Origin of the sequence: Pseudomonas cerasi (genome assembly GCF_900074915.1) — a bacterium.
Lineage (GTDB): Bacteria > Pseudomonadota > Gammaproteobacteria > Pseudomonadales > Pseudomonadaceae > Aquipseudomonas > Aquipseudomonas cerasi.
Genome location: NZ_LT222319.1, coordinates 1434947 through 1550289 on the forward strand (window position 1 = coordinate 1434947; position 115343 = coordinate 1550289).

Genomic DNA, 115343 nt, shown 5'->3' on the forward strand with positions numbered 1-115343 from the left:
GATGGCCTTGCTCGGCCAGCCAATCTCGGAAAGTATGAGGGGGGTGTCGGGGAATCTCGTTCTCAGTTCGTTCGCGTGTGCCAGAGTGATCGCGGTCGCGTCCAGCGCTGAAACGCTTTCCCAGAAAGGCAAAATATGGGCGGCAATGAAGTCGACATGCCTGACGAGTTCCGGCGTCTCGTACCATTGTGTCCATATCTCGGAGGTCGAAACAGGCACATTGACGGCGCGTCGTGCGGTCTGCAGATAGAGAATAAGCAGGTCGATGGGAACATCATCACGAAACAGGACTTCATTTCCCAAGACCAGGCGTTGCACGCTGGAGTAACGGTTGGCGAGTTCGATCCCTGCATTTATTTCCTCGATATTGTGCGTTTCGTCCTCTGTTATCCACACGCCAAGCGTGACATTCATGCCCAGTGCTTCGGCGAGTTCGGGGATATGCATCAATGTCCCTTCCACCGAGTAAGTTCTTATATTCCGTGTAATGCTTCGAAGTCGCGGCAGGTCTTCTCTTATCTGATCACGCGTCGGAAAAATCTGTTTGTAGGGGCTTTGGCCCGGTCGAAAAGGGGCGTAGGCCACGCCAGAGATCATTGCAGGCCAGTTGGGCGGATAGTTGAACCTGGTTTTGAACAGGTTTTTCAGCCACGTGCCTGCCTTGTTTGAATATTCATCCATGTCTGCAATGTGCTCCATGCTTGTTGCGCCGGTGCCGCGAGTTCCCTTCGCGTTGATTAACCTTAGTCGTCCTCGTTCATTGCCGTTTGCAATGCTTAGACTCTTTTCCTCGGGCTTTTCCAAAAACGGAATGGCGTTTAAGCAGTCAGCGTTGATCGCGTTCTGAGATCATTATTTTTTACTTCCCTTGAGTCTCTGGGGCAGCTCGTCAACGGACAACGACCTCGCCTGCCGGGAACAAGTCAGGTGTCTTGCCGTCGACAAACCCCTATAATGCGCGCCGGTTTTTGAGGTATTGATCATGAGCGCAGAAGATCCACGGTTCGCGGGTATCGCCCGTCTATATGGCATCGAGGGGTTGGCACGCCTGCGCGCGGCTCATGTGGCGGTGGTGGGTATCGGCGGTGTGGGCTCCTGGGCGGCGGAAGCGATGGCGCGCAGTGGCGTGGGCGAGATTTCGCTGTTCGACATGGACGATGTCTGTGTCAGTAACAGCAACCGCCAGTTGCATGCGCTGAGCGGTACGGTCGGCCAGCCGAAAGTCGAGGTGATGGCTGAGCGTATCCGCGCGATCAACCCCGATTGCATTGTCCACGCCGTGGCTGATTTCGTGACCCGCGACACCATGGCCGAGTGCATTACCCCTGACATGGACTTCGTGATCGACTGTATCGACAGCGTCAATGCCAAGGCTGCGCTGATTTCCTGGTGCAAACGACGCAAGATTCAGATGGTCACCACCGGCGGGGCGGGTGGGCAGATCGATCCGACCCTGATTCAGATCGCCGACCTCAACCGCACCTTCAATGACCCGCTGGCCTCCAAGGTGCGCTCGACCCTGCGTCGGGATTATGGTTTTTCACGTACGCCGAACCGTCACTACAGCGTGCCTTGCGTGTTTTCCAGCGAGCAACTGCGCTACCCCAAGCCGGATGGCAGCATTTGTCTGGAAAAGAAATTCGTCGGCGAGGGCGTAAAGCTCGATTGCGCCGGTGGTTTCGGTGCCGTGATGATGGTGACCGCGACCTTTGGCATGGTTGCCGCCACCCGTGCAGTGGACAAGTTGGTGGCGGGCACGCGACGGCCTTCGGAGCGGGTCAAGCCAGCGGCTGCAACGCCCGATCAGGCTTGAGTCAGATGGCGCATCTTCTGCAGTACGGCATTCAGGCCGTTGCTGCGCGAGGGTGAGAGTTGGCGGGCGAGTCCCAATCGATTGAACCAGTCAGGTAAATCTACGGCTGCCAGTTCTCGTTCCGACAGGCCGTTGACACGCGCCAGCAGCAGCGCTACCAGACCGCGAATCAGTCGAGCGTCGCTCGCAGCTCGAAACAGCCAGGCGTTGTCGCTGACTTCGCCGGTCAGCCAGACCTTGCTTTCACAACCGTGCACCAGATTGTCGTCGGTCCTTTCTTCGTCACTCAACGGCGCCAGTTGATCGCCCCATTGCATCAGCAGGCGCGCGCGCTGTTCCCAGCCTTGTTGCCGGGAAAAACTGTCGAGCGCAGTTTGCGCCAATGCGGGCAGGCTCATCGAAGCAGCTCCAGTGCCTGATCCAGTGCGCTGAAGAACTGCAGCAGATCGTCCGAATCGTTGTACAGCGCCAGTGACACCCGAATCGCGCCGGGCAGGCCAAGGGTCTTGAACAGCGGCATCGCGCAGTGATGACCGGCGCGTACGGCTATGCCCTGTTCGGTCAGCAGGTGGGCCACATCGGCATTGTGAATACCGTCGACGACGAAGCTGACCAGTGCCAGATCCGGCGAGCCCAGGACCTGAATGCCGTCCCGCTGCTGCAGGCCCTCGAGCAGGCGACGGTGCAGTCTGGCTTCATGTTCTGCAACCGCCTGGTGGTCGAGACTGTCCAGATAACCCAGCGTAGCGCCCAGACCGATCACGCTGGCGATGGGCGGGGTGCCGGCTTCGAAACCCAGGGGTGCCGGACGAAATTTCGCGTGCTGATAATCGGCCGTCAGCACCATCTCGCCGCCGAACTGCCAATGCGCGAGGCTGGGCAGCGCCTCGTTGCGTCCGTAAAGCACGCCGAGTCCTTCCGGGCCGTACAGTTTGTGGCTGGAAAACACATAAAAATCGCAACCCAACGCCTGCACATCGTGGCGTCCGTGCACCACGCCTTGTGAGCCGTCCACGACGGTGAGTGCGCTTTGGGTCTTGGCCAGTGCGATGAGGCGGGCCAAGGGTTGCCAGGTGCCGAGCACGTTTGAGAGCTGGGTGACTCCGAGCAGGCGTGTGCGCGGTCCGATCAGGTTGGCTGCCGCATCGCAGTCGATCACGCCATCAATGTCCAGCGGCAGAATTACCAGTTTCAGGCCGCGTCGCTGAGCCAGTTGCTGCCATGGCAGCAGATTGGCGTGATGTTCCAGCGCGCTGATGGCGATTTCGTCGCCCGCAGCGAATTCATGTTCCAGCCCGTAGGCCAGCAGGTTCAGCGCAGACGTTGCGCCATGGGTGAAGATGATCTGGCCGTTTTCACCGGAATTCAGCCAGTGGGCGACCTTGCCACGGCTGGCCTCGAACGCCTGGGTGGCGTGCGCGCCGGGCAGATGCTGGGCACGATGCACGTTGGCGGCACCGTTGGTGTAGTAATGAGTCAGGGCGTCGATCAGCGCCTGAGGCTTCTGCGTCGTGGCGGCATTGTCCAGATAGGTCTGGCCTTGCCGTTGCAGAGCGGCGAGTGCGGGGAAGTCGCTGCGCCAGGGAGAGAAGAGGGGCATTGTTCGTCCAGCGTGTGGAGGCGGGTTCAACGCCATCGGCCTCGAACCCGCACACAGCATCAGTTATGAGCGTGCAGTGCTTCGTTCAGCTCTATGGCCGACTTGTGGGTTTTGCATTCCACTGCGCCGGTCTGAGAGTTGCGACGGAACAGCAGGTCTGTCTGACCTGCCAGCTCACGGGCCTTGACGATCTTGACCAGCTCATTGTTTTCGTCGAGCAGCGCGACCTTGGTACCTGCGGTCACATACAGACCCGACTCCACGGTGTTGCGATCACCCAACGGGATGCCGATGCCGGCGTTGGCGCCAATCAGGCAGCCTTCACCGACCTTGATGACGATGTTGCCGCCACCGGACAGCGTACCCATGGTCGAGCAGCCGCCGCCCAGATCCGAACCCTTGCCGACGAATACGCCGGCGGAAACGCGGCCTTCGATCATGCCCGGGCCTTCGGTGCCGCCATTGAAGTTGACGAAGCCTTCGTGCATGACGGTCGTGCCTTCGCCGATATAGGCGCCCAGACGCACGCGAGCGCTGTCAGCGATACGAACGCCGCTCGGCACAACGTAATCGGTCATTTTCGGGAATTTGTCGACCGAGAATACTTCCAGCAGCTCGCCCTTGAGGCGTGCTTCGAGTTGACGCTCGGCCAGTTCGACCAGGTCGACCGCGCCCTGGCTGGTCCAGGCCACGTTTGGCAGCAGGGGGAAGATGCCTGCCAGGTTCAGACCGTGCGGCTTGACCAGGCGGTGCGACAGCAGATGCAGCTTGAGGTACGCCTCGGGAGTCGACGTCAGTGTGGCGTCTTCAGCCAGCAGGGTCGCGACCAGCGGCTTCTGGCTTTCGGCCAGGCGAGTCAGCAGTGCGGCTTGAGTCGTGTCCACGGATTTGACCGCTTCGGCCAGCTTGTAGGCCAGATCGACATTGAAGGTGATTGCCTGGTTGCCGCCGGTGTAACCCAGAACCGGTGCGATGGCCGCGACCAGTTCCGCAGAAGGATTGATCAGAGGCTGAGCATAAAATACTTCAAGCCATGCGCCTTGACGATTTTGGGTGCCGACGCCGAAGGCCAGGCTGAACAGGGTGGTGGACATGTAAATACCTCGTGGCTTTATCAAGGGGCTTTCAGTAGCGCTCTGGCTTACTGTAAAGCCGCTGCATACAGGTCAGGCTTGAAGCCGATCAGGGTTTTATTGCCCAGATCAAGCACTGGACGCTTGATCATGGACGGCTGCGCGAGCATCAGTTCTATGGCTTTCGCCTGGTCGAGATCGGCCTTTTGTCCGTCTTCGAGCTTGCGAAAGGTCGTACCTGCGCGGTTCAGCACAACCTGCCATCCGTGTTCATTGCACCACTGCTCGAGGTGCTCACGGTCGATGCCCTGGGTCTTGTAGTCGTGAAATTCGTAGCTCGCCGAATGCTCGTCGAGCCAGGTACGGGCCTTTTTCATTGTGTCGCAGGCTTTGATGCCAAACAGAGTGTAAGTCATTGTTTAAGGTGGGGTGGCTGATCTTGCTCGATACTCCCCACGTCCTCTCCTCGCAATTTAGCCGACTATTATGCCACGTCATTCCGTTCAGTGTTGTGACAGCGCCAGTACGGAGACTGAACGGAAACTAGATAATAAGGCTAACCATCATTAAGAAAACTTCACCCGCTCACGCTTGAGTCGCTGGCTGCTACGGGCAATTATTACCCGCCATTTGAAGTTTGGGTGCGTTATGTCTGAGCAAGAGAAGAAGCGTCAGGAAGCGCTTGTCCGGCAGCGTTATTACAGGGAACGTCAACGTGCCGAGGGATTCAAGCAAAGTACCCTCTGGATTCACGGTGAAGCCGAAGCCCAGGGCCGGCTGGCTGCCCGTGAAGGAAAGCCGTTGCTGCCCATGCAGTCTCATGATCCTGTCAGTTGGGCGGTCGGCTGGGTGGCTGAAAAGCTGCGAACCCGAGAATAGTCAGCACTTTTTTCAGGCGGTCACGCCACACGTGCGAAACGTATGGCGCACTGTTGATTGCAGCAGGATCAGTACCTGTTCGAACGCTGTCCTGTCAGGGCGTTTCGAATTTCGAGTTGCTCCGGTCCGCATAGATGGCGCTCATCACGGCGATATCATTGCTGCTGAGCGTCTTGCCCACATTGATGATCTCGAAATCGCCGAGGGTCAGGCCGTTGGGGATATCGAAATGCATGACCGAATCACGATCGTAAGCCGAATGGTGGAAATCGGCGGCCTCGTACCTGTCGAAGAAATTGGTATTGATCTCTTCGTCACTCAACCCGGTTTGCGAAAGCAGTGAGCGCACCAGTGGTTCGTTCCAGGGGATGTTTGCCTGCGGATGTTGATGCTCGTGAACCGCGCCCAATGCGTGTCCGAATTCATGCAGAACGATACGTGTCAGGTCCAGCATTGGTTTCAGGTCAGCCGCGTACAGTTCTTTGACGTTGAACTCCATGGTCGATTCATCAGGCTCGGCCAGCAGGGTATCGGTGCCTATGGCGCTCCAGTTCAGATGTTCATTGAAGCCAATTCGGATATCGCTCGCTCCGTCCGTCACGAACTCGAATTTCAGGTTTATGTGCGGCAGCCATTTGCTTGCCGCTTCCACGATGGGGGCTGTGAGGGTGGCTGGAGGATTCTTAAGGAAAAGAACTTTCAGGGTTCGCCCGCGAGCCCAGTATTTGCTGAACGAAACCAGCAGGCGCGCCTGCTGCCTTGGCTGGCCGGTGTCGTCGGTTTCCGAGTTGTACGCAGGGTTGATAGCCGCGTTGGCGGGATTTTCGTGAATCGCTGCTTCATACGAAGCCTGGTGATTTCCAGCGCTGCGCATGCAGCAGGATGCGGGCAATTTTCCGCCTTTGGGAGCAGTGGATGCGGGCATGGGATTGGCCTTCATGGTGATTCGCTCCGTGTCCGGAAGCATGAAAAATGAAGGTTGAGAGTACGTTCACGCAGCGGGCGGGAGGTGGTAACTAATTACCCTGCCGCACATTGCATGCGGCGGGGTGATTTTTTTGGGTTTGGCTTTTACTTGCTCAGGAAGGCGCGGATACGTTCGGCCGCTTCGATGCATTCCGCCAACGGTGCCACGAGTGCCAGACGCACCCGGCCTGCGCCAGGGTTGACGCCGTCCACTTCGCGGGAAAGGTACGAGCCCGGTACTGCGGTGACGTGCTGATCGACGAACAGATCGCGGCAAAATGCAGCGTCATCGGTACCAACATTCGGCCACAGGTAAAAGCCGCCGTCCGGGCGCTGAACGTCGAGCACCGGGCTCAGGATGTCGAGCACCGCAGCGAACTTCTCGCGGTACAGATCACGGTTGGCGCGTACGTGCTCCTCATCACTCCAGGCCGCGATGCTGGCCAGTTGAGTCTGAACCGGCATGGCGCAGCCGTGGTAGGTCCGATACAGCAGGAAGGCCTTGAGGATCTCCGCGTCACCCGCCACAAAACCGGAGCGCAGGCCCGGCAGATTGGAGCGCTTGGACAGGCTGTGGAAGACCACGCAGCGTTTGAAATCCTTGCGGCCCAGCTCGACGCAGGCGCTGAGCAGGCCCGGCGGCGGGGTTTGTTCGTCGAAGTACAGCTCGCTGTAGCACTCGTCCGCAGCAATGACAAAGTCATGTTCGTCAGCCAGGGCAATGAGCTTTTTCAGGGTTTCAACCGGAATCAGTGCGCCGGTCGGGTTGCCTGGCGAGCACAGAAAGAGGATCTGGCAACGCTTCCAGATATCCGGGCTGACGGCATCGAAATCGGGATTGAAACCGTTCTCGCTCAGGCATGGCAGGTAGTGCGGCTGGGCTCCGGCCAGAAAAGCGGCGCCTTCATAGATCTGGTAAAACGGATTCGGGCTGATCACCAGGCCGTCATCACTGCGATTGACCACGGTCTGGGTGAAGGCGAACAGCGCTTCGCGCGTGCCATTGACCGGTAGTACATTGCGCGCCGGATCGATCCAGTCCTGTGGCACGTCGAACCGACGGCTGCACCAGCCGGCAATGGCTTCGCGCAGTGCCGGAATACCCAGCGTGGTCGGGTAAACCGCCATCTGATCAAGGTTGTCGGCCAGCGCCTTGGCAACGAAATCGGGGGAGCGGTGCTTCGGTTCGCCAATCGACAGCGCTACCGGACGCTTTTCCGGATTGGGCGTTACGCCGGCCAGCAAAGCGCGCAGCTTCTCGAACGGGTAAGGCTGAAGCAGTTGCATGGCGTTATTCATGGAACGTGTTCCTCAATGAGCTGCGTTGAGTCGATTCGTATGACCGAGTATTCATATGCTGATCCGTAAATCGCCGCCTGGCTCTGAGTTGACGCTCAGTTGCTTGACGATTGCATCCTGCAACTGGCGGCACAATTGTGGATCGGACAGCGGGTGATTGTTGGCGTCGGTGATGAAGAACACGTCTTCCACACGTTCGCCCAGCGTCGCAATCTTGGCGTTTTGCAGGGACAGGTCGAATTCCAGGAAAATTTTGCCGATGCGCGCCAGCAGGCCGGGGCGATCCGGTGCCAGCAATTCGAGTACGGTCACCGGACGCTGGGCGTCGTTGTGAATGGTGACTTGCGGTGCGAAAGCAAAGTGCTTGAGCTGCCGTGGCACGCGGCGCTTGATGATTGTCGGGTAATCATCCGGGTTGCGCAGGGCCTCGGTCAGGCCTTCGCGGATATCCTGAATCCGCTCCGGATTGTTGCCGATCGAACCGCCTTCATGGTCGAGAACGATGTAGGTGTCGAGTGTGAATTTGCTGCTGGACGTAATAATACGCGCGTCATGAATGTTCAGGTTCAGCTGGTCCATCGCCGCCACGGTCACCGCGAAGAAATCATGCTGATCCGGGGCGTAAATGAAGATCTGTGTACCGCCCTCGAATTCACGTTGCGTGGTCTCCTTGATCAGCACCAGCGGACCGCCGTCGGCCGGTTGCTGCAGAATTGCATCGCTATGCCAGGCCACATCGCCTGCGGTGTGACGCAGGAAATAGTCGTCGCCCAGCGCTGACCAGAGCTGCTCGACGTCATCCGGATCGGTGCCGTTGCGTACCAGAATATCCAGCGCGGCAGTCTGTGTGCGACGAATCTGTTCTTCGCGGTCGACCGGATTTTCCAGGCCGCGGCGCAAGGCTCGCTTGGTCTCGGTGTACAGCTGGCGCAGCAGGCTGGCACGCCACGAGTTCCAGAGCGTCGGATTGGTCGCATTGATGTCGGCGACGGTCAGCACATACAGGTAATCCAGATGCACTTCATCGCCCACGAACTGGGCAAAGTCGTGGATGACCTGCGGGTCGGAAAGGTCCTTGCGCTGGGCGGTGGTCGACATCACCAGATGGTTGCTCACCAGCCAGACGATAAGCCGGGTGTCCCACGCAGGCAGATGATGGCGCGTGCCGAACGCCTGTGCGTCGATTGCGCCCAGCTCCGAGTGATCACCGCCACGACCCTTGCCGATGTCGTGATAAAGCCCGGCCAGGTAGATCAACTCCGGCTTGGGCAGACGGCCCATGATCTTGCTGGCCAGCGGAAATTTCTCGGACACTTCGGTGTATTGCAGCTTGCGGAGGTGTTTGATCAGATTCAGCGTGTGCGCATCGACGGTATAGATGTGAAACAGGTCATGCTGCATCTGGCCGACGATATGGCCGAACTCGGGCAGGTACAGGCCGAGAATGCCGTAGCGGTTCATCCGGCGCAGGTTGCGATGAATGCCGATTTCGCATTTGAACAGCTCGATGAACAGGCTGGTGTTGCGAATATCGTTGCGGAAGTCATCGTTGATCAGGTGACGATGTTCACGCAGCAAACGAATGGTGTCGGCACGCACACCCTTTATTTCCGGATGCTGGGCCATGAGCACGAAGATTTCGATCATGGCAAACGGGGTGCGCTTGAAGACGTTCGGGTGGGTAGCTTCTATATAGCCGTCGTGCAACTGAAAGCGTGAATTGATCGGCTGTGCCGTACCGCTGTCGTCGGAAAGAATCACTTCTTCGAAATGCTGGATGATCAGATCGCTGAGTTCGGCGATGCTCATGACCACTCGGTAGTACTTCTGCATGAAGCGCTCTATGGCCAGCTTGGCATCGTTGTCTTCATAGCCCAGCAAGCCGGCGATGCGTACCTGATAATCGAACAGAAGCCGGTCCTCGGAGCGTCCGGCCAGCATGTGCAGCGCGTAACGCACCTTCCACAAAAACTCCTGAGAGGAGGCGAGCAGGGCGTTTTCGCTGCCCAGCAGGAAGCCTTCGCCTGCCAGCGCATGCAGGTTCAGCGTGCCGTACTGGCGTCGCGCTACCCAGAGGATGGTCTGAATATCGCGCAGGCCGCCTGGAGAACCCTTGACGTTGGGTTCCAGGTTGTATTCGGTGTCGTTGTACTTGTGGTGACGTTTTTTCTGTTCCGCGTGCTTGGCGAGGAAGAACTCCTTGCTTGGCCACATGTGCTCGGTGCTGGTGACTTCCAGCATGCGCTGGCGCAGATGCTCGGGGCCGGCGATGGTGCGGCTTTCCATCAGATTGGTGATCACGGTCAGGTCGGCGCGGCCTTCCTGTGCGCATTCGTTGACCGAGCGTACGCTCTGTCCGACTTCCAGGCCGATGTCCCACAGCAGCGTCAGAAACCGCTCGATGGGTTCGCGGAAAACTTCGTGGTCGTCGCTGTCCAGCAGGATCAGCAGATCGATGTCCGAGTACGGGTGCAGCTCGCCGCGGCCGTACCCACCCACCGCCAGGAGCGCGATGTCGGCGTCTTCACTCCATTCGAACTGATCCCAGGCCTTTTGCAGGATGTTATCGACAAACCATGCCCGGTCCTCGATCAGTCGTCGAATGTCACGGCCCGACCGGAAGCGCTCATCAAGGACGTCTCTCGCTTTGCGGATGGCCTTCTTGAACGCAGCGATGGGGCTGGCTTTCAAGGCCAGTTCGGCCTGGAACTGGCCACGATCGAACAAGTCTGGATCTACTTGCGGCATTGAGCAGTATTCCTCGTGTCGGGCTGTGCAAGTGACGGGCGTGGGTTCAGCCGGGCAGACTCGGGTCAGGGAGCCTTTTGGGCAATGGTGTCGTCGCTGCGCAAGGTGAAGATTTCGTAACCGTCGGCGGTCACCAGCAGCGTGTGCTCCCATTGCGCCGAGAGCTTGCGATCCTTGGTGATCGCCGTCCAGCCATCGCCGAGGATCTTGGTTTCAGGGCGCCCTTGGTTGATCATCGGCTCGATGGTGAAGGTCATGCCTTCCTGCAGTTCGATACCGGTTCCGGCCTCGCCAAAGTGCATGACCTGCGGCTCTTCATGAAACACCTTGCCGATGCCATGACCACAGAACTCGCGAACCACGGAGAAACCGTTCTTTTCAGCGTGTTTCTGGATGACGGCACCGATGTCCCCCAGGCGCGTGCCGGGCTTGACGATTTCGATGGCCTTGTACAGGCACTCCTGAGTCACCTTCGACAGGCGCTCGGCCCATACCGGAACGGTGCCGACATGGAACATCCTGCTGGTGTCGCCATGGTAGCCGTCCTTGATGACAGTGACGTCGATGTTCAGCGAGTCACCGTCCTTCAGCTTCTTGTCGCTCGGGATGCCGTGGCAGACCACCTGGTTGATCGAGGTGCAGATCGACTTGGGGAAGCCCTTGTAGTTCAGCGGGGCCGGGATCGCCTTCTGTTCGTTGACGATATAGTCGTGGCAGAGGCGGTCCAGCTCTTCGGTGGTCACACCGGGCTTGACGTGCGGCGCTATCATTTCCAGAACATCGGCGGCCAGGCGACCGGCGATGCGCATCTTTTCGATGTCTTCCGGGGTTTTGAGGGTGATGGTCATACGAATTCTCTCGGCGTGGCAGGCACGCGGTTGGTGCGCAAAGGCGCAATTCTATCAGACCGCCGGTGCCGGGTAATCATCGCTTCCTTCTATAGGCTGTCCATGAAGCTGCAAAGTCACCGCAAAACAAGCACTTGATGGGAGTTCCGTTCTCTTCCCTTTTATGATATAAAATGCGCCGCTTTCCAAGGTCCGTCCTTGAAGCACAAACCCACACACGTGTCGACACGATGACCTGGGTGCCCTTGGCAGATGCCATTGGTTGGTCATTGGGATACGTGGAGGCCTAACCCGACTTATCAAGGAACTATTTATGTCCCAAGTCAATATGCGCGATATGCTGAAGGCTGGTTGCCACTTCGGCCACCAGACCCGTTACTGGAATCCGAAAATGGGTAAGTACATTTTCGGCGCGCGTAACAAGATTCACATCATCAACCTTGAAAAAACCCTGCCTATGTTCAACGAAGCTCTGACTTTCGTTGAGCGCCTGGCTTCGGGCAAAAACAAGATTCTGTTCGTCGGCACCAAGCGTTCCGCTGGCAAGATCGTTGCTGAAGAAGCAGCACGTTGCGGTTCGCCGTACGTCGACCATCGCTGGTTGGGCGGCATGCTGACCAACTTCAAGACCATCCGTCAGTCGATCAAACGTCTGCGTGAGCTGGAAGTACAGGCTGAAGACGGTACTTTCGCCAAGCTGACCAAGAAAGAAGCCCTGATGCGTACCCGTGATCTGGAAAAACTGGATCGCAGCCTGGGTGGTATCAAGGACATGGGCGGTCTGCCGGACGCTCTGTTCGTCATCGACGTTGATCACGAGCGCATCGCGATCACCGAAGCCAACAAGCTGGGCATCCCGGTTATCGGCGTCGTCGATACCAACAGCAGCCCGGAAGGCGTTGACTACATCATCCCGGGCAACGATGACGCAATCCGCGCCATCCAGCTGTACATGGGTTCGATGGCTGATGCTGTTATCCGTGGTCGTAACAATGTTGCTGGCGGCACCGACGTTTTCGTCGAAGAAGCTCCAGCTGCAGCTGCTGTAGAAGGCTGAGTACAAACGCCTGGCGTTTACTCAGTACGCGAAAAGGGGGCTTAGCCCCCTTTTTGCCACCTAGGAAATGATTTGTCGGTCTGTAACCATGACCTCGCTGTCATGTGTTGCTGCCACCCTGATTTTTCAAGAATTGCACGCCCGGCCTGTCGGGTGGAATGGTTGAAGACCTATCCAAGAGGATTTTGAAATGGCAGAGATTACTGCAGCGTTGGTCAAAGAACTGCGCGAGCGTACCGGCGAAGGCATGATGGATTGCAAAAAGGCCTTGACCAAGGCTGGCGGCGACATCGAAAAAGCAATCGACGATATGCGTGCTTCCGGCGCCATCAAGGCCGCCAAGAAAGCAGGTAACGTGGCTGCTGAAGGCGCTATCGCCATCAAGGACGACGGTAAAGCCGCTGTCATCATCGAAGTCAACTCGCAGACCGACTTCCTGGCCCTGCAAGACGACTTCAAGGCTTTCGTTGCTGCAAGCGTCGAAAAAGCCTTCGCTGACAAGATGACTGATGCCGCTCCGTTGATCGAAGCTCAGGAAGCTGCACGTTTGGTACTGGTCGGCAAGGTTGGCGAAAACGTCAACATCCGTCGCCTGAAGCGTATCGAAGGTGATGTTGTAGGTACTTACCTGCACGGCAACAAGATCGGCGTAGTTGTTACCCTCAAGGGTGGCGACGTCGAGCTGGCCAAAGATATCGCCATGCACGTAGCGGCAAGCAACCCTGAGTTCCTGTTCCCTTCGGAAGTGTCTGCTGAAGCGATCGAGCGCGAGAAGAATGTCTTCCTGCAACTGAACGAAGACAAGATCAAAGGCAAGCCGGCTGACATCGTTGAGAAAATGGTTGGCGGTCGTATCACCAAGTTCCTGGCAGAAGCCAGCCTGGTCGAGCAAGCCTTCGTCAAGAACCCGGAAGTCAAGGTCGGTGATCTGGCCAAGAAAGCCGGCGCTGAAATCGTTTCCTTCACCTACTTCAAAGTAGGCGACGGCATCGAGAAGCCAGTTGATAACTTCGCTGACGAAGTGGCTGCTCAACTGGCTGCCGCCAAGCAGTAAGACGGTTTTTCAACTGTCGCCCCAAAGAGGCTGCCCGCTCACGCGTGCGGCCTCTTTGTCGAAAGAGAAAGGGAAATTTTCCTTGGAGATTGTGCTCACAAGGCTGCATTCTCCCGACGCGCGCAAAGCGTCAAGCTAAAGTAAGCGCAGGCTTGAAATAGCCCGCACAGATTTTTTTCAGAAAACGCCGCAGGAGAGATTCGCAATGGCTCAGCAGGGCAGTGGTTATCAGGCTCGCTATAAACGCATTCTACTCAAGCTTAGCGGTGAGGCCCTCATGGGCTCGGAAGAGTTCGGCATCGATCCCAAGGTGCTGGATCGCATGGCGCTGGAAGTCGGCCAGCTGGTCGGTATCGGCGTTCAGGTCGGTCTGGTGATCGGCGGCGGCAACCTGTTTCGTGGCGCGGCCTTGAGTGCTGCGGGCATGGATCGGGTGACAGGCGATCACATGGGCATGCTGGCCACTGTGATGAACGCCCTGGCAATGCGCGATGCGCTGGAGCGCGCTAATATCACCGCCATCGTGATGTCGGCCATTTCCATGGTAGGCGTGACCGATCATTACGACCGCCGCAAGGCCATGCGCCATCTCAGCTCGAAGGAAGTGGTGATTTTTGCTGCCGGCACTGGTAATCCGTTCTTTACGACCGACTCGGCTGCCTGCCTGCGAGCGATCGAGATCGACGCCGATGTAGTGCTCAAGGCCACCAAGGTGGATGGTGTCTACACTGCAGATCCGTTCAAGGACCCGAATGCCGAGAAGTTCGATCATCTGACCTACGATGAAGTGCTGGATCGCAAGCTGGGTGTGATGGATCTGACCGCAATCTGCCTGTGTCGCGATCACAAGATGCCATTGCGCGTCTTCAACATGAACAAGCCGGGTGCTCTTCTGAATATCGTCCATGGTGGCGCTGAAGGGACCCTGATCGAGGAAGCACAATAATGATCAACGAAATCAAGAAAGACGCTCAGACCCGCATGCAGAAGAGTCTGGAATCGCTGACCCATGCGTTCACCCGTATCCGTACCGGCAAAGCGCATCCGAGCATCCTCGGTGGAGTCATGGTTCCTTACTACGGTGCCGATACCCCGCTCAGCCAGGTGGCCAACGTCACCGTCAAGGACTCGCGTACCCTTCAGGTCGTAGCGTTCGAGCGCAACATGCTGGCCGCTGTCGACAAGGCCATCCAGAGCTCCGGTCTGGGTTTCAACCCGACCAACCTGGGTGAGTTGCTGCTGATCTCCATGCCGGCGCTGACCGAAGAAACCCGTAAGGGCTTCACCAAGCAGGCGCGTGATGCCGCAGAAGATGCCCGTGTGGCCGTCCGTAACATTCGCCGTGACGCCTTGAGCCAGTTGAAAGACCTGGTCAAGGAGAAGGAAATCAGCGAAGACGAAGAGCGTCGTGCGGCTGACGACATACAGAAGCTGACTGACAAGTTCGTGGCGGAAATCGAAGTTGCGGTCAAGCAGAAAGAAGCCGATCTGATGGCTGTTTAAGGTTTCGGACGCTTTCATGGAAAAGATAAAACCGGCCGTGACGCCCTCGGTGCCGCGCCATGTCGCGATTATCATGGATGGTAATAATCGCTGGGCCAAGAAGCGCCTGCTGCCAGGCGTTGCAGGCCACAAGGCGGGTGTCGATGCTGTGCGGGCCGTTATCGAGGTCTGCGCTGAAGCCCGGGTCGAAGTGCTGACACTGTTCGCGTTTTCCAGTGAAAACTGGCAGCGCCCGGCCGAAGAGGTGGGTGCGCTGATGGAGCTGTTTTTCACGGCGCTGCGCCGTGAAACCAAGCGCCTGAACGAAAACGAGATCAGCCTGCGTATCATCGGCGACCGCTCGCGCTTTCACCCTGAACTTCAGGCGGCCATGCGCGAGGCGGAAGTGCGCACCTCCGGCAACAGCCGCTTCGTGCTGCAGATCGCTGCCAACTACGGTGGGCAGTGGGACATCGCGCAGGCCGCCCAGCGGCTGGCGCGTGAGGTTCAGGCCGGACATCTGCAGCCGGAGGACATTACTCCCCAGTTGTTGCAGACCTGTCTGGCCACCGGCGACCTGCCGTTGCCGGATCTGTGCATCCGCACCGGCGGTGAGCACCGCATCAGCAACTTCCTGCTTTGGCAGCTGGCCTACGCCGAGCTGTACTTCTCCGACCTGTTCTGGCCGGACTTCAAACACGATGCCATGCGCGCTGCGCTGGCAGATTTCGCTTCTCGCCAACGTCGCTTCGGTAAAACCAGCGAACAGGTAGAAGCTGGAGCCCGGGCTTAATGCTGAAACAACGGATCATCACGGCACTCATTCTGTTGCCGATCGCCTTGTGCGGGTTTTTCCTGCTGACCGGCATGTACTTCGCCCTGTTCATCGGGGTGGTCGTGGTTCTGGGTGCCTGGGAATGGGCACGACTCGCAGGTTTTGCCGCACAGTCGATGCGTATCGGCTATGCAGCTGTGGTCGCTGTTCTGCTTTTTCTCATGTACCTGCTGCCGGGGCTCGAGCCCTGGGTGCTGGTTGCCGCAGTCATCTGGTGGGGCGTTGCGACCTTTCTGGTCCTTACCTATCCGGACTCGAGCAGTCACTGGGCAAGTGCAGCGTGCAAGCTGGTCATCGGTCTTCTGATTCTGCTGCCTGCATGGCAGGGTCTGGTTCTGATCAAGCAATGGCCGCTGGGTAACTGGCTGATTCTGTCGGTAATGGTGCTGGTCTGGGCCGCCGACATTGGTGCTTATTTCTCCGGCAAGGCCTTTGGCAAGCGCAAGCTTGCGCCCAAGGTGAGCCCTGGCAAGAGCTGGGAGGGCGTATATGGCGGTCTGGTGGTCAGTCTGGGCATCACGGCAGCAGTGGGCTTTTCCCGCGACTGGACGGTTGCGCAGTTCATTGCGGCGCTCTTCGGCGCAGCGGTGATCGTATTCATCTCGGTGATTGGCGACCTGACCGAAAGCATGTTCAAGCGCCAGTCCGGGGTCAAGGACAGCAGCAATCTGTTGCCTGGCCACGGCGGGGTGCTGGACCGTATCGACAGCCTCACGGCGGCCATCCCGGTATTTGCCGTTCTGCTCTGGGCCGCTGACTGGGGTGTCATGTGAGTGGGCCGCAACAAATTACCATTCTGGGTGCAACCGGTTCCATTGGACTGAGCACTCTGGATGTCGTTGCCCGTCATCCAGCGCTTTATCAAGTGTTCGCGCTCACCGGCTTCAGCCGTCTGAACGAACTGCTGGCCTTGTGCATCAGGCACACGCCGCAATACGCCGTAGTGCCTGATCAGGTGGTCGCCCGCAAACTGCAGGATGACCTGGCGGCTGCCGGGCTCGATACCCGGGTGCTGGTCGGCGAGGGCGGTTTGTGCGAAGTGGCCGCTGACCCACGGGTCGATGCGGTCATGGCCGCCATTGTCGGGGCTGCCGGCTTGCGTCCGACGCTGGCTGCGGTGGAAGCGGGCAAGAAGGTATTGCTGGCCAACAAGGAAGCGCTGGTCATGTCCGGCGCCCTGTTCATGCAGGCTGTTCGGCAAAATGGCGCTGTGCTTTTGCCCATCGACAGCGAACACAATGCGATCTTCCAGTGCCTGCCCGGCGACTTCGCCCGCGGGCTGGGTGCCGTCGGTGTCCGGCGGATCATGCTGACTGCCTCGGGCGGACCGTTCCGCGAAACGCCGCTGGAGCAGTTGCAGAATGTTACGCCAGAGCAGGCCTGTGCCCATCCGGTCTGGTCGATGGGGCGCAAGATCTCCGTCGATTCGGCAACCATGATGAACAAGGGGCTCGAGCTGATCGAAGCCTGCTGGCTGTTCGATGCGCGTCCGGATCAGGTCGAGGTGGTCATTCACCCGCAAAGCGTGATCCACTCGCTGGTCGATTATGTCGATGGCTCGGTGCTGGCTCAATTGGGAAATCCCGACATGCGTACCCCCATCGCCAATGCACTGGCATGGCCTGCACGTGTAGACTCTGGCGTTGCGCCACTGGATCTGTTTCGTATCGGCCAGCTTGATTTTCAGGCGCCGGACGAGGAACGTTTCCCTTGTCTGCGGCTGGCCCGACAGGCGGCGGAGGCTGGGGGCAGTGCACCTGCCATGCTCAACGCGGCCAATGAAGTGGCCGTTGCGGCATTCCTCGAAGGGCGTATCCGCTACCTGGAAATCGCCGGTATTATCGAGGAGGTTCTCGATCACGAGCCTGTCACTGCGGTCGAAGGGCTGGATGCGGTGTTCGCAGCTGACGCGAAGGCGCGTTTGCTGGCAGGCCAGTGGCTTGAGAGGCACGGGCGATAGCGACCTGAAAACCCGTCAGGGTGTGAGTGAAAGGGTTGATGTGGTGCGTCAACGGCGGGCCTGAAGGCCTGCAATGATTAACACACTGGCCGACCAGTCGGTACCCGGAGAAGACTGATGAGCGCTTTATACATGATTCTCGGCACCCTGATTGCGCTGAGCGTGCTGGTGACCTTCCACGAATTCGGCCACTTCTGGGTGGCGCGTCGTTGTGGCGTCAAAGTGCTGCGTTTTTCAGTAGGCTTCGGCACGCCTCTGCTGCGCTGGCATGACCGTCAGGGCACAGAATACGTGGTGGCTGCCATCCCTCTGGGCGGCTATGTGAAAATGCTCGACGAGCGCGAGGGTAATGTTCCGCCCGAGCTCGCTGACCAATCGTTCAATCGCAAGACAGTAGGGCAGCGCATCGCCATCGTGATCGCCGGCCCGACAGCCAACTTCCTTCTCGCCATCGCATTTTTCTGGGTGCTGGCGATTATGGGCAGTGAGCAGGTGCGTCCGGTTATCGGCGCAGTGGAGGCCGGAAGTATCGCCCAGCAGGCTGGCCTGACGGCTGGACAGGAAATCGTCGCTGTCGATGGCGAGCCTACTTCTGGTTGGGCCGGGGTCAACCTGCAGCTGGTCCGTCGTCTGGGTGAAAGCGGTACTATCGCTTTGAAGGTCAGGGATCAGGGTTCTACGGTCGACACCTCGCGTGAGCTGGTACTCAATGACTGGCTGAGGGGCGCAGAAGAGCCTGATCCGATCAAGTCGCTGGGTATTCGTCCGTGGCGTCCCGCGCTGTTGCCGGTGCTGGCAGAAATCGATCCGAAAGGTCCAGCGCAGAGCGCGGGGCTTAAAACAGGTGATCGCCTGGTTTCGATGGACGGTCAGCCGCTCAATGAGTGGCAACAGGTTGTCGATCGGGTACGCGAGCGTCCTGAGGCGAAGATTTCGCTGCGCATCGAGCGCGACGGCGTGCAGATGGACGTGCCGGTGACTCTCGCGGCCAAGGACGAGGGCAAGGCTGCCGCGGGTTACCTCGGTGCTGGTGTGAAAGCTGTCGATTGGCCACCGGAAATGCTGCGCGAGGTCAGTTACGGGCCTTTCGCGGCGATGGCCGAGGGTGTGAAGCGCACCTGGAACATGAGTGTGCTGACCCTGGACTCGCTGAAGAAAATGTTGTTCGGCGAGCTCTCGGTAAAAAACTTGAGTGGACCGATAACCATTGCTAAAGTGGCGGGCGCTTCGGCCCAGTCGGGCATCGGAGATTTTCTGAACTTCCTCGCTTATCTGAGTATTAGCCTGGGTGTTCTGAATCTGTTGCCCATTCCCGTCCTGGACGGGGGGCATCTGCTGTTTTATCTGATCGAGTGGGCGCGTGGTCGTCCCCTTTCGGAAAAGGTTCAAGGTTGGGGGGCGCAGATCGGTATCAGTCTGGTAGTGGGCGTAATGTTGCTCGCGCTGGTCAACGATCTGGGCCGACTGTAAAGCGTTGCCGAGTTGCGAATCTGCCGCATTTTGCGGCAGTTTGTTTATTGCCAGTTGGAATAAGAAAGGACTTCATGAAACGTCTGCTGCTAACTGCGGTTCTTTCCGCACTGATGATCGCTGAAGTTCACGCCGAGTCCTTCACCATCTCCGATATCCGTGTCAACGGCCTGCAGCGGGTATCCGCCGGCAGTGTCTTTGGTGCATTGCCGCTGAACGTAGGCGAGCAGGCGGACGATGGTCGTTTGGTCGATGCTACCCGTTCGCTGTTTAAAACCGGTTTCTTTCAAGATATCCAGCTGGGTCGCGACGGCAACGTGCTCGTCATCAATGTCGTCGAGCGCCCTTCGGTTGCGAGTATCGAAATCGAGGGTAACAAGGCCATTTCCACCGAGGACCTGATGAAGGGGCTGAAACAGTCCGGTCTGGCCGAAGGTGAGATTTTCCAGCGTGCAACCCTCGAAGGTGTGCGTAACGAGCTGCAACGTCAATACGTTGCCCAAGGCCGTTACTCTGCCGAGGTTGACGCCGAGGTCGTTCCTCAGCCGCGCAACCGCGTAGGCCTGAAGATCAACATCAATGAAGGCACCGTAGCCTCCATTCAACACATCAACGTGGTGGGCAACACGGTCTTCTCCGATGAAGACCTGACCGACCTGTTCGAGCTCAAGACCAGCAACTGGCTGTCGTTCTTCAAGAATGATGACAAGTACGCCCGTGAAAAGCTGTCGGGTGACCTTGAGCGTCTGCGTTCGTACTACCTCGATCGCGGCTATATCAACATGGATATCGCCTCGACCCAGGTGTCTATCACGCCTGACAAGAAGAACGTGTACATCACGGTCAACATCAACGAAGGCGAGAAGTACAGCGTCAAGTCGGTCAAGCTGAGCGGTGACCTCAAGGTCCCTGAAGACCAGGTCAAATCCCTGTTGCTGGTGCAGCCGGGCCAGGTCTTCTCGCGCAAGGTCATGACCACGACGTCCGAACTGATCACCCGTCGTCTGGGTAACGAAGGCTATACCTTCGCCAACGTCAACGGCGTGCCGACGCCGAACAACGAAGACCACACGGTCGATATCACCTTTGTCGTCGACCCGGGCAAGCGTGCCTACGTCAACCGTATCAACTATCGCGGCAACACCAAGTCGGAAGACGAAGTGCTGCGTCGCGAAATGCGTCAGATGGAAGGCGGCTGGGCATCGACCTACCTGATCGACCAGTCGAAAACCCGTCTGGATCGTCTGGGCTTCTTCAAGGAAGTCAACGTCGAGACGCCACCTGTTCCAGGCACCGACGATCAGGTCGATGTGAACTACGCTGTTGAAGAGCAGGCATCCGGTTCGATCACCGCCAGCGTCGGCTTCGCGCAAAGCGCCGGTCTGATCCTCGGTGGTTCGATCAGCCAGAACAACTTCCTGGGTACTGGTAACAAGGTCAGCATCGGTCTGACCCGCAGCGAATACCAGAGCCGTTACAACTTCAGCTACGTCGATCCGTACTACACGCCGGACGGTGTCAGCCTGGGTTACAGCGCGTTCTACCGCACCACCAACTACGATGACCTCGACGTTGATGTTGCAAGCTATGCGGTTGACAGCCTGGGTGCCGGTATCAACCTCGGCTACCCGATCAGCGAGACTTCGCGCCTGACCTACGGCCTGACCGTGCAGCAGGACGAAATCAAGACCGGCAAGTACACCGTTGACGAGATTTTTGACTTCGTCGAGAAGGAAGGCGACAAGTACCTGAACTTCAAGGGCTCGGTTGGCTGGTCTGAATCGACTCTGAACAAGGGCGTTCTGGCGACCCGTGGTCATTCGCAAAGCCTCGTGTTCGAATCCACCTTGCCGGGCAGCGACCTGTCGTTCTTCAAGCTGGATTACCGTGCTCAGTACTTCCATCCGATCACCGATAACTACACCCTGCGTCTGCACACCGAGCTGGGGTACGGTGACGGATACGGTTCGACCTCGGGTCTGCCGTTCTACGAGAACTACTACGCGGGCGGTTTCAACTCGGTACGTGGCTTCAAGGACAGCACTCTTGGTCCACGCAGTACGCCAAGTAATGGTTCCAAGCCAGGTACATTGGCGGACCCGGATCAGGATCCACTGCCGTTCGGCGGTAACGCCCTGGTTCAGGGCGGTGTAGAAGTCATGTTCCCGCTGCCATTCGTCAAGGATCAGCGCTCGCTGCGTACGTCTGTGTTCTGGGACGTGGGTAATGTCTTCGATACCAAGTGCGACTCGACCAGAACAAGCTCGTCAGGCAAGAAAGTCGAATGTAACGACATCGACCTTTCCGGCATGGCCAGCTCTGTGGGTATCGGCGTCACCTGGATCACCGCACTCGGTCCGCTGAGCTTCGCTCTGGCGATGCCGATCAAGAAGCCGGACGACGAAGCCGAAACGCAGGTTTTCCAATTCTCCCTGGGTCAGACCTTTTAAGCGTCTGATCTTTGATAACGCAACGAATTTTGTAGGAGTTGTATTGTGCGTAAGTTGACTCAACTGGTAATGCTGGCAACCGTACTGGTCGCAAGCCCTGCATTCGCCGACATGAAAATTGCGGTACTGAACTATCAGATGGCCTTGCTGGAATCTGACGCTGCGAAGAAATACGCTGTCGATGCCGAGAAAAAATTCGGTCCGCAACTGACCAAGCTGAAAAGTCTGGAAAGCAGCGCCAAGGGTATCCAGGATCGTCTGGTCAGCGGTGGCGACAAGATGGCTCAGCCTGAGCGCGAGCGTCTGGAGCTTGAATTCAAGCAAAAGGCCCGCGACTTCCAGTTCCAGTCCAAGGAACTGAACGAAGCCAAGGCCGTTGCTGATCGTGAAATGCTCAAGCAGTTGAAGCCGAAGCTGGATCAGGCTGTAGAAGAAGTCATCAAGAAAGGTGGTTTCGACCTGGTTTTCGAGCGCGGTGCGGTGATCGACGTCAAGCCTCAGTATGACGTGACTCGCCAAGTCATCGAGCGCATGAACCAGCTGAAGTAACCATGAGCATAACCATCAAGCTCGGCCAGTTGGCCGAGTTCCTTGGTGCTACGTTACGTGGCGACAAGGATATCGAAATCACCGGGCTGGCCACTTTGCAAGAGGCCGGCCCTGGTCAAGTCAGTTTCCTGGCAAATCCCAAGTATCGTAAATTGCTGGTCGATACCCAGGCCACTGCCGTGCTGCTCAAGCCGGCAGACGCCGAAGGTTACACCGGTAATGCGCTGGTGGTTCCTGATACTTATCTGGCCTATGCGCGCATTTCGCATTTTTTCGATCCCAAGCCTAAAAGTAGTGCAGGCGTTCATCCGACGGCAGTGATTGCCGCAGATGCACTGATTGATCCTGCTGCCAGCATTGGCGCTTTTGCTGTGATCGAGAGCGGTGTGCGCATTGCAGCAGGTGTCACCATCGGTGCGCACTGCTTCATCGGCGCTCGCTGCGAGATCGGTGAAGGCGGCTGGCTGGCCCCGCGGGTAACGCTTTACCACGATGTGCGCATTGGCAAGCGCGTGGTCATCCAGTCGGGTGCCGTGCTGGGTGGCGAAGGCTTTGGCTTTGCCCAGGATAAAGGTATCTACCACAAGGTTGCACAGATCGGTGGCGTCACCCTCGGTGATGACGTCGAGGTTGGCGTCAATACGGCAATCGATCGGGGTGCGCTGGCTGATACGCGAATTGGCAATGGCGTCAAACTGGACAACCAGATTCAGATTGCCCACAACGTGCAGGTCGGCGACCACACGGCGATGGCTGCGTGTGTTGGTATCTCTGGAAGCACCAAAATCGGCAAGCATTGCATGCTGGCGGGCGGGGTTGGTCTGGTGGGGCATATCGATATTTGCGATGGTGTTTACATCACGGGTATGACCATGGTCACGCACTCCATCACCGAGCCTGGTTCTTACTCCTCAGGTACGGCTATGCAACCAGCGGACGAATGGCGCAAGAGCGCAGCTCGTCTGCGCAAGATCGACGACATGGCGCGACGTCTGCAAAAGCTCGAAAAGGTTGTAGAGACGGTGACCTCCTCGGGTAATCGCTCATCTGATGGCTGATACCTTTTTAATATCAAGCGTGCTCAGTCGATAAACTGCCTCCTTGATGTAGAGGGGTGCTGCGCAGTCGCGACGCACTCCTAATCTTTACTACAGGCTTCCCCTCGAAATGATGGACATCAAAGAAATTCGCGAATACTTGCCTCATCGTTACCCGTTCCTGCTGGTGGATCGCGTGACCGAGCTGGATATCGAGAACAAGAACATTCGCGCCTACAAGAATGTCAGCGTCAATGAGCCTTTTTTCAACGGTCATTTCCCTGAGCATCCCATCATGCCGGGTGTGCTGATCATCGAAGCGATGGCGCAGGCTGCTGGTATTCTTGCGTTCAAGATGCTCGACTCCAAGCCGTCGGACGGGACGCTCTATTATTTCGTCGGCTCGGACAAACTGCGTTTCCGTCAGCCGGTCCTGCCGGGCGACCAACTGGTTCTCGAGGCGAAATTCCTGAGCAGCAAGCGCCAGATCTGGAAGTTCGAATGCAAGGCTACCGTTGATGGCAAGGCAGTCTGCTCTGCCGAAATCATCTGTGCGGAACGCAAACTATGAGTTTGATTGACCCTCGCGCAATCATCGATCCGACGGCCGTTCTGGCCGACAATGTTGAGGTCGGCCCTTGGTCGATCATCGGACCCGGTGTGGAAATTGGCGAGGGTACAGTTGTCGGTCCTCACGTTGTCCTCAAGGGGCCAACCAGAATCGGCAAGCACAACCGTATCTACCAGTTTTCATCGGTGGGTGAAGACACGCCTGATCTGAAATACAAGGGCGAGGAAACCCGCCTTGTCATCGGCGATCACAACGTGATCCGCGAAGGCGTGACAATTCACCGCGGGACCGTTCAGGACCGTGCCGAAACCACGCTGGGCGATCACAACCTGATCATGGCCTATGCCCATATCGGGCACGACAGCGTGATCGGCAACCACGTGATTCTGGTCAACAACACCGCCCTGGCAGGCCATGTTCACGTGGATGACTGGGCTATCCTGTCGGGCTTCACTCTGGTCCATCAGTTCTGCCATATCGGTGCGCACAGCTTCTCCGGCATGGGCACTGCGATCGGTAAGGATGTACCTGCGTTCGTCACGGTGTTTGGCAATCCGGCCGAGGCGCGCAGCATGAACTTCGAGGGCATGCGTCGTCGGGGTTTCTCCGAAGAAGCCATTCATGCGCTGCGCAGAGCCTACAAGACGGTTTATCGCCAGGGGCTGACCATCGGCCAGGCGCTGTCCGATCTGGCAGAGCCTGCGGCGCAGTTTCCTGAAGTGGCGGTATTTCTTCAGTCCATTCAGACGTCGACTCGCGGCATCATTCGCTAATCATGACCAGTCCACTCTGTATCGCTCTGGTCGCGGGTGAAGCATCCGGCGATATCCTCGGATCCGGTTTGATGCGTGCCCTCAAGGTGCGCCATCCCGATATCCGCTTCATTGGTGTCGGTGGTCCGTTGATGGAAGCCGAAGGCATGCAGTCCTTCTTCCCGATGGAACGCCTGTCGGTGATGGGGCTGGTTGAAGTGCTCGGGCGACTGCGCGAGCTGCTGGCCCGGCGCAAGCTGCTGGTCCAGACCCTGATCACTGAAAAGCCGGACGTCTTCATCGGCATCGACGCCCCTGATTTCACGCTCAATATCGAACTTCAGCTGCGTCGCGCCGGCATCAAGACCGTGCACTACGTCAGCCCCTCAGTCTGGGCCTGGCGCCAGAAGCGTGTGCTGAAGATTCGTGAAGGCTGTGATCTGATGCTGACCCTGTTGCCGTTCGAGGCGCGTTTCTACGAAGAGCAGGGCGTACCGGTGCGCTTCGTCGGGCATCCGCTGGCAGACACCATCCCCCTGGAGTCCGATCGTGCAGGTGCTCGCGCTGGCCTGGGATTCGCGCAGGATACGCCGGTTGTGGCATTGATGCCGGGCAGCCGGGGCGGTGAAGTGGGGCGTCTGGGCGCATTGTTTTTCGACACGGCCGAACTGTTGCTTGCCCGGCGCCCGGGCCTGCGCTTCGTACTGCCGTGCGCCAGCCCGCAGCGGCGGGCTCAAGTGGAACAGTTGCTGCAGGGTCGTGATTTGCCCGTCACGCTGCTCGACGGCCAGTCGCACGTTGCTCTGGCCGCCTGCGATGCGGTACTGATCGCCTCCGGCACGGCGACCCTGGAAGCGCTGCTTTACAAGCGTCCCATGGTGGTTGCCTACCGCCTGGCGCCGCTGACCTTCTGGATACTCAAGCGAATGGTCAAGAGCCCTTATGTGTCGCTGCCGAACCTGCTGGCCCAGCGTCTGCTGGTGCCTGAACTGCTGCAGGACGACGCTACGCCAGAAGCCCTGGCGCGTACGCTGCTGCCATTGATCGAAGACGGTCGCGAGCAAACCGCCGGTTTTGACGCTATTCACCGGGTTCTGCGCCGCGATGCGTCCAATCAGGCCGCCGATGCGGTATTGAGCCTGCTCGGACGGTCGCCTTCACTGTGAGGTCGCCCATGATGCAAACAGGTCTGGATTTTACCCTCGTCGAGGACCTGGTGGCGGGTGTCGATGAAGTGGGTCGCGGTCCGCTGTGCGGTGCAGTGGTAACCGCCGCCGTCATTCTCGATCCGACCAGGCCCATTCTCGGTCTCAATGACTCGAAGAAACTGACCGAAGCCAGGCGCGAAAAGCTCTACGTCGAAATTCAGGAGAAAGCCCTGTGCTGGTTCATCGCCAGGGCTGAAGTCGAAGAGATCGACCAGTTGAATATCCTGCACGCCACGATGCTGGCCATGCAGCGCGCCGTCGAAGGGTTGAGTATCACGCCCAGACTGGCGCTTATCGACGGCAACCGCTGCCCGCAGTTGTCGGTGCCTTCGGCGCCGGTGGTAAAGGGTGACTCCAAGGTACCCGCCATCGCTGCCGCATCGATTCTCGCCAAGGTAAGCCGGGACCGGGAAATGGCGGCGTTTGAACTCATCTATCCGGGTTATGGCATCGGTGGGCACAAGGGTTATCCTACGCCGGTGCATCTGGAGGCACTGGCCCGGCTTGGGCCTACGCCCATTCATCGGCGTTCCTTCGCTCCGGTGCGTGCAGCCCATGAAGCGCGCGCCACGCTAATGCTCGGCGGCTCGCTTCCGTTGTCAGCCGGTTTGCTGCAGGACTGACGTTTCACTCCGGGCCAGCTACAATCCTGCCCTTCGTTTTTTGTATTTTCGCGTTTTATAGGATCACCATGCCGGCTTCTTTCGTTCATCTACGCCTGCACACCGAATATTCTCTGGTTGACGGTCTGGTCCGGGTCAAACCGTTGATCAAGGCGCTGACCGGCATGAACATGCCCGCCGTGGCGGTGACCGACCAGAACAACATGTGTTCGCTGGTCAAGTTCTACAAGGCTGCCCAGGGCTCCGGCATCAAGCCGATCTGTGGCGTCGACCTATGGCTGGCAGGCAGGGACGAAGATGCCGCGCTCAGCCGCATCAGCCTGCTGGCCATGAATGCCCAGGGCTACCGCAACCTCACCGAGCTGATTTCCCGAGGCTTTATCGAAGGCCAGCGCAACGGCCAGATCGTCATTCAGCGCCAGTGGGTCGCACAGGCCAGCGAAGGCGTGATTGCGCTTTCCGCGGCCAAGGAAGGCGAGATCGGCATGGCCTTGCTCGGCGGCAATCCGGGGGAGGCCGACGAACTGTTGCGCGAGTGGCTGGAAGTCTTTCCTGACCGCTTCTACATCGAAGTGCAGCGTACCAACCGCGCCAATGACGAAGAACACCTGCACGCTGCGGTGGCCCTGGCCGAGCGTCACGGCGCGCCGTTGGTGGCGACCAATGATGTGCGCTTCATCAAACAGGCCGATTTCGAAGCCCACGAAACCCGCGTATGCATCGGTGAAGGCCGTGCGCTGGACGACCCGCGTCGCTCGCACAATTACAGCGATCAGCAATACCTGAAAAGCCCGGAAGAAATGGCCGAGCTGTTCAGCGACCTGCCGGAAGCGCTGGAAAACACCGTCGAGATTGCCAAGCGCTGCAACATCGACGTCAAGCTGGGCACGCACTTCCTGCCCAACTTCCCTATTCCCGATGGCATGACCATCGATGAGTATTTCCGCAAGGTCTCCTTCGATGGCCTGGAGGAGCGTCTTGCAGTCCTGCTGCCCAAGGACACGACCGAAGATTACGAAGCCAGGCGTCAGGTGTATGTCGATCGGCTGAATTTCGAGCTGGATATCATTATCCAGATGGGCTTCCCCGGTTACTTTCTGATCGTGATGGACTTCATCCAGTGGGCCAAGAGCAACGGCGTACCGGTGGGGCCGGGTCGTGGTTCGGGGGCCGGATCGCTGGTTGCCTATGTGCAGAAGATCACCGACCTCGACCCGCTGGAATACGACCTGCTGTTCGAACGCTTCCTGAACCCGGAGCGGGTCTCCATGCCCGACTTCGACGTCGACTTCTGCATGGATGGTCGTGACCGGGTGATCGAGTATGTGGCCGAGAAGTACGGTCGCAACGCGGTCAGCCAGATCATCACCTTCGGTTCCATGGCCGCCAAGGCGGTGGTGCGTGACGTGGCGCGGGTGCAGGGCAAGTCTTACGGGCTGGCGGATCGTCTGTCGAAGATGATCCCGTTCGAAGTCGGCATGACCCTCGAAAAAGCCTACGAGCAGGAAGAGATTCTTCGCGATTTCCTCAAGGTGGATGAGGAAGCTGCGGAAATCTGGGAGATGGCGCTCAAGCTCGAAGGCATTGTGCGTAACGTCGGTAAGCACGCCGGTGGTGTGGTGATTGCCCCGACCAAGCTGACCGACTTCTCGCCGATCTATTGCGATGAGGCCGGTGACGGTCTGGTGACCCAGTTCGACAAGGACGATGTCGAGGCTGCGGGGCTGGTGAAGTTCGACTTCCTCGGTCTGCGTACCCTGACCATCATCGACTGGGCACTCAAGACCATCAACCGCGACCGCGCCAAGGTCAACGAAGAACCGCTGGACATCGCGTTCATCCCGCTCGACGACATGCCGACCTATCAGTTGCTGCAGCGCGCCGAGACCACGGCGGTGTTCCAGCTCGAGTCGCGCGGCATGAAAGAGCTGATCAAAAAGCTCAAGCCAGACTGTCTGGAAGACTTGATCGCACTGGTGGCGTTGTTCCGCCCCGGCCCGCTGCAATCGGGCATGGTGGACGACTTCATCAACCGTAAGCACGGTCGCGCCGAGCTGTCCTATCCGCATGTCGATTACCAGTACGAAGGCCTCAAGCCGGTGCTGGCACCGACCTACGGCATTATCCTGTATCAGGAACAGGTGATGCAGATCGCTCAGGTCATGGCCGGTTACACCCTTGGCGGTGCGGACATGCTGCGTCGCGCAATGGGCAAGAAAAAGCCCGAGGAAATGGCCAAGCAGCGCGGTGGTTTCATCGATGGCTGCAAGACCAATAACATCGACCCGGACCTGGCCGGTAACATCTTCGACCTGGTGGAAAAATTCGCTGGTTACGGTTTCAACAAGTCCCACTCCGCGGCCTACGGGCTGGTGTCGTACCAGACTGCCTGGTTGAAGACTCACTACCCGGCGCCGTTCATGGCGGCGGTGTTGTCGGCGGATATGCACAACACCGACAAGGTCGTGACCTTGATCGAAGAAGTGCGCACGATGAAGCTGCGCCTCGACGCGCCGGACGTGAACACCTCGGAGTTCAAGTTCACGGTGAGTGACGATGGCCGCATTCTTTATGGCCTTGGCGCGATCAAGGGCGTAGGCGAGGGGCCGGTCGAGGCGATTACCGATGCGCGCCAGAACGGGCCGTTCAAGGACTTGTTCGACTTCTGCGCCCGCGTCGACCTCAAGCGCGTCAACAAGCGAACGCTGGATGGCCTGATTCGCAGCGGTGCGCTGGATCGTCTCGGGCCGTACTTCGAACTTGAGCCCAAGGCTTATCAGGCCAATATCGATCGTAACCGTTCGGTGTTGCTTGCGGCGCTGGAAGAGGCCATTCAGGCTGCCGAGCAGACGGCGCGCAGTCGCGACAGTGGTCACTCGGACCTGTTTGGCGGCCTGTTCGTCGAAGCGGACGCCGATGTTTATGCGAATCATCGCAAGACCCGTGAGCTGAGCCTCAAGGATCGTCTGCGTGGTGAAAAGGAAACCCTGGGGCTGTACCTGACCGGGCACCCGATCGATGAATATGAAGGCGAGATCCGCCGTTTCGCCCGGCAACGGATCATTGATCTCAAGCCCGCAAGAGACACCCAGACGGTCGCAGGCCTGATCATTGCCCTGCGCGTCATGAAGAACAAGAAGGGCGACAAGATGGGGTTCATTACCCTGGACGATCGCTCGGCGCGCATCGAGGCGTCGCTGTTTGCCGAAGCGTTTCATTCGGCTCAGTCACTGTTGCAGACCGATGCTATGGTGGTGGTCGAGGGCGAAGTCAGTAATGATGACTTCTCCGGTGGGCTGCGCCTGCGGGCCAAGCGTGTCATGAGTATCGAGGATGCCCGCACCAATCTGGCCGAGAGCCTGCGTGTGACGGTGCGTGCCGAAGCGCTCAAGGGCGACCGGCTGCGCTGGCTGGGCGATCTGTGCAAGCGCCATCGCGGTGCCTGTCCGATCACGGTGGACTACACGGGGCAGGACGCCCGCGCATTGCTGCAATTGGGAGAAGCATGGCGGATTGATCCTGCGGACAGCTTGATTCAAGCTCTGCGTGACCAGTTCGGACGTGAGAACGTCTTTCTCCAGTATCGTTGAGCGTCGCAGGCTCGACTTGCGCTCAACCCTGAATTTTAATTTCGACCTGAACGCGCCGGTTCCGAACAGGAACGGCGCAGACGGATCAACCGGCCGGCCTCTTGGCCGTCGACCCAAGACGGATGCCTATGAACCCGAATTTTCTTGATTTCGAACAGCCTATCGCTGACTTGCAGGCCAAAATCGAAGAACTGCGCTTGGTGGGTAATGACAACTCGCTGAACATCGGCGACGAGATCTCCCGGCTGCAAGACAAGAGCAAGACGCTCACTGAAAGCATCTTCGGCAACCTGACCAGCTGGCAGATCGCGCGCATGGCGCGCCATCCGCGTCGTCCCTACACGCTGGACTACATCGAAAACATCTTTACCGAGTTCGATGAGCTGCACGGTGATCGTCATTTCTCCGATGATGCGGCGATCGTCGGCGGTATTGCCCGTCTCGACAACCAGCCAGTCATGGTTATCGGTCATCAGAAAGGCCGGGAAGTGCGCGAGAAGGTTCGTCGCAACTTCGGCATGCCGCGCCCCGAAGGCTATCGCAAGGCCTGCCGCCTGATGGAAATGGCCGAGCGCTTCAAGATGCCGATCCTGACCTTTATCGATACGCCGGGCGCTTATCCTGGTATCGACGCGGAAGAGCGCAACCAGAGCGAGGCAATTGCCTGGAACCTGCGTGTGATGGCCCGTCTCAAGACCCCGATTATCGCTACTGTTATCGGTGAAGGTGGTTCCGGTGGTGCGCTGGCGATTGGCGTATGTGACCAGTTGAACATGCTGCAGTATTCGACCTACGCGGTAATCTCTCCGGAAGGCTGCGCGTCGATTCTGTGGAAAACCGCCGAGAAGGCACCGGATGCTGCTGAAGCCATGGGCATCACCGCTGACCGCCTGAAAGTCCTGGGTATCGTCGACAAGGTCATCGCCGAGCCACTGGGTGGCGCGCATCGTGATCCGGTCGCCGCCGCTGCCTTGATTCGCGAAGAGTTGAGCAGTCAGCTGGCGATGCTCAAGGAGTTCGATAACGATGAGCTGCTGGCCCGCCGTTATGACCGCTTGATGAGCTACGGTCTGTAAGCTGCGTCGCCCGATTGCTTCCACGTCTTGCGGGCTTCTGCCCGGAAGGCGTGGGAGCGAACCTGTTCGCGAAAGGACTGGCTTGGGCACTGAAGCGTTTAGTGTGCGAACCCGCAGACCGGTGAAAAACACCCATGACCACTCCATCACGCGCCGGTCATGATCTTTCTGTCAGGCTTCTTCAAGTTCTGGCCCCCTGGCGCAATGCGCCTGTCTGGCATGTCGGTTTCTCTGGCGGCCTCGACTCAACCGTGCTTTTGCATCTTCTGGCTGAACTCGCCGGCCGCGAAACCCTGCCTGCGCTCAACGCAATCCATGTGCACCACGGTCTGCAGACCGCTGCCGATGCCTGGCCGGAGCATTGTCAGCAGGTCTGCAAGGCGCTCGGCGTGGCATTCGAGTCTGTTCGCGTTCAGGTCGAGCCCGCTGCAAGTCTCGAGCAGGCTGCCCGTCAGGCGCGTTACGGCGCCTTCACTGAGCGGCTGGGTGAGGGCGAGGTGCTGCTGACGGGGCAGCATCGCGATGATCAGGCCGAGACCCTGCTGTTCCGTCTACTGCGCGGCGCAGGCGTGCGTGGTCTGGCTGCCATGCCCGATCGGCGAGTGCTAGGCCGTGGGCATCTGCTGAGGCCGCTGCTGGATGTGTCGCGTATGCAGCTGGAAGATTACGCGCATCGACATGGACTGAACTGGATCGAAGATCCTAGCAATGACGATCAGCAGTTTTCGCGCAATTTTCTGCGCAATCAGGTACTGCCGTTGCTGACCTCCAGATGGCCGCAGGCAGCCGCCAGTTTGGCACGTACCGCACACCACCTCGGCGAAGCGCAGCAATTGCTCGATGAGCTTGCGCTGCAGGATATTGCCAATGCTCAGGCTGCTACGTCGTTCGGCTGGGTTGGCCTGCCGGTGTTGAGTCTAGGGCCGATTGCCGCTTTGTCCGCAGCCCGGCAGCGCAATGCAGTGCGTCATTGGCTTGCGCCACTGACGCGTCTGCCGGACACCGATCACTGGGCTGGCTGGGAGGCGTTGCGCGATGCGGCGCAGGACGCGGGTCCGCTGTGGCGGCTCGCCGATGGAGCGTTGCACAGGGCGCAGGGCTGCATCTGGTGGGTGCCGGCTGCCTGGGAGCCGCTCTGTCATCAGGTAATGGACTGGACGGACCCTGGTGTGGCGCTGGACTTGCCCGGCAATGGCCGCGTGGTTCTGGAAGGCGACGCGCCGTCGGGGTGTCTGCAAGTCCGCTATCGGCAGGGCGGTGAAGTGTTACGCCTGGACGGACGTGGCAGCCGTGATCTCAAGCGCCTGCTCAACGAGCAGTCAGTACCGGCGTTTCTGCGCGGCAGATTGCCGCTGCTCTACCTCGATAACGTGCTGCTGGCCGTCGCCAACCTGCCTGGACTGGACGGTTCGCCCAATGAAAACTGGCGTTTGCGCTGGGTTGTGCCGACCGGCGACCAAAGTTTGAGCTGAAAGGCCCTTTCAGGTAGACTACGCTCCCTTCTTGATACAGCTTCTGTCGGTTCTTTTGAAACGACATGAGTTGCCGGTTACCAACCAGTATTTACTGGGTAATTCTTAAAATGTAGCGCACACCATACTGGCTTCGGCCGGTCGGTTTCAACGCAGCAGTTTCGGGAGTGCACCGTGAATTTTGTCGGTAATCGGGGGCTTCGGCCTTCCTTCGCTATCCCCGGCGGCTCTGACCGCTTTAACGCAGACTTCTAGGGTTTTTCATGACGCGCTACATCTTCGTCACGGGCGGTGTTGTTTCTTCATTGGGGAAAGGCATTGCCTCGGCTTCATTGGCGGCCATCCTGGAGGCGCGGGGACTCAAGGTCACCATGCTCAAACTGGATCCCTACATCAACGTGGACCCAGGCACCATGAGCCCGTTCCAGCACGGTGAGGTGTTCGTCACTCACGACGGCGCCGAGACCGACCTGGACCTTGGTCACTACGAGCGGTTCATCCGCACCACCATGACCCAGAACAACAACTTCACCACCGGCCGTGTGTACGAGCACGTCCTGCGCAAAGAGCGCCGTGGTGATTACCTGGGCGCGACCATTCAGGTCATCCCGCACATCACCGATGAAATCAAGCGCCGTATCATCAAGGGTGCAGGCGATGCCGATGTGGCGCTGGTCGAGATCGGCGGTACCGTAGGCGACATCGAGTCCCAACCGTTCCTTGAAGCCATCCGCCAGTTGCGTTTCGAAGTCGGCGCACGCCGCGCAATGCTGATGCACCTGACGCTGGTGCCGTACATCGCTACTGCCGGCGAGACCAAGACCAAGCCGACCCAGCATTCGGTGAAGGAACTGCGCTCCATCGGCCTGCAGCCTGATGTGCTGGTCTGCCGCTCCGATCACCCGATCGACGTTTCCTCGCGTCGCAAGATCGCTCAGTTCACCAACGTCGAAGAGCGTGCGGTCATCGCCCTCGAAGACGCGGACACCATCTACAAGATCCCGGGCATTCTGCATTCGCAAGGCCTGGACGATTTTGTGGTCGAGCGCTTCGGTCTGCAATGTGGTGGTGCCGACCTGTCCGAATGGGACAAGGTCGTCGACGCCAAGCTCAACCCGGAACACGAAGTGACCATCGCGATGGTCGGCAAGTACATGGAGCTGCTCGACGCCTACAAGTCGTTGATCGAAGCCATGAGCCACGCCGGTATCACCAATCGCACCAAGGTCAACCTGCGCTACATCGACTCTGAAGACATTGAAAACCAGGGCACCGGCCTGCTGGAAGGCGTGGACGCGATCCTGGTTCCGGGTGGCTTCGGTCTGCGCGGCGTCGAAGGCAAGATCACTGCCGTTCAGTTCGCCCGTGAGAACAAGGTTCCGTACCTCGGCATCTGCCTGGGCATGCAGGTCGCGGTCATCGAGTTCGCGCGTAACGTGCTGGGCTGGAAAGACGCCAACTCCACCGAGTTCGACCGTACCAGCGCACACGCTGTAGTGGGTCTGATCACCGAATGGGAAGACGCCACCGGTGCAGTCGAAACCCGTACCGAAAGCTCCGATCTGGGCGGCACCATGCGTCTGGGCGCACAAGAGTGCCAGCTTGAAGCCGGTTCGCTGGTCCACGATTGCTACACCAAGGACGTGATCGTCGAACGTCATCGTCATCGCTATGAAGTGAACAACAATCTGTTGCCGCAACTGATCGAGGCGGGCCTGAAGATCTCCGGCCGCTCGGGCGATGGCGCACTGGTTGAAGTGGTCGAAGCACCGGATCATCCATGGTTCGTCGCTTGCCAGTTCCACCCGGAATTCACCTCAACGCCCCGTGACGGTCATCCGCTGTTCAGCGGCTTCGTCAAGGCGGCATTGGCTCAACATCAGAAAAATTCCTGACAGGGACTGCAGACATGGCTCAGAAAATCATCCGCGTAGGTTCGATCGAGATCGCCAACGACAAGCCAATGGTGCTGTTTGGCGGCATGAACGTACTCGAATCCCGGGATATGGCCATGCAGGTCTGTGAAGAATACGTAAAGGTCACCGAAAAGCTCGGTATCCCTTACGTGTTCAAGGCCAGCTTCGACAAGGCCAACCGCTCTTCGGTGAACTCCTACCGTGGGCCGGGCCTTGAAGAAGGCATGCGTATTTTCGAAGAGATCAAGCGCACCTTCAACGTGCCGCTGATCACCGATGTTCACGAGCCTCATCAGGCCGCCGTGGTGGCCGAAGTCTGCGACATCATTCAACTGCCGGCTTTCCTGTCGCGGCAGACCGATCTGGTCGTCGCGATGGCGAAAACCGGTGCAGTCATCAACATCAAGAAAGCCCAGTTCCTTGCACCCCAGGAAATGAAACACATCCTGACCAAGTGCGAAGAGGCGGGGAACGATCAGTTGATTCTCTGTGAGCGGGGCTCCAGCTTCGGTTACAACAATCTGGTCGTGGACATGCTTGGCTTTGGCATCATGAAGCAGTTCGAGTACCCGATCCTGTTCGACGTGACCCATGCCCTGCAGATGCCGGGCGGTCGTTCCGATTCTGCGGGCGGGCGCCGCGCCCAGGTGCTGGATCTTGCCAAGGCCGGTATCAGTCAGAATCTGGCCGGTCTGTTCCTTGAAGCCCATCCGGATCCTGACAACGCCAAATGCGACGGGCCATGTGCCCTGCGTCTGGACAAGCTCGAGCCGTTTCTGGCCCAACTCAAGTCCCTGGATGAACTTGTAAAGAGTTTTCCGATCGTAGAGACCGCTTGAACATGGTTCTCCGGTAAAGTGCCGTTCCCCGTCATTCGTGACGGGGTTGTCGCATTCAGACCTGCCTTTTCCTGCGTCTGATTGCGAGCATTGTTTTCCCAGCTGCGTCGTTTTCGTCAATCTTGGAGTGTTTACAACAATGGCAAAAATCGTCGACATCAAAGGTCGTGAAGTTCTCGACTCCCGTGGCAATCCCACCGTGGAAGCAGATGTGCTCCTCGATAACGGCATCATCGGCAGCGCCTGCGCGCCGTCCGGTGCTTCAACCGGCTCGCGCGAAGCGCTGGAGCTGCGTGATGGCGACAAGAGCCGTTACATGGGCAAGGGCGTTCTGAAAGCTGTGGCCAACATCAATGGCCCTATCCGTGACCTGCTTCTGGGCAAGGATCCGGTCGACCAGAAGGCGCTGGATCACGCGATGATCGAGCTGGACGGCACCGAAAACAAGGCAAGCCTGGGCGCAAACGCCATCCTCGCGGTCTCCCTGGCAGCTGCCAAGGCGGCGGCACAGGATCAGGACCTGCCGCTGTACGCGCACATCGCCAACCTCAATGGCACACCGGGCGTGTACTCCATGCCGGTGCCGATGATGAACATCATCAACGGTGGCGAGCATGCCGATAACAACATCGACATCCAGGAATTCATGATCCAGCCTATCGGCGCCAAGTCCTTCGCTGAAGGCCTGCGCTGGGGCACCGAGATTTTCCATCACCTCAAGGCGGTCCTCAAGGCGCGTGGCCTGAACACCGCAGTGGGTGACGAAGGTGGCTTCGCGCCTAACCTGGCATCCAACAAGGAAGCGCTCGACGCTATCGCCGAGGCTGTTTCTAATGCGGGTTATACGCTGGGCACCGACGTGACCCTGGCGCTGGACTGCGCAGCGAGCGAGTTCTACAAGAACGGCAAGTACAAACTGAGCGAAGAGGGCGAATACAGCTCTGCCGAGTTCGCCGAATACCTTGCCGAGCTGACTCGCAAGCACCCGATCATTTCCATCGAAGACGGTCTGGACGAGTCCGACTGGGATGGCTGGAAAATCCTCACCGACAAGATCGGCGAGAAAACCCAGCTGGTAGGTGACGACCTGTTCGTGACCAACACCAAGATCCTCAAGGAAGGCATTGACAAGAAGATCGCCAACTCGATCCTGATCAAGTTCAACCAGATCGGTACGCTGACCGAAACCCTGGAAGCCATTCAGATGGCCAAGGCTGCCGGTTACACGGCGATCATCTCTCACCGTTCCGGCGAGACCGAAGATTCGACCATTGCCGACCTGGCTGTGGGCACCTCTGCCGGTCAGATCAAAACCGGTTCGCTGTGCCGCTCCGACCGCGTGTCCAAGTACAACCAATTGCTGCGCATCGAGGAGCAATTGGGCTCCAAGGCTGTGTATCGTGGTCGTGCCGAGTTTCGCGGCTGAGCCATAGATGGTAAAAAGACGCAGAGTGCTGCACGGATTCGAGTCCCCTGACTTGCCCGTGCAGCCCCGATGCTGACGCTCCGCGGTAATCTGGAGTGATTGAGCCTGGCTTATGTCAGGCTCAATGCCCTCAGTCGTTTGTTGTTCACGTTGGCTCTGCTGTCTTTTTTACTGGGTACCTGATATTTCAATGCGCAGTCCTAACTGGTTGTTCCTCGTCCTGCTCCTGTTGCTGGCTGGCTTGCAGTACCGCCTTTGGGTCGGTAACGGAAGCCTTGCGCAAGTGGCCAGCCTGACTCAGCAGATTGCCGACCAGCATGCTGAAAATCAGGTGCTGCTGGAGCGCAACCGCGTGCTTGATGCTGAGGTCATGGAATTGAAAAAAGGTCTGGAAACCGTCGAAGAGCGTGCCCGACATGAATTGGGCATGGTCAAGGACGGCGAAACCCTTTACCAGCTCGCGCAATAATCAAGTTGGTGCGATGAAAGACTTTCTTCCTGCCTTCTGGGCAGTGATACCTGCAGCGGGCATTGGTGCTCGCATGGCAGCCGACCGTCCCAAGCAGTACCTGCCACTGGGCGGCCTGACAATTCTGGAACACAGCCTGCTTTGCTTTCTCGATCATCCCCGGCTCAAGGGGTTGGTGATCAGTCTGGCTGTGGACGACCCTTACTGGGCTGCATTGCCCTGCGCGCATGACACTCGCATTCAGCGCGTGGACGGCGGCAGCGAGCGCTCAGGCTCGGTACTCAATGCGCTGCTGCACCTGCATGCGCAGGGCGCCAGTGACAATGACTGGGTGCTGGTTCATGACGCTGCGCGTCCGAACCTGGCGCGCAGCGATCTGGACAATCTGCTCGGCGAACTGGCCGATGACCCTGTCGGCGGCCTGCTGGCCGTGCCGGCCCGCGACACGCTCAAACGTGCCGACAGCAGCGGTCGCGTGCTGGAAACAGTGGATCGCAGCCTGATCTGGCAAGCCTTCACGCCGCAGATGTTTCGTCTTGGTGCCCTGCATCGTGCCCTGGCGGACAGCCTGGTCTCTAACGTCAGCATCACCGATGAGGCATCGGCCATCGAGTGGGCGGGGCAGTCGCCACGCCTGATCGAGGGACGTTCCGACAACATCAAGGTCACGCGTCCCGAAGACCTGGAGTGGCTGCGCCAGCGCCGCAGCAAGTTCGGGCGCCAGGTTTCCGCTACTGGCGATACTCATCCCTCATCGCCAACCCTTCCTTAAGATAATCCACCAGCTTGCGCACCTTGGGTGACAGATGCCTTTGCTGCGGATAGAGCGCCCATACTGCAGTGTTAGGCGGTTGATGCGCCTCCAGCAATGAAACCAGCGTGCCGTCGTTGAGATGTTTCTGCACGTAGTAATCCGGCAACTGACACAAACCGACTCCGTGCAGCGCGGCATCCAGCACGGCCTGGCCGCTGTTACAGCGCCAGTTGCCTTGTACACGCTGGGAAAACTCACGCCCGTTCTGCTGAAGCTGCCAGGTATCGCTGCCTCCTATCAGGCAATTATGGCGATTCAGTTCCGAAAGGCTGTGCGGTCTGCCGTAACGCTCGATGTAGGACGGCGAAGCGCACAGGTACATCTGCCGTGGCGCGAGGCGGGTCGCGACCAGACGCGAGTCCTGTAACCGGCCAAGCCGAATCGCCAGGTCCATGCCTTCATGAACCAAGTCCAGCGTGTCGTTGCTCAGCTCGATATCGACCCGCAGGTGCGGGTAAACGTCCATGAAACGCGTGACCAGCGGCGTGATGAAGCGCTCGCCATAGGCCACGGCGCAGGTCATGCGCAACAATCCCTTCGGTTCGCTGGCCAGATCGCCCACGGCGCGCAGAGCTTCTTCGCGGCCGTCCTGCAGGCGCTGGCAGTGGTGCAGAAAGGTTTGTCCGGCTTCCGTCAGCGCGACCTTGCGTGTGCTGCGGTAGAGCAGACGGGTCTGCAGGCGCTCTTCAAGACGAACGATTTGACGGCTCACATGCGACGAGGAGACCCCGAGCCGCTGAGCTGCCGCCGTGAACTGCCCGCATTCTGCAACGGCAACGAACTCATCCAGACCTTCCCAGCGATTGGTGTACATCGATTATCCCTGTACAGCATTAATGTTTTGCTTTTAGCCGCATTACTCGTCAATTGGCACTGTACTACACTGCAATCCTTGTTTTACCCGTCGGAGAAGATTGATGATCAAGTCGCGCGCTGCTGTCGCTTTTGAAGCCAAAAAGCCATTGGAGATCGTTGAAGTCGATGTCGCCATGCCCAAGGCGGGAGAAGTGCTGCTCAGAGTAGTGGCCTCCGGCGTCTGCCACACCGATGCCTATACCCTGTCCGGCGCTGACCCTGAAGGGATTTTCCCGTCGATCCTCGGCCACGAAGGCGGTGCGATTGTCGAAGCGGTGGGTGAGGGCGTGACCTCGGTGATGGTCGGCGACCACGTGATTCCGCTGTACACCCCGGAATGCCGTCAGTGCAAGTTCTGCCGCTCGGGCAAGACCAACCTGTGTCAGGCGATTCGTGCCACTCAGGGTAAAGGCCTGATGCCGGATGGCACCACGCGCTTTTCCTACAAGGGCGAGCCGATTTTCCACTACATGGGCACATCGACCTTCTCCGAGTACACCGTACTGCCGGAAATCTCGGTGGCTAAAATCGACAAGCAGGCACCGCTGGAAAAGGTCTGCCTGCTGGGTTGCGGTGTCACCACCGGTATCGGTGCGGTGCTCAACACCGCCAAGGTCAAGCCTGGCGATACCGTGGCCATCTTCGGCCTGGGCGGTATTGGCCTTTCGGCATTGATCGGTGCGGTCAAAGCCAAGGCAGCTCGAATCATTGCCATCGACATCAACCCGGCCAAGTTCGAAATCGCCAAACAGCTGGGCGCGACTGATTGCGTCAATCCGAAGGATTTCGACCGTCCGATCCAGGAAGTCATTGTCGACATGACCGATGGCGGCGTCGATTTCTCGTTTGAGTGCATCGGTAATGTGCAACTGATGCGTGCAGCGCTGGAATCCTGCCACAAGGGCTGGGGCGAGTCAGTCATCATCGGCGTGGCCGGTGCCGGTCAGGAAATCGCTACCCGTCCGTTCCAGCTGGTGACCGGGCGCGTCTGGCGCGGTTCGGCATTTGGTGGCGTGCGTGGTCGTACCGAATTGCCACGCTACGTGGACATGGCGCAGACCGGTGAAATCCCGCTGGATACGTTCATCACCCACACCATGGGCCTGGAAGACATCAACAAGGCATTCGACCTGATGCATGAAGGCAAAAGCATCCGCACGGTCATTCATTTTTAAGGAGCAGCGGCAGGCGCTCGGCCTCAAGCAGCAAGCAGGATGCTCTGGTCCATGCCTGCAGCCTGAGGCTTGACGCCTGCAACTGGAGGAAACCCTATGCCTTTGGAAAATATTTCCTGCCAAAAGAGTTTCGGCGGCTGGCACAAGCGCTACAAGCGTCATTCTCAAGTGCTCGGTTGCGACATGGTGTTTGCCGTCTACCTGCCGCCACAGGCGGAGCAGGGCGGCAAGCTGCCGGTGTTGTACTGGCTGTCCGGCCTGACCTGCACGGATGAGAACTTCATGCAGAAAGCAGCGGCCCATCGACTGGCGGCCGAGCTGGGCATCATCATCGTGGCGCCTGATACCAGTCCGCGCGGTGCCGACGTGGCAGATGACCCTGACGGCGCCTGGGACTTCGGTCAGGGCGCGGGCTTCTACCTTAACGCTACCGAGCAGCCTTACGCGCGGCATTACCAAATGCATGATTACGTGGTCAAGGAACTGCCGGCGTTGATCGAGGGGCATTTCCCGGCGTCGCAGGTGCGCAGTATCAGCGGCCACTCGATGGGCGGTCACGGCGCGCTGGTCTGCGCATTGCGCAATCCTGGCCGCTATCGCTCGGTGTCGGCGTTTTCGCCGATCAGTAATCCGATCGATTGCCCCTGGGGGCAAAAGGCATTCTCCCGTTATCTGGGCGAAGACCGTTCTCGCTGGCGCGAGTGGGATGCCAGCGTACTGATTGCGCAGGCGTCCGAAAAGCTGCCGACCCTGGTCGATCAGGGCGATCGTGATGATTTTCTGGTCAACCAGCTCAAACCCGAGGCGCTGGTTCAGGCGGCCAAGGCTTCGGATTACCCGCTGACCCTGCGCATGCAGCCAGGTTACGACCACAGCTATTTCTTCATCGCCAGCTTCATCGAAGACCATCTCAGGCATCACGCTGCAGCCTTGAACAGCTAACGCGCGCCAAAGCAGGTAGAATCACGCCCTGACTTTTTTCAGGGCGTTTTTTTATGCGTATTGGCCATGGCTATGATGTGCACCGTTTCGCTGAAGGCGACTTCATTACCTTGGGCGGCGTGCGGATTGCACACGGGTTCGGCCTGCTGGCCCATTCCGATGGCGATGTCCTGCTGCATGCCTTGAGCGACGCGCTTCTGGGCGCCGCAGCGCTGGGCGATATCGGCAAGCACTTTCCTGACACCGACCCGCAGTTCAAGGGCGCCGACAGCCGCGTGCTGCTGCGTCATGTCCTCACGCTGATCCATGGCAAAGGCTGGAAGGTCGGTAATGTCGACGCGACCATCGTCGCTCAGGCACCGAAAATGGCGCCGCATATCGATGCCATGCGTGCATTGATCGCCGAAGACCTTCAGGTTGAGCTGGATCAGGTCAACGTCAAGGCCACAACGACCGAAAAGCTTGGCTTTACCGGGCGTGAAGAAGGCATCGCGGTGCATGCCGTTGCGTTGTTGCTGCGCGCATGAATGAACTTGAACTGCTGGGCCCGCGAGCTTACGGCGATGCACTGGGGCGTGCAGTGCTCAAGGCGACTGCCGAAGACTTTCAGGTCGATGAAGTGCTGGACATTCCGCTTTCCGGGGATGGCGAGCACTTGTGGCTATGGGTCGAGAAACGCGGCCTGAACACGGAAGAGGCGGCGCGCCGGCTGGCCCGGGCTGCGGGCGTTCAGTTGCGCACAGTCAGCTACGCCGGTCTCAAGGATCGCCAGGCATTGACCCGTCAGTGGTTCAGTATTCAACTGCCGGGCAAGGCCGATCCTGATCTGTCTGCTGCGCAGGACGACACGCTGAAGATTCTCAAAAGCGGTCGTCACAAACGCAAGCTGCAACGTGGCGCCCATGCGGCCAATGGCTTCACCCTGCGTCTGACTCAGCTGGATGCAGACCAGGGCGCGTTGAATCAGCGCCTTGAAACCATTGCCCGGCAGGGCATCCCCAATTATTTTGGCTCGCAGCGTTTTGGCTATCAGGGCGGAAATCTTGGCGAGGCACGCGATTACGCCGCCCGCAAGGCACTGCCTGAGCAGCGCGCCGTGCGTTCGCGACTGTTGTCCACGGCGCGCAGTTACCTGTTCAACCGGGTGTTGGCCGCCCGGGTTGCCGATGGCAGCTGGCAGAAGGCTCAGGTCGGGGATTTGCTTGCGTTCACCGACAGTCGCAGTTTTTTCCCGGCCGGATTGGATGAATGCAGCGATCCTCGTCTGGCGATCCTCGATCTGCACCCCACCGGTCCTCAGTGGGGTGAAGGCCCTTCGCCAGCTGGCGGTGCGACGGCAGCGCTGGAAAATACCGTTGCCAATGACGAATCCGTGTTGCGTGACTGGCTGGTCAGAGCGGGCATGGAGCACGAACGTCGCATCCTGCGACTGCCCATTGGACGGCTGACGTGGCATTATCCCGAGTCTGACATTCTGCAACTGGAATTCGTCCTTCCGCCCGGATGCTTTGCGACCGTCTTGGTACGCGAACTCATCGATCTGGTGCCGGTTGGGCAGACGGACAGCTCATGCGTATTCTGATATCAAATGATGACGGGGTGAATGCGCCCGGTCTTGTCGCGCTCCATGCGGCGTTGGCGAACTACGCCGACTGCGTGGTGATTGCGCCTGATCAGGACAAAAGTGGTGCCAGCAGTTCTCTGACACTCGACCGGCCCTTGCATCCGCACACCCTGGAAAACGGCTTCATCAGTGTCAACGGTACGCCCACCGATTGTGTGCATCTGGGCATTCACGGGCTACTGGAGCGGCAACCGGACATGGTGGTTTCAGGCATTAACCTGGGGGCCAATCTGGGCGACGATGTACTGTATTCCGGAACGGTCGCCGCAGCGCTTGAAGGGCGTTTTCTGCAGCGCCCGTCGTTTGCCTTTTCGTTTCTGTCACGTCAGCCGGATAATCTGGCGACGGCGGCGCATTACGCGCGCTTGCTGGTCGAGGCCCATGAGCAACTCGACCTGCCACCCCGCACGGTATTGAACGTGAATATTCCCAACCTGCCGCTCGAGCACATCCGCGGCATTCAACTGACCCGATTGGGGCATCGTGCCCGCGCTGCGGCGCCGATCAAGGTCGTCGACCCGCGTGGCCGCGCTGGCTACTGGATCGCTGCTGCCGGTGATGTCGAGGACGGCGGCGCCGGGACCGACTTTCATGCGGTCGTACAAGGCTATGTATCGATCACGCCGTTGCAGCTGGATAGAACCTATCAGGACGGATTCAGCAGCCTGAACACCTGGCTGGAGGGGCTTCGTTGATGTCACGCGAGCAGGATGATTTATTGCGTCGAGGGATCGGAATGACATCGCAGCGTACCCGCGAGCGTCTGATTCAGCGCCTCTGTGAAGAGGGCATTTCCAACCAGCGGGTACTGGACGTCATTCGCAAGACGCCACGGCATCTGTTTGTCGATGAAGCGCTGGCGCATCGCGCCTACGAAGACACCGCATTGCCCATCGGTCACAACCAGACCATTTCCCAGCCTTACATGGTCGCGCGGATGAGCGAGCTGCTGCTGGCAGCCGGGCCGCTGGACAAGGTCATGGAGATCGGTACGGGGTCAGGCTATCAGACTGCTGTGCTGGCGCAGCTGGTAGAACGAGTGTTCTCGGTCGAGCGCATCAAGGTGCTTCAGGATCGCGCCAAGGAACGTCTGGTCGAGCTCAATCTGCGCAATGTGGTGTTCCGCTGGGGTGACGGCTGGGAAGGCTGGCCAGCCCTGGCGCCCTATAACGGCATCATCGTCACGGCGGTGGCAACCGATGTACCGCAGGCATTGCTCGATCAGCTGGCACCGGGAGGCCGTCTGGTCATTCCCGTGGGCTCGGGGGAGGTTCAGCAGTTGATGCTGATCATCCGTGAAGAACACGGTTTTTCCCGGCACGTGCTGGGGGCTGTGCGCTTCGTGCCATTGCTCAATGGACCCATCGCTTGAAGATTGTCTGCGGTAAACAATGAATTCTGGCGTCAGTCATCTGTCTACAGCGCGCGGCCCGGAATGTTGAGTGGCCTGATGGCATCATTTCCATGCAGCTGATTGATACTTAACAGCGTTTTTCAGCGGATATCACTGGCTGCCCGTCGCTATTACGGCACAATAGGCATCTTTTTTGAATTCAGTCACCAGTAAAGGGAGTGGCGGGTGAGTCTCACAGTCATTCAGCAGCTCAGGTCTTCAAGAAGTTATCAGCGTCTGGTGATTGGCATTGCTCTCAGTGTCCTTTTGGTCGGCTGCTCCAGCTCGCCCTCAGGCGGCGTTCGCGTCGTTGATCGCAACGGCAATGCCGTGGCCCAGCGCCCGACGGTGACCACTGGCCAATACGTGGTTAGGCGCGGTGACACACTTTTTTCCATTGCATTTCGTTACGGCTGGGACTGGAAGGCGCTGGCTGCCCGTAACCAGATCCCGGAGCCGTTTACCATCAAGCCTGGTCAGACAATTCGCTTTGACGGACGCTCCTCTTCAACACCGAGCGTGGTTTCAACGTCGAGCGCCGGGCGTCCAGTGACGTCCACGTCAACCACTACCAGCAGTTCCGGATCCGTCAAAACCACGGTCATGTCCAAGACTGTTGCGGTTGTACCTGTGGTTATACCTCCCTCGGCGACCACCGGGACAGGCCCGGCCGGCAAGTCCCCGACAGGTTGGACCTGGCCTTCGAGTGGCATTTTGATAGGAAAATTTTCCTCAAACGGCAGTTTGAATAAAGGAATTGATATCGCTGGTGATTTGGGACAGCCTGTTTTGGCAGCGTCTGATGGTTCAGTTGTTTACGCCGGAAGTGGATTACGGGGCTACGGCGAATTGATCATCATCAAACACAGCGATACCTACGTCAGTGCCTACGGTCATAACCGCAGGCTTTTGGTACGGGAAGGACAACAGGTCAAGGCAGGGCAGACGATTGCCGAAATGGGGTCAACAGGAACTGACCGGGTGAAACTGCATTTTGAGATTCGCCGCCAAGGGAAACCTGTAGATCCGTTAGGATTCTTGCCACGTCGTTGATAGTTGCCAGCCTGTTCCAGGCGTAATAGGAACAGGCTCAAGTGTTGCCATGGAACCAGGCGATGCTGGAGCTTGAGGTCGAACTCACCAAAGGACTAAAACAATGGCTCTTGGCAACGAAGCGCCGGAGTTTGACATCGATGATGAAGTGCTCCTTATGGAAGCCGGCATTGTCCTGAAGGAAGCGTCAAACGAGAAGCAGCCAGCCGCTGTCTCGGGACGTACCAAGGTCAAGCAATCAACATCGCTCAAACAACACAAGTACATTGACTACACGCGGGCGCTTGATGCTACCCAGCTGTACCTCAATGAAATCGGTTTTTCTCCTCTATTGTCCCCGGAAGAAGAAGTGCATTTTGCGCGTCTGTCGCAAAGTGGAGATCCGGCCGGGCGCAAACGCATGATTGAAAGCAATCTGCGGCTGGTAGTGAAAATTGCCAGACGTTATGTCAATCGTGGGCTGTCATTGCTTGATCTGATCGAGGAGGGCAACTTGGGGTTGATCAGGGCGGTTGAGAAGTTCGACCCGGAGCGCGGTTTTCGTTTCTCCACCTACGCCACCTGGTGGATTCGTCAGACCATTGAACGCGCGATCATGAATCAGACGCGGACCATCCGACTGCCGATTCATGTGGTCAAGGAGCTGAACGTTTATCTGCGTGCGGCCAGAGAGCTGACCCAGAAGCTGGATCACGAACCTTCTCCTGAAGAGATCGCCAACCTGCTGGAAAGACCGGTAGGCGAGGTCAAGCGCATGCTGGGCCTGAACGAGCGTGTTTCGTCAGTGGACGTTTCGCTGGGCCCGGATTCGGACAAGACGCTGCTCGATACCTTGACCGACGACCGTCCGACAGACCCCTGCGAGTTGCTGCAGGACGACGATCTCTCACAGAGTATCGATCAATGGCTGTCTGAACTGACCGAGAAGCAGCGCGAGGTGGTGATTCGCCGCTTCGGCTTGCGCGGGCATGAAAGCAGCACGCTTGAAGATGTAGGGCTTGAGATCGGCCTGACGCGTGAGCGTGTAAGGCAGATTCAGGTTGAAGGACTCAAGCGTCTGCGTGAGATCCTCGAGAAAAATGGTCTGTCTAGCGAATCCCTCTTCCAGTAATCCCCCCTCTGCAGCATCCATCTAGGGCCGATATAACACAGTGTGTGTATATCGGCCTTTTTATATGTCTTTCGTCATTTCAATATTGCTGCTCACGGGACCCGCCAATACGGTTTTGCCTGTTCAATCTCGCGGTCGGTGTACTTGGAAGGTTCAAAGCCTGTAAGTCATTGCGCACGCTTGCTGTAAGTCATTCAGGTAATCGAAGTAAGGCTAGTCGCCAATTTCACGGTTTTTTCGTTGCAAGGCTTTGTTTTTGAAAGGGTTTTAATCCTGTAAGACAATCGACCGGGAAATATTCTGGAGCGTTTCGGGTGTTGCTCTCCAGGGTTAAATCTCTAATATCGAAGCTGTGCCAACGGACAGGCACGGGCCATCAAGGATGACGGTCAAGGACATCGCGGGATGCGATTCATCAGGATGATGACAAGGGAATACAGGGATCAGGGAAAAACGTGGGCGGGTCATACCGCCCCTTTTTTTGTCTGCAGAAAAGCGCATTCAATAAAAAAGGCCCTCTTGAGGGCCTTTTGTCTGTCTGGAATCTAGCGTTCCAGATCAGCGATCTTGCCGGTTTTGCCATCCCACTCTGCCGCATCCGGCATAGCGTCTTTCTTTTCGGTGATATTGGGCCAGACTTCGGCAAGCTCGGCGTTGAGCTCGATGAAGTTTTCCATGCCGGCAGGGATCTCGTCTTCCGAGTAAATGGCTACGGCAGGGCACTCTGGCTCGCAGAGCGCGCAGTCGATGCACTCGTCCGGGTGGATCACCAGGAAATTCGGGCCTTCGTAAAAGCAGTCCACCGGACAGACTTCTACGCAGTCGGTGTACTTGCACTTGATGCAGTTGTCGGTGACGACGAAGGTCATTTCTAATTTTCTCCTCAGGCGGCTGCGGCAGAGCCCTTCCAGACAGGGGTGCCAGGTTCGGGAGGTTTCCCGGCCCTATGAAAACACGTGCTTTTGGTGGGTGGCCTTGAAGCCGTAAGACTGCGGCGTCTGCTACCTGTCCCTGCTACCTACCGATGGTTCGCTGCATTTTCACGCGGCTCGAAAAACGCCTCGACCAGGCTAAAAGCCGAGAGCGTCCCAAACCGCGCGGGATTCTAACAGTATGTAACGCTTCGCGTCACAGGCGAGTTTGCAATGTGTATAGCAAATCCAGCGCCTGCCGCGGGGTCATATCGTCGACCTTGACCTTCGACAGCTCGTCGAGCACCGGGTGCGGCAGACTTGCGAACATATCGCTCTGCTGCGGGACTGCGGGCTTGCCGGGTTTGGCGCGCGGCTGCTCGTGCGGCAGGCTGGTGGTTTCCAGACGCTGCAAGTGTTCCTTGGCGCGGCTGATGACCTTGCCCGGCACGCCGGCCAGTTGCGCCACGGCCAGGCCGTAGCTCTGACTCGCAGGCCCTGGCAGGACCCGGTGCAGGAACACGATGCGCTCATTATGCTCGGTGGCGTTGAGGTGCACATTGGTCACCAGCGGTTCGCTTTCCGGCAATACCGTCAGTTCGAAATAGTGCGTGGCGAACAGTGTATAGGCGCGCAGCTGCGCGAGGCACTCGGCTGCCGCCCAAGCCAGCGAAAGGCCGTCGAAAGTACTGGTGCCGCGCCCGACTTCGTCCATCAGCACCAGACTTTTATCGGTAGCGTTGTGCAGGATGTTTGCCGTTTCGCTCATTTCGACCATGAACGTCGAGCGTCCGCCCGCCAAGTCGTCGCTGGAGCCGATGCGGGTGAAGATTCGGTCGACCAGCGACAGTTCGCAGCTGGCAGCGGGCACGAAGCTGCCGATATGGGCCAGCAGCACGATCAGCGCCGTCTGACGCATATAGGTCGATTTACCGCCCATGTTCGGGCCGGTGATGACCAGCATGCGAGTGCTGTCGTCCAGCGCCAGGTCGTTGGCAACGAAAGGCGTGCTCAGAACCTGTTCCACCACCGGATGACGGCCTTGCTCGATGCGCATGCAGGGTTCGGCGACAAAGCGTGGGCAATTGAGGTCCAGATTCAGCGCGCGCTCCGCAAGGTTGCTCAGCACGTCCAGTTCGGCCAGCGCCGCCGCCGTATCCTGAAGCGGCGCAAGATGACCGATCAGGTCTTCGAGCAGCGTTTCGTAGAGCATCTTTTCCCGAGCCAAGGCGCGGCTCTTGGCCGACAACGCCTTGTCTTCGAACTCCTTGAGCTCGGGTGTGATAAAGCGCTCGGCGCCCTTCAGGGTCTGGCGGCGTATGTAATCAGCCGGCGCCTGCTCGGCCTGCTTGCTTGGCAGCTCGATAAAGTAGCCATGTACGCGGTTGTAGCCGACTTTCAGGTTGCCAAGACCGGTGCGGGCTTTTTCGCGGGCTTCCAGGTCGATCAGGAACTGGCCGGCGTTTTCGCTTAGCGACTGCAGATCATCCAGCTCAGCGTCGTAGCCAGTCTTCAAAACGCCACCGTCACGAATGACGGCTGGCGGGTTGTCGATGATCGCGCGCTGAAGCAGATCGGCCAGCTCGGGATAGGTGCTGGCGGTCTGCGCAAGTTGCTGCAGATGCGGCGCTTCCAGATCGGTCATCGCCTGTTGCAACTCGGGCAGGGCGCTCAGGGCGTCGCGCAGGCGAGCGAGGTCACGTGGCCGCGCGTTACGCAGGCCGATGCGCGCCAGAATCCGCTCGATGTCGCCGATTTCCTTGAGCTGTGGCTGCAGGTTTTCGAAGCGATAGCGTTCCAGAAAACAGGTGATCGACGTCTGGCGTGCCTGAAGGATGGTCAGGTCGCGCAATGGCCGGTTCAGCCAGCGGGTCAGCAACCGTGTCCCCATTGCGGTCTGGCAGCGGTCCATGACCGATTGCAGGGTGTTGTCACGGCCTCCGGACAGGTTGGTGTCCAGTTCCAGATTACGGCGACTGGCGGCATCGAGGATCACGGTATCGTCGAGACGTTCGTGACGCAGGCTGCGCAGATGGGGCAGGGCGGTACGCTGGGTTTCCTTGGCATAGCTCAGCAGGCAGCCGGCAGCACCGATGGCCAGCGTCAGGTTTTCGCAACCGAAACCCTTCAGGTCCTGGGTTGCAAACTGCTGACACAAACTTTTATGCGCTGAGTCGCGCTCGAAATCCCAAGGCGCGCGACGTCGAGAACCACGGCGCTTCTCGGCAGGCAGACCTTGTGGCCAGTCGTCCGGGATCAACAGCTCGACCGGGTTGATGCGCTCGAGCTCGGCCAGCAGGTTCTCCCAGCCCTTGATCTCCAGCACACTGAAGTTACCGCTGGTGATATCCAGTACCGCGAGGCCGAACAGGCGTTCGTCACCCAGCACGGCGGCGATCAGGTTATCGCGGCGCTCGTCGAGCAGGGCCTCATCGCTGATGGTCCCTGGCGTGATGATCCGCACCACCTGACGGTCCACCGGCCCCTTGCTGGTAGCCGGGTCGCCGATCTGCTCGCAGATCACCACCGATTCGCCCAGTTTCACCAGCTTGGCCAAATAACCCTCGGCGGCGTGGTAGGGAATCCCGCACATGGGAATGCTCTGACCTGCCGACTGGCCGCGTGCGGTCAGGGTTATATCGAGCAGCTTGGCGGCTTTCTTCGCATCTTCGTAGAAGATCTCGTAGAAATCGCCCATGCGATAAAACATCAGTTGATCCAGGTGCTGGTTTTTCAGTTTCCAGTACTGCTGCATCATCGGAGTGTGTGCGGAGAGGTCGGAAATTGCTTTATTCATCAGTGGCTTAGGCAAGTTCTTGAGAGGAGTGAGGCAACCTTGAGACGCGACGGGTGGCCCTTGTCTGAATCAAGGGGCGTCTGCCGGGTATGTGCGATGGCGGCAAGGTTATCACGCTCGACCGGGTGGTGCAGTGACCGCGTGGCTTCCCGCGTATTGGTGACCGGGCGTTTCCAGACAGCCATGCATCCCGATTTGGCGTATAGACTTTCATCGCTGCCACCCGATCACCGGGCGGCAACTTATAAAAAAGGATTTTTATATGAAGAACAAACGAGCAAGGGATTCTGTCAGCGGGCGCTTCATTCCTTTGGAAGAAGCCAGAAAAAGGCCGAGAGAAACCACGGTGGAAACGGTCAAAAAGCCCGGGCGCAGGAAAAATGACCAGTAAAGCAGCATGCTCAGCCCCGTTGCGCGGCAGGTGCACTGCCTCAGGATTCACCTTTACAGGCTTTCCAGCATGAACGATTACACCGAGGATGAGATAACCGGGCTTGCCGATACGCTTGGCAGGCTTCTGGGTGCAATGGGTGCGCAAGTGACCACTGCCGAATCCTGTACGGGGGGCGGAATAGCCGAAGCGATCACGCGCATTGCCGGCAGCTCGGCGTGGTTCGAAGCGGGCTACGTGACCTATTCGAATGCCCAGAAGACCCGTCAGTTAGGGGTACCCGAGGTGTTGTTCGCACAGGTCGGGGCGGTCAGTCAGCCGGTTGTCGAGGCCATGGTGCGAGGCGCGCAGCGTGAAAGCGGTGCACGATTCGCCGTCGCGGTCAGCGGTGTCGCGGGGCCTGGCGGCGGTTCGCCGGACAAACCGGTCGGTACTGTGTGGCTGTGCTGGGGCAAGGATGATGCGCTGATCGCCCGGCGTTGCTACTTCGATGGCGACCGTGATCAGGTCCGTCGACGGACGGTCGAAGCCGCGTTGCACGGGCTGATACAGCTTGCGCGCGGAGAAATGCCAAAACAGGGGTAGGCGCGCGCTCACTGCTGTGGAATAATACTGTCTACTTATACAGGTGTTGTGGCCATCAAGGCCCTAATTGAATTTGATTACGTGAGGACTTCAATGGACGACAACAAGAAGAAAGCCTTGGCTGCGGCCTTGGGTCAGATCGAGCGTCAGTTCGGTAAAGGCGCCGTGATGCGCATGGGCGATCATGATCGCCAGGCGATCCCTGCCATCTCCACCGGTTCGCTGGGTCTGGATATCGCACTCGGTATTGGCGGTCTGCCGAAAGGCCGGATCGTGGAAATCTACGGTCCTGAGTCTTCCGGTAAAACCACACTGACGCTGTCGGTCATCGCTCAGGCCCAGAAAATGGGCGCTACCTGTGCCTTTGTCGACGCCGAGCACGCACTGGATCCGGAATACGCCGGCAAGCTGGGCGTCAACGTCGACGACCTGCTGGTTTCGCAGCCGGACACCGGTGAGCAGGCGCTGGAAATCACCGACATGCTGGTGCGCTCCAATGCCATCGACGTGATCGTGGTCGACTCCGTTGCTGCGCTGGTGCCTAAGGCAGAGATCGAAGGCGAAATGGGTGATATGCACGTGGGTCTGCAGGCACGTCTGATGTCGCAGGCGCTGCGCAAGATCACCGGTAACATCAAGAACGCCAATTGCCTGGTGATCTTCATCAACCAGATCCGCATGAAGATCGGCGTGATGTTTGGCAGCCCGGAAACCACTACCGGTGGTAACGCGCTGAAGTTCTACGCTTCGGTACGTCTGGACATCCGCCGTACAGGCGCGGTCAAGGAAGGTGATGAAGTTGTCGGCAGCGAAACCCGCGTCAAGGTCGTGAAGAACAAGGTGGCTCCGCCGTTCCGTCAGGCCGAGTTCCAGATTCTCTACGGCAAGGGTATCTACCTGAATGGCGAAATCGTCGATCTGGCCGTTCTGCATGGTTTTGTCGAGAAGTCCGGCGCCTGGTACAGCTACCAGGGCAGCAAGATCGGTCAGGGTAAGGCCAACTCGGCCAAGTTCCTGGCAGATAACCCGGAAATCTGCAAAGCGCTCGAGAAGCAGATCCGCGACAAGTTGCTGACCCCTGGCGTCGATACCAAGGCTGTCGGCTCACGTGAAGCAGTGGCTGCCGATGATATGTCTGAAGCAGATGTCGATATCTGATAGCCATGCCTGCCGTACTCGATACACCCGTCGCCATCCGGCGCACTGCAATGGACCTGCTCGCACGTCGCGAGCACGGTCGAGTCGAGCTGACGCGTAAACTGCGTCAGCGCGGCGCTCCCCCCGAGCTTATCGATGCAGCCCTTGATCGTCTGGTCGAGGAAGGTCTGCTCTCTGAATCCCGTTACCTCGAAAGCTTCGTTTCTTACCGGGCACGTTCGGGCTACGGTCCTGTTCGTATTCGCGAAGAGCTGGGTCAGCGAGGCTTGCAACGTGCCGACATTGAGCAGGCGCTCAGGGAGTGCGGCGTTGATTGGCAGGAGAAGCTTCACGAGCTCTGGCAGCGCAAGTTTGCCGGTGCCCTGCCTGTCGATGCGCGCGAGCGGGCCAAGCAGGGGCGTTTTCTGAGTTATCGCGGCTATCCGCTGGAAATGATCGGCCGCTTGTTAAGCGGCCGTGGCGGGGATGACTGATATATCCGGGCGCTTACTGTGGCGCCCGATTCCGAGCTGCGTCCCTTGTCACTGAAGCGTCTTCCCAGTTTTCCTGTTGATTGATGTAATCCACCAGTTCCCGAAGCCTGCCCTGATTGCGTCCTGTGAAGGTGAACGCCAGTCGTGTCAGGTGACTGAATTGCGCTTCATCGTGCTCTTCGCCCTGATAACTGTGCTGATGAAAGTTTTCATTGATGCACAGGTCAGCGAACGCTTCCTGCATGTGCTCCAGGGCCTGTTCGTTCAGCGCATGATGCATACGGATCACGAACTTGTTTTTCAGCCAGCGGCTGGAATGGAAGTTCGCATAAAACCGGTTGATCTCTTCCACCGCTTCATCGGCGCTGTAAACCAGTCTCATCAGCTTCATGTCGGCTGGCAAAATGTAGTGATTGTCCTGCAACTGATGCTTGATGAAGTCCAGTGCACCTTGCCAGAAACTTCCGCCAGGCGTATCCAGCAATACAACAGGCACCAACGGGCTTTTGCCGGTTTGTATCAATGTCAGCACTTCCAGGGCTTCATCCAGAGTTCCGAAGCCGCCGGGGCATAGCACCAGCGCGTCGGCTTCCTTGACGAAGAACAGCTTGCGCGTAAAGAAGAAGTGAAAGGGCAGCAGGTTTTCGCTGCCCTCAACTGTCGGATTGGCGTGCTGTTCGAAGGGCAGGGTAATGTTGAACCCAAGGCTGTGTTTCAAGCCTGCACCGGCATGGGCTGCCGCCATGATGCCGCCGCCTGCGCCGGTGATGACCATCATGTCGGAGCGGGCCAGCTTTTCACCCAGCTCTCTGGCCTGTGCGTACAGCGGATGCTCCGTCGGTGTGCGAGCGGAGCCGAATACAGTGACTTTGCGGCGGCCCTTGAAACGCTCGAGCACCCGAAAGGCCTTGTCCAGTTCGCGCAGGGTTTGCAGCGTTATCTTGACGTCCCAGCGGTTGCGGTCATCCTGGGCCATGCGCAACACCGTGAGCATCATGTCGCGGTACAGCGGCAGGTTTTTCGTGCCCGGAGCCACCTCATTGATGTGCTCTTCAATCTGGCTGGTCAGGTCGAGACCGTCGCGTTGGAAGTGTCGGGATAGAAGATCGTCAGGTACATACGGCATTCGGGATTTTTCCTCCTGCTGGATCAATGGCCCGATGGGGCGTGTTGAATCGATGATGTCCCGGTTTGCAGCGAAAGGCTACCCATTCCCTGTTCATTGCCAGGGTGGATTAGTTGCAGGAAGTCTTGAGAGTTGCTCGACTGACGCGCCTGAGGGACAGGCGCGCGGGGGAGGTTACATGTCGGATATGGCTTATTGCTTGGGTTTTACAGTGCAGTCGGAAGCCTGAAAGGTTTGCGTCGCAACCGGGCGGTTGGTCTTGTACTCAGTGAACTGATACTTGAGGACGGCACCCTTGGTCATCAACTGGCGGAAACCATTGTTGTGGCAAACGCTGTTGCCCAACTGGTTGCGCATCACGTCCGGATTGGCGCGCATCTGCTGAGCCTGGCCTTCACGAACGCTCAAGTGGTTAATCAACTGGTTGCCGGTGACGGTGTAGCCCTGATCGAGGATGTCTTCGTTGATCGCTCTCGGCGTGCCGACACTGCTTTCCTTAGCGACTTTTTCCAGCATCTTGCTGAGTTCGAACTCCTGTTTCGACGCCGCCTGGGCGCACAGTGGAGCAACGAGCAAAAGCGTAAGGGTGGGTACGATAAGGCGCAGCATTAAACTCTCCTGGTTAAGTAACTGGCCGTTGGACCAGCGACTTCAAAGTGCGTTCCGGGCAGCCCACCGATAGCGCGGGGTGCGATGCCGCAGCAGTATAGAGCAGGAGCCTTCATCGGGCCTAGGCTCTGTACGAAAACAGGCCTGCGGACCGAAAGCGCGTTGAAGTGCCGGGGCTCTGATAAACTGCGCGGACTTTAATCCTGCCGAGTCTTTGTGGTGTCGATGTCTTTCCCCCGCAGGCGTGTCCTGTAATGAGCCATGCCGTTTCCCGCCTGCGCGATGAGCGCCTGGCCCGCAGTACCAGGCCTTTTATTGCCCGAGGCTCGCGCGCGCCGCGCTGCCCGGATTGCCGGGTGATTTCCAGCTATTGCCTGTGCGAATGGCGACCCAGCGTCGCTGCCGAGTCAGGCATCTGCCTGCTGATGTATGACACCGAGCCCTTGAAACCGACCAACACCGGCTGGCTGATCGCCGACGTCATCAAGGACACTCATGCCTTTCTCTGGTCGCGGATAGAGGTCGATGAGCAATTGCTCGCCTTGCTGGATGACCCGCAGTGGCAGCCTTACATCGTTTTTCCCGGTGAGTTTGTTGCCGAGGACCGCGTGGTGAATAAGGTTTCGCGCCTGGATGGCAAGCGCCCGCTGTTCATTCTGCTGGATGCCACCTGGACCGAAGCACGCAAGATGTTTCGCAAGAGCCCTTATCTGGAGCGTTTTCCAGTATTGAGTCTGGAGCCCGAGCAGATCTCGCGCTACCGTTTGCGTCGATCAAGGCGCGACGATCACTTCTGCACGGCGGAAGTGGCCGCCCTGTGTCTGGAGCTGGCCGGTGATGCCAGCGCCAGCGGAGTGCTGGATGCTTATCTGGACGTGTTCAGCGCTCATTATCTGGGCGCCAAGTATCAGAATCCGATTGATCCCGACGACGTGGCGCATACCCATTTGAAAGCGTTCATTTGAAGGCTGTTCATAACAAGGGGCTGCCGAAGTCCACTGGTTTGGCTAATTGCCATCTATGTTCTCGGGTATCGACGCTTCGTGCTTGACCGTCATGGCCATGCTGGGCATGCTTGGCGCCGCCTGGAAGCCGATTCATCTGGTCTGGCATTGCGCCGGCGCCCGTTTTGGGTTGCGCACTGCGCGTTCGCCAGCCTCGCTGGGTGGCCGATTCGTCGGTCCCTCACTATAAAAACAGGATCATTACATGACCTACGATATCCTGATCGCCGATGATCATCCCCTGTTTCGCAGTGCGCTGCATCAGGCGCTGAGCATCGGTCTGGGGCCTGACGCACGGCTGGTCGAGGCAGAAAGCATTGCCCAGCTTGAGTCGCGCCTGGCGGAGAAGGCTGATTGGGATCTGGTTCTGCTGGACCTGAACATGCCAGGGGCCTATGGCTTCTCCGGGCTGGTCTTGTTGCGTGGCCAGTACCCGCAGATACCGGTGGTGATGGTCTCGGCGCAGGAAGAAGCCTCCATCGTGGTGCGCTCCAGAGAGTTTGGTGCCAGTGGCTTCATTCCCAAATCCAGCTCGCTGGAAGTCATTCAGCAGGCGGTACGCACGGTGCTCGATGGTGACGTCTGGTGGCCACCGCAGGTCAATGAAGTGATCAGTGTTTCAGACGAGGCAAAGGCTGCCAGCGCAGGCCTTGCCAGCCTGACGCCGCAGCAGTTTCGAGTGTTGACGATGGTTTGTGAAGGCTTGCTGAACAAGCAGATTGCTTCCGAACTCAGCGTGTCCGAAGCCACCATCAAGGCTCATGTCACGGCGATTTTCCGCAAGCTTGGCGTACGCACGCGCACCCAGGCAGCATTGTTGTTACAGCAGCTTGAGTCCATTTCGTCCAGCTGACGGCTTTCAGGTTCCAGTATTCACGCTTTTTTGACCTTTATTGCCTTAGCTTTCCTCATCTTTTTACACAGCAGCCTCTCTATGTCGCCCTTCAAAGGCCAAACCGGTCTGAAACGTATTCTTAATGCCGCAGGTTATTCACTGGACGGTTTATGCGCTGCCTTCAAAGGTGAAGCGGCTTTCCGTCAGTTGGTACTGCTCAACGTGGTTCTGGTCCCGCTGTCGTTTTTTCTGCACGTCAGCAAGGGTGAGCATGCCCTGCTGGTTGCCGTGTGCCTGCTGGCGCTGATCGTCGAGCTGCTCAACTCGGCCGTAGAGGCGGCCATTGACCGCATCTCGCTGGACCTGCACCCGCTGTCCAAGAACGCCAAGGACATGGGCAGCGCTGCCCAGTTCATCGCTCTGAGCATGATCGGTCTGGTGTGGGCAATCATTCTGCTGGGCTGATGCCTTTCGATACAGACGCGTCAATACAGGCTTGGCAGCACGATTTCGTCGCTGCGCTGAACTCCGGCGGTGAATGCGCGGCACAGCTCAAGAAACTCGCGCATGGCTGAGGTCTGGTATTTCTGTTTGTGCCAGATGAAATAGAACTGCCTGGCCAGGTCCAGCTCGGGCGTGGCCAGCTCCACCAGATTGCCGCGACGAAAGGCATCGCGCAGCGCCAGTCTGGAGATGCAGCCAATGCCCAGCCCGGATTCGACTGCACGTTTGATCGCTTCGGTGTGCTCAAGCTCCAGCCGGACATTCAGCCCGTTACGGTGATGACGCATCGCCTGATCGAACGTCAAGCGCGTGCCCGAGCCTTGTTCCCGAAGGATCCAGGCTTCGTGGGTCAACTCTTCCAGCGTTACCTGAGCGCGTTTGGCCAGCGGATGCTGCGGGGCACAGAACACCACAAGTTCGTCTTCGACCCAGGATTGCACTTCGATATCCGGGTGGCTGCAATCGCCTTCGATGAGGCCCAGATCGATCTCGTAGTGAGCGACCTGTTGCACGATATGCGCGGTGTTCTGGACATGCAGCTTGACCTGGCTTTCCGGGTGGCGCTGCATGTAGCCGCCTATCAGCAGGGTTGCGAGGTAATTGCCGATCGTCAGCGTGGCTCCGACCGCCAGTGAGCCGAAGCCTGATTTGCCATTGAGCAGGTCTTCGATTTCCTTGGCTTGATCGAGCAGTGCGACGGCTTGCGGCAGCAATTGCCTGCCAGTGGCGTTGAGGCTGAGCCGCTTGCCGGCGCGGTCAAACAGCTGGCAGCTCGATTGGCGCTCCAGCTCGGTGATGGAGGTGCTGGCAGCCGACTGCGAAAGCGAAAGCAGTACCGCGGCTTTGGAGACGCTTTCCTGCCGGGCGACGGCCACAAATACCTGGAGCTGACGGAGAGTAAATCGCATATCTATATAACCGATAACCTATATCTTGATAATTCATTTAACAGATATTGTGTCTGCCACTAGAATGTCGCGCAATAGCGCAGTGCTTCTGCGCGCACTATTTTTTCAGGAGTCCTCACGTACATGAGCAACATGAACCACGAGCGTGTCCTCAGCGTCCACCACTGGAACGACACCCTCTTCAGTTTCAAGTGCACCCGCGACCCTGGTTTGCGTTTCGAGAATGGTCAGTTCGTGATGATCGGTCTGCAGCAGCCAAACGGTCGTCCGCTCATGCGTGCTTATTCGATTGCCAGCCCGAACTGGGAAGAGCATCTGGAATTCTTCAGCATCAAGGTGCCGGACGGCCCGCTGACCTCCCAGTTGCAGCACCTCAAGGAAGGTGACGAAATCATCATCAGCAAGAAGCCTACGGGTACGCTGGTGCTGGACGACCTCAAGCCGGGCAAGCATCTTTACCTGCTGAGCACTGGCACCGGCCTTGCGCCGTTCATGAGTGTCATCCAGGATCCCGAAACCTACGAGCGTTTCGAGAAGGTCATCCTCTGCCACGGCGTGCGTTACGTGAACGAAGTCGCCTATCGCGAATTCATCACCGAGCATCTGCCGCAGAATGAATTTTTCGGTGAAGCGCTGCGTGACAAGTTGATCTACTACCCGACGGTCACCCGCGAGCCCTTCGAGAACGAAGGTCGTCTTACCGACCTGATGCGCAGCGGCAAGCTGTTCAGCGACATCGGCCTGCCGCCGATCAACCCGCAGGACGACCGTGCCATGTTGTGCGGCAGCCCAAGCATGCTCGACGAGACCAGTGAAGTGCTCAATAGCTTCGGCCTGACCGTATCGCCGCGTATGCGCGAGCCGGGCGACTATCTGATCGAGCGTGCTTTCGTCGAGAAGTAAACCGGCTGCACAAGACCCGCCTCGTCCTTGACTGGATCAGGCGGGTTTTTGTTGCGCGGGATTTGTCGCCTCGATCAGTTTAGGCAAGCAGCAGCTTCAGGCGAGCAGCACTTCCAGCACGCAAATCACACCCGCTTGCGGGTAGTGCCAACGCACGTCCAGATCCCAGAACTGAGCACCATAGCGACGTTCCGGCGTGGGCAGTTGATAGGCCGGGCGCGGGTCTTGGGCCAGACACTGCTCGATCAGTTCGACCAGCGGCTCATTCAGGCGCAGCGCGTGTTCGCGAGCCTGTTGCAGCGCGGCGTCTTGCCAGTGCACCGGTATCAGGGCTGGCGCAGCACTGGCGATGCAGTTGGTCGCACCGCCAATTGCATCGGCGTAGGGTACGTAGGGCTTGATGTCCAGCACCGGCGTGCCATCCAGCAGGTCGATGCCGGACAGCCAGAGCCGCCCAGGCTCGACCTTGTCCAGCTTGACCACCGACTGGCCGATGCCATTGGGACGATGGGTTGCGCGGGTAGCGAACACGCCCATCGACTGGTTGCCACCCAGGCGCGGCGGGCGCACCTTCAGGCGTGGCTTGTCTTCCAGCGCCAGGTGGAACAGAAACAGCAGCCAGACGTGACTGACCTGTTCCAGCCCCTGAACCGCTTCACCCTGATCGAACGGTGCCACCAACTCCAGCACTCCGCGGGCCGCCGGGGCCAGTTGTGGCTGGCGAGGGATGGCGAATTTCTCCTTGAAGCAGGAGCGCACGAAGCCGACAGGGGAGACCTTGTAGCTCATCGTGGCAGGTTCAGCCACGCACGCGCAGGGTCAGGCCCTTGAGGAAATTGCGCAGCAGTTGATCGCCACAGGCGCGGTAGTTGGTGTGTCCGACCTTGCGGAACAGGGCGCTCAGTTCTGGCTTGGAGACCGGGAAGTCGACTGATTTGAGGATGGCGTGCATGTCATCTTCTTTCAGTTCGAACGCCACGCGCAGTTTTTTCAGGACGATATTGTTGGTGATCGGCAAATCGATCGGCTGTGGCGGACGGCTTTCGTCCTTGCCACGCTTGAAGTAGACCAGGCCATCAAGGAAGTGCGCCATGATTTCATCGCTGCAATCCAGGTAGCCTTCTTCTTCCTCTTTTTTCATGAACGCGATGACATCGCTTTTCGACACTTCAAAACCGGTCAGTGCGGTGATCTCGACAATCTTGCTGTCGCTGATATCGAGCATGTAGCGCACGCTGCGCAGTACGTCGTTGTTCATCATGAGGCGTGGTTCCTGATAAGTCGTAGGGCAGCGCATGACGGTGGTCATGCGCGCTGTAATAAGGTGGGTGGCGCGAGGGTCAGAACTTTTCCTTGGTCGTCATGTAGCGCCACTGGCCCTCGGGCAGTTTGCCCATGGACACGCCGCCAATACGGATACGGCGGATGGCGACGATCTTCAGGCCGACGGCCTCGCACAGCAGGGCGATGATGCCGGGCTGCGGATTTTTCATCGCAAAGCGCAGGCGGTTCTCGTTCTGCCAGCTGGCTTTCACGGCCGGCAGCTCCTTGCCTTTGTAAGTCAGGCCGTGGTTCAGCCGGTTGAGGCCATGAGCAACCATCTCGCCCGAGATCTCCACCACGTATTCCTGCTCGATCTTGCTGCGGTCATCGGTGAGCTTGCGCAGGATCTTCCAGTCCTGGCTGAACACCATCAAGCCGCTGGCGTTGGCCTGCAGGCTTGAAATCGCCTCAAGGCGCATGAAGTGGCCCTTGAGCGGACGCTTGCTGTAGCTGTGCTCTACGGAAAGCGTGCCCGGAGTGATCATCTGCAAAGCCTCTTCGGCGCTTGCCGAGGCGGGTTTGTGCAGGATGATCGTCACCGGCTCCGGGGCGTCGGCCTTGGCGTCCGGGCTGAGTTCGATTTTCTGGGTGCTGACCTTGAAGTGCGGTTCTTCGATGACCTCGCCGTCCACCGTGACCCAGCCGCCCTCGATAAACAGCTCGGCCTCCCGGCGGGAGCAACCGACCAGCTCGATTAGGCGTTTGGAAAGGCGAATGGGGTCTGTCATGACAAAAAAGCCGTTTGCTAAAATAAAGTCGCCATTGTAACCGTCTGGCGACGGTTAATCGCGGCAACATTGCATCTGCGTTGCAATCGATGTCATTGACGATCGATCAGGCGCATTCTGAGCATGGGGTAAGGCTGGCCCAGGCCATCGACTTCAGAGCGGCTGACAACCTCGAAACCATGCCTGCGGTAAAACCCCAACGCCTGCGTATTCTGCTCGTTGACGTCCAGTTCACGGATATTGAACTGCTCGATTGCATGAGCCAGCAACTGCGTGCCCAGCGTCTGGCCGCGATGGTCCGGGTCGATGAACAGAATATCCAGACTGGTCTTGCGCGTGCCCGCAAAGCCGGTGATGTTGAGCTGTTCATCCCGGGTACAGAACAGGGTCACACTGCCCAGATACTGCGGCAGCAGCCCCTTGAGCCGGGTGATGTAGGCGTCTGGCAGAAAGTCATGGGTCGCGCGCACCGAGCGTTCCCATACCTCGGTCAATTCCGGGTAATCGTGGGTATCCGGTGTATACAGCGGCATCTCGCGTCCTCCTTTCAGCTGGTCCTGGATAGACAACAGCCGGAGACAAAAAAGCCCTGCCGGTTAAAGGGCAGGGCTTTCGTTTGCAACCAGGGCGAGCGCTTAGAGCATCTCGGCCCACAGGTCGTATTCGTCGGCATCGGTCACCCGGCACATGATCTTGTCGCCGGGCTGAACGGTACTGCCGTCTTCCAGGCCGATGAACACGTTGCCGTCGATTTCCGGGGCGTCGAAGAAGCAGCGGCCCACGGCACCACGATCGTCGACTTCGTCGATCAGCACTTCGATTTCCTTGCCGATCTTCATCTGCAGGCGCGCAGCGCTGATTGCCTGCTGATGAGCCATGAAACGATCCCAGCGATCCTGCTTGACGTCGTCCGGCACGATGGCCGCGTCCAGCAGATTGGCGGGCGCGCCTTCAACCGGCGAGTACTGGAAGCAGCCAACCCGGTCCAGCTGCGCTTCGGTAAGCCAGTCCAGCAGGTACTGGAAGTCTTCTTCGGTTTCGCCGGGAAAGCCGACGATGAAGGTCGAACGGATGATCAAGTCAGGACACTGCTCACGCCAGTTCTTGATGCGTGCCAGCGTCTTGTCTTCGAAGGCCGGACGCTTCATCAGCTTGAGGATTTTCGGGCTGGCGTGCTGGAACGGGATGTCCAGGTACGGCAGGATCTTGCCAGCGGCCATCAACGGGATCAGTTCGTCGACGTGCGGGTACGGGTAGACATAGTGCAAGCGCACCCAGACGCCCATCGAGCCCAGCGCCTGGCACAGCTCGGTCATGCGGGTCTTGACCGGCTGACCGTCCCAGAAACCGGTACGGTATTTGACGTCAACGCCATAGGCGCTGGTGTCCTGGGAAATGACCAGCAGTTCCTTCACGCCGGATTTTACCAGGCGCTTGGCCTCGTCCAGCACATCGCCCACCGGGCGGCTGACCAGCTTGCCGCGCATCGACGGGATGATGCAGAAGCTGCAACTGTGGTTGCAGCCTTCGGAAATTTTCAGATACGCGTAGTGACGCGGGGTCAGTTTGACACCTTGTGGCGGCACCAGATCGATCAGCGGATTGTGATCCTGACGGGGCGGCACTACGTCGTGCACCGCGTTGACCACCTGTTCATATTGCTGCGGGCCGGTCACCGACAGCACGCTGGGGTGTACGTCGCGGATGACATTGGCGTCGACGCCCATGCAGCCGGTAACGATGACCTTGCCGTTTTCCTTGATGGCTTCGCCGATCACTTCCAGCGACTCGGCCTTGGCCGTATCGATGAAGCCACAGGTGTTGACCACCACCACGTCGGCGTCCTCGTAGGTCGCAACGACTTCGTAACCTTCCATGCGCAGTTGGGTCAGGATGCGTTCAGAGTCAACGAGTGCCTTTGGGCAACCCAGTGAAACGAATCCAACCTTGGGGGCGGACGGCGTGGTGACGGTGGACATGGCAAACCTCGGCGTGAAGGGCACCCGGACGCGAAGCGCAGGCGCTGACTGGGCGCTTGCTGCGCCTCTGATCAAAAAGTGCGCAATTCTAGCGGTGAGTGGACAGGATGACCAGCGTTTGCATGAGAATTACGACGTACGCGAGACGCAGCCGGGGCCAGCGCCCACCCATTCGATCGCATCATGATCGACAGTAGCTTCGGTGCACGCAGTGTATTGAGGGGCATGGACGAGGTTGCAGCGTGCGACTGAGACATTTTTGAATGCAGTCCAGGCCCGCATGGATAGGCCTGGACTGACTTTCACATGTTCTCAGCGCCGCGGTTCGTGCATCGGGCAGCCGTTGTGCTGACTGCGAAAGCCCGCCGAGTGTTCATAGGCCGGTTTGCGCACGCGCATGACGCCGCCCAATGGACGATGCGCCTCAAGGCCGTGCCACGGGCTGAATGCCATGGCTTCGTCAATTTCCTGAACGTTTTGCTCGGACCACGACGACTGGCGGGGCACATCGATGCGAGCGACGGTGACGTAGGGGCTGAGGTCTTCCGGCCAGATCGCCGAGGCGTCCTCGATCGGCATTTTTTCCAGGTCCGTGGCCAGCTGAACGCGGACTTCCCAGCTGGCGTCGTGTTCAAGAAAAAACGCTTTGACCGCTTCGCGCAGACCGTCCGGATTGTCTTTGAGGTCCAGCGCCTTGTCGGTCAGCGCAATCAGCTCGGCGGAGACGGGCACGACGCTGAGCTTGGCGTAGTAGGGGCCATATAGAAAAGGCACGACGGTGTAGAACGTCTCGCCGAGGATGTGGGTCATCGGGTGCCCGCCGAGACTTCTCAGTGTGCCACTTTCGCCCCCTGCAGACTCGATCACCGACTCAATGCCGCGCAGGACGGCAGACGACGCACGTTTCATGCCCGGAGCCTTGTCGGTCGTTTTGGCCAGCAACTTCAAGGTCTTCAGGAAGGCCTTGGGGTCCTTGGCGGTAAAGGCCTTGGCGTTTTGCATGACGAAATCCTGAGTGGTTGCCTCTGCGCTGCCAGGCAAGCGCGCGCCTTCGACGCCGACCAGTTTGATGGCCAGGCCTCTGGGCGTGGATACCTTGTCGTCGAGAATGTCGCCCGGGTTGGTCGAGAAGCGCATGACGACCGGGAAGTTGCCGGGCCTGGCAAAGGCACCCTGGGCCAACGGCTCGGGCAGGTCGCCGTAGACCTGAATCTGACCGTGAAGCAAGCCGTGAGCCTTGGCGTGCACACTGCGAATGGCGTGCCCCGTGTCTTGATACGTGGTCTCGAGGATGGAATGCATGGCTTCGACCAGCTCTTTGCTGGTCTGCGCTTCATCGTCCGGAACGACTTCAAATGAGGGCTGGAAGGGTAACGGCTGGACAGTCAGGTTTTGTGTGGTCATCAGAGCATCTCGGTGGGAGGGGATCAGGGTGCCCTGGCGTCGATGCGGTTCTTGAAGACCCCTGATGCGGCAGGCTTAAGTAATGACCGGCCGATATTTTTGTCGTTCCATGAGAAATGTTGCTTCGAAAAACTGCTTCAAGGGGCCGTGATCAAGGCGTGGTGGCAGGCCGGATCGATATAACCATCTGCGTTTCACCAAGAATTACGACGAGTGCTGCGTTATGCTTCGCGCCATCGCGCCGAGGCATGTCAATGTCTGGCTGAATCTGAATTGTTACGCCTTGTGATGTTCTCAGTGTTGAACCTCATGTCTGGTTTCCGGGAGTAGTGGATGAGTCAAGCAAACAGTCATGCGGAGGCCGGAGGCGCTGCCAAGCCCATCGGACTGCTGATCGCCGCAGTCGGGGTGGTTTACGGCGACATCGGCACCAGTCCGCTGTACACCCTCAAGGAGGTGTTTCAGGGGGGATACGGCGTGGAAGTGACCCATGATGCGATTCTCGGGGTACTGTCGCTGATCTTCTGGTCGCTGATCTGGGTGGTTTCCTTCAAATACATGGCGTTCGTCCTGCGTGCCGATAACCAGGGCGAGGGCGGCATCATGGCGCTGATGGCCCTGGCGCGGCGTGCGTCGGCCAAGCATCCCCGCCTGCAAATGATGATGGTGGTGTTCGGACTGTTCGGCGCCGCATTGTTCTACGGTGACAGCATGATCACCCCGGCAGTTTCGGTGTTGTCGGCGATGGAAGGGCTTGAACTGGCGTTCGATGGCCTCGATCACTGGATCGTGCCTATGGCGCTGGTGGTGCTGGTGGGCCTGTTTCTGATTCAGCGTCATGGCACCGCGCGCATCGGCGTGCTGTTCGGCCCGGTGATGGTGACCTGGTTTCTGGTGCTCGGTGCGCTGGGTGTCTATGGCATCATGCAGTCGCCGGAAGTGCTGAAAGCGGTCAATCCGGCATGGGGTGTGAATTTCTTCATCATTCATCCGGGCATTGGTGTGGCCATTCTGGGTGCTGTGGTGCTCGCCCTGACGGGGGCCGAGGCGCTGTATGCCGACATGGGTCACTTTGGCCGCAAGCCGATTTCACGTGCCTGGTTCATCCTCGTGCTGCCTGCGTTGCTGCTCAACTATTTCGGTCAGGGTGCGCTGGTGCTGGGCAATCCTGAAACGGTTCGTAACCCGTTCTACCTGCTGGCGCCGGGCTGGGCGCTGCTGCCACTGATCGGTCTGTCGACGATGGCGACCATCATTGCCTCGCAAGCGGTGATCTCCGGTGCCTTCTCGATGACGCTGCAGGCGATCCAGTTGGGCTACATTCCGCGCATGCACATCCAGCACACCTCCAGCGACGCGCAAGGCCAGATCTATATCGGTGCCGTCAACTGGGCGCTGATGGCGGGCGTGATTCTGCTGGTGATCGGCTTCGAATCGTCTGGCGCGCTGGCGTCCGCCTACGGCGTGGCGGTGACCGGGACCATGCTCTGCACCACCATTCTGGTGTCGACGGTCATGCTGATGCTCTGGAAATGGCCGCCATTGCTGGCCGTTCCATTGCTGATCTGCCTGCTGCTGGTGGACGGTCTGTTCTTCGCGGCCAACGTGCCGAAGATCTTCCAGGGCGGGGCCTTCCCGGTGCTGGCGGGTGCGGTGCTGTTTATTCTCATGACCACCTGGAAGCGCGGCAAGCAATTGCTCGCGGAGCGAATCGACGAGGGCGGCCTGCCATTGCCGATCTTCATCGGCAGTATTCGCGTCCAGCCCCCGCATCGGGTGCAGGGCACGGCAGTGTTCCTGACGGCGCGTTCGGATGCCGTGCCCCATGCGCTGTTGCACAATATGCTGCACAACCAGGTGTTGCATGAACAAGTGGTGCTGTTGACGGTGGTGTATGAAGATTCGCCGCGTGTACCGTCCGCTCAGCGCTTCGAAGTGGAATCCTATGGCGAAGGCTTCTATAGGGTGATCCTGCACTTCGGCTTTATCGATGAGCCCGATGTGCCGGCTGCGCTGGCCTTGTGTCACTTGCCGGAGCTGGACTTCAGTCCGATGCGCACCACGTACTTCCTCAGCCGCGAGACGGTGATCCCGTCCAAGATGGATGGCATGGCGCGTTGGCGTGAAGCGTTGTTCGCCTTCATGCTCAAGAACGCCAACGGCAACTTGCGCTTCTTCAAGCTGCCGTTCAACCGGGTGATCGAGCTGGGTACGCAAGTGGAGATGTAAACGTTGTCCGGGTTGTCCGGCAGCGCAGATAAAAAAATCCCGGCAACCTCACGGTGCCGGGATTTTTTTGGGTCGCAGACTGCAGCGTTACTGAGCGGTAGTCTTGCCCTGACGCTTGTTGATCGCGTCGATCAGACGTTTGGCCAGTGCCGGGTAGTCTTCATCGAAGTGATGACCGCCTGGTAACTGAACCGCTTCGCCAACGGCGGTGGTGTCGGTGCAACCGCTGTCTTTCTTCTCTTCTACGCCGTAAACGCAGAACACCTTGGCGGCTGGCAGCTTGGCCATTTCCTGTCCGGTGGTGGCTTCCTTGCCTGCGTTACCGAGCCAGCCGTCAACGTGAATCTCGAAGCTGCCAGTGCGCGCGAAGGCCAGCAGAATGATTGCGTCAACCCGGTTCTGATCGTCTACGGCCAGGCGATTGTAGATGGCTGGCATAACGTCCGCACCGAACGAGTAGCCAGCCAGGATGAAGCGCTTGGTGCCCCATTTCTGACGGTAGTGGTTCATCAGGTCGGTGAGGTCGACGGCGGTCTGTTCCGGCGTCTTGTGTTCCCAGTAGTAGCGCAGCACATCGATGCCGACCACCGGGTAGCCCATCTTGGCCATGTCGCCAGCCACGACCTTGTCCAGGTCGCGCCATCCGCCGTCACCGGACATGAACAGCGTCACCGTGTCAGACGGCTGGCTGGCCGGGACTTCGACCGTTGGTATGCCCAGTCCGCCGCTGTCATTCTCGCCGAGCAGCAGATGACGAAGTTCGGTATTGAGCACCTGAGGCAGCGGAATGTCGTAGTCGCTGATGCTGGTGTCGGCGTTGGTCTGGTCGCGCACGAACGCTGCGCTCGGATCATCCGGCGCGTCATTCCAGGCGGCCAGCCAGTGCCCGTGCTCAGCCTTTTGTGGCAGTGGCACGTCACAGATCTGTGGTGGCTTTTCATCCTCTTCCACAACAGGCGGCGGGTTCGAGGCATGTTCAAGCGCAAAACCTACGGAAATGGCCTGCGCCTTGTCATCGGTCTGTCCGGCCAGCCAGCGCCAGGCCAGCGTTGCACCAGGGCCTATGCCACCGACGACCTTTGCCGGGCCGTCGAGCTTCGCCAGAGCGTCCTGGAAGGTCTTCTGCTGCAGGACGCAGTCGTCCTTGGGCAACACCACCTGAATGATGCGTGCTGACGCATCCTTGCTGATCGCCAGCAATTGTTTGTCGGTCAACATGTCTTCAGCGGTAACGGCCAGTGCGATACGGGTCTTGATGCTGGTGGCCGGTGTTACGCTGGTCAGCGGCGCGCCACCGTCAAGGTTCGAGTGTTCCAGTGATGCGGGCGGGGCGGGGCGGGTCCAGACCCAGACTCCCAGCGCTACGATTAAAAGAACAATTACCAGAGCTGCGAGCAAAAGGCGCCAGGAGCGTCGAATCATCAGCGTTTCACCAATCCAGTCAGGCCGCCCGCAATCAGGGCGGCGGTGTCAGCCAGTGCCACGAGCGGATCAAGTCCGGCAGGCACGGCCATATAACGAGGTTCCCAGTCAGGCTGGAACTTGTCCTTGAAGCGACGCAGCCCCTGGAAGTTGTACAGCTGTTCGCCACGGCGGAAGATCATCGAACCCAGACGCTGGGTGATGGGTGCACCGCGTCGTGGCTGCAGACCCGACAAAGGCACCATGCCCAGGCTGAAGCGCGCATAGCCCTGGGCTTTGTAATGCAGAATCAGGCCGACCATCATGAACTCCATGGTCAGCTTGGGCGCATCCGGGTGAGAGCGCATCAGGTCAAGGCTGGCCAGTTCCGGGCTGGTGGTTTCCAGCAGGTTGGAGAACGCGACCGGCTTGCCCTGAAAGTGCACGATGGCAATGCGGAAGTACTTTAGGTACTCGGTGCTGAAGCGGCCCAGGGAGAAGCCTTTTTCACGGACATTCTTGCCCGTCAGCCAGGCGTCGGAAATCACTTTCAGCTCGTCGATCGGCGCCTGGCCCGGTTCGTAGATTTCCAGCGAAAGACCATCGCGGCCACCCCGGTTCCAGGTGTAACGCAGGTCCTTCATCTCCTTGCCCTTGGCGTCGATGTCGAAGCGCCGCAGGTCGACGCGCGCTTCTTCACCCAGCTTGATGGCGGTGAGACCGATGTCCATGTAGAACGGCAGGTTTTCTGCACGTACCTGGTAGAACACCGGACGTGCATGGTGCACGTCGCACAGATCGCGGAATTGCCAGATCAGCTCGGCACGCTGCTGTGTAGGGCCGATCGGATCGTAAAGCGCCACCAGACTGCGGCCGCGATGCGAGTACATCAGGAATGCATTGCCGGCCGGATGAAACAGGATCGCCTTGTCGCCGGTCAGCACCAGGCCGCCATCCGGCTGTTTGGATGCCTTGAGGATCTCGGCCGCCTTGTCCAGATCTGCTGCGTCGGGCAGCTTGATGACCGGCCTGGCAGTACGCAGCAACCAGGTCAGCGAAACCACCACCAGCAGTACTGCGCTGCCCAGCGCCGAACGCAGGCCGCGCGGGGCGTCTGCATCGAGGGTGAACTGCCACCACAACTGGTGACTGTAGGGCACGTCCTGATAGGCGAACAGCAGCAGCCAGATCGAGGCACCGACCACACAAATGCTGGCAATCAGGTAGACCGGCGAGAACGGCAGCTCCAGCAGGCGGCTTGGACGGTAGAACGAGCGGCGGAAGGTCAGCAGCAGGCAGGCGGTCAGCAGCAGCATGCTGGCTTCTTCCCAGTCGAAGCCTTTGAGTATCGACAGCACTGCACCGACCAGCAGCAAAATAGAAGTCAGCATCCATGCGGCCGACAGTCGCCGACGCAGGCCCTGGGCAAGCAACAGGCACAGTACGCCCACCAGACTGGCACCGAAGTGCGACGCATAGATCAGTCGATGCGGGATCATGAAGCCGACGTTTTCCAGACGGGTATCGATTTCAGGGGTGGCACCAGAGAAGAGCAGCACCACCCCCGACAAGAAAACCAGTAGTGCCAGAATCGGTGCCGCCAGCCCTGAGGCGACGCGCATGGCCTGCCGGGTCGGCAGCAGACGTTGGGCTTCGGTAAACAGCAGGGTAAGACAGGCCAGCAGCAGCGGCAGGATCACGTAGATCAGGCGGTACAGCAGCAGCGCAGCGGCGAGCGGGGCGGCACCCAGTTCGTTGGCAAAGGCTGCGAGCAGAATCGCTTCGAACACACCGACGCCGCCAGGCACATGGCTGAGTACGCCAGCAGCGAGGGCCAGCAGATAGATAAGGATGAATGCACCCAGCGGCGGCGCGTGCGGCAGCAGGAGGTACAGGACCATCGCTGCGGCGGCGACATCCAGCGCGGTGATCACCAGCTGGATCAGCGTCAGCTTCAAATCCGGCAGGCGCAAGGTACGACGACCGAGACGAACCAGAATATTGTGCGGGATGTCCTGTTCCGGCAGGCGGCGACGGTAGACAAACACCGCCAGCAGCAGGCTGCCGATCAAAACTGCTGTGGCGACGACAGCCAGCACGTCGACGGGAAGCTTGAGTGCCAGTGACGCGCCTGAAAGGTTGCTCAACGTGGCCAGTGCAGCCAGCGGCGGCAGCGCACAACCCAGTGACAGGCTGGCGAACACGGTCATGCGGGCAATTTCGATTGCGCCTACGCCGTGGCGTGAATAAAGCCTGTAGCGCACCGAGCCACCGGACAGCATCGACAGGCCGACCGCATTGCCGATGGCAAATGAGGTGAAGCCGCCGAGAAGCAGCGTCTTGATGGGCAGGTCGACATTGGCATAGCGACTGGCCGACAGTTCATAGCCCATCAGGATGATATAGCCGACGATTGCCGCGAGCAGCGCACCGCCCAGGGCGGGCAGGGGGACTGCGAACAGCGAGTCGTGCAGCGCATACCAGTCCATTTCGACCAGCATGTGGCGGCAGGCTATAAGGGCCAGGCTGAACAACAGCAGCATCACTGCCAGCCCGATGGGCTGTCGGTATTTGCTCAGCAGCTCCCGCCAGTTATGGCGCGGTGGGCTGATGGGTTGCTCTGCATCAATGGTTTCATTGGAATCGGACATGTTGTCGCGCATCAATCACTCCTTGGATCGTGCGCGACAGGATGGAGGTATGCAGCCAAGTTACCAATCCCTACGCAGAAAATATTTCAGGATGTTAGCGCGTCAACGTCTAACGAGCGAATAGCGAATCGAGCCGGGTGATGCTGTTCAGCTACGGTTCAGTCGTGATTCAGCTTAGTAACACCTATCGGCAGCGCACGCAAAAACTGTCGTAAATGCACGCATTACGTTACAGATGTGATGATAGGGTTTCAAAGGGCTTTGGAAATAGTCTTTTTTGTCAGACAGTTATCCGTTGCCCGCACTGCTTTTTTACCGGAAACAAAAAAGGCCACTCTTTCGAGTAGCCTTTCTTGATGTTTGGTTGCGGGAGCCGGATTTGAACCGACGACCTTCGGGTTATGAGCCCGACGAGCTACCAGACTGCTCCATCCCGCGTCTGTGTGGCGGCATTCTACAGCCGAACGCCGATGTGTCAACCCTTAATCCGGAAAGCCTGCAAATGAGTAGCAGATTGTGCAGATTTTGCACGATTGGGTTCGGATGCGCAGTTTTCAGGGCTGCGCGCTTGCGTGGGGCATTATCAGGAAAGCGTAAGGCCTTTGGTCAGGATTTGCCGCAGGTCGCCGGGAGCGATCTATATCTGCGCGAGGAATGGTCCATGTCCAGGCCTTAGAAGGGTGCTTTTCAGGCGCGCACAAAAAAGGCCACTCTTTCGAGTAGCCTTTCTTGATGTTTGGTTGCGGGAGCCGGATTTGAACCGACGACCTTCGGGTTATGAGCCCGACGAGCTACCAGACTGCTCCATCCCGCGTCTGTGTGGCGGCATTCTACAGAGAGATGGCGAGGTGTCAATGGTTAGTTTTAAAAAAGTGCTTTTTCTTCAAATGCTTAGCGGATCCAAATGATCGGTCTGCACGGCATCGGCGCTTGCATGACGGGGCTTTGCGGCTTTTTCGGTCATGCGTGATGGGCTTTTGACTACTTTTCATGGCGACCTTTCGCATCATTGGATGTTACTTGGCGGTACGAATGAGATACTGCGCGGCCATTGATTGCAAAATCCCATCAGGTCATGACGCAGCGCAAAATCATCCACATCGACTGTGACTGCTTTTATGCAGCCATTGAAATGCGTGACGAGCCCGACCTCGCTGGCAAGCCGCTGGCGGTAGGCGGCTCTGCGGAGCGGCGCGGGGTGATTGCGACCTGTAATTACGAGGCGCGCGCCTATGGGGTGCGTTCGGCCATGTCGTCCCGGCATGCGCTCAAACTCTGCCCGGACCTGACCATCGTCAAGCCGCGCATGGATGCTTATAAAGAAGCATCGCGGGAAATCCACACGATCTTTCGCGATTACACCGACCTTATAGAGCCGTTGTCTCTGGATGAGGCCTTTCTGGATGTGTCCGAGGCCGGGCATTTTTCCGGCAGTGCCACGCGCATCGCGCAGGACATCCGTCGCAGGGTCTCGAATCAGTTGCACATCACTGTGTCGGCGGGCGTTGCGCCCAACAAGTTTCTCGCCAAGATCGCCAGCGACTGGAAAAAGCCCAACGGGTTGTTCGTCATCACACCGGATCAGGTCGAGGATTTCGTCGCTTCCTTGCCGGTCACCAAGCTTCACGGCGTCGGAAAAGTCACCGCAGACAAGCTCGGCCGGCTGGGTATCGTCGACTGCGCCGACCTGCGAAGCCGCAGCAAGCTCGCGCTGGTCCGGGAATTCGGCAGCTTTGGCGAGCGCCTCTGGAGTCTGGCGCACGGGATCGATGACCGCCCCGTGCAGAATGACAGCCGACGTCAGTCAGTCAGCGTTGAAAATACCTACGACACGGATCTGCCCGATCTGGCGGCCTGCCTGGAAAAGCTGCCGGACCTGCTGGAAACGTTGAGTGGCCGCATGGCCAGAATGGAAGGGCAGTACCGGCCCGGCAAGCCGTTCGTCAAAGTGAAGTTTCACGACTTTACGCAGACGACTCTGGAGCAGTCCGGAGCCGGCAGGGATCTGGGCAGCTATGAACAGTTGCTGGCTCAGGCGTTCGCCCGTGGTGGCAAGCCGGTCCGCTTGCTGGGCATAGGCGTACGTTTGCACGATCTGCGTGCAGCCCATGAGCAACTGGAATTGTTCTCTCGATAATGACTGGCCGCGGTTATACGCCGCGGCCTTTCATGTTACGGGTTCTTGCTACTGACTCTGGGCAGGAACGGCGACCAGGCGGCCAGCGTCTCTGGCGAGAGACTTGAGAAACTCACCCTGCAACTGCGGATCGTTGCGCGTCAGTTCGATCAGGCTCTGTTCCAGCTCGCTGGCTTCTTCTTCCAGCCCCATGTCAGAAAGACGTTTGACGCGATGCACCCACTGGCTGACCTCGTCATCTTCCAGGTCGTCGTAGATCAGGGCGTGCGCCTCCAGCAACTTGCCGCGTAGCGAGTGGCTGATTGGCAAACTGGCGTTCGCGTGCGCGCTGTCCTGATCGTCTTCGACATTGATATAGATGCGCGTGATGCGGCTCAGGTCCTGTTCCGCAAACGGGCTGTCCAGCAGGTTCAGGCGCAGGATGCCGTTGCGGTCAGTGCTCATTTCGTGAGTTTCATTGCCAGCCTTGACCATCACCGGGCGTTCATTCCAGGGCAGGGTGGAGTTCTCGATCCGCTTGTCCTTCTGAACCTCGTCGATGCTCGCCAGATTCTGCTCGGCGCGACCGTGGGACGGGGCATTCATGAACGGGTTCAGACCTGCCACGCCATAGTGAATCCAGTCCTTGGTCATGCTTTCCGGCAAATTGCCCAGCGCAAACACGTTGACCACGTTGGCCCCGACACCTGCGACAACCGCTATCGCGCCGAGCGGGATCTCGTAGACCTCCCGCCACGGTTGGTAAGGCGTGTAGCGGTCATAGTGTCGAGTGACTTCAAAGTCGGTGACCTCGAACGATTTGTGCTCGTGAATCCGCACGCGGCGTTGCGGCAACTCCAGTGTCTTGGGTTCGCCGATATCGACTTGCAGGGTATGTTCGAGCAGTTTGCGTTCGACTCGCTCCTCGTGCTCGCTGCGCTGAGAGAGCTGGTTGGCACAGCCGCCGACGAGAAATGAGCCGCACAGAACGGCGCTGCCGAGGCTTAAGGTGCTTCGTTTGAGCATGGGATCTCTGATGCGGATTGGGCGAGTGAAGAGCGGCGCACCTGCGAGCAGGTGCGCCTTTTGACTCAGCGGTTCACTTTGCCCTGGATGAACGACAGCACGTCCGCGACCGCAATGGCTTGCGGTTGCGATTCGGTACGGCTCTTGTATTCCAGATTGCCTTCGGCCAGGCCTCGGTCGCTCACCACGATGCGATGCGGGATACCGATCAGTTCCATGTCGGCGAACTTGATGCCCGGGCTGGTCTTCTTGTCGCGGTCGTCGAGCAATACTTCAAAACCGGCAGCCGTCAGGTCGGCGTACAGTTTGTCCGTCGCTTCACGAACGGCGTCTGTCTCGTAGCGCAGCGGAACCAGCGCAATCTGGAACGGTGCGAGGGTGTCGTTCCAGATGATGCCGTTTTCGTCGCTGTTCTGTTCGATGGCAGCCGCCACCACCCGGGAAACACCGATGCCGTAGCAACCCATCGCCAGATTGACCGGCTTGCCGTTCTCACCCAGCACCTGGCACTTCATCGCTTCGCTGTACTTGGTGCCCAGCTGAAAGATGTGACCCACTTCGATGCCGCGCTTGATTTCCAGCGTGCCTTTGCCATCCGGGCTTGGATCGCCCGCAACCACGTTACGCAGGTCGGCGACGGTCGGCACCGGCAGATCGCGCTCCCAGTTGACGCCGAAGTAGTGCTTGTCGTCGATGTTGGCACCCACGCTGAAGTCGCTCATCAGCTCGACAGAGCGGTCGATGATGCACGGCAGTGGCAGGTTCAATGGGCCCAGCGAGCCCGCGCCTGCGCCGATGGCGTCGCGCAGTTCGGCTTCGGACGCCATGACCAGCGGGCTGGCGACCTGTTCCAGCTGGCTGGCCTTGATTTCATTGAGCTCGTGATCGCCGCGGATGATCAGGGCGATCAGCTTGCCTTCTTCGGCCGCATGGACCACCAGAGTCTTGACGGTTTTCTCGATGGGCAGACCGAAACCCTCCACCAGTTGGGCGATGGTTTTGGCGTTTGGAGTGTCGATCAGACGCAATTCTTCAGTAGCGGCCGGACGAGTCTTTTCGCGAGGCACCGCTTCGGCTTTTTCGATGTTGGCTGCGTAATCGGAGCCATCGCTGAACACGATATCGTCTTCGCCGGATTCGGCCAGTACGTGGAATTCGTGCGAGCCTGCGCCACCAATCGAGCCGTTATCCGCTTCGACCGGGCGGAATTTGAGGCCTAGGCGGGTGAAGATGTTGCTGTATGCCAGGTGCATGCGATCGTAGGTGACCTGCAGCGATTCGTGATCGGCGTGGAACGAGTAAGCGTCTTTCATGACGAACTCGCGTCCACGCATCAGGCCGAAGCGTGGGCGGATCTCGTCACGGAATTTGGTCTGGATCTGGTACAGATTGATTGGCAGCTGTTTATAGCTGTTGAGCTCATTGCGTGCCAGATCGGTGATGACTTCTTCGTGGGTCGGGCCCAGGCAGAACTCACGGTTGTGGCGGTCGACCAGACGCATCAGCTCCGGGCCATACTGCTCCCAGCGTCCGGATTCCTGCCACAGCTCTGCGGGTTGAATGCCGGGCATCAAGATTTCGAGTGCGCCTGCGGCGTCCATTTCTTCACGAACAATGGCTTCGACCTTGCGCAGCACGCGCAGGCCCATGGGCAGCCAGGTGTAAAGACCGGATGCTAACTTGCGGATCATGCCGGCGCGCAGCATCAGCTGATGGCTGACCACGACCGCATCGGAAGGGGTTTCTTTCTGTGTGGCGAGCAAAAATTGACTGGTGCGCATGGTTGGCCGTTGTCGGTTGCTGAGACATGAAATGACCTGGCATTGTACGGCGGTGTGCCGGTCGCGTACAGGGCGGGGCTGGCTTGCAGGTGGCGTCAGAGCGCTTTGATGGGAGCATGAAAAAGCCCGGCATGTGCCGGGCTTCTTCTATTAACGAGTGCTGAGCGGTGATTACAGGATCGAGATCGGGTAATCGACAATCAGGCGGAACTCGTTGACGTCGCCATCTGCCTGGGCATCGTTACCACGGTGCCATGCCTGACGCATACGGAAGGACAGATCTTTGGCTGGGCCAGTCTGTACAACGTATTTGGCTTCAAGGTTGGTTTCGTGGTGCTTACCGTCGGCTCCATACATGTTGGCATAGGCACTGGACGCGTCTACTTTGGTGCCATCAATGTTGTCACCGTTGAGGTAGCGGGTCATGAAGCTCAGGCCAGGAACGCCGTAAGGAGTCATGTTCAGGTCGTAGCGCACTTGCCACGATTTCTCGCCTGGACCGTTGAAGTCGGAGTACTGAACGGAGTTGGCCAGGAAAATCGAGTCGCCGCCACGATTGTTGTCGCCTATACCGATGTAGTCGAACGGTGTATCGCCGTCGACTTTCTGGTACGCAACGGTAATGGTATGCGCTGCCAGGAATGAATAGGCTGCCGATGCCGAGTAAGTGGTGTTGTTAATCGACCCAGCTTTAGCGCTGCCTTCGTCAAGGGTGCGGTACAGGTTGACGTCGAAAGCCAGTGACTGATCATTCCCCAAAGGCAATGCGTAGTTCACGTTACCGTAGTACTGATCCCAGATGTCTTCGAGTTTGGCTGCATAGAAAGCTACGCCCAAACCGTCGGTCACTGCGTACTTGCCGCCAACAAAATCTGCGCTGCTGGCTTTCAGGCCGTTGAAGCCGTTTGCGTAAGTTGCCCAGATGCTGCCGTCGTGACTGGTGTCATCCTGGCTTGTGCCCGAGTAGAAGTGTCCTGCTTCAAGATCAAGACCTGCAATCTCACTGCTTTGCAGGCTTAGACCACTAGCGGTTTGAGGTAGCAGGCGTGATCCGCCAACCGCAAATACTGGACTGGTAGGCTGCATATCACCGATTTTCAATTCAGTCTTCGATACGCGGAATTTTACAGCGCCGCCCAGCTTGCCCTGCGTAGCCTCGTTATCACCATTGGCGTCAGTGACCAAGTTTCCAGAGCCTGAGTATTTGTCGAGACCCCAAAGCCTGAGGCCCCCGTAGCCGAATGCCTCAACGCCTACACCGATGGTGCCTTGAGTGTAGCCGGTGCTGAAGTTGGCCCAGATGCCCTGGGTCCAGTCTTTGTCGCTGCGGCCGCCTGGAGCAGGGTTGTTTTTCTTGTCGCGGTTGAAATAATAGTTGCGCAACTTCAGGTCAAGCGTGCTGCCTTCCACAAAGCCCTTGGCATCAGCCTGATCGCTGACGAAAGGTGCGGCTGTTGCCATTTGGGCGCTGGCTGCTGTAACGGCCAGTGCGATTGCGCTCCACTTCATCACTCTCATCGTGATTGCTCCTTTGGTTTTTAGAAGATTTTTCTGCCGTCCCACCTGTTTTTTTATCTGGGCGGCTCTTTCTATTTTTGTCGGCGGAATCTATATCACGCTGACTTGGGTGCTATAGCTACAGCCTTATCCTTTCAGAATCTTTACGACGCGCAGCCGAGCTAGCCTGTAGTGGCATTCTGCACATTGTCGGATCGATCAAAGTGCGGTCCGTCACGGCGTCCCTCAGGGTCGCAAGCCTTGTTTCCCTTGATGCTGTCACCCCTGTTTTCCGCCAGGGGTGTCGTGATCATATGGGTGATAAAGCAACAAGCGTGCACAAAGTTTCCGAAAATGAAAAAATTTTGTGAAAAATCAGAATCAAGATCGCCTTTTTGCTCTATCTAGCTGTTTTAAATGACTATTTTTATTTTTTGAAAATACCTCTGGCTTTTCTCCGCCAAGGCTGGCTTCTGCCCCTCTCGCCCAAAAACGTTACCGGTATAGGCTTACATTGAGTAGAAAACGAATCCACCGTGTTGCTGACGCAACAGCAGTGTGTGATTTTGGTGCATTCCCCATCGGGTTCGCCTGAACCTGGAGCATTGCTATGGGTGGCGGTCATGGTGAGGCAATGGATGTTTCATTTTCATGTACGCGAGGTAGGCAATTGTAAGGGGGTGGTTCAGGGTGAGGCTGTTTTCAGCGGGATCCGCCGTCAGTCAGTGGCGTCAAATCGGTGCGGCGACCGTTGCAGTGGATGCATTCTGGTGCGCAGGTGAAGCCTTACGCGAAGCCTAGTATCCTGACTGCCTATCGCAGCACCCTGTTACCGACAGGGCAGGTGCATTCACCTGGCAATCAGGAGCTTTTTATCGTGTTCGTTCTGGATTCCCGTCTTCAACAAGACACCTTGCCGATTGGCGACTTTCCGCTATGCCGGTTACTGCTCTCCAACGACAGCCACTACCCCTGGTTCATTCTGGTGCCGCGCCGCGCAGACATCACCGAAGTCTTTCAGCTGAGTGCAGCAGACCAGATGCAGTTGTGGCAGGAGACGAGTGCGCTGGCCAAGGTGCTGAACGAGCTCTTCGATGCGGATAAAATCAATGTTGCCGCCTTGGGCAACGTAGTGAGCCAGCTGCATATGCACGTCATCGTGCGCAAACGTGACGATGCCGCCTGGCCTGCGCCCGTGTGGGGCAAGCATGCTGCCATCGCTTATACCGACGAACAGCTCTCGGCAATCCGTCGGCAGTTGAAGCCGGTACTGACAAATGATTTTCGATTTGAGGAGGAGTAATCATGAGCCTTGAAGAGCGAGTCATGGAGCTTGAAAGCCGTATGGCCTTTCAGGACGATACGATCCAGGCACTCAATGACGTGCTGGTAAAGCAGCGGCGCGAATTGGATCATCTGCAACTGCAGATGGCGGCGATGCTCAAGCGTCAGGAGGAAATGGGCAGCCAGTTCGAGACCTTCGAGGAAGATGCTCCGCCACCTCACTATTGATCGGCTGGCATAAAAAAACCGCGACTTCCGTCAGGAGGTCGCGGTTTTTTATTGCTTGAAACAATTAGCGGCGGGGCAGGGCTGCAATGACATCTTCGGCCTGCAGGCCTTTGTCGCGGTTCATCACGGAAAATTCGACGCGTTGCCCTTCGACCAGTACGCGATGACCCTCACCGCGAATGGCGCGAAAATGCACAAAAATATCGTCGCCGGAATCCCGGGAGATGAAGCCGAAACCCTTGGACGTGTTGAACCACTTTACGGTGCCGGTATCACGATTTCCCATGTCGTGGCTTTGCGGCGCGGACGAAGGGGTGTAAGACCTGTAAAAGCTGACACCCAGGTGCAGGGCGACGGCTACGATGGCGATAGCCAGGCTCACCAGAATGGCGGGTTGGCCTGCGATGCCTGGTAGAGGAACAAGCAAGGTTAGCGTTTGTACGATTACCGCAATGACAAGCAGTGCACTGACCAGATTTTGCAGATTATGACGCGGGCCTCGATTCCAGTAAGGAATGACCGGAGCGAGTATCAGGTTAAGCAGCCCTAGAAAAGCCAGGCAGATCGCGTCAGGATTTTGCAGGTAGAGAGATGCCGCTTCACTACGCAGGCTGGGTATGAAAGAGAGCAACAGGGCTGCTGCTCCCGTTACCAGGTGGACGATTTTCAACATTTTAAAAAGCTCACATGCAAGAAGGATTACAAGAAATAGCTGGTAACGCCCGGTACGCTTCTGAACAAGATGAGGCGTGATGCACGGACGCTGGGCCGGCCTATGTGCCAGCGCTGGATGACAACTCGTTGGCGACACGCCGTGTATTTAACAGCAAAGCCTGATCCTACTCAAATCAGCAATCGATAATGGTGCAGGCGCCTGTCCTGCCTTGGCATCACGCTGTCCTTTAGTGCCTCTGCAGAGGCCGAAACAGAGGGCTCTGGCGGATTTTGCTGATGATTCTTACAGGCTGGCGGGGATTTTCCGCGCCGGGTGCCCGCTGCGGCCCCGTTGGAACAGCCGTGGCATTGGTGCGAGTCGCTGTCAGCTGGCAGCATCGCACCAACGGAAAGCTGCGCCATTCGGGTTCTCTTGATAGAGTAGTGGTCTTTACTGCTTTTCAATCCTCACTAAAAGGGCATGAAACATGGCAATCGATATTGGTATCAGTGAAGAGGATCGCAAGTCGATCGTGGACGGTCTGTCGCATCTGCTGTCGGATACTTATGTGCTTTACCTCAAGACTCACAACTTTCACTGGAATGTCAGCGGGCCGATGTTTCGCACGCTGCATTTAATGTTTGAAGAACAGTATAACGAACTGGCACTGGCGGTTGACTCTATTGCCGAGCGTATTCGTGCGTTGGGCTTCCCTGCTCCTGGCACTTATTCGACCTATGCGCGCCTGTCTTCCATCAAGGAAGAAGAAGGCGTGCCAAGTGCTGAAGATATGATCAAAAGTCTGGTGCAGGGTCAAGAGGCTGTTGTCCGTACTGCTCGTAGTATCTTTCCTCTTCTGGATAAGGTTAGCGATGAGCCGACAGCTGACCTGCTGACACAACGCATGCAGGTTCATGAGAAAACGGCCTGGATGTTGCGCTCGATGCTTGAATCGAAGTAACGGCCAGGGGCGGGTGGCTTCAAGTGCCACTCGTCCCGCTCTTCAACTGTTCCTCCCTCTCGTCACCCGCCTTCATTGCGCAATCACTCGGGCAGCTCAAGGCCCGAATGTCCTGCGCTGCAGTTCTCCTCGCTTTCTTCATAGTCCCTTCAAGGTTAAACGATATTCCGCTATTTCCTGTTGCCATCTCCTACAGTGATAAGGTGTAGGGGCTTCTGGCTATAAAATCGCCAATCATGTTTTATACATCGGGACATTTATTTGTTTTTGAATATTTCTTTTGGTGTTTAAAACTCAATGATTTGAAGGTGGCGGTTATGGTGTTACGAAGTGCTGAGCGAGAGCTTAAGTTGTTACATCGAGAGGTGGAAATACGCCATGATCCTTTTGTCGAGGATTTCAATATGACGCTGGCGCAGCCACATTCCAAATCCGTTCGGCTTAACGGTCTGGCGACGTGCCTGCGTCTTGAGAACGTGTACTGGAACATTCTTTCAGGTATCGCCAGTTCCAATGAATGCTCTGTTAATGCGGTATTGTCCTACATTGATCGGGAGGTTCACTTACGGTACGGGGGGGTAAAGAATTTCAGTGGCCTGATTCGTGTTGTCTGTGTGGCGCATCTTTTGAAGGGCGACTGCCTGGAAAATTCCCACGTCTAGCTTGGTTTTATCCTTATTTCTGCGGGCTCGCTCAGGCGTGCCTGCGCTGTCCCCCGCAGCGCGAGTGAACAGCGCGGCTGCGCGGGGTGGTCACAACCTTATCCGGTCGTTAATGGGTTCGTTCGGCTGCACGGTGCCAATTAACTCTATATAATCCTCCGTCTTGCTAGCGGGCGTGACTCTGCGTGGGCCAGGGCTGGCTTTAGCCTTGTGCCGGTGCCTTGTACCACTGAGCGCAAGCCAGGAGCGAAATCGCCACCGAATTCGAATTACGAGAAGTGAAAACACCATCATGATGCGCAGCCATTATTGCGGCCAACTGAACGAGAGTCTGGAAGGCCAGGAAATTACCCTTTGCGGATGGGTCCACCGTCGTCGTGACCACGGGGGCGTTATCTTCCTCGATATCCGCGACCGTGAAGGCATGGCTCAAGTCGTGTTCGACCCTGATCGTGCCGACAGTTTCGCAGCCGCCGACCGTGTGCGCAGCGAGTACGTGGTCAAGGTCGTGGGCAAGGTTCGTGCTCGTCCGGCAGGTGCCGTGAACGCGAACATGGCGTCTGGCGCCATCGAGGTTCTGGGTTACGAGCTCGAGGTGTTGAACGAGTCCGAAACGCCGCCGTTCCCGCTGAATGAGTACTCCGACGTCGGCGAGGAAACACGCCTGCGTTATCGCTTCATCGACCTGCGCCGTCCGGAGATGGCCGAGAAGCTGCGTCTGCGTTCGCGCATCACGACCAGTATCCGTCGCTACCTGGATGACAACGGTTTCCTCGACGTCGAGACGCCGATCCTGACCCGCGCTACCCCGGAAGGCGCTCGCGACTATCTGGTTCCAAGCCGTACACACCCGGGCAGCTTCTTCGCTCTGCCGCAATCGCCTCAGCTGTTCAAGCAACTGCTGATGGTGGCCGGCTTCGACCGTTACTACCAGATCGCCAAGTGCTTCCGCGACGAGGACCTGCGTGCCGACCGTCAGCCGGAATTCACCCAGATCGACATCGAAACCAGCTTCCTCAATGAAGAGGACATCATCGGTCTGACCGAGAAGATGGTTCGTCAGCTGTTCAAGGAAGTCCTGGACCTGGAGTTCGGTGATTTCCCGCACATGACTTTCGAAGAGGCCATGCGCCGCTACGGTTCCGACAAGCCGGACCTGCGTAACCCGCTGGAACTGGTGGATGTTGCCGATCAGCTCACCGGCGTGGAATTCAAGGTGTTCAGCGGCCCGGCCAACGACCCCAAGGGGCGCGTTGCCGCACTGCGTGTACCGGGCGCCGCCAGCATGGCGCGCAGCCAGATCGACGACTACACCAAGTTCGTCAGCATTTATGGTGCCAAGGGGCTGGCCTACATCAAGGTCAACGAGCGCGCGAAGGGGCCGGAAGGCTTGCAGTCGCCGATCGTCAAGTTCATCCCGGAAGACAATCTGAACGTCATCCTCGATCGCGTTGGTGCGGTTGATGGCGACATCGTTTTCTTCGGTGCGGACAAGTTCAAGATCGTCAGCGAGGCCCTTGGCGCGCTGCGTATCAAGATCGGTAATGACCTCAAGCTGCACACTTGCGAGTGGGCACCGATGTGGGTCGTTGACTTCCCGATGTTCGAAGAAAACGACGACGGCAGCTTCACCGCGTTGCACCACCCCTTCACCGCACCCAAGTGCACGCCTGAAGAGCTGGAAGCCAACCCGGCGACCGCGCTGTCCCGTGCCTATGACATGGTGCTCAACGGCACCGAGCTGGGCGGCGGTTCGATCCGTATCCATCGCAAGGAAATGCAACAGGCGGTCTTCCGTCTGCTGGGCATTGCCGAAGACGAGCAGCAGGAGAAGTTCGGCTTCCTGCTCGATGCCTTGAAATACGGCGCGCCACCGCACGGTGGTCTGGCTTTCGGTCTGGACCGTCTGGTGATGCTGATGACCGGCGCGCAATCGATTCGCGAAGTGATCGCGTTCCCGAAAACCCAGAGCGCGGCCGATGTCATGACCCAGGCGCCTGGCGTTGTCGATGCCAAAGCGTTGCGCGAGCTGCACATCCGTCTGCGTGAGCAGCCGAAGGCCGAGTGATGCCGGGCAGGGCGTATCGTCGATACGCCCTGTATCTGCCCTTATTGAGTGAAGCTTTTTGCCCGGGCTGTTCGGGGCGAAAGGTGAAGGTGTTTCAAAAAGAATCTGGAGCGAAAAATGGCAGGTCATTCTAAGTGGGCGAACATCAAGCACCGCAAAGAGCGTCAGGATGCCAAAAAAGGCAAGATTTTCACCAAGTGGATCCGTGAGCTGACCGTTGCCGCACGTCAGGGCGGCGGTGACCCTGGTTCCAACCCGCGTCTGCGTCTGGCGCTGGACAAGGCGCTTGGTGCGAACATGACCCGTGACACCATTGATCGTGCGGTGGCGCGAGGGGTAGGGGCATCCGACGGTGATGATGTCGAGGAGCTGGGTTACGAGGGCTACGGTCCGGGCGGCGTGGCGATCATGGTCGAAACCATGACCGACAACCGCAACCGTACCGCGGCGGCTGTGCGCCACGCATTTACCAAATGCGGCGGCAATCTCGGCACCGACGGCTCTGTTGCCTACCTGTTCGATCGCAAGGGCCAGATATCCTTCGCTGCCGGTGTCGATGAGGATTCGCTGATCGAGGCTGCCATGGAGGCCGATGCAGACGATGTCGTGACCAACGAAGACGGCTCGATCGATGTGTTCACATCGTTCTCCGGGTTTTACGCGGTGCGTAACGCATTGGAGGCTACGGGTTTCAAGGCGGCAGATGCAGAAATCGTCATGCTGCCGACCACCAGCGCCGTGCTTGATCTGGAAACCGCTGAAAAGGTACTCAAGCTGATTGATATGCTCGAAGACCTGGATGACGTGCAGAACGTCTATTCAAACGCGGAAATCCCCGACGAAGTGATGGAGCAGCTGGGCTGATCGCTCACCGGTAACACCAAGTCGGAAGCCGGGGGAACGAAGCTGTGAGCAACACGCAGCTATCGGCCCCCGGCTTCTGCCTTTATGCTGCACCTATTGTTTTGCGTGACCTCCTCAAGCTGCAGGCGTTATGACTCTTATTCTTGGTATCGATCCCGGTTCGCGAATTACTGGCTATGGTGTGGTACGCGACACCGGGCGCGGCTGTGTCTATGTCGCGTCGGGCTGTATCCGCACTGGCAGCGGCGAGCTGCACGAGCGTTTGCAGATCGTTTATCGCGGTGTGCGGGAGGTCATCAAGACCTACGGACCGGTGACGATGGGTATCGAAAAGGTGTTCATGGCGCGTAACGCCGATTCGGCATTGAAGCTGGGGCAGGCCAGGGGCGCGGCCATCGTGGCGGGTGCCGAAGAAGCGCTGGAAATTGCCGAATACACCGCAACCCAGGTCAAGCAGGCCGTTGCAGGAACCGGCGGTGCCAATAAAGAGCAGGTGATGTTGATGGTCATGCACCTGCTCAAGCTGACCCAGAAACCGCAAATCGATGCGTCCGATGCCCTTGCCATCGCCCTGTGCCACGCGCATACGCGCTCCAGTCTGATTCCTCACGGGTTGGGCACTGCGCGCAGTCGCGGCGGCCGCTTGCGGCTCTGACTGGCATTATGTGTCCGCCTATTTTCTATGATGACGGTGTTCAACTTCTTCTTCGCGCGAGCGACAGGCAACACGAAAGGATCTGAAACGTGATTGGACGTTTACGCGGCTCTCTCGCCGAAAAGCAGCCTCCGCATCTGGTGCTGGATGTCAACGGTGTCGGCTATGAGGTGGAAGTGCCGATGACCACCCTGTACCGGCTGCCGCATGTTGGCGAAACGGTGACTTTGCACACCCACCTGGTGGTTCGCGAGGACGCGCACCTTTTGTACGGCTTCTACGAAAAGCGCGAACGCGAGCTGTTTCGTGAGCTGATCCGGCTCAATGGCGTCGGCCCCAAGCTGGCACTGGCGCTGATGTCCGGTCTGGAAGTCGATGAGCTGGTGCGTTGCGTGCAGGCGCAGGACACATCAGCGCTGACGCGTATCCCCGGCGTGGGCAAGAAGACCGCCGAGCGGCTGCTGGTCGAGCTCAAGGACCGTTTCAAGGCCTGGGAGTCCTTGCCAGGCACCTTTACGCTGGTTTCCAATGGCCCCAATCAGGCCGAGCCTGTCGCGTCGGCAGAGTCCGATGCGGTCAGCGCACTGATTTCGCTGGGCTACAAACCTCAGGAGGCGAGCAAGGCCGTCTCCGCCATCAAGGAAAAAGATTTGAGCAGTGCGGATCTGATTCGCCGTGCGTTGAAGGGGATGGGTTAAGTGATAGACGCCGACCGCCTGATAACCGCCACTGGTGGCCGTGATCGTGATGAGCAGATGGACCGCGCGATTCGGCCACTGAGCCTCGCGGACTACATCGGCCAGCCGACCGTACGCGAGCAGATGGAGTTGTTCATCCAGGCTGCCCGTGGTCGCAACGAAGCGCTGGATCACACGCTGATCTTCGGTCCGCCCGGCCTGGGCAAGACCACGCTCGCCAACATCATCGCTCAGGAAATGGGCGTGTCGATCAAGAGCACGTCCGGCCCGGTCCTCGAACGGCCTGGCGATCTGGCAGCGATCCTGACCAATCTCGAACCCAATGACGTACTGTTCATCGACGAGATCCATCGTCTGTCGCCGATCGTCGAGGAAGTGCTGTACCCGGCAATGGAAGACTTCCAGCTCGACATCATGATCGGTGAAGGCCCGGCAGCGCGTTCGATCAAACTTGATCTGCCGCCGTTCACGCTGGTCGGCGCGACCACTCGCGCCGGCATGTTGACCAACCCGTTGCGCGATCGCTTCGGCATTGTGCAGCGACTCGAGTTTTACAACATCGCCGATCTTTCGACGATTGTCTCGCGCTCGGCAGGCATTCTGGGGCTGGTCATCGAGCCGCAGGGCGCTTTCGAGATCGCCAGGCGCGCCCGTGGCACGCCGCGTATCGCCAACCGCCTGTTGCGTCGGGTGCGGGATTTTGCCGAAGTTCGTGGCAACGGGCAGATTACCCGGCAGACAGCCGACAAGGCCCTCAACCTGCTGGACGTCGACGAGCACGGCTTCGATCATCAGGACCGGCGTTTGCTACTGACCATGATCGAGAAGTTCGACGGTGGTCCGGTGGGTATCGACAGCCTGGCAGCGGCCATCAGCGAGGAGCGTCATACCATCGAGGACGTACTCGAGCCCTATTTGATCCAGCAAGGCTATATCATGCGCACACCTCGCGGGCGTGTGGTCACCCGGCATGCGTATCTGCATTTCGGCCTGAACATCCCGTCGAGGATGGGGGAGATACCAGTGCCGGACGATTTTGGCGACGAGCCTGTGGATTTATAGCGATGGCTTGCAATTTATTTGCGGTCTCTGTGGTCACATTGCCAGTCCTGCCGCCGATACCTGTAACTAAGTGGCAAAAGGTTGAAAAACAGTTGCCTGACCCGATTGGCAACCTGAGGAGTAAGCTCTAGAGTATGCGCGCGCAAAACGGGGTTCAGTCGTTCGCACATCGCTGTCGCGTTTATTACGAGGACACCGATGCCGGCGGCATCGTCTACTACGTCAATTATCTGAAATTCATGGAGCGGGCTCGTACCGAGCGGCTACGGGAATTGGGCTTTGCCCAATCCGAACTGGCGCAGGAAAACCTTTTATTTGTCGTGCACTCCAGTGAGGCTCGTTATCACAAGCCGGCGCGGCTGGATGACGAGTTGCTCGTCAGTGCGGAAGTAACCGAATTGAATCGCGTCAGCCTGCGCTTTAAACAGCAGATCAGGCGGGCGTCGGATGCAACGCTGCTCTGTGAAGGGCAGTTCTTGGTGGCGTGTGTACGCGCCGATAGTTTTAAACCCCGGGCCATTCCCGAAGCTCTGCGAGCGGCCTTTGCCGACCAGGGCGGCGCGGGCATACATTCAGAGCAGGAGATAAAGCGTGGAAGCTAACGTCGTCGACCATTCCTCCATGTGGAGTTTGGTCAGCAATGCCAGCATTGTTGTTCAGTTGGTAATGCTGATTCTGGTAGCTGCTTCGGTCACTTCGTGGATCGTGATTTTTCAGCGCAGCAACATGCTGCGCGCAGGCCGACGTGCACTGGACAGCTTTGAAGAGCGTTTCTGGTCGGGTATCGATCTGTCCAAACTGTACCGTCAGGCGGGCAGCAATCCCGATCCGGACTCGGGCGTCGAGCAGATCTTCCGTGCCGGTTTCAAGGAGTTTTCGCGCTTGCGTCAGCAGTCCGGCGTCGATCCTGATGCGGTCATGGAAGGTGTGGCGCGCGCCATGCGTGTTGCCATCTCCCGCGAGGAAGAGAAACTCGAAGCGGGTCTGCCATATCTGGCGACCGTGGGTTCTACCAGCCCTTATGTCGGTCTGTTCGGTACTGTCTGGGGGATCATGAACTCCTTCCGCGGTCTGGCGACGGCGCAGCAGGCAACGCTGGCGACCGTGGCACCGGGCATTGCCGAAGCACTGATTGCAACGGCCATCGGCCTGTTTGCAGCCATTCCGGCCGTTATTGCCTATAACCGTTTCGCCGCGCGCAGTGAGACCTTGATCAGCCGTTACTACACGTTCGCTGACGAGTTCCAGGCCATCCTGCACCGTAAAGTGCACACCAGCGAAGAGTGAGCAGGTAATTCCCCATGGCTTTAATCGCTCGAGATCGTCGCAGAAAACGCAAGCCGGTCGCCGAAATGAACGTAGTGCCCTACATCGACGTGATGCTGGTGTTGCTCGTGATTTTCATGGTGACGGCTCCCATGATCAACCAGGGCGTGAAAGTCGACTTGCCCAAGGTCTCCAGCGAGGCTTTGCCGCAAGACAACAACAATCAGGTCCTGACCATTTCGATCAAGGCTGACAAGACCTATTACTGGAACCTTGGCAGCGAAGTCGATACCGACAAGCAGATGGACAAGGCAATGACCCTGCCACAGCTGACTGCCGCAGTGACCAAGATCGTCGCTGCCGGTCGTGATGCAGGCAAGCAGACGCAGGTTTTCATTCGTGGTGACAAGACCGTCGATTACGGCTCGGTCATGGGCACGATGGGCGGGCTGCAGAAGGCTGGGGTCGGGAATGTTGGCTTGATTACCGAGGCACCCTGATGCAGCCGATTCGAGAGCCGTCCGCCTCGGAAAGCTACTTCTGGCCCAGTGTCTGGGCCGTGGCATTGCATATTCTGATCTTTGGCATGCTGTTCGTCAGCTTTGCCATGACTCCGGATCTGCCCGAAGCCAAGCCTATCGTTCAGGCAACGCTCTATCAGCTCAAGTCCAAGAGCCAGGCCACTACCCAGACCAACCAGAAGATTGCCGGTGAGGCGAAGAAAACCGCTGCGCGACAAACCGAAGTCGAACAGCTGGAGCAGAAAAAGATCGAGCAGCAAAAACAGGAAGCTGTAAAAGCTGCGGAACAAAAGAAAGAAGAGGCTGCTCAAAAAGCCGAAGAGCAGAAAGCTGCCGACGAAGCCAAAAAGGCCGAACAGAAAGCAGAGGAGGCCAAAAAGGCTGACGATGCCAAGAAAGCCGATGAAGCCAAGAAGGTTGCCGACGCCAAAAAGCTTGAAGAGAAGCAGCAGGCTGATATAGCCAAGAAAAAGGCCGAAGAAGAGGCGAAGAAAAAAGCCGAAGAAGACGCCAAGAAAGCTGCTGCCGAGGAAGCCAAGAAACAGGCTGCTGATGAGGCCAAGAAAAAGGCCGCAGAAGACGCCAAGAAAAAGGCTGCCGAGGACGCGAAGAAAAAAGCCGCTGCCGATTCCGCCAAGAAGGCGCAGGAAGCAGCCCGTAAATCCGCTGAAGACAAGAAGGCGCAGGCATTGGCCGATTTGCTCTCCGACAAACCGGAGCGGCAACAGGCTTTGGCTGACGAGCGGGGCGATGAAACGGCTGGCAGTTTCGATGACCTGATTCGTGTCAGGGCTTCCGAAGGCTGGAGTCGTCCACCATCGGCACGTAACAACATGTCGGTAACGTTGCAGATCGGGATGTTGCCCGACGGTACGATTGCCTCTGTATCGATTGCCAAATCCAGTGGTGACGGACCGTTTGACAGCTCTGCGGTTGCTGCGGTGAAGAACATTGGACGTTTGACAGAAATGCAGGGTCTGAAGCCGGCTGACTTCGCGCCCTATCGTTCATTCAAGATGACATTCACACCTGGAGATCTAGCCTTGTGATCAACCTTTTTCGAGGACTGCTGGTCGTTCTCTGTTTCGCATCCGCAATGGTGTCGGCAGAAGAAAAGAACATTCTGGTCACCAGCGGCAGTGACCGTGCAGCGCCCATCGCTGTTGTGCCTTTCGGATGGCAGGGCGGTAACGTTCTGCCTGAAGACATGGCCGAAATCATAAGCAACGATCTGCGCAACTCCGGCTACTACGCGCCGATCCCGAAGCAGAACATGATCAGCTTGCCGACCCAGGCCAGCGAAGTCATTTTCCGTGACTGGAAAGCGCTGGGTGCCCAGTACGTCATGGTCGGCAACATCACGCCTGCCGGCGGACGTCTGCAGATCCAGTACGCACTGTTCAACGTCGCTACCGAGCAGCAGGTACTGACCGGCAACGTATCGGGTACCAATGACCAGCTGCGTGACATGGCGCATTACATTGCCGACCAGTCGTTCGAGAAACTCACCGGTATCAAGGGTGCGTTTTCCACTCGTATGCTCTACGTGACGGCCGAACGCTTCTCGGAAAACAACACGCGTTACACCCTGCAGCGTTCGGATTACGACGGTGCTCGTGCGGTAACCCTGTTGCAGTCCCGTGAGCCAATCCTGTCGCCGCGTTTCGCGCCGGACGGCAAGCGTATTGCCTATGTCTCGTTCGAACAGAAGCGTCCACGCATCTTTGTTCAGCACATCGATACCGGTCGTCGCGAACAGATCACCAACTTCGAAGGCCTGAACGGTGCGCCTGCCTGGTCGCCGGATGGCAGCAAGCTGGCGTTCGTGCTGTCCAAGGACGGCAACCCGGAGATCTATGTAATCAATCTGGCGTCGCGTCAATTGAGCCGTGTCACCAACGATTCTTCGATTGATACTGAACCTTTCTTCGGTAAGGACGGGTCTACGCTATACTTCACGTCGGACCGTGGCGGCAAGCCACAGATCTACAAGACCAATATCAATGGCGGCGGTGCCGAACGCGTGACGTTCGTGGGTAACTACAACGCCAACCCGAAATTGTCAGCCGATGAAAAGACGCTGGTAATGATTCACCGGCAGGACGGCTTCACTAATTTCAAGGTGGCAGTGCAGGATTTGGCCCGCGGTAGCGTAAAAATCCTCACAGATAGCAACCTTGATGAGTCGCCTACTGTTGCGCCCAACGGCACCATGGTAATCTACGCCACCCGCCAGCAGGGCCGGGGAGTCTTGATGCTCGTGTCCATTAACGGACGCGTAAGGCTCCCGCTTCCTACCGCTCAAGGCGAAGTCAGAGAACCTTCCTGGTCCCCTTACCTGAACTGACGCGGCGCTACACGATTTGCTTAACACACTGGGGTTCATTAGGAGTTTCAAGATGGAAATGCTGAAGTTTGGTAAATTTGCTGCGCTGGCTCTGGCCATGGCCGTAGCTGTAGGTTGCTCGTCCAAAGGCGGCGACAATGCCGGTGCAGGCGGTGCTGCTGTTGATCCTAACGCTGGTTACGGCGCCAACTCGGGTGCTGTTGACGGCTCCCTGAGCGAAGAAGCTGCTCTGCGCGCAATCACCACCTTCTACTTCGAATACGACAGTTCGGACCTGAAGCCAGAAGCCATGCGCTCCCTGGACGTGCACGCCAAAGACCTGAAAGCTAACGGCGCTCGCGTTGTTCTGGAAGGCAACACCGACGAACGTGGTACTCGCGAGTACAACATGGCACTGGGCGAGCGTCGTGCGAAAGCCGTTCAGCGCTACCTGGTACTGCAAGGTGTTTCCCCAGCTCAGCTGGAACTGGTTTCCTACGGCGAAGAGCGTCCAGTTGCTACCGGCAACGACGAGCAGTCCTGGGCTCAAAACCGTCGCGTCGAACTGCGTAAGTAATTTGACATGCGAACGTGCCGACGTGCTCTAACCGTTTTGGCCCTCGCCCTTCCGCTTTCAGCGTTGGGTGCGGCACCTGTGGTCGATAATAATTCTGGCTCTGGCAGCAGCAGTTATCCGCCAGCGGGTTATGGCACGTCCGGCGCCTATGCCGGGGGAGGGGTTACGGCCCCTGCCTCGGCACAAGGTCAGCTGTTCATGCAGTTGCAGCAAATGCAGGACGAAATCGCGCGTTTGCGCGGTGTTGTCGAGGTCCAGCAAAATGATATCCAGCGCATGAAGCAGGAAGCTCTGGAGCGTTATCAGGAACTCGATCAACGTATAGCCAGTGGCGCAGCCGCTCCGGCTACCAATAATTCCCAACCTGCTGGTGGCGCTATCGACGCCGGCGGGACGCCTTCGGCCTCAGCGGCTCAGCAGGCACCGGCAGCAGGCACCGAGCCTCCTGATCCGGCGAAGGAAAAGCTTTATTACGAAGCGGCCTTCGATTTGATCAAGGCAAAGGATTTCGACAAGGCCAGTCAGGCCTTCACCGCTTTCCTGCGCAAATACCCCAACAGCTCGTATGCGGGCAACGCCCAATACTGGCTGGGTGAAGTAAATCTGGCCAAAGGCGACCTTCAAGGCGCCGGCCAGGCGTTCGCCAAAGTCAGTCAGCAGTATCCGAAGCATGCCAAGGTGCCTGATTCGCTTTACAAGCTGGCTGATGTCGAACGCCGTCTGGGTCATACCGATAAGGTAAAAGGCATATTGCAGCAGGTCGTTGCCCAGTATCCGGGCACTTCAGCTGCACAATTGGCGCAACGAGATCTCCAGCGCCTTTGATGTCCTGACCCGCTGATCAAGAAAGCCGCGCTAGTCGCGGCTTTTTTCGTTAGAATCTCGCACCCGAAATTCCGGTACACCTTACGCTTTTCTGGATTCCGCGATTGCCGAGTCCCTTGAAGTGCCTGATGGAGGCGGACGGCCTGTCTAGCTGTTACGCCCGTGGCTGATATGCAAGACACATTACGCATCACCGAAATCTTTCACTCGTTGCAGGGTGAAACCCGTACGGCTGGCCTGCCCACCGTATTCGTACGCCTTACCGGCTGCCCGTTGCGCTGTCAGTACTGCGACAGTGCCTACGCGTTCAGTGGCGGCACCATTCAGACGCTGGACGACATCCTTGGACAAGTGGCCTCCTATCGCCCTCGTTATGTCTGCGTCACCGGTGGCGAACCTCTCGCCCAGCCCAATGCCATTCCGTTGCTGAAGCGTCTTTGCGATGCAGGCTATGAAGTGTCTCTGGAGACCAGTGGTGCTCTGGATATCTCGGCGGTGGACCCTCGTGTCAGTCGCGTAGTAGACCTCAAGACCCCAGGGTCAAAAGAAGTCTCGCGTAATCGCTACGAGAACATGGAACTGCTGACGGCCAAGGATCAAGTTAAATTCGTGATCTGTTCGCGCGAGGATTATGACTGGGCCGTTTCCAAGCTGATTCAGTACGGTCTTGATCGTCGTGCGGGCGAAGTTCTGTTCTCGGCCAGCCACCACGAGCTCAAGGGCCGTGATCTGGCGGACTGGATCGTGGCGGATAACCTGCCGGTACGCCTGCAGATGCAGTTGCATAAAATTCTTTGGGATGACGAGCCGGGGCGCTGATATGAGTGAATTGACCAAGACTGAAAAAAGAGCCGTGATCCTCCTGTCTGGTGGTTTGGACTCTGCGACCGTCGTAGCCATGGCACGCGCCGAGGGTTACACCTGTTACACCATGAGCTTCGATTACGGCCAGCGTCATCGCGCCGAGCTGGATGCCGCTGCACGCGTTGCCGGTGATCTCGGTGCCGTGGAGCACAAGGTCATCGGCCTGAACCTCAACGGTATAGGTGGCTCGGCATTGACCGACAGCTCGATTGCCGTGCCTGAGTCGCCTTCTGAAGGCATTCCGGTCACCTACGTACCGGCACGCAACACCGTCTTCCTGTCGCTCGCCCTGGGCTGGGCAGAGGTCCTGGGCGCGCGGGATATCTTCATTGGCGTCAATGCTGTGGATTACTCGGGTTATCCGGATTGCCGTCCCGAGTTTGTCGAGTCATTCGAGCGCATGGCGAATCTGGCTACCAAGGCCGGTGTGGAAGGGCAGGGCTTCACCATCAGGGCGCCGCTGCAGAATCTGAGCAAGTCGGACATCGTCAAGGCTGGCACTGCGTTGGGAGTCGATTACTCGCTGACGGTTTCCTGCTACCAGGCTGACGACCAGGGTCGTGCCTGTGGCAAATGCGACAGCTGCCGTTTGCGCGCAGAGGGCTTTACCGCCGCCGGTATCGCAGACCCGACTCGCTATTTTTAAAGTTTTTTAAAAAAGGTGTTGAATTACTGATAAAAATCAGTAATATACGCGCCACACAACAGAGGGTCGTTAGCTCAGTTGGTAGAGCAGTTGGCTTTTAACCAATTGGTCGTAGGTTCGAATCCCACACGACCCACCATTTTTGGTTCCAAGGTCCACCTTGGAGCCGAATCTTAAAGATCTGATGCCACTCGTATCAGGTCGCAGGCAGCTGGTTGAGGTGCCTTGATTTACCGGGGTATAGCGCAGTCCGGTAGCGCGCCTGCTTTGGGAGCAGGATGTCAGGAGTTCGAATCCCCTTACCCCGACCAAATACTGTTGTTACAGAGTTCGATCTTTAGATTTTTAGGTAGTCGGTCATTGCAAAAAAAGCGGACAAGCGTCTTGGTGCGTTTAACCAGGCAAGCAGCCGTCTGGAGCGAAAGATAGCGCCAGCATCCGGTGATGTCAAATTAGAGCGCCCCGTTCCAAGCGAAAGCTTGTGGACGGGGCTTTTTTTTGGAAAAAATTGCTGCGCTGCGCTGCGCTGGCGTAGGCCCGCCTGAAGCAGTCATTAGGCCTCATAACTAAATAATCTGCAGTGCGAAGCATCTGCTGATAATGGCGGATTGAGCATTTTTACAACTGTCTCTATGGCAGCTGGATCACCATGACCTGCCTATCCTTCCGCTCATTTCCAGCATTTCAGGGCGTAGATGCCGAGCATCCTGGCTTGGGACAGGTCTGTCCTCGATCACTGGTTCAGTACCAGTTCCTCCACCGGCAATGTTGTGTTGTACCCACTTGGTGAGTTCGCCCAAGCTTCTCAACAGATCTTCCGGGCTGGAGCAGCCTAACGGTAGTTGCCTAACAGCAGGGTCGCCTTCATTCAAGGGGGACGGTATGTACTCGTGACTTCCTGACGTGATATCTGGTGCAGCCTGTATTGTCGTACCCGAGTGCGAATTCAAAGGGGCACTTTGTTTTTTGCGCTTTAACTGCACAGTCTGGGCGGGCGTTTTGCCCAAGACGTGCCCCGATGCTCTGTCGGCAAATGCTATCCTTTCGTGTATCGACGAGCCCGAAGTCAAGTCCCTCACTGGAGCAGCTAAAGAGTAATGTTTTTCAGCTCGCTGCGCCGCATCTGCTTTTGCCAGGTAGCTGATCTTGGCCGGTCGCTTGCCTCGCTCATTCATCACCGCTCGCATCATCTCGTAGTCCGGCTCTATGTAATCCATCGTCGTTGCGATATTTGAGTGGTTCAGCAGTTTCTTGGTCAAATAGATATTGCGCTCTGGCAGCGTCATCAGTTCGCTGGCGATCGTGTGACGAAACCGGTGAGGAGTCATGCGTACCCCGGTCATCGCGGTGAGCTTTTTGTACATGGCCTCCACCTGATTAGAGTTCATCTCCTGACGACGGTAGTGACCAGAAAATCTGTTTACGTTGAACAGTTGGTCTTCGGGCTGAAAACCCACTGCTTTAGCAGCATTCATGATGGTTTCCAGCTGTTCCATGAGCCCATCCGGGATCGGAATCAGGAACTCACGGTGAGTTTTCTCTGTTTCACCTCTGACTCTGATCAGCCGGTCGCCCAGGTACACATCCGCATATCGCAGGCACAGCAGCGCGTTGAGCCTGAGCCCCGTGTAGTAGAAGGTTTCGAACACGGTGAGCCAGAACCAGGCCGGAGTAATTTCTGTCCGTTTTCCAGTAGCGCGCTCTTCTGCTGCCAACACCTTGAGCCAGTTACGAGCGCGGACGCTAGCGTCGTTCGCAACTGTCTTTTTTGGGCGTTTGGGTGGCAACACGCTCGTGTTTTTAAGTGGGTTAGCAGCCATGTCTACCAGACCGTGTTCGATTGCGTAGCCGTAGATGGTGCGCAAATGGCTGGAGTACGTATTCCAGCTCCGCTTGGAAACCCTCTCCAGTTCTGATCGGCGCCAGTCGAGCATGTCCCGGTGCGTCGTCTCGCTTGCCAGACGGTCGCCGAAGAATCTGACATAGGACTTTGTGGCAGCCCAGTAGATCTTGACGGTGTCGGGTCTTAGGTCATGAGTAAGGATGTATTCCTGGGTCAGCTCAGGCAGTGTCATCGTGTTCATTCAGATGGTTCCTTATCTGCCAAGTCCGCCAAGCTGATGACCGGGTTGTCATAGGGCACTTCGCTAAAAACGTCGGTGGGCTCAATGAGCAGGTAGCCCCGCAGTTGCTTGCTTTTGCGTGGTCCTTTGACCAGGCACGTCCAGATGTTCAGGCCGGCGGGCGTCTTCCGATGTTTTTTCAGCTTCTCAAAAGATCGCTGGACCACTTGCCAGGCTTCTAGATCGCGCTCTTTCGCCTCATGCTCAATCGTCGGATGCTCGAGCGCGTAGCGTTTGAAGATATCCGGACTGACCAGAAACGCCGTGCTGTCCACGGTATGTACACGCGCTTTGGCGTCATTGATGATGATCCGGTGAGAGATCACACCGCCCTTCAGCCAGGTGAGGAAGTTGGTGCCATGATTCAGGGCCGAGTCAGTCGAGTTCTTGGCAGTGTCTGTTGCTGGAGTTGTCTCAAAAACGGGGATGTCAGCCTCAGCCTGCTTGGGCTGACTAAGCCGTGCAGGTGGTTTGGTTGGAGGAGAAAAGGGGATCTGATCGTCGTCCGTGCTCTCCGGGCTACTTTGCACTGGTGCAGTTGGAGCAGCAGGTACTGGATCGGGAAATAGATCGAGCAGCTCATCCAGCGCATCAAAATCTTTTACTGGTGCCGGTGCTTGTTTCTGAGAGGATTGTTGCGCCGTCTGATTGACCGCGGCAAGTATCTTCTTGTTGTTACCTACCGATAGTGGTTCGGCGGCTCCCACAAGCGCTTCCTCGACTTCTTCCACCGGTCCTGCGGCTTCCACCGTAAGGGTGCCGGTATACGCCTCTGGTCTTTCGGTAGCGTTCGGCCAGATCAATGCCGGCGCGATTTTCAGTACCGTGAGCGTGTTCTTCCAGCCGCGACCATTGTCGATGTTGGCCTTCCAAATGGCTTTTCCCTCTCCATTAGGCTGGATGATTGCTTGATCCTGGAGCAGATTGAACATGGGGGCATTGGACGTCGGAATGTGCTCAATGCCCTGTGACAGCAGATGAGCCCTGAGCTGGTCTACCGCAGGCTTGCTGACAAGCCACAAGCCGTCCTGCGTCAGCCAGCCGTCTGAAGGACCATCGGGCTGGTTCAGCTTGAATTTCTCAGAGATGAGCATCCTCAAGCCTTCAGCCAGTTGCCGCTGAATGGACTGTCTAGGCGCTGACATGGCGCGACCGGGATTGCCGCCGAGTTCTTGCGCCACCGAAGCCTGATCCGCCTGAGAGACAATTTCTCCCAAGATGTCGGCATGCTCATATTGCCCTGCGAACGCGAACACCAGTTGGGCCCAGAGCTCGGGAAACCCGCTGAGCCAGTCCAGTGCCTTCGCCGGAATGACGTTGGTGTAGATCAGCGACGAAGCAGCTCCATGCAGCCGGTAGTCGCGACCTTTCACGTACTTGAATCGGTAAGGTTGATCCAGAGGTCCGTGCCATGGATGCCAGGTCGTGCCGTCTGCCAGTTCCACCTGGACGTCCACCGCAATCTTGCCGAGGTCATGCACGAGCGCACCGTAGGCCGATGCGGCAGACCATGCTTCGGATTGAGCGGCCTGCGACTCGGGCGGGGCTCCGATGGGCAGCAGGTACATTTGCCGGATCTTCAGTGCGTAGGCGACGATTTCAAGCCCGTGATCCAGCATGCCACCATGATAGGCATGGTGATGGTTCTCCGAGGCAGGGAGATGCTGCACCAAGGCTGCGTAGCTCCTGAATGCCTGCACGTATAGCGTATCGAACTGTGCGCGGGGCAGGGACGTTCGCTGCCAGATGTTTTCAATGAGCTGACGCCGCCGGGGAGTAGACAGTAACTCGTCGCAAGACTCGGGTTTGATAAACCCTGTAGCAGCATTGGAGGGCGTGGTTGGCGATGTTTTTCTTCGCTGAAAGAAACTAAGCATTGAGGCACCCATGATGAAGTCATGGTGGGCCTTTTGCTCTATAGGGCTCAGCGTGACAAGTCGAAACCCATATCCATCCTGGAAAGGTTAAGTACATCAGCCGCCACCTGAATGGTTGGGATCCAAACAGTGTCAGCGAACCGATGTTGCCATGCTTGCCGAAGAAAATGTAGTCTCCAAGTGCTTGTTTAGGATGGTTTTTTGTAAATTTCAATTCGTGCAAAGCTGCCTTTCTAGCCCTTTCGGCATCCATTTCCGGCGGGCTCGCCGGCCTTTTCGGGTAAGGCGCTTACCCTTATTCCCCGTTCCATTCAAACCCTTTGCTTTGCCGTTTGCTTCAGGCCATTTTGCCCTTTTGGTGGTGCAGCCTTTATCGGGGAAAGTAGTTTTCATCACTTCCAGTTCCCGCAGCTAGCCCCTATTGGGATTTAACTGTGGAGGCTTGCAATCGAAAGCAGCCGTGCTCGCAATCAGCGCTCTTTTCGGCTCAGATTAACTGCACTGATGGCGCCCTCATGAGAGCGAGCTCGTTGGCTCATTAGTTGCGCACCCACCGAAGCGGCGCGTCAAGGGCGTCCTTCTGTGGCATTTCCTGGGAGTGTCAGCAGCGTGACTGCATAGATGGGCTCATACATTTCACCCCGGCGTAGGGAACTGTTCTGGACGGGACACCACCCATCTCCTTTTATAGAAAAAAGCTACACCGCTGATGGAAGGAATAGACCAATGAATCCAGCTCAGATCACCCACTTCTCTCATTCATTTCCGCCGAGTTCTTCTGGTACTTCCTCTTCAGCCGAAAACAGTCATGCGCAATCGCCGCAGCATGTTCTTACTCGTGCGTTCGTCGCATCTGGTGAGCTGAATGCGGCGTTCGGACGGACCTCCACTGCCTCTGAGGAGGACTTCACAAGCCTCCTGGGTACCCTTCAGCGTGAGTTGGAGAGAAAGACCACGTCTTTTCCGGATATCGCCGAACTAGCTAATCAGCTTGCCGAGGCTGCGAAGGGCGATCAGGGCGGGCATTGGCTGGGCCGTGACGAACAGCAGACACTCAAAGGTGTGATTGACCGATGCAAAAGCCAACTGGCACACACACCTGCATCTGATGCTTCTTATGATCCGCTGGCTCAGGTTTGTGAAAATCTGAAAACGGCGCGGCTGCATCAATCAATAAGCCAGATGACCGGTGAGGCGCACGCGAAGGTGCGGGGCGTTCCGGATCTTTTGGCGCTGATCCAGCTTGACCCCGATGTTCTAGCCGAAAAGCCAGTCGGCATGACTTCCTACGTGAATTTTGGAAGCTTCATTTGCATAGCAAAGGCCCGCACTGCGGAGCTGAGTGAAGATCTCCGTAGTGATCCCTACGAAGTTGCTCTTTTGCTCCATCCCCACGCCGATACGATTTTAGAACTTGAGAGGTTGCCGGATGCTTTGGCGGCATTGACGGAAAATTGTCCAGATATGCCTACTCGGGATGATCTCCGCTCTCTGGCGAAAGAGGCCGGAGAGCTACTGCAGCAGTTGAGGGCCAACGATCTCTTGCCGCGATCGGAGGAGGTATCGAGCTACCAGGGCGAAACGTCTGTGCGCAGCCGTGAAGTCGTCGAGCCGAAGTTGACGCTTTGCCAAGCGGGCGGTAATGGGCAGGGGCAACTCGAAGCCTCGAGTGCCCGTCCCGAAAGTTTGCGCTACGCTCCTACACGTACCGCTTCCAGCGGCTCTGAAGCTCGCGTGCCCGGGCACGCGGTGGGCGGTAAAATCGCCGACGATGCGCAAAAAGTAGCTGGTCTTTATGCAGAGAAAAAGAGGACAAATTGGACACAGGCAAACGGAGTTGCCGGGAAAATCAGCCACAAGATTCAATCCCTGCTGGGGATGCGAGATGCCGAGTCTCGTGTCCAGGCGTTCGTCGCATTCATGGCCGATGGAAAGGGGAGGCCAGACGCAACGATACTCGATCTAGGCGATGGGTGGATGAGGGCAACGCGTGTTATCAAAGGGGAGGCGGCCTTGATCGATTTCCAGTGCGACAGCGATGGTAAGGTCGTAGACGCACGACATCCCGGTAGATTTCCTGTGCTACCTCAAGGAAATGAGCGGGAAGCCTTTAAAACTGTACTTCAAGAACTGAAGTTCAGGGGCGCTGAAACGTTGTCTAAGGTTCCTGTGTATTACGTTAACAGGAATACGCGGGGTTACGTCATTCCTACGCATGGCTATGTAGTCGCTGGTCATCCCAGCCGGGGGCGAAAAAGTGGCGCAGTTTTGTATGGGGTAGGAGGTGATCCGAAACGTGGCCCTGTGGCCTTGGATGAGAAGCTTCTCGGTTATCTTGTAGGCAGGTCCGATTCGAAAACTTCTAGCAAGTTAGCGGCGCCTGTCCGGGCTGCGATTTCAGCGCTTGCTGGAGCGTCATTTGCTACTCGCGAAGACTTTTATGACGCCTATTGTGCGGTCAGGGGTGATGCTGTTGATCCATTGGAGCTGCACAACGAGATTTCTTCTATCTATCGCCTTTTGCCTTTGTCCTCAATGGAAATGTGGCCAAAAAAGGCAGATGATTACAGGGTCGCAAGGCCGGCAGCGCCGGAGCGGGATCTTCGCGCATTTGAAAATCTACCAAAAGACATCGGGCGAAAGGCTCAGCTGAAGAAAGTATCTAACGTGGACAGCATCGACCTGCTGGAAGCTAAGAGACAGTTTACCCTTCATCAGCTTTATCAGGACGAGATGTTGGGCCGCGACGGAACAGGAGTTCGATCTGCAGGCTTCAAGCCGAAAGTAGATGCTCAACGCCGTGACCAGTTGGTGGCTTCCACCCCCAAATTTCAAAGATTGCCGCCGCACAAAACTGACAAGGTGGGGAATTGTAACACCGGTGCATCATCCCTCCTTCAGCGAGCAGTGGACACCTATACAGAGAAGAATAACTTGCCCCCCGAGAAGGTCACTGCAGCTAGTATTTTTGGCATTGGGTCGAGTCATCGACTGGCCATCTGGGACCCATTGGACGGTTCCTCATCAAAAAAAGTCCTCCGAGGACCTTTGAAGGGTGCCTAGTATAGCGTTTCAGAGACCACTGAAAATCTGGCCTAGTTTTTGTATAACCGGACGGCAAAGCAGTCTGTAGCAGTTGTCCACCTGTTCGTCGGGAGCTTGATTTCATGTGCAGTTGAGTTGAATATACCAATCAATAGTGCTATAGATTGATATCAATACGATATGCTTCAACCGACCAGACGAGGTGGCACATGAGTACAGATGCCAACATAGATTTACGCGGAGCAGCGCGTTTTGGTCACGTGCTGGGTCTTGGTCTGCGTCGAATACTCAATGTTGAGCGCGCGCTCTGGTCGCTTTTCGACCGCACAGGTGTGCCCAGAGTAATCGTCACTCCAGTCAAGTGGGGGGGGCGTGCGGCGGTGATCGGCACTGGCGCGTTCTTCGTGGCTTGGGGATTGCTGTATGTTTTGGGAGTCGTCGCCATCGCTATGGTCGTAGTTGGTCTTATAAATAGCGAAAGCTCGTCGGCAGTCTCAAGTTTGTCGAATTTCGAATATGAAGACGATGAGCATGCTGCGAGGTTGCAGGCATCGGTCTTTGAGGAAAACGATGACCATAACTGGGATTTTGTTCTTGGGCGTGGCGTATATCCTTCTCAGAACGAATAGCTATTTCTATTTATTTTTAACTTCCTGTGACAGTTGGTCAGCAGGAAGTTAAACTTATAGTTCTAACCTTTCGCTTTCAGCCTCTTCTCGACTTCGGCCCCGCCTCGTGCGCCTGCTTTCTTCGCCTCTGCGGTTCCATCAGCCAGCCCTTGCATGATGTTGCCTAACCTGTTGGCGCTGATTGAAAACTGACCCACCCTGCCGATTGAAAATTGACCCAGGACGGATTGCTGATTTTTGCCCCAGCAATTGTGGATAAGCTTAGCAGCAGTGTTCCGATTGAAGACGCATCAAGCCCCACCGCATGCAGCAGGGCATTTATGGTGCGGATCAAAATGGCTCATCGTCCTCGATATCATTTCCGTCCTTTCGCTTTCGTTCGCGTGTTTTGATCTTTGTCTGGGCAGCCAATGTGCTGTGTTGTAGGCGGTAGGACTCGTTGCCCGTTTCGACGATGTGGCAGTGGTGTGTCAGCCGATCCAGCAACGCGGTGGTCATCTTGGCGTCGCCAAACACACTCGACCATTCCGAGAAGCTCAGGTTGGTGGTGATGACCACGCTGGTGTGTTCGTACAGTTTGGACAGCAGGTGAAATAACAGGGCGCCACCGCTTTGGCTGAAGGGCAAATATCCGAGTTCATCCAGTATCACCAGGTCTGTGCGCAGCAGTGCCTGGGCGATTCGCCCTGCCTTGCCATCGTACTTCTCACGCTCCAGCAGATTCACCAGATCCACCGTGGAAAAGAAGCGCACGCGTTTGTTGTAGGCCGTGATTCCGGATACAGCCAAGGCACTGGCCAGGTGTGTTTTCCCGGTGCCAGGGCCGCCGATGAACACGACATTCTGCGCGGTTTCAGTGAACGCCAAGCTGGATAGATCGCTGACCAGCCGGGCATCAGCGCTGGAAGCGCTGAAGTCAAAGCCAGCTAAGTCACGGTGCATGGGGAGTTTTGCCATGTTCATCTGATGATTCACCGAGCGCACCGCGCGATCCGCATGTTCCTGCTGAAGCAGATGTTCCAGCAGCCATTTCGATGAAGCCGTCGACGCTGTTCCTTGAGAGACCAGTTCTTCCCAAGCACTGGCCATGCCGTGCAGGCGCAGTTCTTTGAGTTCAGTCATTAGGTCACGCATTGCGATTCTCCTCATCGGTCGTACGGAGCCGGTCGTAGCGTGCTGTATTGGCAACCGGCGCCACTTTGAGTTGCAGGCTGGTTTCTACACAGGGAGGTGGTGCGGTGGAGGTCAGGCGGGCAACGACATTGAGGATGTGATCGGCGCTCAGACTTCCCGATTCAAGTACCAGCTCCACCGCCACCAGCACTGGTTCGAGACCGGCGATGGGCACAGCAGCCAGTACCTGCATCATGATTCGATCACCGTTGGTGTGACGCCTCAGTCCGCGTTTAAGAAGCTGTAACGGTTTTGGCAGATCAGCAAATGGAGCGCCATTGCGCAGTGCACCAGGCTTGCGTTCGATGAGTGGGATGTAGTGCTGCCAGTCAAAACCGATCTGATCTCGATCAAAGAGGCGCTCGTGACTGGCGATCACCGTTTCGTCGGCAATGACCACGATTCGCGAAGGGTACAAACGGCTGCTGACCCATTGATCCACACGCTCGCAAGGCACCGAATAACGATTGCGCGCCACGCTGATCAGGCAGGTGCTAGAGACACGGACGGTGCGTTCCACGTAGCCATCAAAGGCCGTCGGCATCGGCATCATTTCAGCCTGCTCCAGCTCCAGGGCTTCTGCCACCGTCAAACCGTTGTACTGCGGATGTACAAGTTCAGCCCAGAGCGTACGACAGCGTTGGCCGAGCCAGACGTTCAGCTCCTCGAAGGTATGGAACATGCAATTTTGAGCATCGAGCCAGATTCGCCTCCGGCTGTCTTGCACGTTCTTTTCGACGATGCCTTTCTCCCAGCCAGAGGCCACGTTGCAGAAGTCCGGATCGAACAGATAGTGCGCGCACATCACGGAAAACCGGGCATTGACCGTGCGGCCTTTGCCTTTGTTAACCTTGTCGACAGCCGTTTTCATGTTGTCGTAGATGCCGCGACGTGGCACGCCACCCAACGCTCCAAACGAACGTGTATGGGCATCAAACAGCATCTCGTGGCCTTGACTGGGGTACGCAACCAACCAGAACGCGCGACTTGCGCACAGCTTCATATGGGAGACCTGGATACGTCGAAACAGGCCACCGATCAGCAGGCCTTCTTCGCTCCAGTCAAACTGAAAGGCCTCACCGAGGGCAAAAGTCAGCGGTACAAAAGCGCGTACAGACTTGCCTTGCTCGCACCGCCAAGAGCGGACAAACGCCGTGAGCTGGCTGTAACCGCCGTCATAACCCTCGGCCTTGATCTGCTCAAAAAGTGCCTTGGCGCTCCTACGGTTGTGTTTTGGCCGGAACGAATCAGCCTTGAGCGCCTGCTCTAAGGTCTCGTGAAAAGGGTTGAGCTTATTGAAGGATGCGCACCGTTGGTACGCTGGTTGATTGGCTTCGGGCGCTCTGACCCATTTTCGGATGGTGTTTCTCGACAGCCCGGTACGCTTGGCTATCTGATGCAGCGAGAGCTTGTCGCGGAAGTACATCCGCCGGATTTTTCCCAACATTTCCATGCTGATCACCCTGTGTTCTCCTGCTCAAAAAGTGAGCAGAAGCAGTTGAACACCTGGGTCAGTTTTCAGTCGGCAGAACAGCCTCTACTGGGTCAGTTTTCGGTCAGCGGCAACAGCCAAACCTCATCTTTGAATTTAGCGCTGTGTCGGTAGCCTGGTGCAGACTCATCCTCCAGCGGATCATAGTCACCTTTCCATCGAAAGTGCACCGCTGGGTCTCCAGTTCGCCAGCAGCGTGCACGGTTCTTGGTACTTTTCCATCGACAGGTAAGCCACCCTTTAGCCAAAACGGTGATGGTTGAATGAATCTAGAGTTATCAGCGTAACCGGGCGACATTAAAATCCTAAAACTTATGACTTTTTCCTGAGAATTTTAATGAGTATATCAGTAGCGCAGTAGACAGAGATTCAGCTACCTGCAGCACTATGTATACACTTCTGTAAGAGTGCGTTAAAAATGCGAATAGTGCATAATGTATTAATAGTATCAAAACTCCCGCAGCAAGCGGTGTAGTAAGATTTCCTTTTCGCGCGTAGCAGGCAATAAACACCCACGTTAACCAAGGAAGAAAACCAGCACCGAGTACTGAGAACTCAAAAAATTCCCACACCGTTCCATCTACCTCACGCCATCCAATATAGCCAGAAAACGATAGAGTTAGAAACACTGAAGTCGCTAGTGCTATGCAAATCACGCGTAGAAAAATAGTTATCTCCGCCATCAATTATGTCCACTACGTGGTACTGGGTTTGGCGGAATACCTTGTGGCCATAAGTTACCACCGTAAAATAATGGGCCAATACCCACATCACGAAAAACATCGTTATGGTATGCATCGATCATATCACCGGTGACGCCGTTTGGCCCGCTATTAGAGGAAAAGTTTTTATCGTTAGATATTAGCTCGGCGCGAATTTTATTGTAGATATCGGATTCAGATAAATTCGTCGTTCCGCGTATCCAGGCGCTGGCTATGCCGACCGTAAGGAGACTGTTCACTGCACGATCTTCACCCTTACAGATATCTTCTGCTCGCTTATAATAGTCACTTAGGGAAACTCTGAAAAAGACTTCCAAATCTGGTGAAATACGCCAGTCCCAAGCACTGAACGGTTGAGTCCCGATGAAGCAGATGTCCTTCGCTGACGCCGAATACGCTGGCAAACGCAAACAAACCCGCCGTGAACGCTTCCTGATCGAGATGGATCAGGTCGTGCCCTGGAATGGCTTGGTCAAACTGATCGAGCCACACTATCCAAAGGGCGAAGGTGGTCGCCCTGCCTATCCGTTGATGGCGATGTTGCGGGTTCATCTGATGCAAAACTGGTTCGGCTACAGCGATCCGGCCATGGAAGAATCGCTCTACGAAACCACAATTCTGCGACAGTTTGCAGGACTGCACCTGGATCGGATTCCGGACGAAACCACGATCCTCAATTTCCGCCGACTGCTGGAGAAACATGAGCTGGCCGGTGGGATTTTGCAGGTCATCAATGGCTATTTGGGCGACCGTGGTTTGTTGCTGCGCCAGGGCACCGTGGTCGATGCAACGATCATCCATGCGGCGAGTTCGACCAAGAACGAGGACGGAAAACGTGACCCTGAAATGCACCAGACGAAGAAAGGAAATCAATATTTCTTCGGGATGAAAGCGCACATCGGTGTCGATGCCGAATCCGGTTTGGTGCATAGCGTGGTGGGCACGGCGGCGAATGTAGCTGACGTAACTCAGGTCGACCAGTTACTGCACGGAGAAGAAACTTACGTCTCTGGCGACGCGGGCTACACCGGTGTCGAAAAGCGTCCCGAGCATCAAAATCGCCAAATGATATGGTCGATTGCAGCGCGGCCCAGCAGTTATAAAAAGCATGCAAAGGAAAGTCTGATCGGGCGCATGCGTCGCAAAATCGAATACGCGAAAGCTCAACTGCGCGCCAAGGTTGAGCATCCGTTTCGAGTGATCAAACGCCAGTTTGGTTATACGAAAGTACGCTTCCGAGGCCTGCTGAAAAACACTGCGCAGCAGACCACGCTATTTGCTCTGTCCAATCTGTGGATGATGCGAAAACGACTGCTGAATACAGGAGAGGTGCGCCTGTAATGTGGACAATTGACGCTAAAAAGCGCTTGTCCGAAGAAAAAAGAGGAGTTGGGCGAGGCAAAGGTCTGATTTTCGATTGAAACGACGTTTTTTGAAACTTTGAAGCAACGGGAGGGTTAAAAAGTCTGCCTACTTCAGACCTTCCTTAGGTCGCCGGTGGTTTCGCACACTCGCTGCTCATAATAGCTGCAGACTCCCGTGTTTCCTCTACCATTCCAATCCCAAGGAGCTAGCCCTCGAGGATCACTCCAACGCAGGGGGTTCGCACTAACATATCCGAATGTGTTGAGCCCACCACCCAACCCAATCGGATCACTCTGCACATACCGCCCGGTGTCCGGGTTGTAATCCCGGTGATAGTTATAGCTCAGCTGCGTTTGCGCATCGTAGATCTGTCCTGGAAACCTCAGTGCGATGGCCGTGGCTTTGCCGTCGCCATCCACATCCTCCTCAGGAGTTCCCACACCATACGCATCGCTGTTCCAACGCCACAGCAGGGCCTGGGAACTGTCTGTCGCCAGTCTCGGTGTGTTCAGGTGATCGACATGAAGGTAAATCAGTTTGCTGCTGCTCACTTCACCCAGCGCAGAGAAGTTCGCCGTCAGCTGTGCCAGCGGCATGTTGTCCAGCCAGAACCAGTATTGGCCACTGGTTTTCTGGCCATTTCCGTCATAGAACGTTTGGCCGATCAGCTTGCCGCTTGGGTCATACAGGTAGGTGGTTGTGCCCGCCAACGCCTGACTACCCATGACGTAAGAGCGTTTGATGATTCGCTGGCCTAGTGCGTTGTATTTGTAGTCGGCAATTTTGTAGATGTTTGCCTGATAAACCTCGCTCAGACGGCCTTGGCTGTCGTAGGTGAATCGGCGGCCATTGATCTGCGTGTGGTTACCCGCAGCGTCCACAGGCAGTGTGGAGCCATTGACGCTGGTTAGCCGGTTGCTGTCGCTGGCATAGGTTAAAGACTGAGTCTGCGTGGCATCACTTGTGGTCAGGCTGGTAGTGGTACGCTGAGTTCTGTTGCCAGTGGCGTCGAAGCTGTAAGCCTTCTTGATGCTGTTGGTTTGCTCCTGAGTCAAACGGCCCAGTGCATCATATTCATACTGCACCGCACCCCCACAGACTGGTGGCTGTCTCGGCGATATTACTGTCAGCGTCGTACCGATAAGTTGTTTGCCAGTTGCCGACTTGCTGCTGGGTCAGTTGATAGTCCTGGTCATAGGTTCTCGACAGCAGGATACCGTTGCCCCAGGTAAGAGAATTGACTGGACCAAAAGGCTGGTAAGAGATGTTGCTGGCCAGCGTTGCTGTCTTGTTGCCGATGGCCAGTTTGATGCCCGTGACCTGTGCCGCGCTGTTACGCGTGTAGGTCAGGTTGATATTCGATGGATAGCCGATCTGCACCAGATTACGGGCGGCGTCATACCCGTAATTCAGTGTTTCATAATAGTCGCCGCTGTTAACGCCAACCGAGCGATACTGCCTGACCAGATTGCCCTTGGCGTCGTAGGTATACGTCAGAACCCCGGCACTGTCCTGTAGGCCGGTGAGGTGGCCAATTCCAAGATTGCCATCAGCAGTCTGATCATAGAGAAACTTGATATTGAGCGCCGGTGTGGCCGGATAGCTTTTACTGGTCAGACGATTGAGCGCGTCGTAGGCATACTCGGTCACAACCCCACGTGCATCAGTGCTGCGAATGAGATTGTTGGCCTCGTCGTAGGCATAAGTGCTGGTACCGCCGTCCGTGCTTTTGCTGCTGATGCGGTTGCCTAAACTGTCGTAGGTATACAGCGTCGTCACGCCACGTGGGTCGACTACCTTGGTGACTTTGTCGTCAGAGTTGTAGCCCAAGGCAGTCACGCCCTGCAGAGCATTGACGATCTTGCTGGCCCGATTCAGAGCGTCGAACGCTTGCTGCGTTTTGTTGTTACGCGGAGTGGTATAGCTCGACTGATTGTCGTTCAGGTCATAGCCATAACGTTGCGTCTGATCACCAGCACCCACAACCCGGATCAGACGACCTAACTCATCGAACACACGTCGCTGAAGATGGACCACGGCTCCATTGGTGTCTTTGGTCTGTTCCGCCGTCCGATTACCCATTGGGTCGAGAGTGTAATTGATGCTTTCACCAAGCCGATTGCGCACCCCGATAAGCCTGCGGGCATCGTCATAGCTGTACTTGACCCAGTTTCCATCAGCCGTGGTCACTTGCAGCAAATCACCGACTTCGTTGTACCCATACTGGGTAGTCGACGAATCAACAGTCAGACTGGCAAGCCAGCCTTGAGGGGTGTAGCTGAGGGTCGTCACCACCCCGTTTGGGTCAGTGACACTTTGCGGATTGCCGTAGCTGTCGAAACTGGCAAGCGTGTAGACCTGACCCAGCGCGTTGGTCACCGTTGTAAGGTTGCCTTGGGCGTCGTATGCATACCGAGTAACATCATCCACGTCAGTACGCGCGCCATCCACACTCGCAACCTGCCCCAAGGCAGTATAGGTCCGGCTGATCGTGCCGGCCTGGGCAGAACATGCCAGCCAAGCGCAGGCAATACCTACTGCAGTTTTACGCAAGAAAGAAACGGTCATGCTCAGATCCTTGAAATAGGGAGTGCTCATCGGGATGTGCTCTGCCGAGTGAGCTCGCGTCCTTGATTGTCATAGCTATACACAGTCACGCGATTGGGTTCAATTACCCTGATTGGCAGAAAACGATCAGGGTCCCATTCCGTTGTAGTGGTGCGTGCCAAGCTAGGGTTTGTCTGAAAAGTCAGCCCGCAAGCATCTTTCGATGCAGGCCAGTGTGACCATGGCTTTAAAGCTGCTGGCCAGTTTGTCGTAACGCGTACAGATCCGACGTTTTTCCTTAAGCCAGCTGAATACTCGCTCAATAACGTTGCGTTTTTTGTACTGAGGCCTGTCAAACAGCCGAGGCAAGCCGGGTCGAGGCTTGCGATGCATCTTGCGCAGCGGAATCACCGGCTGCATGCCGTAGCGGTCGCAGTACTGACGTATAACCTGACTGTCATAACCCTTGTCGGCAAGCACATAACGGCAACGCTTGCGCGGGCGACCCCTGCTGCCAGGAAGGCTGATCTGATCCAGCAACGGCATGAAGTGGCGCGAGTCAGCCTGCTCGCCGGGCGACAGCATGATGGCCAGCGGGAAGCCATGACTGTCGCAGGCGAGGTGTATTTTGGTGGTCAGTCCGCCCCTGCTTCGGCCGAGACAGTGGTGTTGCGGTTCCTGCGGGCCCCTTTTTTTCCAGCACCGCTGGCAGCCCGGGCGGCCCGGATTGACGTGGAATCGACCATCCAGGTATCCAGATCGATAAACCCGTCTTCTCGCAAACGAAGATGAAGGTGGCGCAGAACCTGCTTGAACGTGCCGTTGTCACGCCATTGCCTGAAGCGCTGGTAAACGGTCTTCCAAGGCCCAAAACGTTCTGGAAGATCCCGCCATTTGGCGCCAGAGCACAAAATCCAGAAGATTCCATCAAGCATCTGACGATCATCGCGCCTTGGCCGCCCCATGTGTTGAGGAGGGGAAACAATGGCTTCAATGATCGCCCAACGCTCAGATGAAATTTCATAACGGCCTGTCATGACGGCTCTCCTGGCAACCAGAGGGCATCATTCTAACGAACGCGACTTTTCAGACAATCCCTAGTACCGCTGGCCTCGGTGCGGCTGATTTCCAGGCCCCTGTCGTTGTACTCATAAGTGGTAATCAAGCCTTTGGCATCGGTTTTGGTCAGTACGAGGCCGCGGTCGTTATAGGTGTAGGAGGAGTTGGTAGCTGGGCAGTCGGGGGTAGGTTCACCTTTAACTTCGACTAATCGCTTCACGCCGGAAATAATTTCGTACCTATATGTTGTATCTTTACCAAGCTCATTTGTTACGACACTGGATAAGTCAGATGTATAAGATATCTTGACCGCACCCGCATTACCTGCATGCTGACTGGAAATAGCCCTACCTGCCCTGTCATAAGCCCAAGTGGCAAAGCGAACACCTCGCTCATCTGTAATCCCTGTAAGTAGATTACGGCTGAAAGAGTCTTCGTAGTGGTACTTTCTGATAGAGACACTACCGTTAGAAGTCAGTTGCCGCTCGGTCAAATTTTGATTATTATCATATACGAAAGTAATATCTTGCGTAGTTGTCTTTACTGATTTAATCCTACGTCGCGCGCCTTCCACCAAGACAACAGACTCGCCATAGTTATTGTTTACAACTATCTCACGCCCTGTACCTCGATTACTGTAAACCAACTTATATACAACCCCTTGCGGATCATTAACTTGAGTCAGATCACCCGAAGCTGAAAAAAATAATACCTCATGATTTAAGCCGTCATATCGCCACGAATCGTTTTCCTTTTTTAGAATTCCGACATCAGTTTTGGAAATGTAATTTTCAGTACTCGGCGAAAATAGATTTTCTTTACCGTCCGATCTTACCATAACCGCAGATCGATCCGAAAAGAAAAGGTAGGTAGAAAAATTATGTCTCCAAAGACTGTCCGAGCTATTATAGAAACGCGAAATCCTCATGGTTCTCGATTCAAAGTCAGTTTCATCTTGAATCTTATTTCCATATGTGAAATTGATAGGATTCCCTGCTAGAGTTGATGGGCTCGAGCAACTCATAGAGTGATCATCGCGCCCTTTAGCAGACTCCTTTGTACAAGCACTGTACCGTGGATTTGGTCTCTCTCCCTCAGGACAGTTTAGTGTAATCAACACCCCATCGCCAAACGTAGTTGGATAAGAAGAGTTAAAACCACATGCGTAATAGAACTGAGATATATATCGATTATTTTCGGGTTTATAGAACTGTGTCATATGCGGCCACGACTCATATAGTGTTTCGCACATCTGCTCTGGCGTTTCAAAATAAGCGTCAGGAAGGTTGCCGTCCGTCCTCCAAGTTTTATAAACGTCTGCACGAACAGACGACAAGTATATAGCTTGAGCAATAAAGACAAAAAAAATCTTGAAAAAAATCTTTTTACTTTTCATGAAATGCCTTTTTCAATTTGAGCGTCGTATGCGTAACGAGTGACGTCATCCACATCAGTACGCGCACCAACGATACTTGCGAGCTGCCCAAGGGCTGTATAAGTGCGACTGATGGTGCTTGCTTGCACAGAGAATGCCAGCCAGGTGCAGGCAATTCCCACAGTGGCTTTGCGCAAGAAAGAAACGGTCATGCTCAGACCCTTGAAATAGGGAGTGCTCATCGGGATGTGCTCTGCCGAGTGAGCTCACGTCCTTGATTGTCATAACTATACACGGTAACTCGATTGGGTTCAATTACCCTGATAGGCAGAAAACGATCAGGGTCCCATTCCGTTGTAGTGGTGCGTGCCAACGTAGTACCACTGGCCTCGGTGCGGCTGATTTCAAAGCCCCTGTCGTTGTAATCATAAGTGGTGATCAAGCCTTTGGCATCGGTTTTAGTTAGTACGAGGCCGCGATCGTTGTAGGTATAGGTGGAGTTGCTGTAGGGGCAATTAGGCGTAGGCTCTCCTTCAATAGATGTAATCTTCTGTATGCCTCCAATAACGTCGTAATGATAAATCGACTTGCGTCCCAAAGAGTTTATAACCGTAGAATAACCTGTTCCGTAGGTAATCTCAGTTTTCTGAGATTCATTTGCATGCTTTGAGGAAACGGCACGACCAAGGCTGTCGTACTCCCAACTGGCATAAACGATTCCTCGTTCATTAAGTATCCCTGTTAGGAACTTATCAGAGCTAGGGCTTTCATACTTATAAGAGCGCACCATCTCGACACCCCCGTTTGACTTAGCTACACGAGATAGCATGCCACTTGAATTATAAGTGTAGTTTACCATGAAGTCTTTGCTTTTCATGCTTAACAACTGGTGCCTAGAGTCTTCCTCTAGTTCAACAATATTTCCATACTCGTCTGATAACTGTATTCTAGTACTCGAACTACCAACTACGTAATTCAGAGTCACATTTCCGCCGTCAGGGTTGGAAACCTTTATTAATTTCCCAATGGCGGAGTAAAAATATGTTGAGCGGTCTACAGAATTATAGATCCATTGGCTATTGACTCCGTCATAGCTCAATTTTCCGATATCTGAAACGGAGGTATAAACGCCTGACTTTTCTGTATAAGCTGATGCTCCGGAATCTCCTTTTATCACAACCACAGAGCCGCTAGCGAAATCCAGGCGTGAGGAAAAATTATGGACCCAGGCCCCATTCAAGCTATTATAAGTACGAAAAACTTTTATGCTATGGCCCCCGCCAGCTGTAAGGTCAATCTCCTGTTGCATTTTGTTTCCGGAAATAACATTTACTGGGTTACCTACAAAAACATCCGGCGTGCTTGTTGGTACATCACAAGTAGAAATTTCAGTTGCACGCCCAATGGCACCAATTCGCTTACACTGCATGCTAGGAAAGTCTAGAACCTCCGAATCATCACATGTCACTTCCCCATAGTCTACAGATCCAAAATATCCTTGATTCAAATCAGAACCGCATTGAAAACGCTTAAATTTGAAGTCGGGATCATAAAAACTCTTTTCCGGACGATAATACGAGGAAATCCCCGGAAGCTCGACATAATATATATATTCACAGCCCTGTTCCGGAGTTTGGAATATAACAGGAGGGATGTATCCTTCCCACCAAAATTTATAGGTCCGAGCTTGGGCTGACTCTTCGCCTACCAAAGCTAAAGTTATTAGTACAGCAAAAAACCTTGTAAAATTATTCAATGTCATAATCCACACGATAGATGAATTGCAAGAGTCCAAAAGTCTTAACCGGTCTAAAAGACAGTAGGCCGCTCTGCGAAATCACGGTTCGACCTGGAAAGTGGCGGCGGCTATCCAGATCGACCACACCGACAAGTCGAACCGGCTGATACGAGAGCAAGGCAAGGTCATGCACAGATCCTTCTGGTAGAGGGTATTCAATAGCTAAAGGGTCATGTCAGCGAGGACTGACTTGCCGGCCGGTTTCCCTGCCCTGACTGTCGTAGGTGTATACCGTGGTACCGGCGGTTCTACAACCTAGGTGCGCAGGAAGCGGGTGGGGTCCCGTTCGGAGGTAGTGACTGGGGCATGAGGAGTGCCGCTGTCTTCGCCGACAATATCAAAATGATATCCATTATCGGCAATTTTCGGAGCCGAATTGCATGGTAGTACGACTTGCCAGCCCGTAGGTTATCCGTTCCTGTACAGTGCTTTGACAGCAACCAGGCTAACAAAGGGACTACGTACGAGTAAAAACGTATTCCCGTTACGCGCTTTGGTTATTCTTAGGCGCTCTGGTCCGTGGTAGATATTGATTTTGGGCCAACCTGCGTCGCTTAGTCGTTACAAACGGAACTAAGTAGGGCATCACAGCGTACTAACCAAAACATTATATTCCCGACAATACTGCACTGGGAAGACCGAGCCACCGAGTGGTCAATGATCCCGGACAAGGTTGAAGTCAAAGTGGACGTGGTCAATGTGCGAACTGGTGATGTGACCAGCTCTGGAGTCATCAAGGGCAGCAGCGGGCTGGCCACTTGGGGCGGCGATCATCCACAGGACTTGCTTCCAGAGCCTGTAGCTGAATTCGTCTCTTCACTGTTCTGAGACGTATTGTTCAGCTCGATGGGGCGACGAACCGCACGCAATTTTTTCCGGTCGTTGCCGATAGGGGTGCAGGGCAAATCAAGGAGAGAAGAATGCCGTTTACAGATCATCGCGTCGCCAATTCGCTGGATATCTTCATCAGCCGCAGTGTAGTCCCGTCGAAATTGAGGCTACATCGCCCAACACAGCCAAATTTTCTCTTCACGAACGCTACCTAAGGTCCGAGACGCTCGGGAGGTTTTTCCGAGCTGAACTCTATAGTGTCAATGGTGGGGCTGAAGCGAGCGTGCGTCTAACGGATAGAGTGTCAATGTCTGTCGTAGTCGACCTACAGATAGTCAATCTTTAGCAATAGCATTGACAGTCAATGCTGGTTTCGCCTGGGCTGGCTGAAGCCTATATTTTCCGGAGGTCATACGTTGTCAATCCATCAGGTAGATAGGTGATACGAAGCTCTTGTGTTGACAGTGATCCTCGACGGCGCTTACAGCCGCTTACCCTGTTGGCGCTGGGTCGAATTGACCCTGTTGCCGAGATGTCGCTGACTCAGTCGGACGCCCTAAAAACCATTGCGCCTACTGCCGATATGGAGATGGGATAGTTTTGCGTCAGTACGTGGGTCAGTCCGGCATTAACAATCAGTAGCCATAATATCAGGGAGCTGCAGTCGCGGTTCCAGACGAAGCTCCAGTAAACTAGATAAAGAGCCGGGTGGCGAGAACTGACCAGTACCTCGCGCTTCAAAACCTGAGCGCTCATTTGTCGCCACCGGCAACTGAACCAGCAGCCAGCCAGTCCATTGCGGAAAGCAGCACGTTACCGTCAGGTGCTCCCTGCAGCTTGATCGATCGTCCAGAGACTTTATCCTTGATGACCAACGTCGGTGTGGCAGTGATGCCGTCCTGGCTGGCCTTGTGAGCCTGGCTAATGACGGCCCGTTGCACGGACGGGTTGCTCGAAGCGCAGTTATCAATATATTGCTGTCGATCCTCAAGCCCCGGGATCTGCGGATTGCCAGTAGCTCCAGCACCGTTCGACCGAGTACGCTGATAAATGAGTTCGACTGCGAGCCAGAAAGCGTCATTGCCGCGCTCAATCCCTGCGCACTCAGCCCACCGAGCTTCATAGCTCGCGGCCGGCTCGTTCATAGGAAGAGGGAGGTGGTGCCACTGGAGGTTTACGTCTGGATGCTGATCAACCCATGCTTTGAGCTGTGGGAAATAATCCTTGCAGTACGGGCATTCCAGATCTGCATACTCCACGATGGTGAATCTGGCACGGCTGCTCCCGTAAACCCACGCGCCATTATGCTTCGTCTGTTTGGTTGTCTTTCTGACGCTGTCGGCGGTGTTGGGCATTTGCATGGCCTGTCTGACATCTGGCAGGCATTCAAAAGCCAGGATTGCCAAGGCGACCGCACCGATGCCGTACAGGATCTGGCGATGTGTGGGTCGCTTCATGCGGAGGCCTCTTTGTCGAGGAGCTGTTTGGCCAGCAGCTCCTGATCCAGCAGCGTCAGAAGAGCTTTCTGGGCGCTTTCAGGCTGTGGGTGATGCTCAAGCCACTGGTCCAGCGCTTTGTGCAGTTGGGACTGGATCTCTCGACGATCAACCGCTACATGTTTCACGACTTCCAGGTGTTCGATCAGGACCGGTGCGCAAATTTTCAAGGCCAGCAGAGCATCTTCCTGTGGGTTTTTGAGTAGTTGAGTCAGGCTGTCGATCAGATTTTGAGTCAGGGCATCCATGGCTCTCATGCCAGGTTCTCCAAGGGTGAAGCGGGGAATGTAATGGTTGTCGGTTCAATCCCGCGAATGCGGTCGAGGTCGTGTGCGATCGCCATTGCGGCTCCCAGCTCGTCTACCCCTAATGACTGCATTAGATCGTACCGCTGTTTTTTTTCTTCCGGCTCAGTCATGGCCAATGCCAGGAGCAGGCTTGGGGGCACGGCTCGAAACAAAACCTCCATCGATTTGGAAAGCACAACCCCTTCAGTATACTTTCCGCTCTCTTTGCGGGCTGACAGCATCAGTGACTTTTGCGCAGGCGTCAGCTTACGGAACGTGGTGATTTTCTCCACTTCATCCGGTGGCATGTTCAGGCAGATCCACCACTCGATCATGTTAAGCATCGGTGCTGCTGCTGACGGAAGGTCGTCGATGTTCTGAGTGGCAAGCCAGAACCAGGCACCGAGTTTTCGCCACATCTTGGTGATCTTGATGACGTAGGGCGAGAGAAGGGGATTTTTCGTAATGATGTGACCCTCGTCAGTGAAGTTGACGATCGGACGCCCCTTGAATTGGTCCCGTTCTGCAATGTTGTTCACGGTGTTGATCAGCGAGATGTAGGCGACCGACAGTTGGGCGTTATACCCCTCGCGGGCGTAGGTGGCCAAGTCCAGGATTGTGATGTCGGCCTCAGGCCAAGGCGTACCCTCCCGGTTGAACATCTCACCGTCAGCCCCCATGCAGAACATGTCCATGGCTTCAGCCATCTCAAACATGCGTTCTCGGCGCTTTTCCGGAAGGGTGGTGTCCTTGCCAGCGTCACTCAGCGCATCACGCACATCCTCCGTCTTGACTGCTCGTTCAGCGTCAAAGCATGTTCTGGCTGCCGTCAGAATGCAGTGCCTAATGGCGCTGCGGTCTGCGCGAGTGAGTCGAGCCTCTTCTCTCTCTTCGCCGCCGGTGATCATGAGCCTGGCCACGATCTCCATTTCGCCCAAAACATCACGCTCCTCTTCGCCCTGTTCAGGCATTGTTTGCAGATGCTCATCGGATC

At 57.2% G+C, this 115343-nt stretch carries 102 protein-coding genes, 4 tRNA genes and 4 pseudogenes (2 of these 110 running past the window's edge); 67 read left to right on the top strand and 43 right to left on the bottom strand.

Translation table 11 applies throughout. From position 1 onward, the window contains the following. On the bottom strand, window positions 1–699 hold the 5' portion of the coding sequence (locus PCPL58_RS08965) for a glycosyltransferase family 2 protein (RefSeq protein ID WP_065349260.1). Its footprint begins 1815 nt before the window's first position; the window shows 699 of its 2514 coding nt (coding positions 1–699); it begins with the start codon at window positions 697–699; its stop codon lies beyond the left edge, outside the window. 283 nt (window positions 700–982) lie between these two features. Between PCPL58_RS08965 and tcdA the strand changes: the two genes are divergently transcribed. Further along, window positions 983–1813: a tRNA cyclic N6-threonylcarbamoyladenosine(37) synthase TcdA gene (gene tcdA, locus PCPL58_RS08970; protein WP_044309251.1), complete on the top strand. Its 831-nt coding sequence runs from the start codon at window positions 983–985 to the stop codon at window positions 1811–1813. On the opposite strand, the gene PCPL58_RS08975 is transcribed toward tcdA, so the two are convergent. Genes PCPL58_RS08975 through PCPL58_RS08990 form a run of 4 tightly spaced genes read right to left on the bottom strand, consistent with a single transcriptional unit; the run spans window position 1804 to window position 4902 of the window. After that, window positions 1804–2211 carry a SufE family protein gene (locus PCPL58_RS08975; RefSeq protein ID WP_060708777.1) on the bottom strand — a complete coding sequence of 136 codons (408 nt, stop codon included), beginning with the start codon at window positions 2209–2211 and terminating at the stop codon, window positions 1804–1806. The genes tcdA and PCPL58_RS08975 overlap by 10 nt on opposite strands. Beyond that, the gene (locus PCPL58_RS08980; RefSeq protein ID WP_065349261.1) at window positions 2208–3413 is read right to left on the bottom strand and encodes an aminotransferase class V-fold PLP-dependent enzyme; all 1206 of its coding nucleotides are present in this window, start codon (window positions 3411–3413) and stop codon (window positions 2208–2210) included. Before PCPL58_RS08980 ends, PCPL58_RS08975 begins: the two co-directional genes overlap by 4 nt. A 59-nt stretch (window positions 3414–3472) precedes the next feature. Further along, the gene (dapD, locus tag PCPL58_RS08985; RefSeq protein WP_003364873.1) at window positions 3473–4507 is read right to left on the bottom strand and encodes a 2,3,4,5-tetrahydropyridine-2,6-dicarboxylate N-succinyltransferase; all 1035 of its coding nucleotides are present in this window, start codon (window positions 4505–4507) and stop codon (window positions 3473–3475) included. A gap of 47 nt (window positions 4508–4554) precedes the next feature. Further along, window positions 4555–4902 carry an ArsC family reductase gene (locus tag PCPL58_RS08990; protein WP_003364871.1) on the bottom strand — a complete coding sequence of 116 codons (348 nt, stop codon included), beginning with the start codon at window positions 4900–4902 and terminating at the stop codon, window positions 4555–4557. Between the two features lie 232 nt (window positions 4903–5134). On the opposite strand from PCPL58_RS08990, the gene PCPL58_RS31365 reads away from it, so the two are divergent. Then, complete coding sequence (locus PCPL58_RS31365) at window positions 5135–5365, top strand: hypothetical protein (RefSeq protein WP_003314288.1); 231 nt, start codon at window positions 5135–5137, stop codon at window positions 5363–5365. Between the two features lie 94 nt (window positions 5366–5459). On the opposite strand, the gene PCPL58_RS09000 is transcribed toward PCPL58_RS31365, so the two are convergent. From PCPL58_RS09000 to map, 4 genes are all read right to left on the bottom strand, one after another. Continuing rightward, window positions 5460–6305 carry a matrixin family metalloprotease gene (locus PCPL58_RS09000; protein ID WP_065349262.1) on the bottom strand — a complete coding sequence of 282 codons (846 nt, stop codon included), beginning with the start codon at window positions 6303–6305 and terminating at the stop codon, window positions 5460–5462. A 131-nt stretch (window positions 6306–6436) separates the two neighbouring features. Further along, window positions 6437–7630: a succinyldiaminopimelate transaminase gene (dapC, locus tag PCPL58_RS09005; protein ID WP_065349263.1), complete on the bottom strand. Its 1194-nt coding sequence runs from the start codon at window positions 7628–7630 to the stop codon at window positions 6437–6439. A 51-nt stretch (window positions 7631–7681) separates the two neighbouring features. Continuing rightward, window positions 7682–10378 carry a [protein-PII] uridylyltransferase gene (locus tag PCPL58_RS09010; protein ID WP_003364865.1) on the bottom strand — a complete coding sequence of 899 codons (2697 nt, stop codon included), beginning with the start codon at window positions 10376–10378 and terminating at the stop codon, window positions 7682–7684. Between the two features lie 65 nt (window positions 10379–10443). Beyond that, window positions 10444–11226 (bottom strand): type I methionyl aminopeptidase, encoded by a 783-nt coding sequence (gene map, locus PCPL58_RS09015; RefSeq protein WP_003391089.1) that lies wholly within the window; start codon window positions 11224–11226, stop codon window positions 10444–10446. A 313-nt stretch (window positions 11227–11539) separates the two neighbouring features. Here map and rpsB point away from each other — a divergent pair, with 313 nt between their 5' ends. The 23 genes from rpsB to ispD all read left to right on the top strand — a co-directional run bounded on the left by rpsB (window position 11540) and on the right by ispD (window position 37834). After that, on the top strand, window positions 11540–12283 hold the full coding sequence (gene rpsB / locus PCPL58_RS09020) for a 30S ribosomal protein S2 (RefSeq protein ID WP_003314293.1): 744 nt from the start codon (window positions 11540–11542) through the stop codon (window positions 12281–12283). Window positions 12284–12473: 190 nt separating this feature from the next. After that, window positions 12474–13337: a translation elongation factor Ts gene (gene tsf / locus PCPL58_RS09025; protein WP_003364858.1), complete on the top strand. Its 864-nt coding sequence runs from the start codon at window positions 12474–12476 to the stop codon at window positions 13335–13337. A gap of 205 nt (window positions 13338–13542) precedes the next feature. Then, a complete protein-coding gene (gene pyrH, locus PCPL58_RS09030) occupies window positions 13543–14283 on the top strand; it encodes a UMP kinase (RefSeq protein WP_003364856.1) in 741 nt (246 codons plus the stop codon). After that, window positions 14283–14840, top strand: a complete 558-nt coding sequence (gene frr / locus PCPL58_RS09035) for a ribosome recycling factor (RefSeq protein ID WP_003433381.1) — start codon at window positions 14283–14285, stop codon at window positions 14838–14840. The genes pyrH and frr overlap by 1 nt, the downstream gene beginning before the upstream one ends. A gap of 16 nt (window positions 14841–14856) precedes the next feature. After that, window positions 14857–15612, top strand: coding sequence for a polyprenyl diphosphate synthase (gene uppS, locus PCPL58_RS09040; protein ID WP_024661502.1), 756 nt, complete (start codon window positions 14857–14859; stop codon window positions 15610–15612). Then, window positions 15612–16427, top strand: a complete 816-nt coding sequence (locus tag PCPL58_RS09045; protein WP_003415535.1) for a phosphatidate cytidylyltransferase — start codon at window positions 15612–15614, stop codon at window positions 16425–16427. Before uppS ends, PCPL58_RS09045 begins: the two co-directional genes overlap by 1 nt. Continuing rightward, on the top strand, window positions 16424–17614 hold the full coding sequence (ispC, locus tag PCPL58_RS09050; protein ID WP_065349264.1) for a 1-deoxy-D-xylulose-5-phosphate reductoisomerase: 1191 nt from the start codon (window positions 16424–16426) through the stop codon (window positions 17612–17614). The genes PCPL58_RS09045 and ispC overlap by 4 nt, the downstream gene beginning before the upstream one ends. Window positions 17615–17731: 117 nt before the next feature. Next, entirely contained in the window at window positions 17732–19084 is a 1353-nt protein-coding gene (rseP, locus tag PCPL58_RS09055) for a sigma E protease regulator RseP (protein ID WP_065349265.1), read from the top strand. A gap of 74 nt (window positions 19085–19158) precedes the next feature. Continuing rightward, the gene (gene bamA / locus PCPL58_RS09060; protein WP_003433375.1) at window positions 19159–21534 is read left to right on the top strand and encodes an outer membrane protein assembly factor BamA; all 2376 of its coding nucleotides are present in this window, start codon (window positions 19159–19161) and stop codon (window positions 21532–21534) included. Window positions 21535–21579: 45 nt separating this feature from the next. Next, complete coding sequence (locus PCPL58_RS09065) at window positions 21580–22083, top strand: OmpH/Skp family outer membrane protein (protein WP_003364839.1); 504 nt, start codon at window positions 21580–21582, stop codon at window positions 22081–22083. Between the two features lie 2 nt (window positions 22084–22085). Further along, window positions 22086–23141, top strand: coding sequence for a UDP-3-O-(3-hydroxymyristoyl)glucosamine N-acyltransferase (lpxD, locus tag PCPL58_RS09070; RefSeq protein WP_003314304.1), 1056 nt, complete (start codon window positions 22086–22088; stop codon window positions 23139–23141). Window positions 23142–23250: 109 nt separating this feature from the next. Next, window positions 23251–23691 carry a 3-hydroxyacyl-ACP dehydratase FabZ gene (gene fabZ / locus PCPL58_RS09075; protein ID WP_002554719.1) on the top strand — a complete coding sequence of 147 codons (441 nt, stop codon included), beginning with the start codon at window positions 23251–23253 and terminating at the stop codon, window positions 23689–23691. Continuing rightward, window positions 23688–24464, top strand: coding sequence for an acyl-ACP--UDP-N-acetylglucosamine O-acyltransferase (gene lpxA, locus PCPL58_RS09080; protein ID WP_065349266.1), 777 nt, complete (start codon window positions 23688–23690; stop codon window positions 24462–24464). Before fabZ ends, lpxA begins: the two co-directional genes overlap by 4 nt. A 2-nt stretch (window positions 24465–24466) precedes the next feature. Continuing rightward, window positions 24467–25609: a lipid-A-disaccharide synthase gene (lpxB, locus tag PCPL58_RS09085; protein ID WP_003364834.1), complete on the top strand. Its 1143-nt coding sequence runs from the start codon at window positions 24467–24469 to the stop codon at window positions 25607–25609. Window positions 25610–25620: 11 nt separating this feature from the next. Then, window positions 25621–26274 (top strand): ribonuclease HII, encoded by a 654-nt coding sequence (rnhB, locus tag PCPL58_RS09090; protein ID WP_058416034.1) that lies wholly within the window; start codon window positions 25621–25623, stop codon window positions 26272–26274. A 68-nt stretch (window positions 26275–26342) separates the two neighbouring features. Continuing rightward, window positions 26343–29864 (top strand): DNA polymerase III subunit alpha, encoded by a 3522-nt coding sequence (gene dnaE, locus PCPL58_RS09095; RefSeq protein ID WP_003433366.1) that lies wholly within the window; start codon window positions 26343–26345, stop codon window positions 29862–29864. 128 nt (window positions 29865–29992) lie between these two features. Then, window positions 29993–30940: an acetyl-CoA carboxylase carboxyl transferase subunit alpha gene (accA, locus tag PCPL58_RS09100; RefSeq protein ID WP_065349267.1), complete on the top strand. Its 948-nt coding sequence runs from the start codon at window positions 29993–29995 to the stop codon at window positions 30938–30940. Window positions 30941–31074: 134 nt separating this feature from the next. After that, window positions 31075–32412 (top strand): tRNA lysidine(34) synthetase TilS, encoded by a 1338-nt coding sequence (tilS, locus tag PCPL58_RS09105; protein ID WP_065349268.1) that lies wholly within the window; start codon window positions 31075–31077, stop codon window positions 32410–32412. 263 nt (window positions 32413–32675) lie between these two features. Further along, window positions 32676–34307 (top strand): CTP synthase, encoded by a 1632-nt coding sequence (locus PCPL58_RS09110; protein ID WP_003364819.1) that lies wholly within the window; start codon window positions 32676–32678, stop codon window positions 34305–34307. 14 nt (window positions 34308–34321) lie between these two features. After that, the gene (kdsA, locus tag PCPL58_RS09115) at window positions 34322–35167 is read left to right on the top strand and encodes a 3-deoxy-8-phosphooctulonate synthase (protein ID WP_003314314.1); all 846 of its coding nucleotides are present in this window, start codon (window positions 34322–34324) and stop codon (window positions 35165–35167) included. Window positions 35168–35306: 139 nt separating this feature from the next. Next, window positions 35307–36593 carry a phosphopyruvate hydratase gene (gene eno / locus PCPL58_RS09120; protein WP_065349269.1) on the top strand — a complete coding sequence of 429 codons (1287 nt, stop codon included), beginning with the start codon at window positions 35307–35309 and terminating at the stop codon, window positions 36591–36593. Between the two features lie 190 nt (window positions 36594–36783). Beyond that, window positions 36784–37062 (top strand): cell division protein FtsB, encoded by a 279-nt coding sequence (ftsB, locus tag PCPL58_RS09125; protein WP_003314315.1) that lies wholly within the window; start codon window positions 36784–36786, stop codon window positions 37060–37062. A gap of 13 nt (window positions 37063–37075) precedes the next feature. Continuing rightward, entirely contained in the window at window positions 37076–37834 is a 759-nt protein-coding gene (gene ispD, locus PCPL58_RS09130) for a 2-C-methyl-D-erythritol 4-phosphate cytidylyltransferase (protein WP_065349270.1), read from the top strand. Here the strand turns inward: ispD and PCPL58_RS09135 are convergent. Next, window positions 37794–38690, bottom strand: coding sequence for a LysR family transcriptional regulator (locus PCPL58_RS09135; RefSeq protein WP_003433355.1), 897 nt, complete (start codon window positions 38688–38690; stop codon window positions 37794–37796). The genes ispD and PCPL58_RS09135 overlap by 41 nt on opposite strands. Before the next feature lie 103 nt (window positions 38691–38793). Between PCPL58_RS09135 and PCPL58_RS09140 the strand changes: the two genes are divergently transcribed. The 8 genes from PCPL58_RS09140 (at window position 38794) to rpoS (ending at window position 46029) form a co-directional block, all read left to right on the top strand. Then, window positions 38794–39906: an S-(hydroxymethyl)glutathione dehydrogenase/class III alcohol dehydrogenase gene (locus PCPL58_RS09140; protein ID WP_065349271.1), complete on the top strand. Its 1113-nt coding sequence runs from the start codon at window positions 38794–38796 to the stop codon at window positions 39904–39906. A 96-nt stretch (window positions 39907–40002) separates the two neighbouring features. Further along, window positions 40003–40848 (top strand): S-formylglutathione hydrolase, encoded by an 846-nt coding sequence (gene fghA / locus PCPL58_RS09145; RefSeq protein WP_065349272.1) that lies wholly within the window; start codon window positions 40003–40005, stop codon window positions 40846–40848. A gap of 53 nt (window positions 40849–40901) precedes the next feature. Beyond that, window positions 40902–41375: a 2-C-methyl-D-erythritol 2,4-cyclodiphosphate synthase gene (gene ispF, locus PCPL58_RS09150; protein ID WP_003364807.1), complete on the top strand. Its 474-nt coding sequence runs from the start codon at window positions 40902–40904 to the stop codon at window positions 41373–41375. Then, window positions 41372–42430 (top strand): tRNA pseudouridine(13) synthase TruD, encoded by a 1059-nt coding sequence (gene truD / locus PCPL58_RS09155; protein WP_065349273.1) that lies wholly within the window; start codon window positions 41372–41374, stop codon window positions 42428–42430. Before ispF ends, truD begins: the two co-directional genes overlap by 4 nt. Next, window positions 42418–43167: a 5'/3'-nucleotidase SurE gene (gene surE, locus PCPL58_RS09160; RefSeq protein WP_003364800.1), complete on the top strand. Its 750-nt coding sequence runs from the start codon at window positions 42418–42420 to the stop codon at window positions 43165–43167. The genes truD and surE overlap by 13 nt, the downstream gene beginning before the upstream one ends. 41 nt (window positions 43168–43208) lie before the next feature. Then, complete coding sequence (locus PCPL58_RS09165; protein WP_003364797.1) at window positions 43209–43844, top strand: protein-L-isoaspartate(D-aspartate) O-methyltransferase; 636 nt, start codon at window positions 43209–43211, stop codon at window positions 43842–43844. A 207-nt stretch (window positions 43845–44051) separates the two neighbouring features. Next, complete coding sequence (locus PCPL58_RS09170; protein WP_065349274.1) at window positions 44052–44918, top strand: peptidoglycan DD-metalloendopeptidase family protein; 867 nt, start codon at window positions 44052–44054, stop codon at window positions 44916–44918. 103 nt (window positions 44919–45021) lie between these two features. Beyond that, window positions 45022–46029: an RNA polymerase sigma factor RpoS gene (gene rpoS / locus PCPL58_RS09175; RefSeq protein ID WP_003364793.1), complete on the top strand. Its 1008-nt coding sequence runs from the start codon at window positions 45022–45024 to the stop codon at window positions 46027–46029. A gap of 545 nt (window positions 46030–46574) precedes the next feature. Here rpoS and fdxA read toward each other — a convergent pair. Beyond that, entirely contained in the window at window positions 46575–46898 is a 324-nt protein-coding gene (fdxA, locus tag PCPL58_RS09180; protein WP_002554692.1) for a ferredoxin FdxA, read from the bottom strand. 259 nt (window positions 46899–47157) lie between these two features. Beyond that, window positions 47158–49725, bottom strand: coding sequence for a DNA mismatch repair protein MutS (mutS, locus tag PCPL58_RS09185; RefSeq protein WP_161937152.1), 2568 nt, complete (start codon window positions 49723–49725; stop codon window positions 47158–47160). Window positions 49726–49878: 153 nt separating this feature from the next. Between mutS and PCPL58_RS30780 the strand changes: the two genes are divergently transcribed. The 4 genes from PCPL58_RS30780 (at window position 49879) to recX (ending at window position 52344) form a co-directional block, all read left to right on the top strand. Next, a complete protein-coding gene (locus PCPL58_RS30780; protein ID WP_157893895.1) occupies window positions 49879–50121 on the top strand; it encodes a damage-inducible protein CinA in 243 nt (80 codons plus the stop codon). A gap of 76 nt (window positions 50122–50197) precedes the next feature. Further along, a complete protein-coding gene (locus tag PCPL58_RS09190; protein ID WP_065349275.1) occupies window positions 50198–50713 on the top strand; it encodes a CinA family protein in 516 nt (171 codons plus the stop codon). Between the two features lie 93 nt (window positions 50714–50806). Further along, a complete protein-coding gene (gene recA, locus PCPL58_RS09195; protein WP_002554688.1) occupies window positions 50807–51871 on the top strand; it encodes a recombinase RecA in 1065 nt (354 codons plus the stop codon). A 5-nt stretch (window positions 51872–51876) separates the two neighbouring features. After that, a complete protein-coding gene (recX, locus tag PCPL58_RS09200) occupies window positions 51877–52344 on the top strand; it encodes a recombination regulator RecX (RefSeq protein WP_065349276.1) in 468 nt (155 codons plus the stop codon). A 13-nt stretch (window positions 52345–52357) separates the two neighbouring features. Here recX and PCPL58_RS09205 read toward each other — a convergent pair whose 3' ends face one another. Further along, entirely contained in the window at window positions 52358–53470 is a 1113-nt protein-coding gene (locus PCPL58_RS09205; RefSeq protein WP_065349277.1) for an LOG family protein, read from the bottom strand. 192 nt (window positions 53471–53662) lie between these two features. Beyond that, on the bottom strand, window positions 53663–54079 hold the full coding sequence (locus PCPL58_RS09210; RefSeq protein ID WP_003364781.1) for a quorum-sensing-regulated virulence factor family protein: 417 nt from the start codon (window positions 54077–54079) through the stop codon (window positions 53663–53665). Between the two features lie 254 nt (window positions 54080–54333). Here PCPL58_RS09210 and PCPL58_RS09215 point away from each other — a divergent pair, with 254 nt between their 5' ends. From PCPL58_RS09215 to PCPL58_RS09225, 3 genes are all read left to right on the top strand, one after another. Beyond that, a complete protein-coding gene (locus PCPL58_RS09215; protein WP_003433338.1) occupies window positions 54334–55044 on the top strand; it encodes a tRNA-uridine aminocarboxypropyltransferase in 711 nt (236 codons plus the stop codon). Window positions 55045–55288: 244 nt separating this feature from the next. After that, window positions 55289–55936 (top strand): response regulator transcription factor ErdR, encoded by a 648-nt coding sequence (gene erdR, locus PCPL58_RS09220; RefSeq protein ID WP_003433336.1) that lies wholly within the window; start codon window positions 55289–55291, stop codon window positions 55934–55936. An 81-nt stretch (window positions 55937–56017) separates the two neighbouring features. Further along, a complete protein-coding gene (locus tag PCPL58_RS09225) occupies window positions 56018–56383 on the top strand; it encodes a diacylglycerol kinase (protein ID WP_003364775.1) in 366 nt (121 codons plus the stop codon). 20 nt (window positions 56384–56403) lie between these two features. Here the strand turns inward: PCPL58_RS09225 and PCPL58_RS09230 are convergent, their stop codons facing one another. Continuing rightward, window positions 56404–57330, bottom strand: a complete 927-nt coding sequence (locus tag PCPL58_RS09230) for a LysR family transcriptional regulator (RefSeq protein ID WP_003339525.1) — start codon at window positions 57328–57330, stop codon at window positions 56404–56406. 123 nt (window positions 57331–57453) lie between these two features. Here PCPL58_RS09230 and fpr point away from each other — a divergent pair, with 123 nt between their 5' ends. Further along, on the top strand, window positions 57454–58233 hold the full coding sequence (fpr, locus tag PCPL58_RS09235; RefSeq protein WP_002554680.1) for a ferredoxin-NADP reductase: 780 nt from the start codon (window positions 57454–57456) through the stop codon (window positions 58231–58233). A gap of 96 nt (window positions 58234–58329) precedes the next feature. On the opposite strand, the gene tsaA is transcribed toward fpr, so the two are convergent. The 6 genes from tsaA to PCPL58_RS09270 all read right to left on the bottom strand — a co-directional run bounded on the left by tsaA (window position 58330) and on the right by PCPL58_RS09270 (window position 63667). Then, complete coding sequence (gene tsaA, locus PCPL58_RS09240) at window positions 58330–59022, bottom strand: tRNA (N6-threonylcarbamoyladenosine(37)-N6)-methyltransferase TrmO (RefSeq protein ID WP_065349278.1); 693 nt, start codon at window positions 59020–59022, stop codon at window positions 58330–58332. A 10-nt stretch (window positions 59023–59032) separates the two neighbouring features. Then, the gene (locus tag PCPL58_RS09245; RefSeq protein ID WP_003433332.1) at window positions 59033–59494 is read right to left on the bottom strand and encodes a YehS family protein; all 462 of its coding nucleotides are present in this window, start codon (window positions 59492–59494) and stop codon (window positions 59033–59035) included. 79 nt (window positions 59495–59573) lie between these two features. After that, a complete protein-coding gene (locus PCPL58_RS09250; RefSeq protein ID WP_044309269.1) occupies window positions 59574–60284 on the bottom strand; it encodes an rRNA pseudouridine synthase in 711 nt (236 codons plus the stop codon). Between the two features lie 92 nt (window positions 60285–60376). Then, entirely contained in the window at window positions 60377–60817 is a 441-nt protein-coding gene (locus PCPL58_RS09255; protein WP_003364766.1) for a GNAT family N-acetyltransferase, read from the bottom strand. 102 nt (window positions 60818–60919) lie between these two features. Next, entirely contained in the window at window positions 60920–62263 is a 1344-nt protein-coding gene (gene rimO / locus PCPL58_RS09260) for a 30S ribosomal protein S12 methylthiotransferase RimO (protein WP_003433328.1), read from the bottom strand. Between the two features lie 312 nt (window positions 62264–62575). Beyond that, window positions 62576–63667 carry a catalase family protein gene (locus PCPL58_RS09270; RefSeq protein ID WP_065349280.1) on the bottom strand — a complete coding sequence of 364 codons (1092 nt, stop codon included), beginning with the start codon at window positions 63665–63667 and terminating at the stop codon, window positions 62576–62578. Between the two features lie 333 nt (window positions 63668–64000). Here PCPL58_RS09270 and PCPL58_RS09275 point away from each other — a divergent pair, with 333 nt between their 5' ends. Beyond that, complete coding sequence (locus PCPL58_RS09275; protein WP_003433327.1) at window positions 64001–65896, top strand: potassium transporter Kup; 1896 nt, start codon at window positions 64001–64003, stop codon at window positions 65894–65896. A gap of 87 nt (window positions 65897–65983) precedes the next feature. On the opposite strand, the gene PCPL58_RS09280 is transcribed toward PCPL58_RS09275, so the two are convergent. The 4 genes and pseudogenes from PCPL58_RS09280 to PCPL58_RS09295 all read right to left on the bottom strand — a co-directional run bounded on the left by PCPL58_RS09280 (window position 65984) and on the right by PCPL58_RS09295 (window position 70762). Beyond that, on the bottom strand, window positions 65984–67318 hold the full coding sequence (locus PCPL58_RS09280; RefSeq protein WP_060708787.1) for a virulence factor family protein: 1335 nt from the start codon (window positions 67316–67318) through the stop codon (window positions 65984–65986). Further along, window positions 67318–69935 (bottom strand): annotated as a pseudogene (mprF, locus tag PCPL58_RS09285) (bifunctional lysylphosphatidylglycerol flippase/synthetase MprF). The gene PCPL58_RS09280 and the pseudogene mprF overlap by 1 nt, the downstream one beginning before the upstream one ends. Window positions 69936–70309: 374 nt before the next feature. Then, window positions 70310–70386: transfer RNA gene (locus PCPL58_RS09290), tRNA-Met, on the bottom strand. Between the two features lie 299 nt (window positions 70387–70685). Next, a tRNA-Met gene (locus PCPL58_RS09295) sits at window positions 70686–70762 on the bottom strand. Between the two features lie 261 nt (window positions 70763–71023). Between PCPL58_RS09295 and dinB the strand changes: the two genes are divergently transcribed. Then, a complete protein-coding gene (dinB, locus tag PCPL58_RS09300) occupies window positions 71024–72085 on the top strand; it encodes a DNA polymerase IV (protein WP_003364753.1) in 1062 nt (353 codons plus the stop codon). Window positions 72086–72133: 48 nt separating this feature from the next. Here dinB and PCPL58_RS09305 read toward each other — a convergent pair whose 3' ends face one another. The 3 genes from PCPL58_RS09305 to PCPL58_RS09315 all read right to left on the bottom strand — a co-directional run bounded on the left by PCPL58_RS09305 (window position 72134) and on the right by PCPL58_RS09315 (window position 76389). Further along, window positions 72134–73090, bottom strand: a complete 957-nt coding sequence (locus PCPL58_RS09305; RefSeq protein WP_003433321.1) for a hypothetical protein — start codon at window positions 73088–73090, stop codon at window positions 72134–72136. Window positions 73091–73155: 65 nt separating this feature from the next. Then, window positions 73156–74871 (bottom strand): proline--tRNA ligase, encoded by a 1716-nt coding sequence (locus PCPL58_RS09310; protein WP_003364749.1) that lies wholly within the window; start codon window positions 74869–74871, stop codon window positions 73156–73158. A gap of 171 nt (window positions 74872–75042) precedes the next feature. Further along, a complete protein-coding gene (locus tag PCPL58_RS09315) occupies window positions 75043–76389 on the bottom strand; it encodes an OprD family porin (protein ID WP_003433319.1) in 1347 nt (448 codons plus the stop codon). An 856-nt stretch (window positions 76390–77245) separates the two neighbouring features. Here PCPL58_RS09315 and PCPL58_RS09320 point away from each other — a divergent pair. Both PCPL58_RS09320 and PCPL58_RS09325 read left to right on the top strand, forming a co-directional pair. Continuing rightward, window positions 77246–77671, top strand: coding sequence for an HIT family protein (locus tag PCPL58_RS09320; RefSeq protein ID WP_003433318.1), 426 nt, complete (start codon window positions 77246–77248; stop codon window positions 77669–77671). Between the two features lie 2 nt (window positions 77672–77673). After that, complete coding sequence (locus PCPL58_RS09325; protein WP_003364741.1) at window positions 77674–77880, top strand: SlyX family protein; 207 nt, start codon at window positions 77674–77676, stop codon at window positions 77878–77880. Window positions 77881–77944: 64 nt separating this feature from the next. Here PCPL58_RS09325 and PCPL58_RS32305 read toward each other — a convergent pair whose 3' ends face one another. Next, window positions 77945–78553, bottom strand: coding sequence for a cold-shock protein (locus tag PCPL58_RS32305; protein WP_003364739.1), 609 nt, complete (start codon window positions 78551–78553; stop codon window positions 77945–77947). Between the two features lie 469 nt (window positions 78554–79022). On the opposite strand from PCPL58_RS32305, the gene PCPL58_RS09335 reads away from it, so the two are divergent. The 18 genes from PCPL58_RS09335 to PCPL58_RS09420 all read left to right on the top strand — a co-directional run bounded on the left by PCPL58_RS09335 (window position 79023) and on the right by PCPL58_RS09420 (window position 92841). After that, window positions 79023–79496 (top strand): Dps family protein, encoded by a 474-nt coding sequence (locus PCPL58_RS09335; RefSeq protein ID WP_003314356.1) that lies wholly within the window; start codon window positions 79023–79025, stop codon window positions 79494–79496. A gap of 317 nt (window positions 79497–79813) precedes the next feature. Continuing rightward, complete coding sequence (locus PCPL58_RS09340) at window positions 79814–80158, top strand: ribbon-helix-helix domain-containing protein (protein WP_003364736.1); 345 nt, start codon at window positions 79814–79816, stop codon at window positions 80156–80158. 292 nt (window positions 80159–80450) lie between these two features. Then, a complete protein-coding gene (gene aspS, locus PCPL58_RS09345) occupies window positions 80451–82226 on the top strand; it encodes an aspartate--tRNA ligase (protein WP_002554661.1) in 1776 nt (591 codons plus the stop codon). Between the two features lie 117 nt (window positions 82227–82343). Next, the gene (locus PCPL58_RS09350) at window positions 82344–83090 is read left to right on the top strand and encodes a YebC/PmpR family DNA-binding transcriptional regulator (protein WP_003364734.1); all 747 of its coding nucleotides are present in this window, start codon (window positions 82344–82346) and stop codon (window positions 83088–83090) included. Window positions 83091–83220: 130 nt separating this feature from the next. Continuing rightward, entirely contained in the window at window positions 83221–83745 is a 525-nt protein-coding gene (ruvC, locus tag PCPL58_RS09355; protein ID WP_065349282.1) for a crossover junction endodeoxyribonuclease RuvC, read from the top strand. 89 nt (window positions 83746–83834) lie between these two features. Then, window positions 83835–84443 carry a Holliday junction branch migration protein RuvA gene (ruvA, locus tag PCPL58_RS09360; RefSeq protein ID WP_003364731.1) on the top strand — a complete coding sequence of 203 codons (609 nt, stop codon included), beginning with the start codon at window positions 83835–83837 and terminating at the stop codon, window positions 84441–84443. After that, window positions 84444–85505: a Holliday junction branch migration DNA helicase RuvB gene (gene ruvB, locus PCPL58_RS09365; RefSeq protein WP_065349283.1), complete on the top strand. Its 1062-nt coding sequence runs from the start codon at window positions 84444–84446 to the stop codon at window positions 85503–85505. Window positions 85506–85639: 134 nt separating this feature from the next. Continuing rightward, complete coding sequence (gene ybgC, locus PCPL58_RS09370) at window positions 85640–86107, top strand: tol-pal system-associated acyl-CoA thioesterase (RefSeq protein ID WP_003314364.1); 468 nt, start codon at window positions 85640–85642, stop codon at window positions 86105–86107. Further along, window positions 86097–86792, top strand: a complete 696-nt coding sequence (gene tolQ, locus PCPL58_RS09375) for a protein TolQ (protein WP_002554655.1) — start codon at window positions 86097–86099, stop codon at window positions 86790–86792. The genes ybgC and tolQ overlap by 11 nt, the downstream gene beginning before the upstream one ends. Before the next feature lie 14 nt (window positions 86793–86806). Further along, window positions 86807–87271 (top strand): protein TolR, encoded by a 465-nt coding sequence (tolR, locus tag PCPL58_RS09380; RefSeq protein WP_002554654.1) that lies wholly within the window; start codon window positions 86807–86809, stop codon window positions 87269–87271. Further along, a complete protein-coding gene (gene tolA, locus PCPL58_RS09385; protein WP_003364724.1) occupies window positions 87271–88341 on the top strand; it encodes a cell envelope integrity protein TolA in 1071 nt (356 codons plus the stop codon). The genes tolR and tolA overlap by 1 nt, the downstream gene beginning before the upstream one ends. Window positions 88342–88388: 47 nt before the next feature. Then, on the top strand, window positions 88389–89639 hold the full coding sequence (tolB, locus tag PCPL58_RS09390; protein ID WP_210434907.1) for a Tol-Pal system beta propeller repeat protein TolB: 1251 nt from the start codon (window positions 88389–88391) through the stop codon (window positions 89637–89639). A gap of 52 nt (window positions 89640–89691) precedes the next feature. Continuing rightward, on the top strand, window positions 89692–90195 hold the full coding sequence (gene pal / locus PCPL58_RS09395) for a peptidoglycan-associated lipoprotein Pal (protein WP_003314369.1): 504 nt from the start codon (window positions 89692–89694) through the stop codon (window positions 90193–90195). 6 nt (window positions 90196–90201) lie between these two features. Beyond that, on the top strand, window positions 90202–91020 hold the full coding sequence (gene ybgF / locus PCPL58_RS09400; RefSeq protein ID WP_004418664.1) for a tol-pal system protein YbgF: 819 nt from the start codon (window positions 90202–90204) through the stop codon (window positions 91018–91020). A 171-nt stretch (window positions 91021–91191) separates the two neighbouring features. Then, window positions 91192–91839 carry a 7-carboxy-7-deazaguanine synthase QueE gene (queE, locus tag PCPL58_RS09405; protein ID WP_065351028.1) on the top strand — a complete coding sequence of 216 codons (648 nt, stop codon included), beginning with the start codon at window positions 91192–91194 and terminating at the stop codon, window positions 91837–91839. Between the two features lies 1 nt (window position 91840). Beyond that, entirely contained in the window at window positions 91841–92530 is a 690-nt protein-coding gene (gene queC / locus PCPL58_RS09410) for a 7-cyano-7-deazaguanine synthase QueC (protein ID WP_003364714.1), read from the top strand. A 63-nt stretch (window positions 92531–92593) separates the two neighbouring features. Next, window positions 92594–92669, top strand: a tRNA-Lys gene (locus tag PCPL58_RS09415). A gap of 95 nt (window positions 92670–92764) precedes the next feature. Further along, a tRNA-Pro gene (locus PCPL58_RS09420) sits at window positions 92765–92841 on the top strand. Between the two features lie 333 nt (window positions 92842–93174). Here PCPL58_RS09420 and PCPL58_RS09425 read toward each other — a convergent pair. Both PCPL58_RS09425 and mobH read right to left on the bottom strand, forming a co-directional pair. After that, window positions 93175–94614, bottom strand: coding sequence for a site-specific integrase (locus tag PCPL58_RS09425; RefSeq protein ID WP_065349284.1), 1440 nt, complete (start codon window positions 94612–94614; stop codon window positions 93175–93177). Next, the gene (gene mobH, locus PCPL58_RS09430; RefSeq protein ID WP_083188353.1) at window positions 94611–96542 is read right to left on the bottom strand and encodes a MobH family relaxase; all 1932 of its coding nucleotides are present in this window, start codon (window positions 96540–96542) and stop codon (window positions 94611–94613) included. Before mobH ends, PCPL58_RS09425 begins: the two co-directional genes overlap by 4 nt. A gap of 714 nt (window positions 96543–97256) precedes the next feature. On the opposite strand from mobH, the gene PCPL58_RS09435 reads away from it, so the two are divergent. Both PCPL58_RS09435 and PCPL58_RS09440 read left to right on the top strand, forming a co-directional pair. Beyond that, window positions 97257–99593, top strand: coding sequence for a HopW family type III effector protein (locus PCPL58_RS09435; protein ID WP_065349286.1), 2337 nt, complete (start codon window positions 97257–97259; stop codon window positions 99591–99593). A gap of 191 nt (window positions 99594–99784) precedes the next feature. Then, the gene (locus PCPL58_RS09440) at window positions 99785–100204 is read left to right on the top strand and encodes a DUF3742 family protein (RefSeq protein ID WP_065349287.1); all 420 of its coding nucleotides are present in this window, start codon (window positions 99785–99787) and stop codon (window positions 100202–100204) included. Between the two features lie 330 nt (window positions 100205–100534). Here the strand turns inward: PCPL58_RS09440 and istB are convergent, their stop codons facing one another. From istB to PCPL58_RS30785, 3 genes are all read right to left on the bottom strand, one after another. Then, entirely contained in the window at window positions 100535–101338 is an 804-nt protein-coding gene (gene istB / locus PCPL58_RS09445) for an IS21-like element ISPsy20 family helper ATPase IstB (RefSeq protein WP_031598096.1), read from the bottom strand. Continuing rightward, the gene (gene istA, locus PCPL58_RS09450) at window positions 101331–102830 is read right to left on the bottom strand and encodes an IS21-like element ISPsy20 family transposase (protein ID WP_104685638.1); all 1500 of its coding nucleotides are present in this window, start codon (window positions 102828–102830) and stop codon (window positions 101331–101333) included. Before istA ends, istB begins: the two co-directional genes overlap by 8 nt. A 721-nt stretch (window positions 102831–103551) precedes the next feature. Then, window positions 103552–103830 (bottom strand): hypothetical protein, encoded by a 279-nt coding sequence (locus PCPL58_RS30785; RefSeq protein ID WP_157893896.1) that lies wholly within the window; start codon window positions 103828–103830, stop codon window positions 103552–103554. 124 nt (window positions 103831–103954) lie between these two features. On the opposite strand from PCPL58_RS30785, the gene PCPL58_RS09455 reads away from it, so the two are divergent. Next, a complete protein-coding gene (locus PCPL58_RS09455; protein ID WP_065348561.1) occupies window positions 103955–104932 on the top strand; it encodes an IS5 family transposase in 978 nt (325 codons plus the stop codon). A 227-nt stretch (window positions 104933–105159) separates the two neighbouring features. Here PCPL58_RS09455 and PCPL58_RS32415 read toward each other — a convergent pair. From PCPL58_RS32415 to PCPL58_RS29345, 6 genes and pseudogenes are all read right to left on the bottom strand, one after another. Further along, a pseudogene (locus tag PCPL58_RS32415) lies at window positions 105160–107554 on the bottom strand (RHS repeat-associated core domain-containing protein); the annotation flags it as partial. Then, window positions 107551–107688 (bottom strand): annotated as a pseudogene (locus tag PCPL58_RS32420) (RHS repeat protein); the annotation flags it as partial. The pseudogenes PCPL58_RS32415 and PCPL58_RS32420, both read right to left, overlap by 4 nt. Next, window positions 107687–108540, bottom strand: a protein-coding gene (locus PCPL58_RS29335) for an IS5 family transposase (RefSeq protein ID WP_102136180.1) whose coding sequence is annotated in 2 segments (ribosomal slippage) — window positions 107687–108192 and window positions 108192–108540 — 855 coding nt in all. Because the reading frame shifts where the segments join, the coding sequence is not laid out codon by codon here. The pseudogene PCPL58_RS32420 and the gene PCPL58_RS29335, both read right to left, overlap by 2 nt. 32 nt (window positions 108541–108572) lie before the next feature. Beyond that, window positions 108573–109958: a DUF6531 domain-containing protein gene (locus PCPL58_RS29340; protein WP_083188354.1), complete on the bottom strand. Its 1386-nt coding sequence runs from the start codon at window positions 109956–109958 to the stop codon at window positions 108573–108575. 17 nt (window positions 109959–109975) lie between these two features. Next, window positions 109976–110179: pseudogene (locus PCPL58_RS09475) on the bottom strand (hypothetical protein); the annotation flags it as partial. Then, on the bottom strand, window positions 110176–111699 hold the full coding sequence (locus PCPL58_RS29345) for a DUF6531 domain-containing protein (protein ID WP_232002914.1): 1524 nt from the start codon (window positions 111697–111699) through the stop codon (window positions 110176–110178). The gene PCPL58_RS29345 and the pseudogene PCPL58_RS09475, both read right to left, overlap by 4 nt. 660 nt (window positions 111700–112359) lie before the next feature. Between PCPL58_RS29345 and PCPL58_RS09480 the strand changes: the two genes are divergently transcribed. Then, complete coding sequence (locus tag PCPL58_RS09480; RefSeq protein WP_232002949.1) at window positions 112360–112563, top strand: DUF4823 domain-containing protein; 204 nt, start codon at window positions 112360–112362, stop codon at window positions 112561–112563. A gap of 755 nt (window positions 112564–113318) precedes the next feature. On the opposite strand, the gene PCPL58_RS09485 is transcribed toward PCPL58_RS09480, so the two are convergent. The 3 genes in view from PCPL58_RS09485 to PCPL58_RS09495 are tightly spaced (each overlapping or abutting the next) and all read right to left on the bottom strand, a layout consistent with a single transcriptional unit that may run on beyond the window. Continuing rightward, window positions 113319–114023 (bottom strand): DsbA family protein, encoded by a 705-nt coding sequence (locus PCPL58_RS09485; RefSeq protein ID WP_065349288.1) that lies wholly within the window; start codon window positions 114021–114023, stop codon window positions 113319–113321. Beyond that, window positions 114020–114319: a hypothetical protein gene (locus PCPL58_RS09490; RefSeq protein WP_057442555.1), complete on the bottom strand. Its 300-nt coding sequence runs from the start codon at window positions 114317–114319 to the stop codon at window positions 114020–114022. The genes PCPL58_RS09485 and PCPL58_RS09490 overlap by 4 nt, the downstream gene beginning before the upstream one ends. Further along, a protein-coding gene (locus PCPL58_RS09495; protein ID WP_065349289.1) for a conjugative transfer ATPase crosses the window boundary here: on the bottom strand, window positions 114316–115343 show its end. Its footprint extends 1930 nt past the window's final position; only the last 1028 of its 2958 coding nucleotides appear in the window; the start codon falls outside the window, past its right edge; the stop codon is at window positions 114316–114318. Before PCPL58_RS09495 ends, PCPL58_RS09490 begins: the two co-directional genes overlap by 4 nt.

Bases quoted from the DNA above. Each gene is read 5' to 3' on its own strand.
- tilS (WP_065349268.1), top strand. From the start codon at position 31,075: ATGACCACTCCATCACGCGCCGGTCATGATCTTTCTGTCAGGCTTCTT.
- PCPL58_RS09045 (WP_003415535.1), top strand. From the start codon at position 15,612: ATGCTGAAACAACGGATCATCACGGCACTCATTCTGTTGCCGATCGCC.
- uppS (WP_024661502.1), top strand. From the start codon at position 14,857: ATGGAAAAGATAAAACCGGCCGTGACGCCCTCGGTGCCGCGCCATGTC.
- PCPL58_RS09425 (WP_065349284.1), bottom strand. From the start codon at position 94,614: ATGAACACGATGACACTGCCTGAGCTGACCCAGGAATACATCCTTACT.
- PCPL58_RS09250 (WP_044309269.1), bottom strand. From the start codon at position 60,284: ATGACAGACCCCATTCGCCTTTCCAAACGCCTAATCGAGCTGGTCGGT.
- recX (WP_065349276.1), top strand. From the start codon at position 51,877: ATGCCTGCCGTACTCGATACACCCGTCGCCATCCGGCGCACTGCAATG.
- ispF (WP_003364807.1), top strand. From the start codon at position 40,902: ATGCGTATTGGCCATGGCTATGATGTGCACCGTTTCGCTGAAGGCGAC.
- PCPL58_RS09325 (WP_003364741.1), top strand. From the start codon at position 77,674: ATGAGCCTTGAAGAGCGAGTCATGGAGCTTGAAAGCCGTATGGCCTTT.
- PCPL58_RS09135 (WP_003433355.1), bottom strand. From the start codon at position 38,690: ATGTACACCAATCGCTGGGAAGGTCTGGATGAGTTCGTTGCCGTTGCA.
- queC (WP_003364714.1), top strand. From the start codon at position 91,841: ATGAGTGAATTGACCAAGACTGAAAAAAGAGCCGTGATCCTCCTGTCT.
- PCPL58_RS09455 (WP_065348561.1), top strand. From the start codon at position 103,955: ATGAAGCAGATGTCCTTCGCTGACGCCGAATACGCTGGCAAACGCAAA.
- dapC (WP_065349263.1), bottom strand. From the start codon at position 7,630: ATGAATAACGCCATGCAACTGCTTCAGCCTTACCCGTTCGAGAAGCTG.
- PCPL58_RS09110 (WP_003364819.1), top strand. From the start codon at position 32,676: ATGACGCGCTACATCTTCGTCACGGGCGGTGTTGTTTCTTCATTGGGG.
- erdR (WP_003433336.1), top strand. From the start codon at position 55,289: ATGACCTACGATATCCTGATCGCCGATGATCATCCCCTGTTTCGCAGT.
- ispD (WP_065349270.1), top strand. From the start codon at position 37,076: ATGAAAGACTTTCTTCCTGCCTTCTGGGCAGTGATACCTGCAGCGGGC.
- PCPL58_RS09165 (WP_003364797.1), top strand. From the start codon at position 43,209: ATGACATCGCAGCGTACCCGCGAGCGTCTGATTCAGCGCCTCTGTGAA.
- rpoS (WP_003364793.1), top strand. From the start codon at position 45,022: ATGGCTCTTGGCAACGAAGCGCCGGAGTTTGACATCGATGATGAAGTG.
- pal (WP_003314369.1), top strand. From the start codon at position 89,692: ATGGAAATGCTGAAGTTTGGTAAATTTGCTGCGCTGGCTCTGGCCATG.
- PCPL58_RS09310 (WP_003364749.1), bottom strand. From the start codon at position 74,871: ATGCGCACCAGTCAATTTTTGCTCGCCACACAGAAAGAAACCCCTTCC.
- tsaA (WP_065349278.1), bottom strand. From the start codon at position 59,022: ATGAGCTACAAGGTCTCCCCTGTCGGCTTCGTGCGCTCCTGCTTCAAG.
- istB (WP_031598096.1), bottom strand. From the start codon at position 101,338: ATGCGTGACCTAATGACTGAACTCAAAGAACTGCGCCTGCACGGCATG.
- eno (WP_065349269.1), top strand. From the start codon at position 35,307: ATGGCAAAAATCGTCGACATCAAAGGTCGTGAAGTTCTCGACTCCCGT.
- kdsA (WP_003314314.1), top strand. From the start codon at position 34,322: ATGGCTCAGAAAATCATCCGCGTAGGTTCGATCGAGATCGCCAACGAC.
- tolA (WP_003364724.1), top strand. From the start codon at position 87,271: ATGCAGCCGATTCGAGAGCCGTCCGCCTCGGAAAGCTACTTCTGGCCC.
- PCPL58_RS09485 (WP_065349288.1), bottom strand. From the start codon at position 114,023: ATGAAGCGACCCACACATCGCCAGATCCTGTACGGCATCGGTGCGGTC.
- dnaE (WP_003433366.1), top strand. From the start codon at position 26,343: ATGCCGGCTTCTTTCGTTCATCTACGCCTGCACACCGAATATTCTCTG.
- fdxA (WP_002554692.1), bottom strand. From the start codon at position 46,898: ATGACCTTCGTCGTCACCGACAACTGCATCAAGTGCAAGTACACCGAC.
- tolB (WP_210434907.1), top strand. From the start codon at position 88,389: ATGGTGTCGGCAGAAGAAAAGAACATTCTGGTCACCAGCGGCAGTGAC.
- ftsB (WP_003314315.1), top strand. From the start codon at position 36,784: ATGCGCAGTCCTAACTGGTTGTTCCTCGTCCTGCTCCTGTTGCTGGCT.
- rimO (WP_003433328.1), bottom strand. From the start codon at position 62,263: ATGTCCACCGTCACCACGCCGTCCGCCCCCAAGGTTGGATTCGTTTCA.
- fpr (WP_002554680.1), top strand. From the start codon at position 57,454: ATGAGCAACATGAACCACGAGCGTGTCCTCAGCGTCCACCACTGGAAC.
- dapD (WP_003364873.1), bottom strand. From the start codon at position 4,507: ATGTCCACCACCCTGTTCAGCCTGGCCTTCGGCGTCGGCACCCAAAAT.
- pyrH (WP_003364856.1), top strand. From the start codon at position 13,543: ATGGCTCAGCAGGGCAGTGGTTATCAGGCTCGCTATAAACGCATTCTA.
- queE (WP_065351028.1), top strand. From the start codon at position 91,192: ATGCAAGACACATTACGCATCACCGAAATCTTTCACTCGTTGCAGGGT.
- ruvC (WP_065349282.1), top strand. From the start codon at position 83,221: ATGACTCTTATTCTTGGTATCGATCCCGGTTCGCGAATTACTGGCTAT.
- PCPL58_RS09305 (WP_003433321.1), bottom strand. From the start codon at position 73,090: ATGCTCAAACGAAGCACCTTAAGCCTCGGCAGCGCCGTTCTGTGCGGC.
- truD (WP_065349273.1), top strand. From the start codon at position 41,372: ATGAATGAACTTGAACTGCTGGGCCCGCGAGCTTACGGCGATGCACTG.
- tcdA (WP_044309251.1), top strand. From the start codon at position 983: ATGAGCGCAGAAGATCCACGGTTCGCGGGTATCGCCCGTCTATATGGC.
- istA (WP_104685638.1), bottom strand. From the start codon at position 102,830: ATGGAAATGTTGGGAAAAATCCGGCGGATGTACTTCCGCGACAAGCTC.
- PCPL58_RS09230 (WP_003339525.1), bottom strand. From the start codon at position 57,330: ATGCGATTTACTCTCCGTCAGCTCCAGGTATTTGTGGCCGTCGCCCGG.
- rpsB (WP_003314293.1), top strand. From the start codon at position 11,540: ATGTCCCAAGTCAATATGCGCGATATGCTGAAGGCTGGTTGCCACTTC.
- PCPL58_RS08975 (WP_060708777.1), bottom strand. From the start codon at position 2,211: ATGAGCCTGCCCGCATTGGCGCAAACTGCGCTCGACAGTTTTTCCCGG.
- PCPL58_RS09255 (WP_003364766.1), bottom strand. From the start codon at position 60,817: ATGCCGCTGTATACACCGGATACCCACGATTACCCGGAATTGACCGAG.
- PCPL58_RS09335 (WP_003314356.1), top strand. From the start codon at position 79,023: ATGGCAATCGATATTGGTATCAGTGAAGAGGATCGCAAGTCGATCGTG.
- tolR (WP_002554654.1), top strand. From the start codon at position 86,807: ATGGCTTTAATCGCTCGAGATCGTCGCAGAAAACGCAAGCCGGTCGCC.
- PCPL58_RS09205 (WP_065349277.1), bottom strand. From the start codon at position 53,470: ATGCCGTATGTACCTGACGATCTTCTATCCCGACACTTCCAACGCGAC.
- PCPL58_RS09490 (WP_057442555.1), bottom strand. From the start codon at position 114,319: ATGAGAGCCATGGATGCCCTGACTCAAAATCTGATCGACAGCCTGACT.
- tsf (WP_003364858.1), top strand. From the start codon at position 12,474: ATGGCAGAGATTACTGCAGCGTTGGTCAAAGAACTGCGCGAGCGTACC.
- fabZ (WP_002554719.1), top strand. From the start codon at position 23,251: ATGATGGACATCAAAGAAATTCGCGAATACTTGCCTCATCGTTACCCG.
- PCPL58_RS08990 (WP_003364871.1), bottom strand. From the start codon at position 4,902: ATGACTTACACTCTGTTTGGCATCAAAGCCTGCGACACAATGAAAAAG.
- PCPL58_RS09225 (WP_003364775.1), top strand. From the start codon at position 56,018: ATGTCGCCCTTCAAAGGCCAAACCGGTCTGAAACGTATTCTTAATGCC.
- ybgF (WP_004418664.1), top strand. From the start codon at position 90,202: ATGCGAACGTGCCGACGTGCTCTAACCGTTTTGGCCCTCGCCCTTCCG.
- fghA (WP_065349272.1), top strand. From the start codon at position 40,003: ATGCCTTTGGAAAATATTTCCTGCCAAAAGAGTTTCGGCGGCTGGCAC.
- accA (WP_065349267.1), top strand. From the start codon at position 29,993: ATGAACCCGAATTTTCTTGATTTCGAACAGCCTATCGCTGACTTGCAG.
- PCPL58_RS09350 (WP_003364734.1), top strand. From the start codon at position 82,344: ATGGCAGGTCATTCTAAGTGGGCGAACATCAAGCACCGCAAAGAGCGT.
- PCPL58_RS09440 (WP_065349287.1), top strand. From the start codon at position 99,785: ATGAGTACAGATGCCAACATAGATTTACGCGGAGCAGCGCGTTTTGGT.
- surE (WP_003364800.1), top strand. From the start codon at position 42,418: ATGCGTATTCTGATATCAAATGATGACGGGGTGAATGCGCCCGGTCTT.
- map (WP_003391089.1), bottom strand. From the start codon at position 11,226: ATGACCATCACCCTCAAAACCCCGGAAGACATCGAAAAGATGCGCATC.
- PCPL58_RS09315 (WP_003433319.1), bottom strand. From the start codon at position 76,389: ATGAGAGTGATGAAGTGGAGCGCAATCGCACTGGCCGTTACAGCAGCC.
- aspS (WP_002554661.1), top strand. From the start codon at position 80,451: ATGATGCGCAGCCATTATTGCGGCCAACTGAACGAGAGTCTGGAAGGC.
- lpxA (WP_065349266.1), top strand. From the start codon at position 23,688: ATGAGTTTGATTGACCCTCGCGCAATCATCGATCCGACGGCCGTTCTG.
- recA (WP_002554688.1), top strand. From the start codon at position 50,807: ATGGACGACAACAAGAAGAAAGCCTTGGCTGCGGCCTTGGGTCAGATC.
- PCPL58_RS09140 (WP_065349271.1), top strand. From the start codon at position 38,794: ATGATCAAGTCGCGCGCTGCTGTCGCTTTTGAAGCCAAAAAGCCATTG.
- PCPL58_RS29345 (WP_232002914.1), bottom strand. From the start codon at position 111,699: ATGACATTGAATAATTTTACAAGGTTTTTTGCTGTACTAATAACTTTA.
- PCPL58_RS09270 (WP_065349280.1), bottom strand. From the start codon at position 63,667: ATGACCACACAAAACCTGACTGTCCAGCCGTTACCCTTCCAGCCCTCA.
- PCPL58_RS31365 (WP_003314288.1), top strand. From the start codon at position 5,135: ATGTCTGAGCAAGAGAAGAAGCGTCAGGAAGCGCTTGTCCGGCAGCGT.
- frr (WP_003433381.1), top strand. From the start codon at position 14,283: ATGATCAACGAAATCAAGAAAGACGCTCAGACCCGCATGCAGAAGAGT.
- mobH (WP_083188353.1), bottom strand. From the start codon at position 96,542: ATGGGTGCCTCAATGCTTAGTTTCTTTCAGCGAAGAAAAACATCGCCA.
- PCPL58_RS32305 (WP_003364739.1), bottom strand. From the start codon at position 78,553: ATGTTGAAAATCGTCCACCTGGTAACGGGAGCAGCAGCCCTGTTGCTC.
- PCPL58_RS09215 (WP_003433338.1), top strand. From the start codon at position 54,334: ATGAGCCATGCCGTTTCCCGCCTGCGCGATGAGCGCCTGGCCCGCAGT.
- PCPL58_RS09340 (WP_003364736.1), top strand. From the start codon at position 79,814: ATGGTGTTACGAAGTGCTGAGCGAGAGCTTAAGTTGTTACATCGAGAG.
- PCPL58_RS08980 (WP_065349261.1), bottom strand. From the start codon at position 3,413: ATGCCCCTCTTCTCTCCCTGGCGCAGCGACTTCCCCGCACTCGCCGCT.
- rnhB (WP_058416034.1), top strand. From the start codon at position 25,621: ATGCAAACAGGTCTGGATTTTACCCTCGTCGAGGACCTGGTGGCGGGT.
- PCPL58_RS09435 (WP_065349286.1), top strand. From the start codon at position 97,257: ATGAATCCAGCTCAGATCACCCACTTCTCTCATTCATTTCCGCCGAGT.
- rseP (WP_065349265.1), top strand. From the start codon at position 17,732: ATGAGCGCTTTATACATGATTCTCGGCACCCTGATTGCGCTGAGCGTG.
- lpxD (WP_003314304.1), top strand. From the start codon at position 22,086: ATGAGCATAACCATCAAGCTCGGCCAGTTGGCCGAGTTCCTTGGTGCT.
- PCPL58_RS09280 (WP_060708787.1), bottom strand. From the start codon at position 67,318: ATGATTCGACGCTCCTGGCGCCTTTTGCTCGCAGCTCTGGTAATTGTT.
- PCPL58_RS09210 (WP_003364781.1), bottom strand. From the start codon at position 54,079: ATGCTGCGCCTTATCGTACCCACCCTTACGCTTTTGCTCGTTGCTCCA.
- ybgC (WP_003314364.1), top strand. From the start codon at position 85,640: ATGCGCGCGCAAAACGGGGTTCAGTCGTTCGCACATCGCTGTCGCGTT.
- PCPL58_RS09010 (WP_003364865.1), bottom strand. From the start codon at position 10,378: ATGCCGCAAGTAGATCCAGACTTGTTCGATCGTGGCCAGTTCCAGGCC.
- PCPL58_RS09245 (WP_003433332.1), bottom strand. From the start codon at position 59,494: ATGATGAACAACGACGTACTGCGCAGCGTGCGCTACATGCTCGATATC.
- dinB (WP_003364753.1), top strand. From the start codon at position 71,024: ATGACGCAGCGCAAAATCATCCACATCGACTGTGACTGCTTTTATGCA.
- lpxB (WP_003364834.1), top strand. From the start codon at position 24,467: ATGACCAGTCCACTCTGTATCGCTCTGGTCGCGGGTGAAGCATCCGGC.
- PCPL58_RS09190 (WP_065349275.1), top strand. From the start codon at position 50,198: ATGAACGATTACACCGAGGATGAGATAACCGGGCTTGCCGATACGCTT.
- PCPL58_RS29340 (WP_083188354.1), bottom strand. From the start codon at position 109,958: ATGAAAAGTAAAAAGATTTTTTTCAAGATTTTTTTTGTCTTTATTGCT.
- PCPL58_RS09000 (WP_065349262.1), bottom strand. From the start codon at position 6,305: ATGAAGGCCAATCCCATGCCCGCATCCACTGCTCCCAAAGGCGGAAAA.
- PCPL58_RS09275 (WP_003433327.1), top strand. From the start codon at position 64,001: ATGAGTCAAGCAAACAGTCATGCGGAGGCCGGAGGCGCTGCCAAGCCC.
- bamA (WP_003433375.1), top strand. From the start codon at position 19,159: ATGAAACGTCTGCTGCTAACTGCGGTTCTTTCCGCACTGATGATCGCT.